Source organism: Geodermatophilus sp. SYSU D00867 (assembly GCF_054050315.1).
Genome location: NZ_JBJGZC010000003.1, coordinates 114,248 through 228,708, shown reverse-complemented (window position 1 = coordinate 228,708; position 114,461 = coordinate 114,248). Strand labels below are relative to the sequence as shown.

The window sequence follows — 114,461 nt, the reverse complement described above, 5'->3', positions numbered from 1 at the left end:
GCAAGGTAGCGCAGCACCAGCGCGAGCCCGGCGACCAGGCCGCCGGCGAACCCGCCGCCGGGCTGGTTGTGCCCGGCGAACAGCAGGTACAGCGAGAAGACCAGGACGGTGTGGAACAGCATCCGCACGACGACCTCGAGCACCACCGACCGGCGCCGCGGGTCGAGCGTGCCGCCGGCGGCCAGCCACTCCCCGACCGGCGCCCGCCGGGACCGCCCGGCGACCTGGTCCTCCCGCTCGGCCCGCTCGATCGCCCCGGTGCGCCGCCGCAGGAAGACCAGGCTGGCCACGCCGGTGGCGGCGACGATGAGCACCGAGATCTCCCCGAAGGTGTCCCAGGCGCGGATGTCGACCAGGGTCACGTTGACGACGTTGTGCCCCTGCGCCTCCTCGGCGAGCCGGGCGTACTCGTCGGACACCGGGGCGGCGTCGCGGGCGGCCAGCGCCACGGCGGACACCGCGCCCATGAGCAGGCCGACGCCGACGGCGAGCAGGCCGCGGCCGGCGCGCTCGCGGCGGCGGTGCCGCTCGGACACGTCCTTGGGCAGCTTCCGCAGCACCAGGACGAACGCCACGATCGTCACCGTCTCGACGAGGAACTGGGTGAGCGCGAGGTCCGGCGCCCCGGCGATCACGAAGAACACCGCCAGCCCGTAGCCGGTGACGCCGACGACCAGCGCCGCCGACAGCCGCTGCCGCACCCGCACCGCCATCGCGGCGGCCAGCAGCACGACGACGCCGACCAGCACCTGGACCGGGCTGTCCCAGGCCCGCCACTGCGCCGGGCGCTCGGCGACGGTGGCGAGCAGCGCGCCGGGCAGCAGGACGACCGCGGTGAGGATGGTGCCGAGGTAGGCGGGCAGCGACCCACGCTGCGTCGTCCCGGTGACCAGGACGGCGAGCCGGTCGACGCCCTGCAGCACGTTCCAGTAGCCCTCGTCGGCCGACGCCCGGACCGTGAGCCGCCGCTGCACCCGGGCCACCGCCGCCCGCCCGGCGAACAGCGCCGCCCCGCCGAGCAGGGTGAGCGCCGACAGCGCCAGGGCCGGCTGGAGCCCGTGCCACAGCGCGAGCTCCTCGGTCTCCGGCGCGTAGCCGGGCAGCCCGTCGGCGTAGCGGCCGACGACCGGCTCGAGGCCCTTCGCGAGCACGCCGCCCGCGAGGCCGAGGAGGGTGAGGACGACCGGGGCGGCGAGGAACAGCGGCCCGGGCGGGTGCGCCACCTCCGTGGCCGGCCGGCCGGCGTGGGCCGCGAACGCTCCCCACACGAAGCGGAGCGTGTATCCGGCGGTGAGCACCGACCCGAGCACCAGCCCGGCGAGGACCAGCAGCGCGGCGGTGCGGTCGAGCAGGCCGCCGTCGAGGAGCGCGGTGAACGCCGCCTCCTTGCCCACGAAGCCGAGCAGCGGCGGCAGCCCGGCCATCGACGCCGCGGCCAGGCCGGCGACCGCGGCGACCACCGGCATCCGGCGGCCGAGGCCGGACAGCTCGCGCAGGTCGCGGGTGCCGGTGGCGTGGTCGACGACGCCGACGGTGAGGAACAGCGTGGACTTGAACAGCCCGTGGGCGAGCACCATGGCCAGCCCGGCGCGCGCGAGCTCGGCGCTGCCGGCGCCGACCAGCGTGGTGAGGAACCCGAGCTGGCTGACCGTGCCGAAGGCGAGCAGCAGCTTGAGGTCGGTCTGGCGCAGCGCCCGGTAGCCGCCGACCAGCATCGTGGCCACGCCCAGCCCGAGCACCAGCGGCCGCCAGCCGGGCAGGTCCGCGGCGCCGGGCGCCAGCCGCGCGACCAGGTAGACGCCGGCCTTCACCATGGCCGCCGCGTGCAGGTAGGCGCTCACCGGCGTCGGCGCCTCCATGGCCGCCGGCAGCCAGAAGTGGAACGGCACCAGCGCGGACTTGGTCACCGCGCCGGCCAGCACGAGCAGCACCCCGGTGACGACGGCAGGCCCGCTGCCCGGGTCGGCGACGATCGCCGACAGCCGCGACGTGCCCGCGGCGTGCGCCAGCACGACCAGCCCGGCCAGCATCGCCAGGCCCCCGGCGGTGGTGAGGACCAGCGCCTGAGCGGCCGCCCGCCGGGCCGCCAGCGACGTCCCCGACCCGCCGATGAGAAGGAAGGAGAAGACCGTCGTCAGCTCCCAGGCGACGTAGAGCAGGTAGACGTCGTCGGCGAGGACCAGCGCCAGCATCGAGCCGGCGAAGGCGGTCAGGCAGCCGGCCAGCCGGCCGGTGCCCTCAGCGTCCGGCTCGACGTAGCGGCTGCAGTAGAGGAGCACCAGCGCGCCGACGCCGGTGACCAGCCCGGCGAACACGAGGGCCAGCGGGTCCAGCCGCAGCGCCACCGACAGGTCGAGCGCGGGCACCCAGGGCACGGTCTCGCGGACGTCGTCGCCGGACGCGACCGCCGACAGCTGCGCGAGCGTCCAGGCGAATCCGGCCGCGGGCACCAGCGCGAGGGCGAGGAAGGCGTCCCGTCCCCACCACCGCACCAGCACCGGCGCCGCCAGGGCGGCCACCAGGTGCGCGAGCAGCAGTGCGGTCACGGGGCTCCCGGGTCGGCGGCGGAGGGGAGCACGCGACGACGGCGGTGCGGCGGCGTCGCCCCCTCGTGGGGGTACCGCTGCTCCCGCGCCGGGAAACCGGGGGTGCGGAGAACCGGGTCACCTACCCGGCGTCACCAGGCCCGACTCGTAGGCGAATGCAACCGCCTGGACCCGGTCGCGCAGGCCCAGCTTGAGCAGCACCCGGCTGACGTGCGTCTTCACCGTCGCCTCGCCGAGGTACAGCCGCGCGGCGATCTCGGCGTTGGACAGCCCGGCGGCGACCAGCGCCAGGACGTCGGTCTCCCGCTCGGTCAGCGCCGCGAGCTCCGCGGCGCGGCCGGGGTCGGGCGCGGGCGCCGCGGCGAAGGACCGGATCACCCGCAGCGTCACGGCCGGGTCGAGCAGCCCCTGCCCGGCGGCCACGGTGCGCACCGCGGCCACCAGGTCCTCGGGCGGGGCCACCTTGAGCAGGAACCCGCTGACCCCGGCGCGCAGCGCGGCGGCCACGTACTCGTCCTCGTCGAACGTGGTGAGGACGACGACGCGCGTGGGCAGGCCGGCCCCGACGATCCGGCGGGCCGCCTCGAGCCCGTCCGTGCCGGGCATCCGGACGTCGAGCAGCACCACGTCGGGCGCGAGCTCGGTGACCACCCGCACGCCGCCGGCGCCGTCGCCGGCCTCCCCGACCACCTCGATGTCGGGCTCGGCGGCCAGCACCATCCGCAGGCCGGTGCGGATCATCGACTGGTCGTCGACCAGCACCACCCGGATCGTCACGCGCCCACCGCCGCGGGCGCGCTCGCCGGCGCGGGCACCGGGAAGCCGGCGCGGACCCGGTAGCCGCCGCCGCGGACCGGCCCCACGGAGAGGTCGCCACCGGCCACGGCCACCCGCTCGCGCATGTGCAGCTGCCCGTGCCCGCCGGTGCCGGGGACCGGCGGCGGCACGGGGACCCGCGGCCGGCCGTCGTCGGTGACGGTCACCGTCACCCGGCCCGGCCTCCAGGCGACCTCCACGCACGTGGCCGCGGCACCGGCGTGCCGGACGACGTTGGACAGCGCCTCCTGCACCACGCGGACGGCCGCGACGTCGACCAGCTGCGGCAGCTCGGCCGGCTCCCCCGTGACGACGAGCCGCACCGGCATCCCGCCGGCGCGCAGCTCGGCGAGGACGGCGTCGAGCCGGGACAGCGACGGCCGCGGCGCCGGGTCGCCGCCGCCGGACTCGCGGAGGATGCCGACCACCCGGCGCATCTCGTCGACCGACTCGCGCCCCAGCCGCTCCAGCCCCAGCAGCACGTCCTGGGCCTCCGGGTGGTCGGGCAGCAGCCGGCGCAGGCCGCCCATCTGCAGCACCATCACGCTCACCGCGTGCGCCACCGAGTCGTGCACCTCGCGGGCGATGCGCGCCCGCTCGGCCACCACCGCGGCGCCGGCCACCGCCTCCTGCTGCTCGGCCAGCCGCGCGGCGAGCGCCTGCAGCGCCAGCGAGCGCGAGTGCGACTGCCGCACGAGGACCCCGACCGCCCAGGCGGTGCCGGTGACGACCAGGTAGAAGACGCTCTCCCAGGTGGAGGGGCCGAAGGCGATGCCGCTGCCCACCACGACCAGCGTCGCGACGACGGCCGCGCGCAGCCCCCGCCGCACCGGCAGCACCGCGGCGGCGTGCCCGACGAGCACCGCCATCGCGATCAGCTGGGCGCCGCCGGGACCGGGCGTCCCCAGCGCGTAGTTGCCGAGCACGCTGAGCCCGCCGGCCACCGCGGCCGCCTCCGGCCACCGGGCGCCGAGCGCCACGACGGCCCCGACGGCGACGCCGGGCAGCGCGGTGACCAGCGGGTAGCGGAACACCTCCTCGGTCAGCGTCTCGACGACCGACAGCACCGCGAGCACGGCGCCGAGCACCGGCCAGACGAGCCGGCGGGCGGAGGGGGACGACGACCAGCGGGGCACGGCGAGCACGGTAGGGGCCCGCGGGGGTGCCCGGGATCCCCCGCGCGGCCGATGGACACGCGCCCTCCCTCCTCCTCGCGGCGGAGGGCGGTCGGTCCGCCGGGACGGACGTGGCGGAGGGCCCCGCGGCCGGAGAGTCCTCGCCGACGCACCGCAGCGAGCGGTGCCCCGACCGACGAGGACCGATGACCACCTCCCCGCTCCCGACCCGTCCCGCCGCCACCCCCGAGGCGCGCCCGGCCCGCAGCGCCGGCTCGCTGATGCTGCCGATCGCCGGCGCCGCCCTGGTCGGCGGCTCGCTGCTCTACGTCGCCGGCATGGTGACCTCCCCGCCGCAGGACTCCCAGGCCGCGGCCGACTACATCGCGGCCCTGGGTCGCGACGAGGGCCGGACGACGCTGTCGGCGGTGCTACTGCACTACGGCAACATGGCGCTGGCCCTGGCCTGGCTGGCCGTCCCGACGCTGGTGCGGGGCCGCCGCGGGCGCATCCCGACCGTCGTCGGGGCGCTGCTGTCCGCGATCGGCCTGGTCACCGTGGCCGGCTTCGTGCTCTACGACCACTGGACCGGCGCCATCGGCCGCGAGCTCGACCCGGCCACCGCCCTGGGCCTCTACGACGCCGTCGGGGCCAACCCGGGGGTCGCGGTCGTCGGCGTCCTGACGCTGTTCGGGCTCCTCGGCCCGATCGTCGGGTACGTGGGTCTCGCCCGCGCCGGGGTGACCGGCTGGTGGCTGCTGCTCCCGGCCGTCGGCTGCCTCGTGGCCTCCGCGGTGATCCCGTTCTCGCCGACGGTCCACGGCGCCCTGGCCCTCGTCGGCGCCGTCCCGGCGGTCGTCGTCGGCCTGCGGATGCTCGCCCGCACCCGCGCCGAGGCCGCCGTCGCCTGAGGGAGGACCTCCCTGCCCTCCGCCACTCGCAGGCTCGCGGCGGGCCCCTGCAGGGAGGCCACCCGCTCGTGCTCCGGGTCCGCTGCGGACCCGGAGCACGAGCGCGCGCGGGGCCGGGTCAGCGCTCGGTGCCCTCGGCAGGCAGTGTCGATCACAGGGTGCTGGACGGCCCCCTGGGCGCCTCCGCGCCCGGGTGGACAGGGGCGCGGAGCGACGGCGGGTCACCCCTCGACGAACGCGCCGGGGGTCAGGCGCCGAGGGCACGTGCCAGCAGCGTCCGGCGACTGCGGGTGCCCGTCTTGTCGAACACCGACTTGAGGTGGTCCTGCACGGTGTGCGCGGACAGGAACATCCGTGCGGCCACGTCGCGGGTGTCGGCGCCGGTCGCCAGGTGGGCGAGCAGCTCGGCCTCACGGGCGCTGAGCCCCGTGCAGCGGGCGAACAGCGACAGCCGCTCGGAGGCGCTCGACTCGTGGATGGTGACGGCGATGTCGCGCTCCTCGCGTGGAGCGTCGCCCTCGAGCCGGGCGGCCCGCAGGGTCAGCCAGCGGTTCCCGGCCAGGTGGACCCGCGCCCACGGCGGCGAGGCGTCGACCCCCGCCTCGACAGCGAGCAACTGGGCGGCGACGTTGAGGGCACCGGCCGGAACCGGCGGCCCCTCGTCGTCGCGGGGCACCAGCAGCCGGAGCGCGTCCCGCGTGCCAGGTGTCTGCCGCACCGCCTGCAGGTCCGGCGCCAGCAGCAGGAGCAGGGGCCCGGTCGGGTGGTCGGAGGGCGAGGCGGTCTCGAAGGTGCGCGCCTGGCCGCGCCGCAGGGCCGTGGTGACGGTCGGGGCGACGTCCCGCAGGAACTGCGCGTGGACCCGGTCGAAGGCCCGGCCTCCGGTACGCCACAGCTCCAGGAACGCCCAACAGCCGAAGCCGTCGCGGAAGACCACCGAGGCGACGTCGGCGACGTCGTACCGGCACAGCAGCTCCCGCCACAGCGGGCTGCGCCCGAGGTCGCCGTCTGTGGCCTCGGCGAGCAGCGCGACGGGTCGGTCGGTCAGGGTGGTCCAGCGGTTGAGCGCGGTCAGGTAGCGCAGCCGGATCAGCCGGGGCAGCTCGGGCAGGCACGGGACGTCGGCCAGCGGCCCGCAGCCCACCCGCGTCTCCGGGTCGGTGAGCACCCAGGCGTAGGCGTCGAACCCGACCGCGCGGCGGAGCTCGGCCAGCAGCCGCAGGCGCAACGTGCGGGCGTCGGCACCCGCTGCGCAGATCCGCTCGACCCGCTCCCGCGCCGCCGTGGACCCGGCCACGACGGCAGGCTACGGACACCCCGCCGCGCCGGACAGCACCGCGCGTCACCGGACCCCAGACATCTGGGATGGGGCCGCCGCCGCCCGGTTCCTAGCGTCGTGGACGTGATCACCCTGCACATCGAGCACCCGATCAGCGACCTCCCCACGTGGAAGGCCGCCTTCGACCGGTTCGCCGAGCGCCGCCGACAGGCCGGCGTGTGCGGCGAGCGGGTACGGCACCCGGTCGACGACGACCGCTACGTCCTCGTCGATCTCGACTTCCCGACCCGGGAGCAGGCGCAGCGCTTCCTCGACTTCCTCGAGACGACGGTGTGGGCCTCCCGCGACAGCTCACCAGCGCTGGCCGGGACGCCCCGGACGCGCCTCCTCGAGCCGGTCCGAGCCGCACCGTCGCTGAGTCGGCGACCCGGGTGAACACCTCCTGCCGGGTCAGCCCTCGGCGAGCTCCGCGGCGGCCAGCCAGTCGGTCTCGACCCGGTCCTTCTCGGCCAGCAGGGTCCGCAGCCGGCCGTCGAGCTCCACGACCCTCGCGTGGTCGGTGGCGGCGGCGGCGAGCTCGGCGTGCAGCCGCTCCTCCTCCGCGCCGAGCTTCTCCAGCCGCCGCTCGAGCCGGGCGGCCTCCTTGCGGGCGGCGCGCACCTCCGCCGCCGAGGGGCCGGCCGGGGCGGGCGCCGGGGCCGCGCCGCCGGCGGGCGCGAGACCGGAGCCGGCCGAGGGCAGTGCCGCCTCACCGGCGGCCCGGCGGGCGAGGTACTCCTCCACCCCGCCGGGCAGCGCGGCCAGCGAGCCGTCGCCCATCAGCGCGACCACCGAGTCGCAGACCCGGTCGACGAAGTACCGGTCGTGGCTGACCACCAGCACCGTGCCGGGGAAGGAGTCGAGCAGGTCCTCGAGCTGGGTGAGCGTGTCGATGTCGAGGTCGTTGGTCGGCTCGTCGAGCAGCAGCACGTTCGGCTCGGCCATGAGCAGGCGCAGCAGCTGCAGCCGCCGCCGCTCGCCGCCGGAGAGGTCGCCGACCGGCGTCCACTGCCGCGACGCCGGGAAGCCGAACCGCTCGGCCAGCGACGACGCGGAGACCTCCTGGTTGCCGATCCGCGCGATGCGGGCGATCTCCTGCACCGCCTCGAGCACCCGCAGCCGCCCGGGCAGCTCGGTGACGTGCTGCGACAGGTACGCGGGCGCCACCGTCTGCCCGCGCACCACCCGGCCGCGGTCCGGCTCGACCTCGCCGACCAGCAGCCGCAGCAGCGAGGTCTTGCCCGCGCCGTTGACGCCGACCACGCCGATGCGGTCGCCGGGGCCCACGTGCCAGGTCAGGTCGCGGAACAGCGCCCGCGGGCCGTCGTCGGAGGGCACGGCGTAGTCGACGTCCTCGACGTCGTAGACGGTCCTGCCGAGCCGCCGGGCGGCGAAGCCCTTCAGCGCCATCGACTCCCGCGGCGGCGGCTCGTCGGCGATGAGCGCCTCGGCCGCCTCGATGCGGAACCGCGGCTTGCTGGTGCGCGCCGGCGCGCCGCGGCGCAGCCACGCGAGCTCCTTGCGCACCAGGTTCAGCCGCCGCTCCTCGGTCACCGCCGCGACGCGGGCGCGCTCGGCGCGGGCCAGCGTGTAGGCCGCGTAGCCGCCCTCGTAGGCGTGCACCGCGCCGTCGGTGACCTCCCAGGTCTGCGTGCAGACCTCGTCGAGGAACCACCGGTCGTGGGTGACGACGACCAGCGCGCCGACCCGCCGCTTGACGAAGTCGGCCAGCCAGGCGACACCCTCGACGTCGAGGTGGTTGGTCGGCTCGTCGAGCACCAGCAGGTCCAGAGGCCGGATCAGCTGCGCGGCCAGGGCGACCCGCCGGCGCTCGCCGCCGGACATCGGGGCGACCGGGCTGTCCAGGCCGAGCCGGTCGAGCTCCAGGCCGGTCAGCACGCTGCGGACGGCCGGGTCGGCGGCCCACTCGTGCTCGGCGGCGAACAGCGTCCCGGGCAGGACGACGTCGCGGACGGTGGCGCCCGGCGGCAGCGTGCCGGACTGGTCGAGGACGCCGACGGCGAGGTCGCCGCGCCGGGTGACCCGGCCGGAGTCGGGCTCCTCGCGGCCGGTGAGGACGCCGAGCAGCGTGGACTTGCCGCTGCCGTTGCGCCCCACGACGCCGATCCGCTCGCCGGCGGCGACGCCGAGGGAGACGCCGTCGAGCAGCACGGTCGTGCCGTGTGCCTTGGAGACCCGCTCGAGGTTGAGCAGGTTCAGCGGGGCGCTCACGGCCGGGTCCAGGTCATCGGACCCCAGTATCCCCGGCCGCCCGCACGCCCCGGCCGCCCGGGGCGGTCCGCTAGTGGACCCCAAGGCACCCGCAAGCGGCGTCCGGAGAGTCATCGGCAGCACACCCCGGGTGTCCGGGGCGGACGAGCGGAGGACGACATGAGCATGACGGCAGCGGCCCACGACACGGCGTTCCCGGCCCCGGCGCCGGCGGCACCGCGCCTGCGGGCGGTCCCGCCGCTGGCCGAGCCCGCCCCGGGGACGACGGCGCTGTGGTGGGCCCGGCTGCTGCGCCGCGGCCCCGGCCCCGTCGAGTACTCGCTGGTGGCGGTCAACTCCGACCGCTTCCCCGACGGCACCCCGGTCGACATGACCGCCGTCGACGCCCGCGGGCGCCGCCCCGCCGGCTGGCAGGTCGACGTCCGGCACCGCGCCTCCGACGGCCGGGTGGTGCGCATCGAGGTCGCCGAGGAGCTGTCGGGGACCTGCCCGCCGATGTGGTTCGCCGAGGTCACCCACGCGACCAGCGCCGTCCCGGCCGCCTCGCTGCTGGCCTTCCGCGGCCACGCCTTCCGGCCCGGCGCGGTCGTCCGCCCGCACGAGGTCGCCGCCGCCGGGGTGCGGATGACCGACCGGATCGCCGAGGTCCGCTGGTGGATCCGCTCCGGCCTGGTCGACGACGTCACCGTCGAGCCGGTGTACCGCGGCCGCGGCGTGGCCCGCACCCTGGTCACCGCCGCCGAGGGGCTGCGCTTCCTGCGCGGCTGGGCGCCGCTGCGCTCCGACGGCCGCCTCACCGACGCCGGCGCCGCCTGGCTGGAGTCCGCCCCGCCCGCGTGGCGGCCGCGGCTGGCCGACCGCACCGAGGTGCTCCCCGACGCCGATGCCGAGGAGGAGCTCACCGGCGTCGCCCGGCTGCTCCGGGGCTTCTAGGCGAGGGGCTCCCGGGCGAGGGGCTCCCCGGGCGAGGAGCTCCCGGGCGGGGAGCTCCCGGGCGAGGGGCTCCTAGGCCAGCCGGGTGACCTCCACGGTCACCGTGTGCCCCTCGCTGCGCGGGCCCGAGAAGATGCCGGTGAACGGCGGGACGTCGCCGTAGTCGCGGCCGCGGCCCAGGGTCACGTGCCGCGGCCCGATCGGGACGCCGTTGGTGGGGTCGGCGGCGCACCAGCCGCCGTCCCACCACTCCACCCAGGCGTGGCTCTCGCCGGTCACCGTCTCGCCGATGCCGGCCGACGGCCGAGGGTGCAGGTAGCCGGAGACGTAGCGGGCGGGCAGGCCCAGCTCGCGCAGCAGGCCCACGGTGACGTGCGAGATGTCCTGGCAGACGCCCCTGCCCGCCGTCCAGGCCTGCATCGCCGTCGTCCGCACCGACGTCGAGCCGGACAGGTACTCCATGTGCTCGCGGACGAACCGGCACACCGCGGGCCCGGCCTGGTGCGGCGGGGCGTCGCCGACCGCGGCCCGGGCGGCGCGCACCACGGTCGGGTCCATGGCGGTGCGGGGCGTGGGGGCCAGCAGCTCGCCGAAGCGGTCGCGGACCAGCCGGCCGCGGAGGGCGGACCAGCCCACGTGGTCGTGGTCGACGACGTCGGGGCCGGCCTCCACGATCGAGGTACCGGTGACCACCAGCTCCCGGTGCGGGGTGTGCAGGTCGAAGGCGGTGACCGTCGAGCCCCAGTAGTCGCGGTAGGCGAACGCGGTCGCGGCCGGCTCGATCTCCACCCGCGAGCGCAGCGTCGTCTGCCGGCCGCTGTTCTCCGGCGTCAGCCGGGCCTCGTTGTAGGAGGAGCGCACCGGCCCGCCGTAGCGGAACCGGGTGGTGTGCACGACCTGCAGCCGCCAGCGGTCGCCGGGCGGGCGCGGCGCCCGGCCGGGGACCTGGGTCTGGACCTGCGACTGGCTCACGCGACCCCCTCGGGCACCCACACCTGCGGCGCCTGCTCGGTGAAGAACCGGCCGGTGACCGCCGCGCTGGCCAGCGAGCAGGTGCGCTGCAGCTCGTCGAGCCGCTGCGGCAGCCGGTCCAGCAGCTCGGGCGGCGGCATGAACTCGAGCATCGTGCGCGCCCGGCCGACGATCCGGTGTGCCTCGCCGGCCACGCCGATGCGGGTGGCGTCGCGGACGGTGGAGCGCTCCAGCTCGGCCAGACACGCCTCGGCCTGCTCCAGCGCGGCGAACACCGACCGCGGGAACAGCCGGTCCAGCAGCAGGAACTCCGCTGCGCGGCTGGAGTCGACGACGCCGCGGTAGGTGCGCAGGTAGGGCTCGTAGGCGCCGGTGGAGCGCAGCACCAGCGTCCACGACGGCGCCGCGTCCCCGGCCAGCACGCGGGTGGAGAGGATCCGCGCGGTCATGTCCACCCGCTCCAGCGAGCGGCCGAGGACGAGGAACAGCCAGGACTCGTCGCGGCTCATCGTGGAGTCGGCCAGGCCGAAGACCATGGCCGAGCGCTCGCGGACGAACCGGAACAGCGAGTGCGGCCCGTACCGGCGGGCCATCGTGCGCTGCTGGGGCAGCGCGTTGTGCGTGACGTTGAGCGACTCCCAGATCTCGGCCGAGAGCACCTCGCGGGCACCGCGGGCGTTCTCCCGCGCCGCCGACAGCGCCCCGACGATCGAGCTCGGGCTGTCCCGCTCGAAGGCCAGGGTCGCGAGCACCCGCTCGGTGTCGGCCTCCTCCTTGGGCACGCCCGCGCCCATGAGGCCGAGCAGGTTCGCGCAGGCCCGCCGCTCGTCGATCCACGGGTCCTCGACCAGCCGCTGGGTGTGCACGTCGAGGATCCGGGCGGTGTCGTCGGCGCGCTCGACGTACCGGCCGATCCAGAACAGCGACTCCGCGATCCGGCTCAGCACGGCGTCTCCCCCAGGGTCTGCTGCTGCTGTTGCGACTGGCCGGCGACGGCGTCCTCGAACGGGCCGGGGTCCTGGCCGGGCGGGTCGCCGGGCAGGTCGGCGGCGGTGAACTCGATCCGGGTGCGCGCCGGCGGCTCGTCGTCCTCGGGCGCCGGCCGCGGCGGGCTGAACACCCACGTGTCCTTCGAGCCCCCGCCCTGGCTGGAGTTGACCACCAGCTCGCCCTCGGGCAGCGCCACGCGGGTCAGCCCGCCGGGCAGCACCCAGACCCGCTCGCCGTCGTTGACGGCGAACGGCCGCAGGTCGACGTGCCGCGGGGCGATCCGGCCGCCCACCAGCGTCGGCGACGTCGACAGCCCGATCGGCCGCTGCGCGATCCAGTCGCGGGGCCGGGCGCGGACCTTCTCCGCCAGCTCGGCGAGCGTCGCGTCGTCGGCGCGCGGGCCGATGACGATGCCCTTGCCGCCCGAGCCGTCGACCGGCTTGAGCACCAGCTGGTCGAGGGAGTCGAGCACCCAGCGCACGGTGTCCTCGTCGTCGAGCCGGTGGGTCTCGGCGTTGTCGAGGACCGGCTCCTCGGCGAGGTAGTAGCGGACGAGGTCGGGCACCCAGGTGTAGAGCAGCTTGTCGTCGGCGACGCCGTTGCCGACGGCGTTGGCGATGGTCACCCGGCCGGCGCGGGCGGCGTTGAGGACGCCGGCGCAGCCGATCACCGAGTCGGGACGGAAGTGCACCGGGTCGAGGAAGTCGTCGTCGATGCGCCGGTAGATGACGTCGACGCGGCGCTGGCCGTCGGTGGTGCGCATGCTCACCTGGTTGCCGGCGCACACCAGGTCGCGGCCCTCGACCAGCTCCACCCCCATCTGCCGGGCCAGCAGCGCGTGCTCGAAGTAGGCGGAGTTGTAGACGCCCGGGGTGAGCAGGACGACGGTCGGGTCGCTGACGTTGGGCGGCGCCGAGGCCTTGAGCGCCTCGAGCAGCCGGGTCGGGTAGTCCGCGACCGGCTCGATGCGGTGGTCGGCGAACAGCTCGGGCAGCACCTGGCTCATCGCCGCGCGGTTGGTGATGACGTAGCTGACCCCGGACGGCGAGCGCAGGTTGTCCTCGAGCACCCGGAAGTCGCCGGCCTCGTCGCGCACCAGGTCGATCCCGGCCACGTGCACCCGCACGCCGTTGGGCGGCACCAGCCCGTGGGCCTGCCGGTGGAAGTGCGCGCTCGTCGTGACCACGCTGCGCGGCACGACGCCGTCGGCGAAGACCTCACCCGCGCCGTAGACGTCGGCGAGGAAGGCCTCCAGCGCGTGCACCCGCTGGGCGACGCCGCGCTCGACGACCGCCCACTCGTCGGCCCCGATCACCCGCGGCACGATGTCCAGCGGGAAGGGCTGCTCCTCGCCGGCGTGGGCGAAGGTGACCCCGGCGTCCCGGTAGGTCTGCGACAGCAGGTCCGCCCGCGCGGCGAGCTCCTCGCCGGCCATCGGCTGCAGCGACGCGAACAGCCCGGCGTAGGCCGGCCGGGGCTGCGCCGGGCCGCCGAACATCTCGTCCCACTGCTCCCCGAGTGGGTAGCCGTCGAAGAGGTCCGCCATGGTCCGGAACCTAGTTCGGGCGTGTGTCCGGCGCGTTTCCGGACGGCGACGACGCGCCGGGGCGCATTGCTCGACCTGCGAGAACATTGCGCGCCACCTACCGTCGGGCGGGTGCCCCTCCCCGCCGTGACCTGGCCGGACGTCGAGCGGCGGGCGGCCACCGTCCCCGGCGGGGAGGTCCGCCGCGTCGGGGGTACCGACGCCCTGACCGTGCGCGGCCTGGTCACCGACTCCCGGCGGGTGGCGCCCGGCTCGCTGTTCGCCTGCGTCCGCGGCGCGGTCAGCGACGGGCACCGGCACGCCGGGGCCGCCGCGCGGGCGGGTGCCGCGGCGCTGCTGGTGGACCGGCCGGTCGACGTCGCGCTGCCGCAGCTGCGCGTCTCCTCGGTGCGCGCCCAGCTCGGCCCGCTCGGCGCGCTGCTCGCCGGCGACCCGGCGCGCGCCCTGCGCCTGGTCGGGGTGACCGGCAGCAACGGCAAGACGACGACCGGCGCGCTCGTGCGCGGGGTGCTCGACGCGGCGGGCGTCCGCACCGGCGTCGTCGGCACGCTCGGCGCGTCCGTCGGCACCCGCTCGCGCGGGACGGCGCTGACCACGCCCGAGGCCCCGGAGCTGCACGAGCTGCTGCGCTGGATGGTCGACGCCGGGGCGCGGCGGGCCGTCGTCGAGGCGTCCTCGATCGCGCTGGACGTGGGCCGCATCGACGGGCTGCGCTTCGACGTCGCGGTGTTCACCGGCTTCGAGGAGGACCACCTCGACCACCACGGCACCCTCGAGCAGTACTGGGCGAGCAAGGCGCGGCTGTTCGAGCGCGACCGCGCGGCGGCCGGCGTCGTGGTGGTCGACGAGCCGTGGGGCCGGCGGCTGGCCGACCAGGCGCCGGTGCCGGTGACCCGCGTGGGCTCGGCCGCGGACGCCGACGTCCGGGTCCTGGGCTGGCGCACCGGCGCCGGCGGCACCGACGTGCTGCTGGCCGACGACACCGGCGGCCACCGGGTGCACAGCCCGCTGGTCGGCCGGGTGCACGTGACCAACCTGGCCGCGGCGTGGGCCACCGGGCGGGTGCTCGGGGTGGACCCGGTGCGGATCGCCGACGGCCTGGCCACGGTCGCGCCGCCGCGGGGGCGCAACACCGTGCTCGGCGGGCGCGGGCGGCCGCTGGTCGTCGTGGACTACGCGCACACCCCGCGCGCGCTGGCCGCGGCGGTCACCACCGCCCGCGACCTGTGCGGGCCCGGCGGCCGGGTGCACCTGGTGCTCGGCGCCCGCGGCCGCCGCGACCGGTACAAGCGGCAGGGCCTGGGCGAGTCCGCCCGCGCGGCCGACGTCGTCTGGCTGACCAACGAGGGCAGCCACGGGGAGGACCCGGCGGCGATCGTGGCCGAGCTGCGGGTCGGCCTGCTGGGAGCGGACGCGGCCGTGCGCACCGTCCCGGACCGGCGCGCGGCGATCCTGGCGGCGGTGCGCGCCGCCGGCCCGGCCGACGTCGTCCTGCTCGTGGGCCGCGGGCACGAGACCCGGGTGCTCGACACGACCGACCCGCGCGACGCCGTCCACCTCGACGACGCCGAGGTCGCCACCACCGCGCTGATCGCCGAGCACGGCCCGCCGGTGGTCGCCGCCGAGGGCGAGCTCGCCTCCTGACCCGCCCCTCCCCGCGGCCGGCGTCAGCGCGCCTCGGCGACCCCGAGCCACGGCCGCAGCGCGCCGTCGGCGAGCAGCCGGCCCACCCGGCGGGACTGCTCCTGCGCCTCGCGCCAGCGCGGGTCCTCCCCGTGCCGGCGGGCCACCTCGGCGTCGACGGCGTCGGCCCGCCCGCTCCACTCCGGCGGGCTGTCCCCGAGGTCCGCGGTCGCGGTCTCCCCCAGCCGGAACCCGGCCGCGGTCACCAGCTCCGCCAGTTCGCGCTCGCCGGGGAACTCGTTGCCCTCCGGCAGCGGCGGCGGCAGCGGGCCGACGGCGACGAAGACCAGCAGGCCCAGCCGGCCGCCGTCGGCCAGCACCCGGCGCAGCTCGGCCAGCGCACCGGGCTTGTCGGCGGTCGTGCACAGCACCCCGAGGCACCACTCCGCGTCGAACGCGGCGTCGCGGAAGGGCAGCCGCTGGGCCACCGCCGTGACCGACGGCAGGCCGAACAACCGGGCGGCCGCCCGCGCCGCGGTGTGCATCGGCTCGGCGCACACGGGCCGGACCCCGCGGTCGGCGGCCAGCCAGCCGGCCGGGCCGCCGACCCCGGCGCCGGCGTCGAGCACCCGGCTGCCCGGGCGCAGCGCCAGCCGGTCGGCCAGCCAGCGCAGCGCGCCCTGGCTGCCGCTGCCGCGGCACCCGGCCGGGATGGCGTGCCCGGCCCCCAGCGCCCGCACCGCCTCCTCGGTCCAGCCGGCGACGTCGCCGAACTCGGCCTCCATCGCCTCGCTCTCCAGCTCGCTCACGCGACCTCCCGGACGGCGGCGGCGACCTCCGCCTTGACCTGCGCCCCTGCGTCCTCCCCGCCGCCCGCGGCCAGGCCGGAGAGGTTGACCCCGACGACCCCGGGGACCGCCAGCAGCGCCCGGGCCTCGGCCACCGCGGCCGCGATGCCGGCCGCCCGGGGGTCCGGGGCCGCGAGCACGCGCTCGACCGTCGCGTCGTCCACGTGCAGGCCGGGGAACCCCTGGAGCACCCGGGCCGACCGCTCGTCGGTGTAGACCGCCACCGCGGCGACGAACGGCAGCGTGGCCCCGGCCCGGCGGGCCGCGGCGACGAAGGCCGCCACCTCGGCCGGCGTGCGCACGTGGTTGAGCACGCACAGCTGCGCGCCGGCCCGCTGCTTGTCCGCCACCCGGGCGGGGCGCCGGTGCACCGGCGGTGCGGACGGCGACTCCGGGACGGCGACCGGCAGCCCGGCGGTCGCCGCGAGCGCGGCCAGCCGGACGCCGTCGAGGTCGAAGACCTGGGTGGCGCCGGGCCGGACGCCGGGGCCGCGGGCGTCGCCGGTCACGCAGAGGACGCCGTCGACGCCGACGGCGGCCAGGCCGGCCAGCTCCTGCTCGAGGACGACGCGGTTGCGGTCCCGGCAGGCCAGCGTGGTCCACGGCCGGCCGCCGGCCTGCAGGACCTCCGCGGCGACGAGGGTGGGCGGGAAGTCCGGGCGGTTGGCGTGCTCGCCCACCAGCAGCCCGTCGGAGACGGGGGCCAGCGCCCCGACCACCCGGCGCAGGGAGGTCGGGTCGTAGGGCGCCACGCTGAGGTCGGTCAGCACGACGGGCCGGGTGCGGGCGCGGTCGAGCAGGCCGCCCGGCCGGGGCGGCGCGGGGGGCGGCGCCGGCGCCTCCCACGCCGGCGCGGGGTCGTCGACGAAGACGCACCGCTCCTCGGCGACCTCGCAGCGGCCGTCGTCCCGGACCCCGCCGCACGGACCGAAGACCATGCGCTTCGGGCAACCGGGCCGCCGGCCGACCTCGTCCACCCCCGGGACGTGACCGGTGCGCGGGCGGGCGAAACGACCGGGAACAGATCCGCCGCACGCGGTGCTGTGGTCGCCACTGGTTGAGAGCTCAACTGAGGAGGCCGGCGATGCCCGCCGTCACCGTCGAGGACACCACCACCCTGCCGCGCGTCCCGCTGCCCGGGCCGGGCACGGTCCGCCGCCGCACCCGCTCGGTGACCACCGCGCCGTCGGGCCTCGAGGGCGAGGGCTTCCCGGTCCGCCGCGCCTTCGCCGGGGTCGACCTGCGCGACCTGGACCCGTTCCTGCACATGGACCAGATGGGCGAGGTCGAGTACGCCCCCGGTGAGCCCAGGGGCACGTCCTGGCACCCGCACCGCGGCTTCGAGACCGTCACCTACATCCTCGACGGCACCTTCGAGCACGCCGACTCGCACGGGGGCGGCGGCACGATCAGCGACGGCGACACGCAGTGGATGACCGCCGGCGGCGGCGTGCTGCACGTCGAGCGGCCGCCGGAGCACCTCGTGGTCAGCGGCGGGCTGTTCCACGGCCTGCAGCTGTGGGTGAACCTGCCGCGGGCGCAGAAGTGGGTGCAGCCGCGGTACCAGGACCTGCGCGCCGACCGGTCGGTGCTGCTGGCCAGCCCCGACGCCGGCGCGTTGCTGCGGGTCATCGCCGGCGACGTCGCCGGGCACCGCGGGCCGGGCTCGACGTACACGCCGATGGCGATGGTGCACGCCACCGTCTCCCCCGGCGCGACGCTCGACCTGCCGTGGGACCCCTCGTTCAACGCACTGGTCTACGTCCTGTCCGGCGCCGGCTCGGTCGGCATCGACGGGGCGCCGGTGCGCACCGGCCGGCTCGCCGTCCTCGGCCCCGGCGACACGGTGACCGTCCGCGGCGCGGTGCGGCAGGAGTCGCGCACGCCGGCGCTCGACGTCGTCGTCCTCGGCGGGCGGCCGATCCGCGAGCCGATCGCGATGTACGGGCCGTTCGTCATGAACACCCGGCAGGAGCTGCTCGACGCGTTCGCCGACTCCCGGGCCGGCCGGCTCGGCAGCATCCCGGCCACCTACGCGCACGCCGCCGTGCGCGGCGGGACCGGGCAGTGAGCACCGGACGGTGAGCAGCGGACGGTGAGCAGCGGACGGCGAGCACGGCCCCGGTGGCGGCTTCCGCGCCGCCGCCGGGGCCTGCATGCTGGCCGCGACCGCCGACCGAGGAGCCCCCGTGCCCGTCTTCCCGCCCGTGCCGCTGGCCGACTGGGCCGACACCAAGGACACCCTGCACCGGTTCCTGCAGGTCGTGGGCAAGCTGCGGCTGGCCAACGCCCCGCGGCGCAACCACTGGTGGCACGTCCCCTTCCACCTCACCGGCCGCGGCCTGACCACCCGGCCGATGGGCTTCGACCCCGTCTTCGCCGTCGACCTCGACCTGGTCGACCACCGGCTCGAGATCGCCGTGGCCGACGGGCGGCGGACGTCGTTCCCGCTGCCCGGGCTGAGCGTGGCGGCCTTCTACCGGCAGCTGCTCGGCAGCCTGTCGGCGCTGGGCCTGCCCGCGACCGTCGAGCTGCCCGTCCCCTTCGACCTGGCCGACCGCACGCCGTTCGCCGAGGACGAGCACCACGCCGCCTACGACCGCGCCGCGGTGACCCGCTACTGGGTGGTGCTCGGCCAGGTGGCCCAGGTGCTCGAGGAGTTCGCCGGCCGCAGCTACGCCAAGACCAGCCCGGTGCACCACTTCTGGCACACCTTCGACCTGGCCGTCACCCGCTTCTCCGACCGCCGGGTGGAGCAGCCGGACACCGTCGACCCGGTCACCCGCGAGGCCTACTCGCACGAGGTGGTCAGCGCCGGCTTCTGGTTCGGCGACGACCAGGTCCCGGAGCCGGCGTTCTACTCCTACACCGCGCCCGAGCCCGCGGGCCTGGCCGAGGAGCCGCTGCGGCCGGCGGCGGCGCGGTGGATCGACAGCCGCGGCGCCCACCTCGCGCTGCTGCCCTACGAGGACGTGCGGGCGGCGGCCGACCCGCGCGCCACCGTCCTGGAGTTCCTGGACAGCGCCTACGCCGCCGGCGCCCGCCGCGCCGGCTGGGACCTGGCCGCGCTGCGCTGCCCGACCGCGCCCGAACCCCGCTGACCCTGCCCACCGTCCGCCGTCCGGAGGTCCGCCCATGAGCAACACCGAGCCCCGCCCCACCCCGCGCGAGGTGGGTGGCCTGGACGGCACGGCCGCCGGTCCGGCCCTCGACCTGCTGCCCGCCAAGGAGGTGCCGCTGGGGGAGAACACCGTCGTCCGGCGGCTGCTGCCGACTCTCGGCCGCCGGATGGTCGGCGCCTGGGCGTTCGTCGACCACTACGGCCCCGACGACGTCGCGGCGACCTCCGGCATGCAGGTGACCCCGCACCCGCACACCGGGCTGCAGACGGTGTCCTGGCTGCTCCAGGGCACCGTGCACCACCGCGACTCGCTCGGCAGCGACGTCACCTTCGGCCCCGGCCAGCTCGCGCTCATGACCGCCGGGCACGGCATCGCGCACTCCGAGCAGTCGCCGGTGCCGCACCCGCGGTTCCTGCACGGCGCCCAGCTGTGGGTGGCGCTGCCCGGCGCCACCCGCGACACCGCGCCTGCCTTCGAGCACCACGCGACGCTGCCCGGGTTCACCTCCGACGGGCTGACCGCGACGGTGCTGATGGGCGGGTTCGGCGGCGCGGTGTCGCCGGGCACCGCGCACACGCCGATCGTCGGCGTCGACCTGGACCTGGCCGCGGGCGCCGACGTCGAGGTGCCGCTGGAGCCGGACTTCGAGCACGCGCTCCTCGGCGCCTCGGGCGGGGCCGACGTCGAGGGCGCGCCGCTGGCGCACGGGGCGATGGTCTACCTGGGCACCGGCCGGCGGTCGGTGCGGATCCGGACCGAGGCGGCCACGAGGCTGCTGCTGCTCGGCGGCGAGCCGTTCGAGGAGCGGCTGGTCATGTGGTGGAACTTCGTCGGCCGCTCCGGCGAGGAGATCGCCGAGTACGCCGAGCGGTGGAACGACGGCGACCCGCGGTTCGGCGTCGTCGCCGGGTTCGACGAGGACCAGCGGCAGCTCGCGCCGGCGCTGCCGCCGGTGCCGCTCAAGGCCCGGGGGCGGGTCCGGTGACCGCCGACGAGCGGCACCTGGCCTTCGTGGCGGAGCACCACATGGGCGTGCTGGCCACGGTCAAGCGCGACGGGCGGCCCCAGGTGTCCACCGTCGGCTACGCCTACGACCCGGAGCGGCGGCTGTTCCGGATCTCGGTGACCGCGGACCGGGCCAAGACGCGCAACCTCCGGGCCGACCCGCGGCTCACCCTGCACGTGACCTCGCGCGACCTCTGGTCGTGGGTGGCCGTCGAGGGCACCGCGGAGCTCACCCCGGTCGCCGCCGACCCGCACGACGCCACGGTGGAGGAGCTCGTCGCCTACTACCGCGGCATCTCCGAGGAGCACGAGGACTGGGACGACTACCGCCGGGCGATGGTGGCCGAGCGGCGCCTGGTCGTCCGGTTCACCCCCGAGCACACCTACGGCCAGCTGCCCGGCTGACCCGGGCTGACGCGCCCGGCGGCTCCTCCGGCAGGGAGGAGCCGGTTGCCGCCCTCCGGCGCGCCGGGGACGACCCGCCCGGGCCGCCGAGCCTCCCGTGCACCTCCGCGGACGTGCGCGGGAGCCGCGTCAGAAGCGGCCGCCGCCGCTGCGGCCGCGGCTGCGCGAGCCGCCGAAGCTGCCGCCCCGCGGCCGCCCGCCACCGCTCCCCAGGCCACCGCTCCCCAGGCCACCACCGAAGCCACCGCCGAGGCCCCCGCCCCCGTGGCCCCGGCCGTGCCCGCCGCCGAAGCCGCCGGCCAGGATGCCGCCGAGCACGAGGCTGCCGAGGTCGACGCCGCCCCGCCCGCCGCCGTACCCCGGCCCGTACCCCGGCCCGTACCCCGGCCCGTAGCCGCCGCCGTACCCGCCGCCGTAGCCCGAGGACCACGTGGCGACGTCGGCCTGCGCGAGCTGCAGCGCCGACTGCGCGAGCTGGTCGGCCAGCTGCGCCTCCCGCAGCGCGCCCTCGGGGTCGGTGCGCCCGGTGCCGACGGCGGCGTCGAGGTGGCGCTGCGCCTCGGCCAGCCGCGTGCGGGCCTCGGGGCCGACCGCGCCGCGCCGGGTGGCGACGAAGTCCGCTGCGGCGGCCACCGCCGAGCGGGCCCGCAGCAGCGTCTGGTCCAGCGCCGCGGCCGCCCGGCGGGCCCGGGTCTGCGCGTCCCGGGCGACGGCGAGCGCCTGCTCCAGCGCGACGTCGGCCTCCTCCAGCCTTCGCAGCGCGGTGAGCGGGTCGGGCAGCGCGCCGTCGCCGGAGCCCATGGCCTCCTCCGCCGCGGCGAGCCCCGTCTCGGCCCGGGCCACCTGCGGCCGCAGCCCGCCGGCGTCCCCGGAGGCCACCAGGGCGCGGGCCTCGGCGAGGTCCTCCTCGGTCTCGGCGCGGACGGCGGGCAGCCGGGCGGCGGCCTCCTCGAGGTCGCGCTCGAGCCGGGCGACGGCGTCGAGCAGCGTGCCGACCTGGGCCACCGCGTCCTCGGCCGCCCGCAGGTCGCCCACCGCCTCGCCGGAGCGGCCGGCGTCGAGCGCGGCCCGGGCCTCGGCGACCTCCTGCTCGGCGGCGGCCAGCCGCGCGCGGGCCTGGTCGAGGTTGTCGGCCACCGGCGCCAGCGCGGACGCCGCGTACCGCCGCTGCAGCCGGGTCATCCGCTGCTCGTCCTGCGGCAGCCGGCCGTGCAGCGCGGTGATCCGCGGGCCCAGCGCCTCCAGCGCCTGCGGGGCGGTGCGCTCGAGGTCGCGCAGCTGCTCGAAGGCCTGCGCCTGCTCGTCGAGCCGGGCGTCGGCGGCCGCGGTGAGCTGCAGGATCTCGCCCAGGATCCGCCGCCGCGCCGGCTCGTCCTCCGGGACCTCGTCGTCGAGCTGCTGGCGCAGCGTGAAGGCGCGGGTGAGTTCCTGCCGCGACTGCCCCAGCGCCTCGGTGAACCCGGCGACGGCGGCCTCCCCGTACTGCAGCCGGGCGAAGTCCAGGTCCAGCTGGGAGGTCTTCACCGCCTCGTCGAGGTCGAGCAGCGCGGCGCCGGCCCGGCCCTGCAGCTCCTCGGTGGGCACACCGGCGTTCGGGTCGGGCCGCTCGATCCGCGTCGTCGGGGGCGGCGTCCCCTGCCGGCGGCGCCGCGAGCGCGCCACCAGGTAGGCACCTCCGCCGACGACGGCGACCCCTCCGACGACGGCGGCGGTGACGGCCCCCGAGCCGCCGTCGGAGCCGGAGCCCGCCGGGTCGCCGACGCCCTCGGCGAAGGCCACCCCGGCGCCGGCCCAGTCGTCGGCGCCGAGCTCGGGCTCGACGTCGCGCGCGAGGAACTCCTCGACCTCCGCGTCCGTCTGCGGGAACGCGTCGTCGACCCAGTAGCCGTAGCGCCGGTCGTCCACCGCGACGGCGAACAGCACGTCGGTCGACCCGAGTCCGGACGCCTCCGCGGTGGCCTGCGCCCACGCCCCCTGGTCGATGCCGTCGAAGCTGGCCACGTAGACGACGAACGCCTGCGTGCCGTCCTCGGCCTGCCGCTCGTCGACCGCCTGCTGCACCTGCGCGAGTCCCCCGGAGCCGAGCACGCCGGCGCGGTCGGTCACCTCGTCGGGGACGTCGAAGGGCGGCTCGGCCAGCGCCGGGCTGCCGCCGGCGACCAGGACCGCGGCCGTGACTGCGAGGACCCCCATCAGCCGGCGCACGGTCCCGACCCTAGGTGGGCGCCTCCCTTTCGGCGGGATGGGACGGGCACGACCGGGTAGGGGGCGGTCGACCGAGTCCCGACCCGAGGAGGACCACCCGTGAGCGAGACCGACCGCATCCCCGCCGACCGGCTGCCCCCGGGGACGGTGGGCCGGGCCGGGAGGTGGGCGGTGGGCAACCGCGACGGCGAGTACTTCGCCGTGTCCCGCCGCTGCCGCCACCAGCTCGCCGACCTCTCCGAGGGGTCCCTCGACGAGGACGGCTGCCTGGTCTGCCCGTGGCACCAGAGCCGGTTCGACGTGCGCACCGGCGAGATGGTCGAGGGCCCGCGCGGCTTCCTCGGCTACCACGGGCCCACGCCGGGCTACACCCAGTTCGTCCGGGGCTACGCGAAGGTGCTGCGGCTGCGGGTGAAGCGGGCGCTGCGCCGCGGCGACGACGTCGTCGTGGAGGACTGAGGCACGGGGAGCGATCCCCACGTCCCGGCGGCCGGGACGTGGGGACGGCCCTCCTGCAGGGCGCCGCCGCGAGCCTGGGAGCGGCCGGGGGCAGCAGGGTCCTCCGGCTACGCCCGGCTCAGCTCCTGCCAGGTGGCCCGGCGGACGGCCTGCTCGGCGGGGTCGGGGACGGGCAGCGACGCCAGCAGTCGCTGCGTGTACGGGTGCTGCGGCGCGCCGAGCACCTGCTCCCCGGTGCCCTCCTCGACCAGCCGGCCGCGGTAGAGCACGGCGATCCGGTCGGCCAGCAGGTCGACGACGGCGAGGTCGTGGCTGATGAACAGCGCCGCGAAGCCCAGCTCGCGCTGCAGCTCCGCGAACAGCTCCAGCACCCGGGCCTGCACCGAGACGTCCAGCGCCGAGGTCGGCTCGTCGGCGATGAGCAGCTCGGGGTCCAACGCCAGTGCACGCGCCAGGCTGGCCCGCTGGCGCTGCCCGCCCGACAGCTCGTGCGGGTAGCGGTCGCCGAACGCCCGCGGCAGCTGCACCGCCTCGAGCAGCTCGTCGACCCGGCCGCGCGCCTCGTGGGCGTCACCGGCGCGGCCGTGCACGACCAGCGGTTCGGCGACGGCGTCGGCCACGGTCAGCAGCGGGTTGAAGCTGGAGGCGGGGTCCTGGAAGACGAACCCGATGCGCTCGCGGACCGGCCGGAAGCGCTTCTCCTTGACGCCGTTCATCTCGGTGCCGAGCACCGACAGGGACCCGCCGGTCACCCTCGTCAGGCCGGCGATGGCCCGCCCGATCGTCGTCTTGCCGCTGCCGCTCTCCCCCACCAGGCCGAGCACCTCGCCCGGGCGGATGGCGAACGAGACGCCGTCGACGGCGGTGAAGTCCGGCCGGCGCAGCCGGCCGGGGTAGACGATCCGCAGGTCGCGCGCCTGCACGACCGGCGCGGCGGTCTCCCAGCCGGCCGGGCGCGCGGCGGCGCGCTCCGCCGTCCGCACCCGGCCCTGGCCGAGGCGCGGCACCGAGCCGAGCAGCTGGCGGGTGTACTCCTCGCGCGGGGCGGAGAACAGCGTCCGGACGTCGGCCTGCTCGACGACCCGGCCCTGGTACATGACCGCCACCCGGTCGGCGAGGTCGGCCACCACGCCCATGTTGTGGGTGATCAGCACGATCGCGGCGCCGAACTCGTCGCGGCAGCGGCGCAGCAGGTCGAGGATCTCGGCCTGCACGGTGACGTCGAGGGCCGTCGTCGGCTCGTCGGCGATGATCACGCCCGGGTCGAGGACCAGCGCCTGGGCGATGACGATGCGCTGCTTCTGGCCGCCGGAGAACTGGTGCGGGTAGTGGTCCACCCGCGTCTCCGGGTCGGGGATGCCCACCCGCCGCAGCACGTCGACGGCCTTGGCACGGGCCTCCTTGCGGGACAGCCGGCCGTGCGCCCGCAGCCCCTCGGCGATCTGCCAGCCGACCGGGTAGACGGGGTTGAGCGCGGTCGAGGGCTCCTGGAAGACCATCGCCGCGTCCCGGCCGCGCACCTCGCCGAGCCCGGACCGGGACAGCGTGACGACGTCGTGCGCGTCGCTGCCGTCCTTGCGGGTGAGCAGCACCGCGCCGCGGGTGGTCGCGGTCTCCGGCAGCAGCCCCAGGATGCTGCGCGCGGTCACGGTCTTGCCGCTGCCGCTCTCCCCCACGATCGCCAGCACCTCGCCGGCGGCCACCGACAGGCTCACGTCCTGCACCGCGGCGACGGTGCCGGCATCGGTGGCGAAGGAGACCGACAGGTCCTGGATGTCGACGACGGGCTCGCCGCCGACGGGCAGGGTGGTGCTCACCGGACCTCCTCGATGCCGGCCAGGCCGGCCGGACCCCCACCGAGCACGCCGCCCGGCACCACGGACACCTCGCCGGACTCCCCGGACTCGGCGGCCCGGCGGCTCCGCAGCCGCGGGTCGGCCAGGTCGTTGAGGCTCTCGCCGACGAGGGTGAGGCCGAGGACCACCAGGACGATGGCCAGGCCGGGGAACACCGACGTCCACCAGATGCCGCTGGTGACGTCGGAGAGCGCGCGGTTGAGGTCGAAGCCCCACTCCGCGGCGGCGGTCTGCTCGATGCCGAACCCGAGGAAGCCCAGGCCGGCGAGGGTGAGGATCGCCTCGGAGGCGTTGAGCGTGAGGATCAGCGGCAGCGTGCGGGTGGCGTTGCGCAGCACGTGCCGGGTCATGATCCGCCAGTGGCCCGCCCCGATGACCTTCGCCGACTCGACGAACGCCTCGGCCTTGATCCGCACCACCTCGGCCCGCACCACGCGGAAGTACTGCGGGATGAAGATGACGGTGATCGACAGCGCCGCGGCCAGGATGCCGCCCCACAGGCTCGACTGCCCACCGCTGATCACGATCGCCACGACGATGGCGAGCAGCAGCGACGGGAAGGCGTAGATGGCGTCGCAGACGACGACGAGCACCCGGTCGACCCAGCCGCCGAAGTAGCCCGACACCAGTCCGAGCAGCACGCCGACGAAGATCGACAGCACCACGGCGACGACCACGACGAGCAGCGCCGTCCGGGTGCCGTGGACGACCCGCGACAGGACGTCGTAGCCGCCGACGGTGGTGCCGAGCAGGTGGTCACCCGACGGGGGCCGCTGGGCGCCGAACGAGCCGGACCCGTCGCGCAGCTGGCTGAAGCCGTACGGGGAGATGACGTCGGCGAGCAGCGCGGTGAGCAGGAAGAGCCCGGTCAGCACGAGGCCCGCGACGAGCATGCCGCGCTGCAGCCCGACGCTCTGGCGCAACTGGCGGACCAGCGGCAGCCCGCGCTTGCGCCGCGGGGTCACGGTGGTGGCCATCAGTACCTCACTCGCGGGTCGATCAGCGCCGCGATCACGTCGACGACGAAGTTGGTCACGGCGACGATGACGGCCAGCAGCACGACCATGCCCTGGACGGCGACGAAGTCCCGGGCCTGCAGGTACTGCACCAGCTGGAAGCCCAGGCCCTTCCACTCGAACGTCGTCTCGGTGAGGACCGCGCCGCCGAGAAGCAGCGCGATCTGCAGGCCCATGACGGTGACGATCGGGATGAGCGCCGGCCGGTAGGCGTGCTTGCGCAGCAGCCGGCGCTCGCTGACGCCGCGCGAGCGGGCGGCCTCGACGTAGCCCATGCCCAGCGTCCCGATCACGTTGGTGCGGACCAGCCGGAGGAAGACGCCGGCGGTGAGCAGGCCGAGCGCGACCGCGGGCAGGACGGCGTGCTCGAGCACGTCGCGGACGACCTCGCCGTTGCCGGTGCGGATCGCGTCGACCAGGTAGATGCCGGTCGGGTCGTCGACACCGGTCTGGATGAGGATCTCGCTGCGGGTGGAGGCCCGGCCGGCGACCGGGAGCCAGCCCAGGCCGCTGGCGAAGACCAGCTTGAGCAGCATGCCGGCGAAGAAGACCGGCGTCGCGTAGCAGAAGATCGCGAACACGCGCAGGACGGCGTCGGGCCAGCGGTCGCGGGCGTAGGCGGCGAAGCGGCCGAGCGGCACGCCGACGACGAACGCGACGAGCAGCGCGTAGACGGCCAGCTCCAGCGTCGCGGTACCGAACTCGGTGAGCACCTCGAGCACCGGGCGCCGGTCGGAGAGGGTCGTGCCGAAGTCCAGGCGGACCAGGTCCCCGAGGAACTCGCCGTACTGCACCAGCAGGGGGCGGTCGTAGCCGGCCTCGCGCACGCGCTGGGCCAGTTCGTCGGCGGGCAGGCGGCCGCCGAGCGCGGCGGTGATCGGGTCGCCGGTGGACCGCATGAGGAAGAAGACCGTCGTCACGAGGACGAAGACGGTCGGGATGATCAGCAGGAACCGGATCAGCAGGTAGCTGCCCAGCCCGCCACCGCCGCGGCGCCGGCGTCCGCCGGCGGGGGCGGCGTCGGCCTCGGGGCCGGTGCCGGTGAGCTCGGTCGTGGTGGTGGTCATGTCTCCTGCTCGTTCAGGTCCGGTGAGGACCGGTGCCGGGTCCCGGTCACATGGTCCGCCTCACACGGGTCGGCCCCGGGTGGCCTCCGTTCGGGAGGCCACCCGGGGCCGGGGTCGTCCGCCTGCCCGCGTCAGCCGCGGGACAGCGCGCCGTAGCGGAACTTGAAGGACGCGTCCAGGGTGTCCTGGGCGCCCTCCACGCCGGTCCGCACGACGGCGACCTGCGCGCCCTGCAGGTAGGGCACCGTCGACAGGTCGGCGGCGACCAGCTGCTGGATCTGCTCGATCAGCGCCTGCCGCTGCGCCGGGTCGGCGGTGGTGGCCTGCTGCAGGATCAGGTCGTTGACCTGCTGGTTGGCGTAGTGGTTGCTGAGGAAGTTCTCCGTGAGGAAGAACGGCGTCAGGTAGTTGTCGGCGTCGGAGTAGTCCGGGAACCAGCCGAGCTGGTAGGCCGGGTAGACGTCGGCGGTGCGCTGCTCGGAGTACTGCGTCCACTCGGTGGTCTGCAGGTCCACCTGGAACAGGCCGGTCGCCTCGAGCTGGTCCTTGATGAGCGCGTACTCGTCACCGGAGCTCGGCCCGTAGTGGTCGTTGGAGTACTGCAGCGACAGCTGGACCGGGGTCTGCACGCCGGCGGCCTGCAGGGTCTGGGCCGCCTTGTCGGCGTCGGGGCCACCCTGGCCGTCGCCGTAGAGGTCCCGCAGCGGCGTGGTGGCGCCGGTCAGGCCCTCGGGGACGAAGGAGTACAGCGGGGTGTAGGTGCCGCGGTACACCTGGTCGGCGATCTCCTGCCGGTCGAGCAGGTGGGCCACCGCCTGGCGGACGGCGAGCGCCTTGGCCGGGTCGGCCTCGGGCGTCGTCGCGCCGTGGGGCTGGGTGTTGAAGTTGAAGACGATGTAGCGGATCTCGCCGCCGGGGCCGTCGACGACCTCGACCTCGTCGTTGCCGCGCAGGTCGTCGATGTCGGTCGCCGACAGGCTGCGGAAGGCCACGTCGACCGCGCCCTCCTCGACGTCGAGCTTGAGGTTCGACGCCTCGGCGTAGTAACGGACGTTGACCGCGCTGGTCTTCGGCGCGCCGAGCAGGCCCTGGTAGTCGGGGTTGGCCTCGTAGGAGATGAGGTCGTTCTGCTCGTAGCTGGTGATCGTGTACGGGCCGGCGAAGGCGTTGCCGTCGACGATCTCGGCGTCGGGGGTCAGCGCGTCGGCGGCGAAGACCTCCTCGTCGACGATCGGGCCGGCCGGGCTCGACAGGATCTGCGGGAAGACCTGGTCGTTCGGGGAGGTCAGGTTGAAGACGACGGTGGTGTCGTCCGGGGTGTCGACGCCGGCCAGGTTGTACAGCAGCGACGCCGGGCCGTTCGGGTCGTTGATGGCGACCATGCGGTCGAACGAGAACTTGACGTCGGAGCTGGTCAGCTCGTGGCCGTTGGCGAAGGTCAGACCGTCCTTGAGCGTCACCGTGTACTGGTTGGGCGCGGTGAACTCGGCCGACTCGGCGATGTCCGGCTCGACCTCCGGGCTGCCGTACGGGGTGTTCATCAGGAACGGGTAGACCTGGTTCATGACGGCGAAGGAGCCGTTGTCGTAGGAACCGGCCGGGTCGATCGTCGTGATGACGTCGGTGGTGCCGATGATCAGCGCGTCGCCGCCGTCACCCGAGCCGCCGCCGGAGCCGCCGTCGTCACCACCGCCGCCGCAGGCGGTCAGGGCGAGCGCCGTGACGGCGATGCCGGCGGTGGCCGCGCGCGCGCGACGGCCAGGGGTCCCTACGGGAGTCATCCGCTACCTCGTTCTCGAGCGCGGCCGCGCGGCGCCTCCGGGGCGCCGACGTGCGGCCGCCGTGGCCTGTGGCTGCTCATGGGTAGCACACGTCTCTCAGCGCTCAGAGACCTCGACGGCGGGCGTTACCCGACCGTGACGGCCGTCCCGCGTCCACCCGCTAGGCGTCGATGCGGCGGCGGCCCTCGAACGCGCGGCCCAGGGTGATCTCGTCGGCGTACTCGAGGTCGCCGCCGACGGGGAGCCCGCTGGCCAGGCGGGAGACGGTGAGGCCCAGGGGGCCGACCAGCCGGGCCAGGTAGGCCGCGGTGGCCTCGCCCTCGAGGTTGGGGTCGGTGGCGATGATCAGCTCGGTGACGGTGCCGTCCATGAGCCGGGTCATGAGCTCCTTGACCCGCAGGTCGTCGGGGCCGACGCCCTCGATCGGGCTGATCGCGCCACCGAGGACGTGGTAGCGGCCGCGGAACTCGCGGGTGCGCTCGATGGCGACGACGTCCTTGGGCTCCTCGACGACGCAGATGACGTCGTCGGAGCGGCGCGGGTCCTTGCAGATCCGGCACTGCTCGCCCTCGGCGACGTTGTAGCAGGTCACGCAGAAGCGGACCTCGGCCTGCACGCGCTGCAGCGCGGCGACCAGCCGGCCGACGTCGGCGGACTCGGCGGCGAGCAGGTGGAAGGCGATGCGCTGCGCGCTCTTGGGCCCGACGCCGGGCAGGCGGCCGAGCTCGTCGATGAGGTCCTGGACGGCCCCCTCGTACACGGTGCTCCTCGGGGAGAAGGGAGAGGTGGTGCGCCGGTCAGGCGCCGGGCAGCCCGGGGAAGCCGCCGCCCAGACCACCGGCCAGGGGGCCCATGCGGTCGGCGGTCAGCTCGCTCGCCAGGCGCGAGGCGTCGCGGACGGCGGCGACGACGAGGTCCTGCAGGGTCTCCACGTCGTCGGGGTCGACGGCCGACGGCGCGATGGTGACCGCCCGCAGCTCGCCGTCGCCGGTCATCGTGGCCGTGACCAGGCCGCCGCCGGCCGAGCCGGTGACCTCCTCGTTCGCCAGCTGCTCCTGCGCGGCGGCCAGCGCCTGCTGCATCTGCTGGGCCTGCTGCAGGATCGCGGACAGGTCGGGCTGGCCACCACCGGGGAACATGACCCGAGGGTAGGCCGCCGGTCCGACATCCGGGGGGACGGCGGCCGGGACCGGCGCGGTCAGCCCTCCAGCGGCTGGGCGCCGAGCTGGGCGCGCAGCAGCGCGAGCGCCGCCTGCTCGGGGTCGACGGAGGGCTCGCGGTCGGCGGCGGGGTCGTCGCCCTCGGCCGCCCGCTGCGCCATGAGCTCGCGCGCCTCGGCGGCCTCCGCCGCCCGGGCCGCCTCGCGCGCGGCCTCCGGGGACGGGCCGGCGGGACCCGAGCCGCGGGTCGCGCCCTCGACGACCGCCTCGACCTTCCAGCGCACGCCGAGCAGCTCGTTGAGCGCCTCGCGCAGCACGTCCTTGTTGAGGTCGTCGCCGATCCGGCGGGCCAGCGCGGGCGACGACGTCGACAGCGTGAGCACGCCGTTGCGCAGCTCGTGCACCTGCGCGTTCTTGAGCAGCGCCTCGGTGGTGCGCTTGTGCCGCTTGACGACGGCGAGCAGCTCGGGCCACACCCGGCGGACGTCGCCGGTGCCCAGCCCGCCCTCGCCGGCGTCCCCGGCCTGGTCGGCGGGCGGGTTCGCGGACACCACCGGGGTCGGCTCCCCGCCGCGCGGGGCGGGCGCGGACCCGGCGGCGGCCCGCGGGGGCGCGGCCGGCGGGCGCGGCTCGGCCACCCGGGCCGCCGCGGCGCGCGCGGCGGCGGGCTGGGCCGGGTGCGGCCAGTCCTCGTCGTCGGTCGGCTCGGGCGGCAGCGGGATGTCGGGTTCCCCGGTGGCCACCCGCGCGCCGGGCCGGGGGCCGGCCGGGGCGGGGGTCGGGCGGGACGGCGCTGACCCGGGCGGCGTGGTCTCGGGCCAGTCGTCGGCCGCGGCTGCCGGGGAGGACGCCGCCGGGGACGCCGCGGCCGGGGCGCCGGCACCGGGCGCCCGGGTCTCCGGCCAGTCGTCGGCAGCCGCCGCCGGGGAGGTCGCGGCGGGCGCCGGGCTCGGCAGCGGACCCGCGGCCGCCGGGGCGGGCGGGGCCGCGGGCGGCGCGGCGGGAGGCGCCGCGGGCGCGGGCGGCTCGGGCGCGGCCGGGGGCTGCGCGGCCCGCTGCGAGGGGCGGACGTACTCGCGCCGCGGCGGGCCGCCGCGCTCGGCCGGCGCCGGCGCCGGCTCCTCGCGGACCGGCGCGGGGCGCGCGGCCTCGCGGGCGGGCGCCACGGGCGCGACACCGGCACCGGCACCGGCCTCCGGCGCGCCGCCGATCGCCAGCCGCCGCTCGAGGCGCTCGAGCCGCTGCAGCGCGCCGGCGGCGGTGTCGTCGGTGGCCGGCAGCAGCATCCGCGCGCAGACCAGCTCCAGCAGCAGCCGCGGCGCGGTCGTGCCGCGCATCTCGGTCAGCCCGGCGTGCACCGTGTCGGCCAGGCGCGACAGCGTCGCCGACCCGAGCGCCTTGGCCTGCTGCACCATCAGGTCCAGCCGGTCGGGCGGGCAGTCGAGCAGGCCGTTGGCGCCGGCGTCGGGCACGGCGTCGAGGACGATGAGGTCGCGCAGCCGGTCCAGCAGGTCGGTGGCGAAGCGGCGCGGGTCGTGCCCGGCCTCCACGACGCGGTCGACGGCCCGGAACACACCCGGCGCGTCCTGGGCGGCCAGCGCGTCGACGGCCTCGTCGAGCAGCGCGTCGTCGGTGACGCCGAGCAGCCCGACGGCGCCGGCGTAGGTGACGCCCTCGGGCCCGGCGCCGGCCAGCAGCTGGTCGAGGATCGACAGCGAGTCGCGCACCGAGCCGCCGCCGGCCCGCACGACCAGCGGGAACACCGTCGGCTCGACCTGCACGCCCTCGGCGGCACAGGTCTTCTCCAGCAGCCCGCGCAGCGTCGTCGGCGGCACCAGCCGGAACGGGTAGTGGTGCGTGCGCGAGCGGATCGTCGGCAGCACCTTGTCCGGCTCGGTCGTCGCGAAGACGAAGACCAGGAACTCCGGCGGCTCCTCGACCACCTTGAGCAGGGCGTTGAAGCCCTGCGTGGTCACCATGTGCGCCTCGTCGACGATGTAGACCTTGTAGCGGCTGTTCACCGGCGCGAAGAAGGCGCGCTCCCGCAGGTCCCGGGCGTCGTCGACACCGCCGTGGCTGGCCGCGTCGATCTCGATGACGTCGAGCGAGCCCGGGCCGTCGGGCGCCAGCGCGACGCAGGACGCGCACACCCCGCACGGGGTCGACGTCGGCCCCTGCTCGCAGTTGAGCGAGCGGGCCAGGATCCGCGCCGACGACGTCTTGCCGCAGCCGCGCGGGCCGCTGAACAGGTAGGCGTGGTTGATCCGGCCGCCGTCGACGGCGTTGACCAGCGGGGTGGTCACGTGCTCCTGGCCGACCACCTCGGCGAAGGTCGCCGGGCGGTACTTCCGGTAGAGCGCCAGAGCCACGCGGCGAGGTTACGCGGCACCGCGGACAGCCCGGCGGACCTCGGGTCCCCCGGTCCCCGCGGGCCGCGCTCAGCGCACGACGGTGTCCGGGTCGGCGTCCAGGAGCGCGAGGTCGGCGCGCGACGGCAGCCCCTCCCAGTCGCCGGGCACCGTCACCGCGAACGCCCCAGCCGAGGTCGCCAGCGCCAGCCGCTCCTCCGGCGGCAGCCCCAGGCACAGGCCGCCGAGGTAGCCCGCGCCGAACGCGTCCCCGGCCCCCACCGGGTCCACGACGTCGACCCGGCGGGCCGGGACGCGGCGGACCACCCCGTCGATGCTCGACAGCGACCCCGCCGCGCCCTTCTTCACCAGCACCTGGCGGGGCCCCAGGGCACCCAGCGCGGCGAGCAGCGTCCGGTCGTCCGGGCCCTCGACGAGCAGGCGGGCCTCCTCCTCGGTCGCCAGGACGACGTCCGCGGCGCGCACCAGCTCGTGCAGCACCGGCCCGGCCTCGGCCGGGGACCACAGCGCGCTGCGGTAGTTGAGGTCCACCGACACCGGCACGCCGGCCGACCGGGCCTCCTCCACGGCCGCGAGGACCGCCTGCCGCGCGGAGGCGCTGAGGGCCGGCGTGATCCCGGTGACGTGCAGGACGCCGGCCGCGGCGACGACCGCGGGGTCGACGTCGTCCGGGGACAGCCGGGAGCCGGCGCTGCCGGAGCGGTAGTAGAGGACGCGGGTGGCCCGCGCGGTCCGACGCTCCTTGACCATCAGCCCGGTCGGGGCGCCGGGGTCGACGACGGCGGTCGCGGTGACGCCCTGCCCGCGCAGCGTCGTGGCGACCAGGCGGCCGAACTCGTCGTCCCCGACCCGGCCGATCCAGGTGGCCGGCACGCCCAGCCGCACCGCGCCCACGGCCAGGTTGGACTCGGCGCCGGCGATCCCCAGCCGCAGCGCGGGCGCGTGCCGCAGCAGGCCGACCTCCGGCGGCCACAGCAGCGCCATGGTCTCCCCCAGCGTGACGACGCCGCGGACGACGGCAGGGTCCCCCGCCGCGCTCACGCGCCGGACCGCCCGCGGGCCACCGCGTCGAGCGCGGCGCGGGCCCGGCCGGCCAGCCCGGCCAGCTCCGCGTCGTCCTCGAGCGCCCGGCCCAGCAGCGGGCCGCCCATCCCGACGGCGACCGCGCCCGCCTGCAGGTAGCCGGGCACGTCCTCGACGCCGACGCCGCCGGTGGGCACCAGCAGGACGTCGTCGAGGGGGCCGCGCACCTCGCGCAGGTACCGCGGGCCGCCGGCCGACCCCGCCGGGAAGACCTTCACCGCGGCCGCCCCGAGGTCCCAGGCGCGGGCGATCTCCGTGGGCGTGAGCGCGCCGGGGTACCAGGCCAGTCCGCGCTCGGCGGCGCGCCGCCCGACCGCCTCGTCGGTGTTCGGGGCGACGACGAAGACCGCGCCGGCGTCGGCGGCGCGGTCCACCTCCTCGGGCCGGCGCACCGTGCCGACGCCGATCTCGGTCCCCGCGCCGGCGTCGGCGGTCAGCCGGCCGACCACGTCCAGGGCGCCCGGGGTGTTCATCGTGACCTCGAGGCAGCGGACGCCGGCGTCGAGGAGCACCTCGCACGCGGCGGCCAGCCGCTCCCCGGACCGGCCGCGCAGGATGGCGACCAGGCCGCTCCCGGTGAGCGCCGGCCCGGGCTGCAGGCGGGCGCCGGTCACCGTGCCGCACCCATCCGCCGGATGCCCTCCAGCAGGTCGTCGGTGTCCGTGGCCAGCGACAGCCGCACCCACCCCTCCCCGAGCGGCCCGAACGTGGTCCCGGGCGCCACGGCGACGGAGTCCCGGCGCAGCAGCTCCAGGGACCACGCCCCCACGTCCCCGCCGCTGCGGTCCCGGACGTCGACCCACAGGTAGAAGGCCCCCTCGGGGCGCAGGTACCCCAGCCCGCAGGCGCCGAGCGCGTCGACGGCGAGGTCGCGCCGCTGCCGGTAGGTCTCCCGCATCGCGACGACGTCGTCCTGCGGGCCGCGCAGCGCGGCCAGCGCCGCGGCCTGGGCGGGGGCGTTGACGCAGGCCAGCAGCGGCTCCTGCAGCTTGGCCGCCTGCCGGGCGACGTCCTCCCCGGGGCTGACCAGGTAGCCGACGCGCAGCCCGGTCATCGCGTAGGTCTTGGAGAAGCTGAAGGCGCTCAGCACGCGGCCGTCCCGGTCGAACCGGCCGGGGCTGACGTGCGGCCGGTCGAAGGTCAGCTCGTCGTAGCACTCGTCGGAGAGCAGCCAGAGGTCGTGGTCCTCGGCGAAGCGGACCAGCGCCTCGACGTCGGCGGCCGGGAGCACCGTGCCGAGCGGGTTGGACGGGGTGTTGACCACGATCAGTCGGGTGCGGTCGGTGACCAGGCCGGCCAGCTCGCCGGGGTCGGGGCGGAAGCCGTTCTCCGGCCGCAGGGGGTAGCGCACCGGGACCGCCTGCAGCAGCTGCACCGCCATGGCGTAGTTCGGCCAGCCCGGGTCGGGGATCAGCACCTCGTCGCCGGCGCCGATCGTCAGGGACAGCGCGTTGTGCAGCGCCTGCGCCCCGCCCGCGGAGACGACCACCTGCGCGGGCGTCGCCGGGAAGCCGTTGACCGTGCTGACCTTCTCCGCGATCGCCTGCCGCAGCGGGTCGATCCCGGCGTTCGGGACGTAGTGCGTCTCCCCGGCGGCGTACGCCGCCCGGGCGGCCTCGACGACGTGCGCCGGCGAGGGGAAGCTCGGCTCCCCCACGTGCAGGCCGATCACCGGGCCGGGCAGGCTCCACGCGAGGTCCATCACCTGTCGGATGCCGGAGCGCGGCATGGTCTCCGCCCCCGTGGCCAGGCTGGGCATGGGTCGGTCGTCTCCTCGTCGGGGTCGGTTCAGGCCGCGGCGGCGGCCAGGCGGGGGAACAGCGAGCGGGCGGTGCCGCCGGTCACGCGGGCCGCCTCCCGCCCGGTCAGGCCGGGCAGCGCGGACGCCACGATCCCGACGAGGGTGTCGTACCCCGGGACGTCGCTGGGCCACGGGTGGTCCGAGCCCCACAGCAGGCGGTCGGCGCCGTAGGCGGCGGCCAGCCGGCGCGTGACGGGGAACAGGTCGGCGTACGGCGGTTCCTCGGCCGAGAGCGCGTACTGGCCCGAGACGAGCACGTGCACCCGCGGCGCGTCGGCCAGCCGCAGCAGCCGCTGGACCAGCGGCTCGGGCAGCGGGTCGTCGAACCGGGGCCGGCGGTGCTCGTCCACCCACATGTCGTGGGGGCAGAAGCCGAGGTGGTTGAGGACGACGACGAGGTCGGGCAGCAGCCGCACGAGCTCCTCGAGCAGCGGCAGCTGCGGCGGCGGCAGGTAGCTCCACAGCGGCAACCCCTCCTCCGCCATCAGCCGGAGCACCGGCAGGGCCGGGGAGTCCGCGACGGGCCGGGACGGGTCGCCGAGCCAGCCGGTGCGCAGGGCGCCGAGGTCCCAGCGCTCGCGCCGCCGGCGCAGCGCCGCGACCGGGTCGGCGCCGGTGGTCCCCAGCTCGGCCCCCGTGGCGACGGCGACGCCGGCGAACCGGGTGGGGAACCGGTCGAGGGCGTCGGCGACGTCGTCGTCGACGGCGTCCAGGGCGACGAGCACCGCCGCGTCCACGCCCGCGGCGTCCATCCGGGCGAGCAGGTCCTCGGCGGGCGCCTCCCGGTCCGCCGGGGCCAGCTCGTCGACGCCCCGCGGGGAGACGGCGGCGGAGCGGAAGACGTGCGCGTGCCCGTCGACCACGCCGCTCATCGCCGGGCCCGGGTGACGAACACCGCCGCCGCCGCGAGGATCACGACGCCGCGGATGAGGTCGGTGAGCGTCGCCGGCAGCTGGAGCAGGGTGACCGAGCTGCTGACCAGCGACAGCAGGACCACGCCGCCCATCGTGCCGACCAGGCTGCCGCGGCCGCCCAGGAGCGACGTGCCGCCCAGGACGACGACGGTGATGGCCGACAGCTCCAGGCCCTGCCCGGCGGTGGGCGACCCGACGGTGGCCCGCGCGGCCAGCAGGACGCCGGCCAGGGCGGCCAGGACGCCGGCCAGGACGTAGGCGGTGACCAGGACCCGCGCCACCGGGACGCCGTTGGACCGGGCCGCCGCCTGGTCCCCGCCGACCGCGAACAGCTGCCGCCCGAACGCCGTCCGGTGCAGGACGAACGCGACGACGGCGAGGGCCAGCAGCAGCACGCCGAAGGAGTAGGGCACCGGGCCGATCCGCTGCAGCGCGATCGTCGACAGCGCGGTGGTGACCCGGCCGGTGGGCGTCGTGCTGATCGTGAAGGCCGCGCCCTGGATGAGGTAGAGCGTGGCGAGGGTGACGATGAACGGCGGCAGCCCCACCCGGGCGACGAGCACCCCGTGCAGGAGACCGACCAGCGCCCCGAGCAGGAGCATCCCGACGACGACGGGCACCGTGCGGATCGGGTAGCCGTTGATCAGGATCGCCGTCAGCAGGGCCGACAGCGTGGCGAGGGAGCCGACCGCCAGGTCGATCCCGCCGCTGAGCACGACGAGGTGCTGGCCGAGCGCCGCCAGCCCCAGGACCACGGTGGCCGTGAGGACGTTCGCGACGTTGGCCGGTGCCCAGAAACCGCCGGCGTCGGCGACGGTGAGGGCCAGCACCGCGACCAGGACGACGATCCAGACCGCCGCCCCGGTGCGGGTGAGGCTCGCGAGCAGGGAGCCGCGCGTGCGGGCGGGGGCGACCCCGGCCGCGGCGCTCACCGGGTCACCCCCGCGGTGTCCAGGGCGAGGTGCATGACGTTCTCCTCGGTGACGTCCTCGCCGGCCAGCTCGCCGACGACGCCCCCCGCGCGGCAGACCAGGACGCGGTGGGACAGCCCGAGGACCTCGGGGAGGTCGCTGGAGACCACGACCACCGCCATCCCCTCGGCCGCGAGGCCGGCGATCAGCCGGTAGATCTCCGCCTTGGCGCCGACGTCGACGCCGCGGGTGGGCTCGTCGAGCAGCAGCACGCGCGGCCCCCGCCGCAGCCACTTGGCCAGCACGATCTTCTGCTGGTTCCCGCCGGAGAGCTGCCAGGTGCCCTGCTCCGGCCCGGACGCCCGGATGCCCAGGCGGGCCTGCTCCTCCTCGAACACCGCCCGCTCGCGGCGGGCGGAGAGGAAGCCGCCGCGCAGGACCTGTCCCAGCGCGGCCAGCGTGGTGTTGGCGCGCACCGGCAGCGGCAGGACCAGCCCGTCGGTCTTGCGCTCCTCCGGCACCAGGGCGACGCCGGCGGCGATGGCGCGGCGGGTGCCGGTGGGCACCGGGCGCCCGGCCACCTCGACCGTGCCCGCGGCCCGGCGGTGCTCGCCCGCGATGGTCCGCAGGAGCCGGCTGCGCCCGGAGCCGACCATGCCGGCCACGCCGACGACCTCGCCGGCCCGCACGTCGAGGTCCAGCGGCGCGGGCGTCCGGGAGCTGCTGACGGGGACCAGGCCGCGCACCCGGAGCACCGTCTCCGCGCCCGGCTCGGGCAGCGGCGGGAAGACGGCGTCGACGTCGCGGCCGACCATCTCGCGGATGATCCGCGGCACGTCGTAGTCCGACGCCGGCCCGGTGGAGACGACCCGCCCGTCGCGCAGCACGGTCACGTCGTCGGCGAGGTCGGTGACCTCCTCCAGCAGGTGGCTGATGTAGACCACCGCCACGCCGTCGGCGGCCAGCCCGCGGACGACGCCGAACAGCGCCTCCAGCTTGTCGCCGGAGAGCACCGCGGACGGCTCGTCCAGCACGATCACCCGGCTCTTCCGCACCAGCGCGCGGGCGATCTCGACCATCTGCTGGTTGGCCAGCGACAGGTCCTCGGCCCGGGTGCGGGGGTCGAGGTCGCCGAGCCCGACGCGGGCCAGCGCGGCCCGGACCTCGCGGTCCTGGGCCGGGCGGTCGAGCAGGCCCCGCGCGGTCCGCTCCTGGCCGAGCATCACGTTGTCGGCGACGCTCATGGCCGGGAGCACGGTCAGCTCCTGGTAGACGGCGCTGATCCCGGCCGCCATGGCCTGCCGGGGGTCGGTGAACCGGACCGGCTCGCCGTCGAGCAGCAGCTCCCCCTCGTCGGGGACCTGGTTGCCGGTGAGGATCCGGACGAGCGTGGACTTGCCGGCCCCGTTCTCACCGACGAGGGCGTGGACCCGACCGGGCCGACACGAGAGGTCGGCCCGGTCGAGCGCCCGCACCCCGGGGAAGGACTTGGTCAGCCCCCGGGCCTGCAGGACGGCCGTCGTGGAGGACGCCATCGGCTCAGCACAGCCCCAGTTCGCGCAGCTGCTCGTCCGGCAGGCCGGAGGGGACGAACAGGTTGTCGCTGCACTCGGGCCGCACGTACTGGTCGAGCTGCTCGTGCGTGAAGCTCGGGCTCTCGATGTAGACCTTGTCGAGGACCGGCTCGCCCTCGAGCACCGACATCGCCGTGTCCAGGCACTGGGTGCTCTGCTCGGGCGGGAAGGACGACAGCGCGAACTTGACGTCGGTGCCCTGGACCGCCTTGAGGAACGCGTTGATCGCGTCACCGGTCATCGGCGGCACGGGGCGCCCCGCCTCCTGGTAGGCCTGGACGACGCCCAGGTCGCCGTAGCCGGAGTCCGACCAGATGCCGTCCAGCTCGGGGTACTGGGTCACGAGGTTGGCGGCCACCGTCTTGGCCACCGTCGGCGACCACTCGGTGTACTGCTCGGTGACGACCTCGATGCCCGGGTACCGCGAGAACACCTCGAGCGCCGCGGCCTTCTGGAACTCGGCGGTCGGGACGCCGGCCAGCCCGCTGAGGACGGCCACCTGGCCCTCGCCGCCCAGCTGCTGCACCAGCCACTCGGCGTACATGGTGCCGAGCAGCTCGTACTGGCGGGTCACGGTGGACACCGCGCCGCTGTCCGCGCCGAGCCGGCCGGCGCAGAGGACCACCGGGATGCCCTGGGAGGCGGCCGCCTGGACCTGGCCGGTGATGCCGTCGCCCATGGGGACGACCACCATCGCGTCGGGATCCTGCGAGGCCAGCTGCTGGATGTTGTCGACCTGGGCGGTGGCGTCGCCGTTGGCCGAGGCGTAGAGGACCTCGACGCCGAGCTCCTCGGCGTGGGCGCGGAAGGCCTCCTCGTTGGTCAGGCCCCAGGAGTTGGTCGGGCCCTGCGCGGCGAAGGCGATCCGGTAGGTGTCGCCGTTCTTGGGCTCGGCGGCCCACTCGGAGGTGTCGACCTCGCAGATCTCCTCCTCGACGGGCTCGAGCTCCTCGAGGCCGAGCTGCTCGGCCGCCGTGGTCCAGGCCTCCCGGTAGGTCGCCTGCGCCTCCTCCGAGTTGGCGCACTCCTCCCCTCCGCCCCCGCCCCCGCCCGCGGACGTGCCCTCCTGCTCCGTGCCGCAGGCCGCCACGAGCGCGGCCGCCATGCCGAGAGCCAGGGGCAGGCGCAGCCGGCCCCCGCGGCGCGAGGTGCTGACGTGTGTCCTCATCGCACTCCATCCCTCTGCTTGTTCCGACGAGGGGACCGGACGGTCCACCCGCTGCTCTGGAGCCAGACGGCGAGCAGGATCACCGCGCCGCTCACCACCAGCTGCGCCCCAGCCCCGGCGCCGAGCTGCCGCAGCCAGGCGAGCAGCACGGCCAGGAGGACGACACCGGCGACCGTCTGGCCGATCCGGCCGCGTCCCCCGGTGAGGGCGATGCCACCGATCACCGCGGCGGCGACGGAGTTCAGGTCGAGGCTGCGGGACAGGCGCGCGTCGACGTAGCCGATGTAGCCGGCGTTGATCAGCCCGGCGAGGACCGCGAGCAGCGCCGCGGCGACGAAGCAGCCCACGACGATCCACCCGGTGCGCACCCCGGACAGCGCCGTCGCCCGGGCGTTCGCCCCGGTGGCGTAGAGCCGCCGCCCCAGGCCGGTGCGGGACAGCACGACGCCCGTCACCACCGCGACGGCGAGGAACACCCAGGTGGGGACGGGGACCCCGAGCCACCGGCCAGTCCCCAGCCCGCCGAGCCCGCCGGGGATGTCGCCGGAGGGGGCGCCCCGGGTCCACGCGGTGATGACGCCCTGGACCAGCACGAAGGTGGCGAAGGTGGCGACGAACGCCGGCACGTGCCGCCGCACGACGAGCAGCCCGTTGAGCAGCCCGACGACCGCGCCGGCGCCGAGGGCGAGCAGGACGGCGCCGAGCAGCCGGTCGTCGTCGCCCTGCGTGTACTCGGCGAGGATCACCGTGGTCAGCCCGACGACGGCGCCGATCGACAGGTCGATGCCCCCGACCAGCAGCACCAGGGTCTGGCCGATCGCCGTCACGCCGATCAGGCCGACCTGGAACAGCACCAGCCGCAGCACCCCGCCGCTGTAGAAGCCCGGCGTCGTGATCGCCGCCAGCACCAGGACGACCGCGAGCCCGGCCAGCGGGGCCACCAGGGACAGGGCCCGGCGCAGCAGGTCCCGGCCGGCACCGGGGCCGGCCGCCGGTGTCCCCGCCGTGGTGCCCTGCGTCGGCGCGCCGGCGGTCACGACGTCCCCTCCCCGTCCCGCGCCGTGAAGGCCCGGGCCAGGTGCTCGTACAGGTCGACGGCCCGCCGGACGGCGGCGACCGAGACCCACTCGTCGGCCCCGTGCGCGCGGCGCAGCAGCCCCGGCCCGAGCGCCGGCAGGGTGGCGATCCCCTGGGCGGCGGCGAACCAGGTCGCGTCGGTGGTGCCGGGGAAGACCGACAGCGGCGGCGCGGCGCCCAGCACCGCCTCGCACGCCTCCTGCGCGGCGCGGGCGACGGCGTGCCCCGCGGGCACGGCCGCCGGCGGCAGCCAGTCGTTGGGGGCGGCGTCGTACTCCACCGCGAGGTCGGCCCCGGTGTCGCCGGCCACCCGGGTGACCAGCCCGGTGAACGCCTCGGTCACCCCGCCGCGGTCCATCCCCGGCAGGAGCCGGACCTCGGTGTCGACGGCGACCCGGCCGGGCAGCACGCCGTAGCCGACGCCGCCGCGGAAGGTCATGCCGGTGTTGACGGTGGCCGCCCAGCCCTCGAGCGCGTCGTCGTTGGCCGGCACGGCGAGCTCGAGGTCGTCGGCGACGGCGGTGACCAGGCGGGCGGCGTCGACCCCGGCGTTGCGCGTGCCCGGGACGCCGGACAGGCTCGAGTGACCCTGCCGGCCGCGGGCGACCAGCCGCAGCCGGGCGATCCCGCGGCTGACCAGGTGCACCCGGTCGAAGTCCTCCTCGATCCCCCCGGGCTCGCCGATCACGACGGCGTCGGCGCTCAGCGGCCGGGTGGAGGCGACGTGGTGGGCGCCGTAGGTGGCGCCGTCCTCCTCGTCGGCGGTGAGGAGCAGGCTCAGCCGCCCTCGTCCGCCGGGGGCGCGCGCCAGCCGGGACGCGGCCACCAGCATGGCGGCGATCGCGCCCTTCATGTCGGCCGAGCCCAGCCCGTACAGCCGGTCGCCGTCGAGGTCGGCGCCGAGCGGGTCGACGGTCCAGGTGGCGTCCCCGACCGGCTTGGTGTCCAGGTGGCCGGACAGCACGAGGTGGCTGCCGCCGGGCCCGAGGTCCAGCGTCACCAGCAGGTTGGGACGTGCCGGGTCCAGCGCCAGCACCTCGGCGGCCGGGAGGCCGAGGGCCGGCAGCGCGTCCCGGACGACGCCGGCGACGGCGCGCTCGTCCCCCGGGGGGTTCGGGCTCGGCGTCCGCACCAGCGTCCGCGCGAGCTCGACGACGTCGAGAACGTCGCCGGCCGGTCCGTCCGCCGCCCCGGTCACTTGTACCGCCGCGCCCAGTCCTGCCCCTGCCACGTCTGGAACGTGACCGGGACGAGTCGGTAGAGCCAGCGCGGCTTGTCGAGCGTCGGCTCGAGGTACTTCGGGCCGTTCTCGCCCAGGTAGCGGGTGGACATGCGCTCGGCGACGGGCACCCACTGCCCGCCCACGTTGGGGCGCTCGACCAGCTCGGCGCGGCACTGGGCCACGACCTTCCGCTGGGCGCCCTCCTCGTCGACGGTGATCGCGCAGCGCGGCTCGGCCTCGAGGTAGCGGCCCCACGCCGCCTTCTCGCGGGGCACCACCCAGAACGCCTCGCCGTCCCACTCCTGCCAGCACGGCACCACGTAGGGCCAGCCCTGGTCGTCCAGGCAGGCCAGGCGGGCGATCCGCGGCTCGGCCAGGAACGCGGCGATCGCGTCCTCGTCGAGCTTGCCGACCTTGCCGCGCCAGCTCTCGTCCTCGCTCACGGGGTCCTCCTCTCGGCGCCCGGGGTCTCCGGGCCGCTGGTCAGGGCGCCGGCCGGGCCGTCCCCGGGCAGCGGGGCACCCAGCCGCCGGGACAGCTCCGTGGTCACCCGGAGCACGTCGGGCGCCAGGCGCTGCACGTCGTCGCTGGTGAAGCGGTAGGCGGGCGCGGACACCGACAGGCCCGCCACGACGGCGCCGGTGTGGTCGCGGACCGGGGCGGCGACGCAGCGCACGCCCTCCTCGTTCTCGATCTCGTCGGTGGCGTAGCCGCGCTCCCGGATGCCGCGCACGTGCGCGAGCACCGCCGCCACCTCCGTGAGGGTGTTCTCGGTGCGCCGCTCCAGCGGGTCCGTCAGCAGCGCGAGCACCTGGTCGTCGTCCCGCCCGGCCAGCAGCACCTTGCCGATGCCGGTGCAGTGCAGGGGGGTGCGGGAGCCGGGCCGGGCGGCCGGGCGGACCGGCTTGGGGCTGTTCACCGCGGCGACGTAGAGCACCTGCCGGCCGTCCAGGACCCCGAGGAAGCAGGTCTCGCCGCTGATCTCGACCAGTTCCTCCATGAGCTCGGCGGCCTGCGAGCGCAGGTCCAGCCGGTCGAGGAAGGACTGGCCCCAGGCGGCGACGCGCGGGCCGAGCGTGTACGCGCCCTGGCCGTCCACGCGGAGCACCTCCGCCCGGCAGAGGACGTCGAGCAGCCGCAGCGCCGTGGGGCGCGGCAGGCCGCTGGCCTCGACCAGGTCGACCAGCCGCAGCGGGCGGTCGCTGTCGGCGACGTGCTCGACCAGCCACAGGCCCTTCACCAGGGCCTTGGCCGATCCGGCCGCAGAAGTGGACGCAGTGTCCAGTTCGGCTTTGGGCACGGGGTCCATTCTGTGGGGATCAGGTTCCCGCACAAGACCCGAGCGCGTGACGATCTCGTTTCCCGGCGCCTCGGCGCCTCCGGCACCGGGCGCGGGACCGGCTCGGCCCGCGCCCGGCGCGGCTCACAGGGTGAGCTTGAGCAGGAACTCGACCTGGCCGCGGTCCTCGACGCGGACGAAGCCCAGGTCCGGCGCCGAGATGCCGAAGTCGGCGAACACGACCGGGACCGCGCCGGAGGCCTCGACCCCGCCGGCGGTGCGGACGACGGCGAGGTCGGTCTGCACCTGGCGCGTCGTGCCGCGCAGCGTGAGGTCGCCGGTCACCGGCACGGTCACCGGGGTGCCGCCGAGCTCGGGCAGGTCGACGGGCCCACGGACGGCGAAGGTCGCCGTCGGGTGGGTGCCGACGTCCATGACGTTGCCGCGGAAGTAGTCGTCGCGCCGGCCCGAGTCGGTGCTGATGCTCGCGACGTCGACGGTGACCTCGGCCGAGGCGATGTCCCCGCCCTGCACCACCACGGAGCCCGTGACCCGGTCGGTGGTGCCGGCGACGGTCACGTCGGCCCCGTTGAGCACCTCGTCGACGCGGTAGCCCGCCGAGGAGCCCGGGGCCACCGTCCACGTCCCGTCGGTGTCGGCGGCCAGCTCGACGTCGGAGGGCTGGGCCTGCACGGTCGGGGCCGCGGCGGCGTCCTCCTCGAGCGCGGCGTAGACCAGGGGACCGACGCCCAGGCCGAGGGCGAGGACCGCGACCGGTCCCCCGACGATCCACCACGCGCGACGGCGACGGGCCATGACGAGCTCCTCTCCTTGACGGTTCAAGGATGTTGGCGCACCGACCTGGGAGCCGGCTGTGAGCCGCGCCACGGAGCCCGACGTGTCGGGGAAAGAAGGGACCCCCCGCGCACCCGCCAGAGCCCGCTTATCCTTGCTGCCTTCCGGCCCTGGGGAGGTTCACGGGGTGACGCCACACGAGGGGTCTGCACCCACTGTAGAGGACGCCGCCCGCTAGCCTCACGGTCCATGGCCCCCCGGCGCGCCCTCGTCCTGCCCCCGCCCCGCTCCTGACCCGGAGCACCGCGGGCTGACCCGCGCGGCCGGCGCACCCGCCGTCCGCCGCTGCGCCGTGCTCCGGACCCGGTCCCCCGTCCGGAACCAGCGCCCAGGAGCGTCGTGTCCACCCTGTCCTCCCCCGCCCTCTCCTCCCCCGCGTCGAGCCGCGGGTTCCTCCTCGTCGTCCTCGCCGCGCTGTGCTGGGGCACCGCCGGCCTGTCCGGCCGGCTGATCGCCGACCGCAGCGACCTGTCCGCCCTCGACATCGCCTGGTACCGCCTCGCGATCGGCGCCGCCGCCCTCGCGGTCGCCTGGCTCGCCACCGCCCGCCGCCGCACCGCCGCCGTCCCCCTGACCCGGCCGGTCGCCGTCCGGCTCGCCCTCGTCGGCGCCGGGCTGGGCGCCTACCAGCTCGCCTTCTTCAGCGCCGTCGAGCGCGCCGGTGTGAGCATCGCCACGCTCGTCGCCCTCGGCCTCGCGCCGCTGCTGATCACCGTCGGCGGCACGCTGCTCGGCCACGGCCGGCCGAACCGGGCGACGCTCGTCGCGCTGACGGTGGCCCTGGCCGGGCTCACCCTGCTGGTCGGCGTCTCCGCCGGCGCCGACACCGGGACGACGGTGCTGCTCGGCGCCCTGATGGCCAGCGGCTCGGCGCTCGGCTACGCCGTCGTCACGCTGGCCGGGAGCGGCGTGCCGGCCGGCGTCCCGGTCACCCTCGCCGGCTTCGCCGGGGGCGCGCTGCTGCTGACCCCGGTGGTCCTGGCCGAGGGACTGTCGGTGCCCTCCGACGGCGCGGCGCTGGCCGTGCTGCTCTACCTGGGCCTGGTGCCGAGCGCGCTGGCCTACGGCCTGTTCTTCACCGGCGTGCGGACGGTGCCCGGCGCGGTGGCCTCGATCGTCACGCTGCTCGAGCCGCTCACCGCGACCGTCCTGGCCACCGCGTTCCTCGGGGAGCGGCTGGCGCCGGCCGCCGTCGCGGGTGGCCTGCTGCTGCTCGCCGCCGTGGCCGGGCTCTACGTCCGCCAGCTGCGGCGGAGCCCGGAGCCGGTGGCCGGGGCGTAGGCCCGGGCATGGACGGCGACGGGCTCCCGGCCGGCTGGCCGGGAGCCCGTCGCGTGCCTGCGGAGGATGGGAGATTCGAACTCCCGAGGGGTTGCCCCCAACCCGCTTTCCAAGCGAGCGCCATAGGCCACTAGGCGAATCCTCCAGTGCACGCCGATGGTACCGGGCGCCGGGCCGCGGGTCAGCCGCCGCCCCGGCACGGGCGTGCCGCCCCGGGTGGTCCGCGCGGGCGGCACGGGGCAGGCTGGACCGGTCGCACACCGCACGGGCACCGCACGGGGCCGCACGGGGGAACCGAGGAGGCAGGACGGATGAGCGAGCCGGATCAGGTCCGACCGGAGGTCGTGGAGGCCATCGTCGCCGTCCTGCACGGGGCCGACCCGTCAGGACTGCCGCCGTCGGCGACCGCGGAGGAGAAGGCGGCCGCCAAGGACCGCTACCTGTCGGAGTTCGCCGCCGAGCGCAGCAAGCGCGACCGCCAGGCCCAGGCGTGGGAGCTGCTGCTGACCCGCGGCTACGACGAGCCGCCGACGTGGGCGCGGCTGTTCGACGACCTGGCGCCCGACGCGGTTGAGCAGCTGGGCGAGCTCTACGACGTCCTGCCCGAGGGGGCGCAGGAGGAGTACGCGCGCCGCTACGGCGTCCCCAGCACGGTCTGACCCGGCCCGTGCCGGGCGCCCGCCCGCGGGGTAGGAGCCGCCCGTGACCTCGACCGTCCCCGGCCGCCTGGTGGCCGGCCGCTACCGCCTCCTGGAGCGGATCGGCGGCGGCGGCATGGGTGCGGTGTGGCTGGGGCGCGACGAGCTCCTCGACCGGCGGGTGGCGATCAAGCAGGTGCTGCTGCCGGCCGGTGCCGACCCGGAGACGACCGACCACCACCGCCAGCGGGCGCTGCGCGAGGGCCGGATCGCCGCGCGGCTCACCCACCCGCACGCCATCTCGGTCTACGACGTGGCGCTGGAGCAGGGCATCCCGTGGCTGGTCATGGAGTACCTGCCCTCCCGCAGCCTGGCCGTGGTGCTGGCCGAGGACGGGCCGCTGCGCACCGACCAGGTGGCGCAGGTCGGCGCCCAGCTGGCCGACGCGCTGGCCGCCGTCCACGCGGCCGGGATCGTCCACCGCGACGTCAAGCCGGCCAACGTGCTCATCGGGCGCGACGACCGGGTCGAGGGCCTGGTCAAGATCACCGACTTCGGCATCTCGCACGCCAGCGGCGACGTCACCCTCACCCAGACCGGCCAGATCACCGGGACGCCGGCCTTCCTCGCCCCGGAGGTCGCCCAGGGCGCCGGGATGACGCCGGCCAGCGACGTCTTCTCCCTGGGCGCCACCCTCTACACCTGCGTCGAGGGGCAGCCGCCGTTCGGCATGGACGACAACGCGCTGCGCCTGCTGCACCGGGTCGCCGGCGGGGAGATCCGCCCGCCCGCCCGCGCCGGGTCGCTGGAGCGGCCGGTGCTGCGGATGCTCGCCCGCGACCCCGCCGACCGGCCGGAGATGACCGAGGTCCGCGACGTGCTCGCCAAGCTGGCCGCCGGCCGCGACGGCGACACGACGACGGTGCTCCTGGCCCGCACCGACCTGCGGTCCTCCCGCGACCGGGACCGGACCGCCGCGGTGCCGGCGCCGGTGCCCCCGACCGATCCGGCGGCCCGCGCGGACCCGCCGACCGCCGTCCAGCCCGCGGCCGTCCCCGCCGGCCCGCCGACCCCCGGGCCCGGGACGGCCGCCCGCCCGGGGCCGGAGCCCGCCGCCCGGCCCGGACCGCCCCGGACCGGACCGTCCGTCGGCGCCCGGCGCCGGCGCCGCCGTCCGCTGCTGGTGGCCGCGCTGGTCCTGCTCGTCGTGCTCGCCGCGTCGCTGGGCACCTGGCTGGCCGTGCGCGGCGACGGCGGGAGCCCGTCGGCCGACCCCGCACCGCAGAGCTCGGCGGACCCGACGTCGCCGGGCACGGAGCCGGCTCCCGCGCCGGAGACCGGGTCCGCCGGGCAGCCGACGGAGGAGTCCACCCCGGAGCCGACGGAGGAGGCGACGCCGGCGGACGAGACGACGCCGGACGACGAGGCCGGGCCCGCGTCGGACGCGGAGGCCGAGGTGCGGCAGACCCTCGAGCAGTACTACGAGTACCTGCCCGGCGACCCCGAGAGCGCGTACGCGATGACCGGGCCGAGCCTGCGGTCGCGGGCGAGCTACGACTACTACCGGGACTTCTTCGGCCGCTGGGACGAGGTGTCGCTCGTCGACGTCCGGGACGTCGACGAGCAGGACGACGGCCTCACCGCGACCAGCCGGGTGGAGTTCCGGCGGGGCGGCGAGCGGGTGGTGGAGACGCACGCGGTGACGTTCGTCCGCGGCGACGACGGGGAGCTGCTGGTCGACCTCGACGTCGTGGCCTGACCCGGGAGACCCTGACCCGGGAGACCCTGACCCGGGAGACCCTGACCCGGGAGACCCTGACCCGGGAGACCCTGACCCGGGAGACGACGACGGCGGCGCCCCGTCGCGGGGCGCCGCCGTCCGGTCCTGCTGGCGGTGGCGGTGGGATTTGAACCCACGGAGGCTTGCACCTCACACGCTTTCGAGGCGTGCTCCTTCGGCCGCTCGGACACGCCACCGCCGAAGAGACTACAGGGCCCGTCTCCGGCGGAAGAACGCGCGTAGGAGTGTCGCGCTCTCCTCGGCCCGGACCCCGCCGGTGACCTGCGGCCGGTGGTTGAGCCGGCGGTCCCGGACCACGTCCCACAGCGACCCGGCGGCGCCGGCCTTGGGGTCGTCGGCGCCGTAGACGACGCGCGCCACCCGCGCCAGCACGCTGGCGCCGGCGCACATCGTGCAGGGCTCCAGCGTGACGACGAGCGTCGCGCCGGTCAGCCGCCAGCCGTCGCCGTGGACCGCGGCCGCGGCGCGCAGGGCGAGGACCTCGGCGTGCGCCGTTGGGTCGCCGCGCTTCTCGCGCTCGTTGGCCGCCTCGGCGAGCACCGCGCCGTCCGGCCCCAGGACGACGGCGCCGATCGGCGTGTCGCCCCACTCCTGCGCGGCGACGGCGAGCCGCAGCGCGCGGACCATCGCCGCGTCGACGACGTCGTCGGGCAGGACGCCGCCGGGAGCCGTCACGGCCGGGCGCCGGCCAGCGGGAGGCCGACCAGCGCGGACAGCTCGGCGAGCGCGGTCGCGGGGTCGGCGACCTTGATCGTGTGCATGCCCAGCGCCCGGGCCGGCTTGAGGTTGATGCCCAGGTCGTCGAGGTAGGCGCAGTCGGAGAACGCGAGGTCGCGGCCGGTGGCCTCGTTCAGCCGGGCCAGCGCCCGCCGGTAGATCTCCGGCTCGGGCTTGCGCACGCCCTCGACCGAGGACTCGACGACGGCGTCGAAGAGGTCGAGCAGCTCGGCCAGCCGCCCGGTGCGCTCCATCGGCGCGACGTTGTTCGACAACATCCCCAGCGGCAGGCCCGCGGCCCTCAGCGTCCGCACCGCCTCCACCATCTGCGGGCGGATCTCCCCGGACAGCGCGGCCAGCACCCGGCGGGCGTCCACCCGGTGGCCGGCGGCCAGCGCCTCGGCCTCGAACGTGTCGACGAACCCCTCGACGTCGAGCTCGTTGCGCTCGTACCGCGCCCAGGCGTTGGTGTCGGGGTCGGTGCTGTTGAGCCGCCGGATCAGCCCCTCGGGCAGGCCGGCCTCGGCCTCGTAAGCGGCGAAGGCCAGCATCGGGCTCTCGGTGATGACCCCGCCGAGGTCGAACACCACGGCGGTCGCGGTCGCGCTCACGCCCGCACCGCCGCGGCCAGCTCGTCGGCGAAGCCCAGCCGGGTGGCGATCCGCGCGACCATCTCGTCGGCCCACAGGTCGTCGGCGGTCACGATCGGCCGCAGCTCGTCGGCGGGCAGTCCGTCGTCGGCGAACACGTCCAGGTCCCCTCCCGGCCATCCGGTCTCGTCGTCGTCGAAGGCGCCGTCCTCGTCGACGGCGATGCCGTAGCGCTCGACCACCTCGGCGCCGAGCACCCACTCCTGCATGGTCGCGTCCGAGATCAGCGCGCGGACCATGCCCCCGGGGCCGTGCCGCAGCACGACGAAGTACAGCCGCGAGTCGACGACGACCACGAACGGCCCCGGCCACTCCTCCGTGCCGGGGTCGCCCAGCGCCCGCTCGAGCACCGGCAGCTCGTCGGAGGCGTCGGCGGCCAGCAGCTCCACCCGCCAGCGGCCGCCGCGGCGGGCGACCCGCACCGCCCAGCTCGGCGGGGCGGCCGTCCCCGGGGCGCTCACCGGACCCGCAGCACGGTCAGGCCGTCGGCCAGCGGCAGCAGCACGGTCTCGAAGCGGGGGTCGGTGGCGAGCGAGGCGTTGAGGCCGGCGATCACGCGGTCCTCGTCGCTCTCGGGCGCCAGCACGCGGCCGCTGCGCAGGGTGTTGTCCAGCAGCACGAGGCCGCCGGGCCGCATCCGCGGGTGCAGCTCCTCGACGTAGGCGGGGTAGCCGCCCTTGTCGGCGTCGACGAAGGCCAGGTCGAACGCGGGCTCGGCGGGCACCGCGCGCAGCAGGTCCAGCGCCTCCCCCAGCCGCAGCTCCACCCGGTCGGCGACGCCGGCCCGCTCCCAGTACCGGCGGGCGATCGCCGTCCACTCCGCGCTGCGGTCCAGGCACAGCAGCGAGCCACCCTCGGCCAGGCCACGGGCGATGCACAGGGCGGAGAACCCGGTGAAGGTGCCGATCTCGACCGCCCGGCGGACCCCGAGCGCGGCGGTGAGCAGCTGCATGAGCACGCCCTGCTCGACGGCGATCTGGAAGGTGGCCGGGACCTCGCCCCGGTCGGCCAGCGCCGCGGTCTCGGCGACCAGCGCGGCGGCCACCTCGTCCAGCGGCTCGGAGCTGGCGCGGACGTAGTCGGAGACCTCCTGCGTGAGGAGGAACGACCGGGGGGTCATGCCGGAGGCCAGGAGCGCGGGGAGTGCGGCATAGCCTCTGATCATGGCCGATCCCGCACCCTCCGACGGAGCCGAGGTCGACGCCGCGCTGTTCGCCCGGCTGGCCGCCGACCCGCTCGCGGAGCTGCTCGGCATCGAGCTCGAGGAGGTGCGGCCGGGGTACGCGCGGGCGGCGATGACCGTCGGCCCGCGGCTGCTCAACGCCGTCGGCACCGCGCACGGCGGCGCGACGATGGCGCTGCTCGACGTCGTCCACGCGGCGGTGGGCAACAGCCACGGCACGGTGGCCGTCGCGCAGGACGTGCACACCGAGTTCCTGGTCGCGGGCCGGCCCGGGGAGCGGCTGGTGGCCGAGGGCAGCGAGCTGCACCGGAGCCGCCGCACCGCCGTCTACCGCATCGACGCCCGCGGCGAGGACGGCCGGCTGGTGGCCACCGCGCTGGCCCGCGTCTTCCGCACCGACCGGCCCTGGGGGTCGCCGGCATGAGCCTCCCCGTCCCGACGATGCCGGCGCCGCCGGTCGGGGTGGTCGGCCTGGGCCAGCTGGGCGGGTCCCTGGCGGCCGCGCTGGTCGCCGCCGGCCGCGAGGTGTCCGGGTGGGACGTCGACCCGGCCGCGCGCGAGGCGGCCGCGGCCCGCGGCGTGCGGGTCGGCCGCGAGCTCGGCGGCGTCGTCGTCCTCGCCGTCCCCCTGCCGGCGACGGCCACGGCCCTCGACGGCCTCGACGTCGACCCGGACGCCACCGTCACCGACCTCGGCTCGGTGAAGGTCCCGGTGCTCGCCTCGGTGGGCGCGGCGCTCGGCGGCCGGTTCGTCGGCGGGCACCCGATGGCCGGGACCGAGCGGTCCGGGCACGGGGCCACCGACCCCGGGCTGTTCCGCGGCGCGCGCTGGGCGCTGTGCCTGGAGCCGGGGACCGACCTGCGGCGCTGGCTGCGCGCCGCCGAGGTCGCGCTCGACGCCGGCGCCGAGGTGGTGCCGGTGACCGCCGCCGAGCACGACGACGCCGTCGCCGCGGTCAGCCACGTGCCGCACCTGCTCGCCGCCGCGCTCGCCGCCGCCGCCGGTGACGCCGGCCCGCTGGCGCTCGCGCTGGCGGCCGGCAGCTTCCGCGACGGCACCCGGGTGGCCGGCAGCGACCCGGCGCTCGTCACCGCGATGGTGGAGGGCAACGCCGGGCCGACGGCGGCCGCGCTGGCGCGGGTGCGCGCGCAACTGGGCCGCCCGTGGCCGGAGCTGGTCGCCGCCGGGCACGCGGTGCGCAGCGCGGTCCCCGGGCGCCGGCCGGTCCGGGTCCCGCTGGACCGGCCGGCGCTGCTGGCGCTGGGCCGGGCCGGCGGCGCGGTGACCCGGCGGCTGGCCGCGTTCGTCGAGGGCTGGGTCCCCGAGGCCTGACCGTTTCGCCTCCGTCGCGGCGGGCAGGGAGCGCCCATGGACGACAGCGAGATCCGCAGCCGCATCGACGCACTGGTCGAGGAGGAGCACCGGCTCCGCGACGGCGGGGAGCACACCGCCGACCAGCGCACCCGGCTCCGTCAGATCGAGGAGGAGCGGGACCAGCTCTGGGACCTGGTCCGCCAGCGGGACGCCAAGCGGCAGTACGACGAGGACCCCGACACCGCCGAGGTGCGCCCGAGGTCCGAGGTCGAGGGCTACCTGCAGTAGTCGGAGGGCCCCCTCGCCGCCCACCGCTCGCGAGCTCGCGGCGGGCCCCTGCGAGGGGGCCGTTCCAGCAGGTCGCTAGGCGGAGTCGCGGACCGGCCGGCGGTGCCCGGCGTCGTGGTGGCCGGTGCCCAGCAGGGCCAGCTGCCACAGCAGCCGGGCCCGCGGGTCGGTGAGCTTGCGGCCGGTCACCGACTCGATCCGCCGCAGCCGGTGCATGACCGTGTTGCGGTGGCAGTACAGGAGGTCGGCCGCGCGCGTCGGCGAGCCGTCGGCGTCGAGGAAGGCCGACAGCGTCTCCAGCAGCACCTCGCGCTCGTCCCCGGGCAGCTCGAGCAGCCGGCCGAGGGTCTGGCCGACCAGCCGCGCGGCGATCTCCGGGGAGTTGCTCAACAGCGCCTCGGGCAGCCGGTCGTCGATGGTGACGACCCGGGCGACGCCCTCGGGCAGGGTGCGCGCGGCGGTCTCGGCCAGCCGGTAGGCGCCGGCCACGGCCGCCGCGCCCTCGACGACGGAGGACACCCCGACCGGGCCGGTGGCCACGGCGCCGAGCCAGGTCAGGAGCTCCGGCAACCGGCGGGTCCCCAGCGCCACCAGGCCGACGGCGGCCTGCGACCGCGCGCCCCACGCCGAGCGGATGCCGCGCTTGAGCAGCGCGGACGTCGGCTCGGGGAGCGCGTCCCCCTCCTCGCCGGCCGGCGCGACGACGACCGCCAGCCGGCCGGCCAGCGGCACCGACAGCAGGTCGGCGGCGGTGCGGGCGTAGGCCGGGTCCCCGCCGCGGCCGTCGAGCAGCCCGTCGAGCAGCCGCTGGCGCTCGGCGGCGTCGAGCCCCGAGCGGCGCCGCTCCTCGTCCCGGTAGCCCTCCGCGGCGGCGCTGCAGCCGCGGTCGTTGGTGCGCCACAGCGAGCCCGCGACCTCGAGCAGCAGCCCGTCGTCGTGCCGGTCACCCTGGCGGGACAGCGCGACCAAAGCCTCCCAGGTGATCTGACCACCGAGCCGGTAGGCGCGGAGCACGGCCTCCAGCGGGATGCCCTGCGCGGCCCGCAGCCGGCCGACGGCGCGGGCGCCCTCCGCGTGGCTCTGGTGGTAGGCCGCGGGGACGTCGGGCCGCAGGCCGCGGACGCCGACCTCGAGGTTGCGCCGCAGCGTCGCGCGCATCTGCTGGTCGCCCCCGAGCAGGGCCTCGCGGTAGGCGGGCTCGGTCTCGACCAGCACCTCCACCATCCGGTCGGTCATCTCGTCGAGCCGGTCCAGCAGGGCCGGGACCAGTTCGGCGAGGCGCTCCTCCACACCCCAGGGGGCCGTCCGCACGCGCTCACCTCCTGTGTTCATCGCACAGAGCACAACACGTGGCACCGATCACTGTGCGGTGCGCCCATTGTGACGGTCTTCACCGGCCCGCAGAGTCATACGGACGTAGCCGTGACCCAATCGTCGCCCTCCGGGCGGCGGTCGGCAGCGCGGCGACCTCCCCGACGCAGAGGAGACGTGGGCACCTTGGCGCAGCCGCCGGAAACCGCAGGCAGCAGCACCCGGCACCAGGACCGATCGCCCACCGCCCGGCTCGAGATGACCGGGATCAGCGTCGCCTTCGGCGGCGTGAAGGCCCTCACCGACGTGTCGCTGACCGTCGAGCCGGGTCAGGTGCACGGGCTCATCGGCCCCAACGGCGCCGGCAAGACGACGATGTTCAACGTGGCCTGCGGGCTGGTCCGCCCGACCGAGGGCCGGATCGTCTGGCGCGGCCAGGAGCTGCGGCGGCTGCGGCCGAACCAGCTCGCGAAGCTCGGCATCGCGCGCACCCTGCAGGGCGTGGGCCTGTTCCCCGGCCTGACGGTGCTCGAGAACGTGATGGTCGGCGCGCACAAGCACGCCCGCGCCGGCTTCTTCTCCGCGCTGTTCGCGATCCCGACCGCCGACAAGGACGACGCCCGGCTGCGCGAGCGGGCCACGGCCGCGCTCGGCGAGCTGGACGCCGCGGACTACGCCGGCCGCTACCCCGGCAGCCTCCCGTACCCGGTGCAGAAGCGGGTCGCGCTGGCCCGCGCGCTGGTCTCCGCGCCCGAGCTGCTGCTGCTCGACGAGCCGGCCTCCGGCCTCAGCGAGGACGAGATGCACGAGCTGGGCGAGCTCATCCAGCACCTGAGCGGCCGGATGAGCGTCCTGCTGGTCGAGCACCACATGGACCTGGTCATGCGGGTGTGCGACCAGATCACCGTCCTGGACTCCGGCCAGCTGATCGCCGCCGGCACCCCGGAGCAGGTGCAGAACGACCCGGCGGTCACCGAGGCCTACCTCGGCGACGCCGTCGACGACACGATCGACGCCAGCGAGCTGGCCGCGACCGACGGGGGGACGACCCGTGGCTGAGGCGCACGGCAGCACGGCGGCGGGCACCGCCGGGAGCACCGCCGGGACCGGCCTGACCAAGGGCGCGACGGCCCCCGCCGGCGGCACGGCGACCGCCACTGCCGTCCTCGACGTGGAGGGCCTGTCGGCCTCCTACGGCCCGGTCAAGGCGCTCGACGGCGTGACCCTGCGCGCCGAGCAGGGCCGGATCACCGCGGTGCTCGGGGCCAACGGCGCGGGCAAGACGACGCTGCTGCGCACCATCAGCGGCCTGGTCCGGCCCACCGCCGGCCGGGTGGCCCTCAACGGCGAGGACGTCACCCGTGCCCCGGTCGAGGCGATGGTCACCAAGGGCATGGCGCACGTGCCCGAGGGCCGCGGCGTCATCGCCGAGCTCACCGTCGACGAGAACCTGCGGGTCGGCTCGCTGTTCCGCGGCAAGGTCGCGCAGGACGAGTTCGACCGCGTCTACGACCTCTTCCCGCGGATCCGGGAGCGGCGCAACCAGACGGCGCACACGCTGTCCGGCGGCGAGCGGCAGATGCTCGTCATCGGCCGCGCGCTGCTGGCCCGGCCGAAGGTCCTGCTGCTCGACGAGCCGTCCCTGGGCCTGGCCCCGCGGATCGTGGCGCAGATCTTCGGCCTGGTCCGCCACCTGGTCGACACCGAGGGCCTCTCGGTGCTGCTGGTCGAGCAGAACGCGCGCAGCGCGCTGTCGGTGGCCGACACCGGCGTCGTGCTGAACCTGGGCCGGGTCGTGGTCACCGACGACGCCGCCCGGCTCGCCGGCGACGAGGACCTCCGGCACGCCTACCTCGGCTTCTAGACCCCGCTCCCCCGCAGCACCAGGAAGGCAGCCACGTGCGAGAGTTCGTCAACCTCACCCTCGGCGGGGTGATCAACGGAGCGGTCTACGCGGCGTTCGCCCTGGCCCTCGTGCTCATCTGGCGGTCCACCCGGATCGTCAACTTCGCGCAGGGCGCGATGGCCGCGCTCACCACCTTCATCGCCCTCGCCCTCATCGAGAACGGCCAGTCCTACTGGGTCGGTCTGGTGGTCGCCCTGCTGGCCGGCCTGCTCATCGGCGCGGTCGTCGAGCGGGTCGTCATCCGCCCGGTCGAGGGCGGGCCGGAGCTCAACGCGGTCATCGTCACCCTCGGTCTGTTCATCGCGATCCAGGCGCTGATCTCGGTCCTGTTCGGCGTCAACCAGCGGGCCTTCGTCCCGCCGTTCTCGAACATCGGCTTCACCGTCGGGGACTCGAACCTGGCGCTGAGCCCCAACACCGTGTTCACCCTCCTCGCGGTGCTGGTGGTCATGGCCGGCCTGACCGCCCTGTTCCGGTTCACCCGCGTCGGCCTGGCCATGCGCGCCTCGGCGTTCGGCCAGGAGGTCGCCCGGCTGCTCGGCGTGCGGGTCGGCCGGATGCTCACCCTCGGCTGGGCGCTGGCCGCCGTCGTCGGCTCGCTGGCCGGGATGCTCATCGCCGCCGAGACCGCCTTCGTCACCCCGACGTTCATGGACTCGCTGATCGTGTTCGGCTTCGTCGCCGCGGTGCTCGGCGGGCTGGACTCGCCGGTCGGCGCCGTCGTCGGCGGGCTGCTGCTCGGCCTCCTGCTGAGCTACGTCCGCGGCTACGTCGCCGACGAGCTGGTCGGCCTGGCCGCCCTGGTGGTCCTCGTGATCGTCCTGCTCGTCCGGCCCGGCGGCCTCTTCTCGACCACCCAGACCCGGAGGGCGTGAGCGGCATGAGCGACCTGCAGACCCCCGCATCCCCGCCGCAGGCCGGCGCCGCGTCCTCCGACGCGCCGTCGCTGGCCACGGCCGCGGCCGACGCGAGCTCGGCCCAGGCCACCGGCGGCCGCACGTTCCTGCCGCGGAACACGCTGCTGCGGCACCTGGTCGTGCTCGTCATCGGCGCCGTCCTCGCGGTGCTGCTGCTCGAGTCCACCGACCTCGGCTTCAACGCCCAGATCGGCTACGTGGCCTTCTACGCCATCGCCGCCGGCGGGCTGACGGTGCTGACCGGCCTCAACGGGCAGATCTCGCTCGGCCACGGCGCGCTCATGGCCGTCGGCGGCTACACCACCGCCCTGCTGCTCGACGCCGAGGAGCCGCTGCCGCTGGCCGTGGTCTTCCTGATCGCGGTGGCGCTCACCTCGATCGTCGGCGCGATCGTCGGCGTGGCCGCGGCCCGCCTGCACGGCCCCTACCTGGCCGGCGCGACGCTCGCGCTCGCCGTCGGCCTGCCCGGCCTGGCGCTGTACTTCTCCGACACCCTCGGCGGCGAGCAGGGCCTGACGGTCTCCACCCCGGACCGGCCGGACTGGTTCGTCGAGACGATCCGCACCCTGTCGGGCAACTCGGCCTCGGGCGTGAAGTGGATCGCCTACATCGCGGTCGCCTGCCTGCTGCTCACCTACTTCCTGCTGGCGAACCTCATGCGCAGCCGGGTCGGGCGCACCTGGCGCGCGGTCCGCGACCAGGAGGTCGCCGCCGAGCTGGCCGGCATCAACCTGGGCGCCTGGCGGGTGACGGCGTTCGTCGTCAGCGCCGCGGCCGCGGGCCTGGCCGGCGCGGTGCTCGCCCTCGTCGTCCGGCTCACCGCGCCGACGGCGTTCACGATCGTCCTGTCGCTGTCCCTGCTGACCGCGATCGTCATCGGCGGTCTGGGCAGCCTCTTCGGCGCGCTGATCGGCTCGGCGCTGCTGGTCTTCCTGCCGCGGTACCTGCGGGACCTCGGGGAGTCCTTCGACATGGACGCCGCCCAGGCCGCCGAGATCTCCTACGTCGTCTACGGCGTGATCCTCGTGCTGGTCATGCTCTTCGCCCCCGCGGGGCTGGTCGGGTCCGTCCGGCTGGCCTGGATGAAGCAGCGCGCGCGGCGCACCGCCGCCCGCGCCAGGGGGTGAGGAGCCGGGACCCGACGGCTGTCCCCCACCCCGGCCAGCGGCCGCATCTCAGCTTCCCCACCCCCCACCAGACCCCCGGGCGAAGGCGCCCGGGTCCCTCCAGAGGAGAACCCTTGACACGATCCTCACGACGCCTCGTCAGCTTCGTGGCCGCGGCGACCGTCGCCACCACCCTGGCCGCCTGTGGCGGCGGGGACTCCGGTGGTGGCGGCGGCGGTGGCGGCAGCGAGGAGAACGAGGCCTCGGACGTCGGCATCACCGAGGACTCGATCAAGCTGGGTGCGCACTACCCGCTCACCGGTGTCGCGGCGCCCGGCTACAGCGAGATCCCGACCGGCGTCCAGGCGTACTTCGACTACGTCAACGCCAACGGCGGGGTCAACGGCCGGCAGATCGAGTTCGTCTACCGGGACGACGCGTACAACCCGACCAACACCAGCCAGGTCGTGAACCAGCTCGTCCTCGAGGACGAGGTGTTCGCGCTCATGTCGGGTCTGGGCACGCCGACCCACAACGCGGTCACCGACTTCCTCAACAGCGAGGGCGTGCCCGACCTGTTCGTGTCGTCGGGCTCGCGGCTGTGGGACGACGTCGAGGAGAAGCCGTACACCTTCGGCTGGCAGCCCGACTACGAGATCGAGGCCAAGATCATCGGCCAGTACGTGGCCGAGAACTTCCCCGACGCCAAGGTGGGCCTGTTCCTGCAGGCCGACGACCTCGGCGAGGACGGCGCCGCCGGTGCCCGCCGGTACCTCGAGGACCAGATCGTCGCCGAGGAGACCTACGTCCCCGGCAACACCGACGTCCGTCCGCAGATCTCGGCCCTCCAGGCCGCCGGCGCGGACCTCGTCCTGGGCTTCAACGTGCCCAGCTACACCGCGCTCTCGCAGCTGACCGCGCTGCAGCTGGGCTACCGGCCGCAGTGGTTCTACTCGAACATCGGCTCGGACCCGCAGCTGGTCGGCTCGCTGCTGGCCCGCTTCTCCGAGGGCCAGGTCAGCGACGCCAGCCTGCTCGACGGCGTCCTGACCACCGAGTACATCCCGACGGTCGACCAGCCGGACAACCCCTGGATCCAGCTGTTCCAGCGGGTCTGGGACGAGTCCGGCCAGGAGGGCGAGCTCACCAACTACCGGGTCTACGGCATGTCGCAGGCCTACACGATGGTGCAGGCCCTGCAGTCCGCCGGCCAGAACCCGACGCGTGACGACCTCGTCGCCGCCGTCGAGCAGGCCGGCTCCGAGTGGGAGGGCCCGGGCTTCGCGCCCTTCCGCTACTCGGAGGACCGCCACGCCGGCTACAGCGGCATGTCGGTCAGCCGGATCGTCGGCGAGGGCTCGGAGGACCTGACCCCCGTGCTCGTCACCGACAACGGCGACGCCGAGATCGAGGAGTACGACGGCCAGGCCGCCACTCCGCCGGAGAACGGCATCCCGGACGAGGAGCCCGTCAACTAGGACTCCCCGCACGGCGACGGGCCGTCGACCCCCACCGGGGTCGGCGGCCCGTTCGCCGTCCCGGGTGACCTCCGCGAGAACACTCAGCTCCCGAAGTGTCGGCAGTTGATCTCCGGGTAGGGCTCTGCGCAGGCCCCCGTCCGGGGCACGACGGCGAGACGAGGAGCACGGCATGGTGCACGCGGCGCGGACGATCCGGCGGGCGGTGGTGACCGGCGGGGCCGGGTTCCTCGGCTCCCACCTGTGCGAGCACCTGCTCGACCGCGACGTCGAGGTGGTGTGCCTCGACAACTTCCTCACCGGCTCGCCCGAGAACGTCGTCCACCTGATGGAGCACCCCGGCTTCCGCCTGGTCCGCTGCGACGTCACCGACTTCGTGCACGTCCCCGGACCCGTCGACCTCGTGCTGCACTTCGCCTCGCCGGCCAGCCCCCTGGACTACCTGCGGATGCCGATCGAGACGCTCAAGGTCGGCAGCCTGGGCACCCTGCACACCCTGGGCCTGGCCCACGAGAAGGGCGCCCGCTACGTGCTGGCCTCCACCTCGGAGGTCTACGGCGACCCGCTGGTGCACCCCCAGCCCGAGGAGTACTGGGGCAACGTCAACCCGGTGGGTCCGCGCGGCGTCTACGACGAGGCCAAGCGCTTCAGCGAGGCGATGACCACCGCCTACCGCACGTCCAAGGGCACCGACACCGCCATCGTGCGGATCTTCAACACCTACGGCCCCCGCATGCGCCCCGACGACGGCCGGGCCATCCCCGCCTTCGTCGGCCAGGCGCTGGCCGGGCGGCCGCTGACCGTGGCCGGCGACGGCTCGCAGACCCGCTCGATCTGCTACGTCGACGACACCGTCCGCGGCATCCTCGCCCTCGCCTGCTCCGACCAGCCCGGCCCGGTGAACGTCGGCAACCCCGACGAGCTGTCGATGCTGCGGCTGGCCCAGTGGATCATCGAGCTCACCGGGTCGTCGTCGGGGATCGAGTACGTCGACCTGCCCGTCGACGACCCGAAGGTCCGCCGGCCCGACACCCGCCGCGCCGAGGAGCTGCTCGGCTGGCGGCCCACGGTCCCCTCCGAGGAGGGTCTGCGCCGCACGGTGGCCTGGTTCGCCGAGCAGCGGGAGGCCGCCGCGCTGCGCGCCGGCTGAGCCCGGCGGGTGTCCTGGGCCACTTCTCCGGTGGCACCTCTCCTCGGTGTCCTGGTTCACGTTTACATTGGGACCGGCGGCTAGGGGGCACGCCGAGGAACCGGACACTGACGGAGAGCAACCCATGGGCCGCCACGCCGACACCACCTCTGCGCGCCGCGTGCAGCGCCCGGCCCCGATCGCCCTGGTCGTGGCCCTCCTCGTGGTGGCCCTCGTGGCCGGCGGCGTGGTGTGGTGGCTGGCCGGCTCGGGCAGCAGCGACGGGTGCGGGACCACCCGCACCGTCCGGGTGACCGTCGCCCCGGAGCTGGGCGACGTCGCCCAGGACCTCCTCGCCGAGCCGCAGGACCTCGGCGGCGGCGCCTGCGCGGCGGCCGAGGTCGCCGCCCAGGAGCCGCTGCAGACCGTCGGCGACCTCTCCGCCCTCGAGGGCTCCGCGCTGCCCCAGGTCTGGGTGCCCGACAGCTCGCTGTGGACCGTGCGCGCCGGTGACGCGCCGCTCGACCCGTCGGGCTCCATGGCCACCTCGCCGGTCGTGCTGGGCACCAGCCGGGCCGCCGCCGACGCGCTCGGCTGGAGCGAGCAGGCGCCGCAGTGGAGCGAGGCCCTGTCCGGCGCCCGCCCGGTCGCCGTCCCGGACCTCGCCGCCAGCGCCGAGGGCGTCGCCGCGCTGGCCGCCGTCCGCACGTCGCTGGGGGGCGGCGACGCGGCGGACAACGCCGTCGTCCAGGCGGTGCTGGCCGCCCGCCGCGGGCCGGCCGTCAGCCCCGCCGACGCGCTGGCCACGGCGCAGTCCGGCGACCCCGGGTCCCCGCTGGTGCCGGTGAGCGAGCAGGAGGTCATCAGCGTCAACCGCGGCTCCGAGGACCCCCAGCTGGTCGCCGTGTACCCGGCCGAGGGCTCGCCCGAGCTGGACTACCCGGTGCTGCGGGTCGGCTCCCCCGGTGACGACGACCGGGCCGCCGTGGACGCCGTCGTCCGGGCGCTGACGTCGGAGTCCGCGCGCACCGCCGTCCTCGCCGCCGGCTTCCGCGACGCGGACGGGACAGCACCGACCGACCCCGGGGCCGGCGTGCGGGAGCAGGCGCCCGAGGTGCTGCCGGTCGACGCCGAGCAGGTGCAGGGCCTGCTGGCCGAGCTCGCCCGGCTCGCCGCGCCGTCGCGGCTGCTCACCGTCATCGACGTGTCCCAGTCGATGGAGGCCCCCGCCGGGAACGGCACCCGCGCCACGCTCGCCCGGGACGCCGCCAAGAGCGCGCTGACCCTCATCCCCGGCACCTCGTCGATCGGGCTGTGGGTGTTCGCCTACCAGCTGCAGGGCGAGCAGGACTGGGTGGAGCTCGCGCCCATCCGCACCCTCGACGAGGAGGTCGACGGCGGCACGCAGCGCGACGCGCTCGACGAGCAGCTCGACACCCTCCCCGGGCGGCTGTCCCCCGGCGGCACCGGCCTGTTCGACACCGCGCTGGCCGCCGTCCGCGCCGCGCGCGAGCAGTACGACCCCAACGCGGTGAGCAGCGTCGTCCTCGTCACCGACGGCACCAACGAGGACTCGTCGGGCATCGCGCTGGACGAGCTGGTGCAGACGCTGCAGGACGAGGCCGACCCGCAGCGGCCGGTGAAGGTCATCGGCGTCGCGCTCGGCCCGGACGCCGACGTCGCGGCCCTCGAGCAGATCGCGCAGGCCACCGGCGGCGCCGCCTACTCCGCCGTCGACCCCAACGACCTGCAGGGCGTGCTCTTCGACGCGCTGCGTCAGAGGTAGGGGCCCAACCGCTCCAGCGCGGCGGTGACCTCCGGGACGCTGATCCGCGCGAGTGCCGGGTCCAGCTCGGTGGCCCACGGGTCGCCGGTGCCGTCGCCGTGCCAGAGGACGACGTGCTGCTCGCGCGGGGGCGGGCCCCACAGCGCCGGTGACACCGGGCCGAACAGCACCACCGACGGCCGGCGGTAGGCGGTGGCCAGGTGCGCGACGCCGGTGTCGCCGCTGAGCACCACCCGCGCCGCGGCGACCGTGGCGGCCAGCTCCAGGGTGGAGGTGCGCCCGGCGAGCACCGCGTCGTCGGACAGCCCCGCCCCGTGCGCCACGGCGCAGGCCAGCTCGCGCTCGGCCGGGCCGCCGGTGACGCGGACGTCGTGCCCGGCGTCGGCCAGCCACCGGGCGACGGCGGCGAAGCGCTCCGGCGGCCAGCGCCGACCGGGGAACGCCGCGCCGGGGTGGACGAGCGCCGCGCCGGGCACCGCGGGGGGCGCGTCCGGGAGGGCGAGGTCGAGCGCGTCGGGGTCCGCGGCCACGCCCAGGCCCTCGGACACCAGCCGGCACCAGCGCCGGACCTCGTGCTCGTCGGGGTACCAGGCCGGGCCCGGGTAGCCGGGACTGGCGAAGGTCAGCAGCCGCCGCGGGTGCAGGTCGGCGACGACGACGTGCGAGGCCGGTCCCTTCCCGTGCAGGTCGACGGCGAGCTCCGGCGGCGGCCCCGGCCAGTCCAGCGGCTCGAGCTCGCGGGCGGGCAGCACCTCGTCGACGGCGTCGACCAGCCCGGCCAGCGGCGCGAGCGCGGTCGTCGTCGCCAGGACCAGCCGGTGACCGGGCACGGCCGCCCGCACGGCCCGGATCGCCGGGACCCCGGTGAGCAGGTCACCGAGCCCCAGCGGCCGCAGGACGACGGCCACAGGACTGCTGGCACGGCTCCCTCGCGGGGGCCCGCCGCGAGCTCGCGAGCGGTGGGGGGCGAGGGGGTCCTCCATCACACGCGGGAGCGCTCGACCAGGGCGGTGGTCGAGTGGCCGTCCAGGTAGGGCAGGACGACGGCCTGGCCGCCCCACTGCCGCAGCACCGCGGCCTCGGGCAGGTCGGCGCCGGCGTAGTCGCCGCCCTTGGCCCAGACGTCGGGCCGCAGCCGGTCGAGCACCTCCGCCGGGGTGTCCTCGTCGAACACCACGACGGCGTCGACGAACTCCAGCGCCTCGAGCACCCGCGCGCGGTCGGCGGCGGTCACCAGCGGCCGCGAGGGGCCCTTGAGCCGGCGCACCGAGTCGTCGGAGTTGATGCACACGACCAGGCAGTCACCGAGCCCGCGGGCGGCGCGCAGCGTGGCCACGTGCCCGGCGTGCAGCAGGTCGAAGCAGCCGCCGGTGGCCACCACGGTGCCGCCGGCGGCGCGCACGCGGGCGAGCAGGGCGGACACGTCGTCCTCGGCGGCCACGTCCGGCTCGGGCACCGCGGCGGCGTCCCACGCCCCGCTCCAGTTGCCGGCCCCGCCCGCGGCGACGAACCGGCCGGCGAAGGCGACCGCCGCGGCCACCGCCTCGCCGGTCACCGCGCCGTCGGCGAGGGCCAGCGCCGCGGCGGCGGCGAAGGAGTCGCCGGCGCCGCAGGGGTCGCCGCCGGTCACCGGCACGGCGGGCACGACCATCGGCGCGCCCTCGCCGTAGGACAGCAGCGCGCCGCGCGCGCCGAGGGTCACCGCGACCGCGCCCACGCCCCAGTGCCGGATCAGCGCCTCGGCCCGCGCCCCGACGGCGGCCAGGCCGTCGCCGTCGGCGGGCACGTCCACGGCCACGCGGGCGGCCTCGGAGCCGTTGGGCGTGACCAGCCGGACCGACGGCACCGGGTCGGCGCCCCGCGGGTGCGGGTCCCACACGACCGGCCCGCCGGCCTCGGCCAGCAGCGCCCGGACGGCGGGGTCGGCGGTGGTGCCCCGCCCGTAGTCGGCCACCAGCACCGCGGCGGCGTCGCGGACGGCCGCGCGCGCCTCCTCGGGCAGCTCGCCGAGGGTGACGGTGGGCGCGCCGCTGTCCAGCCGCACGACGGAGTGGTCGCCCACGCGCACCCGCCGCTTGACCGCGGTGCCGCCGGTGGCCGGGACGGCGACCAGCCGCACCCGCCCGGCCAGCAGCGCGCGCAGCCGGGCCGCGCCGTCGTCGTCGGCGAGGGGGGCGACCAGCACGACCTCGCGGTTCGTCGCCTGGGCGGCGATCACCGCGGCCAGCGCGGCGCCGCCGGGGCGCTCGCGGGTCTCCAGGTCCTCGACCACCGGCACCGGCGCGTCGGGGGTGAGCCGGGACGCGGTGCCGACCAGGTCGACGTCGAGCAGCGCGTCGCCGACGACCACCAGCGGCTTCACCTGGCGATCCCGAGGCGGGTCTGCGGCACGCGGGCGGGCTCGGCCAGCACCGCGGCGTCGAAGGCGGCGCACAGCAGGTGCAGCGCGACCAGGTGGCACTCCTGCACGGTCGCCGTCCACGGGGAGTCGATGCAGACCGCCTCGTCCGACGCCGCGGCCAGCGGGTTCGGCGCGGGACCGGTGATCGACAGGACGGTGATGCCGCACTCGCGGGCCCGGCGGGCGGCGGCGACGGCGTTGGGGCTGCGCCCGGAGGTGGACAGCAGCACCAGGACGTCGCCCGCCCGCCCGTGCGCCTCGACCTGGCGGGCGAACAGCTCGTCGGCCGGGTAGTCGTTGGCGATCGCGGTGAGCGAGGAGGTCTCCGCGGTCAGGCAGATCGCCGAGAACGGCGGCCGGTCGGCGCGGTAGCGGCCCACCAGCTCGGCGGTGAGGTGCTGCGCCTGCGCGGCGCTGCCCCCGTTGCCGGCCGCCAGCAGCCGCCCGCGGGACTCCCCGCACAGCACGTCGGCCAGCAGCCGGCCCCAGCGGTCGAGGGTGTCGACCGAGGCGTCGAGGCTGCGCACGGCCGCCTGCAGCGACGCGACGTGGTCGCGGCCGGTGAGGTGCGTGCAGGAGTCGGGCGAGACGACCTCGCCGGCAGTGCTCTCGTGGGCATGGTGGGGAGCGACACTCACGCGGCGACCTCCAGGGGCGCTCATCGGACGGCCTCGACGGGACGCCGGGTGGACAGGACCTGCCGGTAGACGGCCTCGGTGTCGGCGGCCACGCGGGCCCACCGGTAGCGGGCGCGGGCGCGCCGGACCCCGGCCGCGCCGTAGGCGGCGCGGCGAGCGTCGTCGGCCAGGAGCGCGGCGAGCACCTCGCCGAGCCGGGCCGGGTCGCGGGGCGGCACGAGGTCGCCGGTGACGCCGTCGGCGACGGAGTCCTGCAGCCCGCCGACGGCGGTGGCGACCACCGGGCGGCCGCAGGCCATCGCCTCCAGCGGGGTGATGCCGAACGGCTCGTACCAGGGCACGGCCAGGACGACGTCGGCCGAGCGCACCCAGGCGGGCACGTCGGCGCGGGCGACCGACCCGGCGAAGCACACCCGGTCGGCCACGCCGACCTCCGCGGCGACGGCGCGCAGCCGGCGCACCTCGGGGTCGGCGTCCACCGCGTCGGCCGGCGGGCCGCCGACGACGACCAGCTCGGCGTCCGGGACGGCGGCCAGCGCGCGGACGGCGTCCTCCTGGCCCTTGCGCTCCACCAGCCGGCCGAGCACGAGCAGCCGCGGCCGGCCCGAGCGCGGCGCCACCGGGCCGCGCGGGGTGAACACGGCGGTGTCGACGCCGCACGGGACGATCGACACGCGGTCGCGCGACAGGCCCAGCCGGCGCAGCTCGAACACCTCGTCGCTGCAGGTGGCCACCACGTGGTCGACCGCCGCGCACAGGTCCCGCTCGAGCTCGATCCGCCCGGCCGGGGAGGTGTCGGCGTCGCCCTGGTGGCGGCGCTTGACCGAGCCGAGGGCGTGGAAGGTCTGCAGCACCGGCACCGGCGTGAGCAGGCTCCCGGCGGCCTCGACGGCGGCCAGCCCGCTCATCCAGAAGTGGGCGTGGACGACGTCGGGCGGCCGCACGCCCCAGCGGGCCCGCAGCGCGGCGGCCAGCTCCGGCACGTGGCCGAGCAGGTCGTCCTTCGGCAGCGCCCGCGCCGGCCCCGCGGTGAGGTGGCTGACCGCGTAGCCGTCGGCGGTGGGCACCTCGTCGGGCAGGTCCGGGTCGTCGCGGCGGGTGTGCACGGTGACCTCGTGGCCGCGCGCGGCCAGGCCCGCGGCCAGGGCGGCGACGTGCACGTTCTGGCCGCCGGCGTCCACGCCGCCGATGGCCGCCAGCGGCGAGGCGTGCTCGCTGACCAGGTCGATGCGCAGCGGTGCGCCGGTGCCCCGGTGCGTCCTCATCGGGTGACCTCCTCCAGCAGGGTGTCCCAGTCGGAGAGGAACCGGGGAAGCCCGTACCGCTCCAGCGCGGCGGCGCGCGCCGCCTTGCCGGCCAGCCGGGCGGCGTCCTCGTCGTGCAGGTAGGTGCGGACCGCGTCCCACAGCACCTCGGGCCGGGTGGACAGCACGCCGGCGCCCTGGGGCACCGCCTCCACCACCTCGGTGGCCGCCAGCGCGACCACCGGCATGCCCAGGTGCATCGCCTCGAGCAGGGAGAGCCCGAGGGAGGTCCAGCGGACGGGGTGCACGTAGACCCGGCGGCGGGCCAGCTCGGCGTGCATGGCGGCCTGCGGCGGGTCGTCGTGCAGGGCCACCCGGCCGGGGTCCAGGCCGTACCGCTCGTGCAGGCCGGACAGGCCCATCCCGAACACGTCGACCGGCGCGGCGGCGGCCAGCCCGGGCAGCAGGTCGGCGCCCACCGTGCGGCCGCGGCGCACCGGCTCGTTGGTGACGACGGCGGCGCGGGCCAGCTCGCCGGTCCAGCGCTCGCCGGGGTCGACGATGCCGTGCTCGACGACCGTCGTCGGGGCGCGGCCGTTGTCGTAGAAGAGCCGGTTGAAGTGGGTGACGTGCGCGATCGGGACGTCGTCGCGGTCGGCCAGCGGGTGCCGGGTGTACGGCACCGGCGCGGCGCCCTCCTCCAGCCCGGGGGCGTTGTGCTCGAGGAACACCGCCGGCAGGTCCCGGCCGGGCTCGCGGCCCAGCCACTCGCGGACCAGCTCCAGGTCCCGCACCCGCTGCAGCACGACGACGTCGACGTGCTCGTCGCGCAACTGCTCCGGCGTCACCTCGCGGGCCGACGCCGGCCAGTCCCAGGTGCGCGCGCGGCCGAGCCCGTCGGGACCCCGGTCGGGGGTCACCGGGAGCAGGTACTCGTGCGGGCCCTGGACGAACGCCGTCGTCCAGGAGCCGTGCACGTGCCAGACCAGGACCCTCATGCGGCGATCACCTTCTCGACGGCGGCGACGACGTCGGCGGCGCTCACCGACGAGAGGCAGGGGTGGCCGGGGACCGGGCACACGCGGGCCCGGGTGTCCCGGCAGGGCGCGTCCTGGTCGCCGAGCAGCACGGTCGGGACGCCGTAGGGCGCCCAGCGGACGGCCGGCACGACCGGGCTGAACAGCGAGACGACCGGGGTGCCGACGGCGGCGGCCAGGTGCGCGGGGCCGGTGTTGCCGACGACGACGGCCGCGGCGCCGTCGAGCAGCGCGGCCATCTCCGGCAGGCTCGTGGCCCCGCCGAGGTCGGTGCCGCGGGTGCCGGCGACCGAGGCGGTGAGCGCCCGCTCCCCCGGCCCGCCGGTGACCAGCACGCGGTGGCCCGCGTCGGCGAGCGCCTCGACCGCCTCGGCGCAGCGCTCGGCGGGCCAGGCGCGGGCGGGCACCGAGGCGCCGGGGTGCAGGACCACGTAGCCCGGCTCGTGACCGACGGCCGGGAGCGGGCGGCGGACGGCGAGCCGGCCGTCGTCGCCGTCGGGGAGGTCGAAGCCGGCCGCCCGGCCGAGCGAGAGCGCGCGCTCGGGCTCCGGCAGGTCCACCTCGTCGTCCTGGCCGACCCGGTGCCGGACGTCGAGCAGCGACCCGGGGTAGTCGACGCTGGTGGCCGAGATCCGCGGGACGCCGGCGGCGCGCAGCAGCAGCGCCAGCGGCAGCGGGGACTGGTGGAACGAGGTGCTGACGACCGCCTCGTCGGGGGCGAGCGCGCGCACCCGGTCGGTGAGCGCGGCCAGGTCGGCGGCGTCGACCGGCGGCGGGTCGCCGAGGATCCACGGGCAGGCCCAGGTCCAGACCTCGTCGACACCGGGCAGCAGCGCGGCGGCCTCGGCGCCGGCCGGGCCGGCGAGGAACACGACGCGCTCGGCGGACGCGGCCACGGCGCGGACCAGCGGCCCCTGCAGGAGGACGTCGCCGGCGTTGTCGAGCCGGGCGACGAGGACGGTGCCCCGGCGGGGCCTCACCACCGGCCGGCCAGGACGTCGTCGACCGCGGCGGTCAGCGAGGCGGCCACGCGCGGCGCGGCGTCGACCTCCTGCCGCCGGGTCACCGGTGTGGGCACCAGGACGCCGCCGGCGCCGGCGGCCGCGGCGGCCTCGACGTCGGCGCCGATGTCCCCGATCACGACGGTCCGCGCCGGGTCGACGTCGAGCTCGGCGCAGGCGGCCTTGACCATCCCCGGTGCCGGCTTGCGGCAGTCGCAGCCGTCCTCGGGGCCGTGCGGGCAGACCTGCAGCGTGTCGAAGGGGCCCAGCAGCTCGGCCAGCCGCGCCATGCAGGCGTCCACCTGGCCGCGGGTGATGATCCCGCGGGCGACGCCGGACTGGTTGCTGACGACCCCCACCCGGACGCCGCGGGAGCGCAGGGCGTCGAGGGCCTCGCGGGCGCCGTCGACCGGGCGGACCCAGTCGGGGTCGCCGTTGTAGGGGAAGTCGTGCACCAGCGTGCCGTCGCGGTCGAACAGCACCAGGTCGGGCAGCCCGCGCCACGGCGCCACGCGGCGGTGCCGCACCGCGCCGCGCAGGAAGTGCCAGGTGGCCAGCGGCGGGATGGCCGCGCTGGTGAGCGCCATGGTGGTCACCTCGGCCCGGTCCCGCGGGCCCGGCGCGATGCGGGCCCACGCGAACTCGGCGGTGCCGGCGGCCCAGGCCAGCGCCGCGGCCGCGGCGGCGCGGGGACGGCGGGCGGCGGCCAGGCCGAGCGCGGCGAGCCCGGCGGCGGTGACGGCGAGGTGCCGCGGACGGCGGCCGACCGCGGCGTCGGCGCGCTCGCGCCAGCCCGGGCCGTGCAGCCGGCGCATGAGGACGTCGTCGGCGTTGCCGGCCTGCACGCGCACGCTCACCCACCGGTCGGTGGGCCGGACCGGGTGGGTGATCCGGCGCTGCCCGCGCACCAGCCGGCTGCCGGTGTCCATGACGCGCAGCGCCAGGTCGGAGTCCTCGCGGAAGGCGCGGGGGAAGCGCTCGTCGAACCCGCCGACGGCGGCCAGCGCGGCGCGGCGGTAGGCGAGGTCGGCGGTGATCCAGGAGCTGGTGGCCAGGCCGGCGGTGCCGCGCTCCCAGTCGGTGGGCCGGCGGTCCTCCGGCAGCGGCACCCGCACCCGGCCCTGGCTGCCGGCGACGTCGGCGGGCAGGTCGGCGAGGTCCCGGGCCAGCCGCTCGTACCAGTCGGGGTCCGGGACGACGTCGTCGTCGAGGAAGGCGATCCACTCCGTGCGGGCGGTGCGCCAGCCGAGGTTGCGCGCGCGGGCCGGCCCGCCGCCGCCGGTGCGGACGACGCGGACCGGCGGGAGGCCGGGCCGGTCGACGGCCAGCGGGGACCCGGCGGGGCGGTCGTCGACGACGACCAGCTCGGCCGGGCGGGGGCCGGGCATGGCGGCCAGCGCGTCGAGCAGCACGTCGAGCGAGGGCCGGCCGATGGTCGGCACGACGACGGTGCAGCTCACGGACATGATCGCGCCCTGCCCGGGCGCGACCACCCGCAAACACTACGGGCTTGAAGTTCCCCCGGACGACGTCGTTCCGGCCGGGGGACGGGAGGGTCCTCAGCTCATCGGCGGATGCGGGTGGCGGCGGAGACCCGGGCCAGCGCGTCGGTGACGACCGCGGCGTCGTCACCCAGGAGGGTGAGCAGGTGCGCGACGAGCTCGTCGTGGGTGACCGCGGCGGCGCGGACGCGCTCGCGGCCCGCCTCGGTGAGCCGCGCGTGCAGCAGCCGCCGGTCCCCCGGCCGCCGCTCGCGCACGACCAGCCCCTGCTCGACCAGCCGGCCGACGGTGCTCGTGACCCCGGCGCGGGACAGCCCGAGGGCCTCGGCGACCTCGCCCATCGTGGCGCGCTCGCCCGGCGCCTCGGCGATCCGCCGCAGCGCCTCGAAGCCGGTGAGGGACAGGTCGTGCTCGCGGTGCAGCGCGGAGTCGACCCGGTGGGTGATCCGGTCGTGCACCTGCACGATCCGCAGCCAGGTCTCCGCGGCGCCCGGCGCGGCTCCGGCGAGTGCCGCGGGGTCGGCCGGGATCCCGGTCGTCAGCACGTCGTCGGGGGTCACCGCACCATCGTCGCCCAGGTCCGCGTCAGGCGCTCCCGGTCGGGTCCGCGGGGTGCCGCCGGCCCGCGGCCAGCACCAGCCCCGCGGCGGTGGTGACCAGCGCCAGGCCGGCCGCCACCAGCGGCAGCGGCAGCGGGTCGGGGTCGACCGGCCCCTGCGCCGCGGCGACGCGCAGGTCCACCGCGGCGGTGCGCGCGCTGTCGGCGCCGACCACCTCGAGCGTCGTCGGCCCGGGGACCCCGCCGTCGGGGATGCGGACGGCCACCTCGACCGTGCCGTCCGGCGCGGCCACCGCGGTCCCGAGCACCGTGCCGTCGGGGCCGCTGACCGTGACCTGCTCCCCCGCGCCGAAGCCCGCCGCGCTCAGCACGACCTCGCCGCCGGCGGCCACCTGCTCGGCCGAGGCCGACACCGAGGCGCCGGCGTCCGGGCCGTCGGCGGGAGCTCCCGGGGCGGTCTCCGGAGCGGGCAGGCCGGGCACCGGCATCGGCACGGCCTCGCCCGCCGGGGCACCGGGCTCCGGGACGGGGGTCGGCATCGGGGCCGGCGGGACCTCCGCGGGCGGCGGCGCGGTGATCGCGGCGCAGTCCTCCTCGGCCGGGCGGGTGAAGGAGAAGCCGTCGAGCTCGTCGGTGTACGCCGTCCCCGAGCCGTCGAGCGCGGCGTACTCCAGCCGGCTGTCGATCGTCTCGCCCCAGTCGACGTCACCGGTCCGCAGCACCACCGTCTCGCCGGGGGCGAGCTCGGCGGAGTCCTCGCCGTCCGGGCTGCGCGTGGTGGCCAGCGTGACCGCGTAGGCCACGGTCCCCGCCGTCACCTCGACCGCGACCCCGCCGGGGCGGCAGCTCGGCCCGTGGGTGACGCGCGCGTCGGGCCGGGCCGGGTCGTCGGCGGCCAGCGCGGGGCCGGCCAGCGCCACCCAGCCGGCCAGGAGGCCGGACACGGCGAACAGGAGAGAGGGCCCCGTCGGCACGACGGGGCGGGGCGTGTGCCTCGGCACGGACCCGACCGGCACGTTTCCCCCTCGAGCGGTCGTGCACGCCGCGGCACCGGTGGTTCCGGTGGCGGCGCTCCCCCATCATGCGGTCCGTGGACGCCCGCTGACGACGGGCCGACGGCGCGTCGCGGCGAACGGCCCGGCGTGTCGGGACCGCGGGGGCCGCGAGGGCCGGGCGGGGCCGGTGAGCCGGATCACTACGGTGGCCCCGTGGACTCAGCAGCCGGGACCGGTCGCCGCCGCCAGAACGAGGTCTACCGCGCCGGGGTGTACGGGCGCTCGCCGCTCGTCCCCACCACCGCGGAGCCCCTGCAGCGCCGGGCGCGGGCGCGGCTGACCGCCCGGGCCTACGCCTACGTGGCCGGCGGCGCCGGGGAGGAGCACACGCAGCGGGCCAACCGCGCCGCCTTCGACCGGTGGGCCGTCGTCCCCCGGGTGCTGCGCGACGTGAGCGACCGCGACACCTCCGTGGAGCTGCTCGGGCGGCGGATCCCCGCGCCGGTGCTGCTCGGCCCGGTCGGGGCGCTGGAGCTGGTGCACCGGGAGGCCGACCTCGCGGTGGCCCGCGCCGCGGCGTCCCTCGGGGTGCCGTTCGTCTTCTCCAACCAGGCGTCGGTGCCCATGGAGACGTGCGCGCAGGCCATGGGCGACGCGCCCCGCTGGTTCCAGCTGTACTGGTCGACCTCCGACGAGCTGGTCGAGAGCCTGGTCGGCCGGGCCGAGGCCGCGGGCTGCGAGGCGCTGGTGGTCACCCTCGACACCACGATGCTCGGCTGGCGCCCGCGCGACCTCGACCTCGGGCACCTGCCGTTCGCGCTCGGCAAGGGGATCGCCCAGTACACCTCCGACCCGGCGTTCCGGCGGCTGGTCGAGGCCCGCGTCGCCGCGGCCGGCGACGCCGCCCCCGCGCAGGCGGGCGAGGCCGCCGGGCGCGACCGCCAGCCCCGGCCCACGCTCGCCGCGGTGCTGGCGATGGTCGGGATGGCCCGCGCCTGGCCCGGCCCGCTCCGGCAGAACCTCCGCTCGCCGCTGCCGCGGGCCGCCGTCGAGACGTTCCTGGCCACCTACTCCCGGCCCTCGATCACCTGGGCCGACCTCGCCTGGCTGCGGGCCCGCACCCGGCTGCCGATCCTGCTCAAGGGGGTCCTGCACCCCGACGACGCCCGGCGGGCGCTGGACGAGGGCGTCGACGGCGTGGTGGTGAGCACCCACGGCGGCCGGCAGGTGGACCGCTCGATCTCCGCGCTGGACGCGCTGCCCGACGTCGTCGCGGCGGTCGGCGACCGCGCGCCGGTGCTGCTCGACAGCGGCGTCCGCAGCGGCGCCGACGTGCTGGTCGCCGTCGCCCTCGGCGCGCGGGCGGTGCTGCTCGGCCGGCCCTACGCCTGGGGCCTGGGGCTGGCCGGGGAGGCCGGCGTGCGGCAGGTCGTCTCCGACGTCCTCGGCGAGTTCGACCTGACGCTCGGCCTCACCGGTCACACCTCGGTCGCCGAGCTGGGCCCGGAGGTGCTCCGCCGGGTGGGCTGAACTCGCCGCCCCCGTGCCGAGGCGGGAGGGTGGGCGCGGTCGACCCGCCGTCGAGGAGGTCCGCGTGAGTGCTCCCTCCGTGCGCTCCCAGCTGTTCCGCCGCAAGCCGGTCGCGCTCATGGTCGAGGAGACCGGCGCCGGCGACCCCGAGGGCGGGGCGCTGGCCCGCCGCATCGGCGTCGGCCAGCTCATGGGGCTGGGCATCGGCGCCACGATCGGCACCGGGATCTTCTTCGTGATGAGCACGGCCGTGCCCGAGGCCGGCCCCGCCGTCGTCGTGTCGTTCGTCCTGGCGGCGATCACCGCCGGGTTCACCGCGCTCTGCTACGCGGAGCTGGCCTCCACCATCCCGGTCGCGGGCTCGTCGTACTCCTACGCGTACGCGACGCTCGGCGAGGTCGTCGCCTACGTCGTCGGCTGGTGCCTGGTGCTGGAGTACGCGGTCAGCTCGGCGGCGGTGTCGGTGGGCTGGAGCGAGTACCTCAACGAGCTGCTCGACGACCTGCTGGGCGTGCGCATCCCCGACGCGCTGGCCTTCGCCCCCGGCGCGGGTGGCGCGGTCAACCTCCCGGCCATCGTGCTGGTGACCCTGTGCGCGCTGCTGCTGGTCCGCGGGGCCAGCGAGTCCGCGCGGGCCAACGCCGTCATGGTCGTGCTCAAGGTCTGCGTCCTGCTGTTCTTCGCCGCCGTCGCGTTCACCGCCTTCGACGCCGGCAACCTCGCGCCCTTCGCCCCGCTCGGCGTGGCCGGGATCAGCGCCGCGGCGTCGTCGATCTTCTTCAGCTTCATCGGCCTGGACGCCGTCTCCACCGCCGGCGAGGAGGTGCGCGACCCGCGCCGGACGCTGCCGCGGGCGATCGTCGGCGCCCTCGTCGTGGTGACGGCGGTGTACCTGCTGGTCGCCGTCGCCGCGGTCGGCGCCCAGGCCGCCGGCGCCTTCGAGGGGCAGGAGGCCGGGCTCGCGGTGATCCTCGAGGACGTCACCGGGTCGCGCTGGCCCGCGGTCGTCCTGGCCGCCGGGGCGGTCGTCTCGATCTTCTCGGTGACGCTGGTGACCATGTACGGCCAGACGCGGATCCTGTTCGCGATGAGCCGGGACGGCATGATCCCGTCGCTGTTCAGCCGGGTCGACCGCCGCACGCTGACCCCGGTGCGCGGCACGGTCGCCGTCGCGCTGTTCGTCGGCCTGCTGGCCGGGTTCGTCCCGCTGGACTTCCTCGTCGACCTCACCAGCATGGGCACGCTGGTCGCCTTCACCGTGGTGTCGATCGGGGTGGTCGTGCTGCGCCGCACGCAGCCGGACCTGCCGCGCGGCTTCCGCGTGCCCGGCTTCCCGGTGGTGCCGCTGCTGTCGGTGCTCTTCTGCCTCTACCTGATCTGGGGGCTGCCCGGCGTCACGTGGGCGCTGTTCGCCGGCTGGCTGGCGATCGCCGCGGTCGTCTACGTCACCTACGCCCGCACCCACTCGGCGCTGCGGACGCCCCGGTGACCCTCGTCGTCGGCCACCCCGCCGACCTCGAGGACGGCGGCGCGGCCCACCTCCGGCTGGCCGCGACGCTCGCCCGCACGGGCGGGGACGACGTCGTGGTGGCCACGGTGGTCCCGCGCGGCTTCCCCGACCCGCGGGTGGACCACGAGTACCGGACGTGGGTCGCCGACGTCGTCCGCTCCCGCCAGGGCCGGGCGGCGCACGACCTGCGGGAGGCCGGGGTGGCCGAGGTGCGCACCGTCGCCCTCGAGGCGCCGTCGGTGCCGGCCGGGCTGGTCACCGTGGTCGGGCAGGTCGGCGGGACGCTGCTGGTCCTGGGCCGGGAGGGCGCGGTGCCCGAGCACCTGCTGCGCTCCTCCCCCGTGCCGCTGGCGCTGGCCGCGCGGGCGGGCGCGCCGGGGCCGCGCGTGACGCGGCTGACCTGCGCGTGGGCCGGCACCGACCGCTCCCGCGCCGCGCTGGCCTGGGCGCAGCGCACCGCGGCCGCGTGGGAGGTGCCGCTGCGCCTGGTCACCTTCGCGCCCGAGCGCGACCCGCTGCTGCCCTCGGAGACCGGCCTGCACGTCGAGCGCGAGGTGGCCTCCGCGTGGGCCCGGCAGGCGCGGGAGGAGCTGGACCGGGTGGCCGCCGGCCTGCCCGGCCCGCCGGGGACCGCGGTGGCGCGGGGCCCGGGGTGGCCCGGTGCGGTGTCCGCCGCGGGGTGGTCCGACGGCGACCTGCTGGTCGTGGGCTCGTCCCGGCTGGGTCCGCTGGCCCGGGTGTTCCTCGGCTCGACGGCGACCCGCATCGTGCGCGCGGCGCCGGTCCCGGTGGTCGTGGTCCCGCGCGGCACGGAGGGTTGAGGGACACGCCCGGGCGGGGTTGACGCCTCCTGTGATGCGGCTCACAGTGGACGTGGGCGGGGGCAGCCGGCAATCGAGTGGCCACCGACAGCTCGGTGGACCGACCAACGCGGCCAGACCGTCAGGACCGGCCCCCCGCCCCTCGATCCCCTCCCCCGACGCCCGCGCCGAGCAGCGCGGCGAGCGCGGCGGTCCCCTCGAACAGCGCCCGGGACCGGGCGTCGACGTCGGCGTCCCGGGCGGCCAGCGCGGCGCGGACGTCGTCGTGCCGCCCCGCCTCGCGGAACCGCGGCACGAGCTCCCGGAGCGGGCCGATGCGGTACCCCGCCCGGCGGAGCTGGTGGACGATCCGGGCGTCCCGGACGTCGGCCGGCGAGTAGCGGCGCGCCTCGCCGGCTCCCCGTCTCGGGCTGACCAGCCCCTCGGCGTCCCAGTGCCGCAGGGTCGACGGGCGCACGCCGAGGGCCGCGGCGAGCTCGGCGACGCCCATCGCGTCCGAGGGCCGCACGTCCCGGATCGGCTCACCGGCGATCAGCTCCGCGGCCTCGCGGGCGAGGGCCAGGTCGCGCCGCTCGGCGTCGAGCCGGGCGTGGGCGGCGTCGAGGAGGCGGAGCAGCCCCGGCGGGTCCCGGTGGGCGGTGCGGAGGAGCTCCGTGGCGTGCACCGGCCCGACGGCGGCCGCGAGAGCGCGGTGGGCCTGCGCCGCGCGGACGTGCTCCTCGGCGAAGGTGCGGTACCCCGACGCGGTGCGCCCGGCCGGACGCAGCACGCCCGCGGCCTCGAGGTCGCGCACGTGCTGCACCGAGCACCCGGCCCGCCGGGCGACGTCGACCGTCCGCAGGCCCGACTGGAGACTCCGCACCGGTTCCTCCCCGTCTCCTCGGGCCCGACCCTCCACAGGGACCTGGATGCCACGCTCGAAGGCGTGGACATCGACGAGATCATCGGTCACGCCACCTCGCCGGGCGGCGTCCTGGTCCTGCGGCCGGGCCCGGGCGACGGCTCGCCGGAGGCGGCCTGGGGCGACGTCTTCCTCTACTGGGCGCCCGACGGCGTCGTGCCGCGGACCCAGCCGTTCGCGACGGTCGTGACCAAGGACGTACCCGGCGACCGGTCGTCGCGGCTGGACCGGCCCGGGACGTTCCGGGTGGACGTCGGCGTCGGGCGTGAGGAGTTCACCGCGCTGGTCGGCCGGGCGCCGCGGGAGCCGGCCGGCGACGACGAGCCCGCCCCGGACGCGACCGACACCGTGCCGGCGCACCCGGTCCACGGCGAGCTGGGCTGGGTCTGCGTGGTCGACCCGGGGCCGCGGACGGAGGCGACGGTGCGCGACCTGCTGACCCGGGCGCACGCCCGGGCCCGGGCGCGGACGGAGCGGCGGGCGCGGGCGTGAGGAACACCACGGCCCCGCTCCTGCGTGAGGAGCGGGGCCGTGGCGGTGTCTCAACCAAGACGTGCACCCGAAGGGATTCGAACCCCTAACCTTCTGATCCGTAGTCAGATGCTCTATCCGTTGAGCTACGGGTGCGTGCTGTGCAGTTGTCGTGCGCGGAGGCTCCGGGATTTGAACCCGGGATGGGGATTAACCCAAACCGCATTAGCAGTGCGGCGCCATAGACCGGACTAGGCGAAGCCTCCCGGGGTCCGAGTCCCCCCGGAACCACCGGAGAAGAGACTACCAGCGGCCTCCGCGACCCTCCCAGCCCGGGGGGGCCGGGCCGGGAGGGAGGGCTCAGACGGCCACCCGCTCCCGCGGGGACGACACCGCGCGACGCCCCGGCAGCAGGGTCACCAGCACCGCGACGGCGGCGCCGGCCACCGCCAGCACCAGGCTGCCGGTCACCCCGTGCGGGCCGTCGATCAGCGCCCCGCCGAGCGCCGCGCCGACCGCCGAGGCGCCGGTGGCCATCGTGGAGAGCCAGGTGAAGGCCTCCGTGGTGGCGTGTGCCGGGGCGAGGGCGCCGACCAGCGAGTTCTGCACGGTGAGCGTCGGCGCGATCGCCGTCCCGCCGAGGAACAGCAGCGCGCCGAGCACCCACGGGCTCGACGCCGCGGCCAGCGGCGCCAGGCCGATCGTGACGCCGAGCAGCAGCCACCGGTACTGGCGCGGCAGCGAGGCGCTCACCACGCGGGCACCGAACCACAGGCCGCCGGCCACCGAGCCCAGCGACCACAGCGCCAGCAGCAGGCCCGACATGCCGGGCGAGCCGGCGGCGTCGGCGAACGCCGGGATGGCCACCTCCAGCGCGCCGAAGCCGAGCATCAGCGCCGATCCGCTGACCAGCACCCGCGGCATGCCGGGGGCGAGCACGGTGGCGAAGGGGCTGGTGCGCTGGGTGGCCGGCACGGGCGTCCAGCCGCGCAGCGCCCTCGACGTCGCGATGCCCAGCGCGCCGGCCACCGCGAGCAGGCCGGCGACGCCGAGCGCCCAGGCCGGGCCGGTGAGGACGGCGAGCGTCGCGACCAGCGTGGGGCCCGCGACGAAGACCAGCTCGGTGGCGGTGGCGTCGAGGGCGAAGGCGGTGCCGCGCACCCGCGGGTCGACCCGCGACCACAGCGCCCGCACGGTGCCCGACACCAGCGGCGTCGCCGCACCGGCCGCCGCCGACGCGGCGACGACGACCGCGATCGGCGCGCCGCCGAGGACGACGGCCACCAGCACGGCGAGCAGGAGGGGGTAGGCGCCGGCCTGGCCGAGCAGGACCGGGCGCGGGGTGCGCCGGTCGGCGAGCCGGCCGAGCACCGGCGCCATGGCGGCCATCGCGAGGCCGTAGGTCGCCGACGCGAGGCCGGCGGCGGCGTAGGAACCGGTCTGCTGCTGCACCATGAGCAGCAGCGCCAGCGGGACCATCGCCGAGGGCAGCCGGCCGGCGAAGCCGGCGAGCAGCAGCACGGGGGCGGACGGCAGGCGCCAGACGGACAGGTACGCACGCACGACGGAACTCGCTTCGGAGATCGAGGAAGAGGAACAGTAGGGGGTCAAGAGTCGTTGACCACCTACGACGATAGCAGGGCGGTAGGGAGTCACATGGACTACGACACCTACGGGTCGAACGCCGTGGAGCTGGCCATCGACCTGGCCAACGCCGACCGCGCGGCGGATCCGGACTGGGCGGTGGCGTTCCTGCGCGCCCACGACGAGTGGTTCACCCCCGAGACGGCGCTGGAGCTCTCCCCCGCCGAGACCCGCCGCGCCGCCGCGACCTCCGACCTGGTCCGCGCGGTCGCCGTCGCGGGGACGCAGGACGACGTCATCGCCCGGCTCAACGAGCTGCTCGCCCTGGCCCGGCCGCACCCCTACGCCACCGACCACGACGGCGAGCTGCACCTGCACTACGCGCGCCCCGACGCCTCCGCCCTCGAGCAGCTGACGACGACGGTGGCGATGGGGCTGTCCCAGGTGGTGGCCCAGCACGGGTGGCAGCGGCTCGGCGTCTGCTCGGCCGAGGGCTGCGACGACGTCTACGTCGACACCTCGCGCAACGCAAGCCGCCGGTACTGCTCGAACACCTGCGCCAGCCGCTCGACCGTCGCCGCCTACCGGGCCCGCCGCAAGGCCTGAGGAGGGCTAGCGTCCCGCGGGTGACCCCGCTGCGGCTGCGCCACTGGGACGCCCGGCTGCACGCCGCCGTCGGCGCGCTGCCCGCGAGCCCGGCCGACCGCTGGCTGCGACGGCTGTCGCGGGCGGCCGACCACGGCAAGCTCTGGTTCGCGATCGCCCTGGTGCTCGGGCTGCGCCGCGGGGCGCCGCGGCGGGGCGCGGTGCGGGGCCTGGGCTCGTTAGCGGTCGCCAGCGGCGTGGTCAACGCCGTCCTCAAGCGGCTGTTCGGCCGGGTGCGGCCGGACCTGGCGAACCTGGCGGCCGACCGTCGGCTGCGGCGGGCGCCGCACACCCTCTCCTTCCCCAGCGGCCACTCGTCGTCGGCGGCCGCCTTCGCCACCGGCGTGGCGATGGAGGACCCGCTGGCCGGCGCCGCGCTGGCCCCGCTCGCGGTGGCGGTCGGGTACTCGCGGGTGCACGTGGGCGTGCACTACCCGGGTGACGTCGTCTCGGGGCTGGCCATCGGGGCCGGCGTGGCGCTGGCCGGCCGGCGGTGGTGGCCCGTGCGCCCGACCGAGCCGGCGCGCGTGCGGCCCGGGAGCAGCGCCCCCGCGCTGCCCGACGGCGAGGGCCTCGTCGTCGCCGTCAACCCGCGGTCGGGGCCGGAGGGCTACGACCCCGCCGAGGAGATCCGGCGCCTGCTGCCCCGCGCCGAGGTGCTGGCGGCGTCCGATGGGTGCGGCGTGGGCGACCTGCTCGAGGAGGCCGCCCGGTCGGGGCGGGCCACGGCGCTCGGCGTGGCCGGCGGGGACGGCAGCGTGGCGGCCGCCGCAGCGGTGGCGCTGGAGGCCGCGCTGCCGCTGGCCGTCCTCCCGGCGGGGACGCTCAACCACTTCGCCCGCGACCTCGGGGTCGAGACGCTCGAGCACGCCGCCGACGCGGTGACGGCCGGGCAGGCGGTGCGCGTGGACGTCGCCGACGTCAACGGGGTGCCGTTCCTCAACACCGCGAGCATCGGCGTCTACCCGGAGCTCGTGCGGCGCCGCGACGCGCTCGAGCGGCGGCTCGGCCGGTGGACCGCGACGGCGGTGGCGGCGGCGCAGGTGCTGCGCGCCGGGACGCCGGTGTCGATGGTGCTCGACGGGCGGCCGGTCGAGGTCTGGATCCTGTTCGTCGGCAACTGCCGCTACACCCCGCGCGGCCTGGCGCCGGCGTGGCGGCCGCGGCTGGAGGACGGCCTGCTCGACGTGCAGTACCTGCGCGCCGACGTCCCGTTCAGCCGCACCCGCGCGGTGCTCGGCGCCCTGCTCGGGATCAGTGACCGCAGCTCCGGCTACGCCACCTCCGCGACGCCGGAGCTGCACGTGCACCTGTGGTCGGGCCCGCAGCGCGTCGCCTACGACGGCGAGACGGGCGAGGCGGCGTCGTCGTTCGTGTTCGGCAAGCGCGCGCCGCTGACGGTGTACTGCAGCCGCACGGCCTGACCCCGCGCCCCGTCGCGGGCGTTCCTCGCGCCCTGCCGGCCCGGCGGCACCGGCGACGCACGGGGAACACCCCCACGCGGTCCGCTCACCGGCCGGGGCGAGCGGCCGACGTCCCGGACCGGACCACCGCCAGGACCGCCACCGCGGCGAGCGCCTCGCCGAGCTCCTCGACGAACGTCGCCGACGCCGCCCCGGCACCACCGGCGAGCAGCCCGGCCAGGTGGGTGAGCACGTCGAGGCCCAGGGCGGCGAGGGCGTAGCCCGCGAGCGCGGCCACCACCGGCACCGTCGCGGGGACGTCCCACGCCCGGCCCGCCACCGCGAGCAGCCACAGCGACGGCACGGCGACGGCGAGCCCGAGGAGCAGCGTCGTCAGCGGGGACGTCCCGGCCTCCGCGAGCGAGTGCGCGCTCGCCAGCTTCACGACCGCGAGCGCCAGCCCCGCGGCCGCGACCGCCGCCCACCACGGCCGGGCCCGGCCGGTGGCCGAGCGGCACGCGCGGCCCGCGAGTGCCGCCACGGCGACGAAGACGCCGGTGGTGAACAGGCGCGGGAGCCCGCCGACCGCGTCGAGGTCGAGCAGGTACCGCACCGACGGGACCGCACAGTGCCCGAGAACGCAGCTCAGCCGCACCGCGAAGGCGGTCCCGAAGAGGACGATCGCGGCCAGCCCGAGCAGGAGCACCCACCACGCGGGCCGCCACTGCGGACGGGCCGACGGGTGCACCGGCCGATCATCCCGCGCTGCGGGCGGCCCCTGCACTGACCGAGCGCGGAGAGGTGCTGATCACTAGGTTCCGATCAGGTGTCCCGAACCGCTGCCTGGGCAAGGGACACGCCTGAGGTCCCATCGACGGAAGAGGTCATCCATGTTGGTCCGCCGGATCGCCCGGCCCCTGCTCGCAGCGTCGTTCCTCTACGGCGGCGTCGACACCCTGCGCAACCCGCAGACCCGGGTGCCGGGGGCCCAGCCGGTGGTCGACACGATCACCAGGACGGCGGACCAGCAGCTGCCGGTCCAGGTGCCGCGCGACACCGAGCAGTGGGTGAAGATCGACGCCGGCATCAAGGTCGGCGCGGGCGCGCTGTTCGCGCTCGGCAAGCTGCCCCGCCTGAGCGCGCTCGCGCTGGCCGGGAGCATCGTCCCGACCACCTTCGCCGGCCACCGCTTCTGGGAGCACGAGGACCCGGAGGAGCGCTTCGGCCAGCTGTCGAACTTCCTCAAGAACGCCGGCCTGCTCGGCGGCCTGCTGATCGCCGCCGTCGACACCGAGGGCCGCCCGTCGGTCGGCTACCGGGCCCGCCGCGCGGCCAGGCGCGCCGCCGAGTCGACGGAGAAGAACTACGAGAAGGCGACCCGGCGCGCGGCCAAGGCCCAGAAGAAGGCCGCCAGGAAGGCGAGGAAGGCCAGCTGAGCACACCTCTCGGACCCGCGGCCGCGCTCCGGAGGATCGCCTTCCTCCTGGAGCGCGCCCGCGAGCCCACGCACCGGGTCGCCGCGTTCCGCACCGCGGCGGCCGTCGTCGACACGATCGGGCCCGAGGAGCTCGACCGGCGGATCCGCACGCGCACGCTCACCGACCTGCGCGGCATCGGCCCCAAGACCGGCGCCGCGATCGTGCAGGCGCACGCCGGCGAGGTGCCGGAGTACCTGGCCCGGCTCGAGGAGGCCCACTCCGAGCTCGTGCCGCTGGCCGACGACGTCGCCGAGTTCCGCGCCACCCTCCGCGGCGACCTGCACACGCACTCGGACTGGTCCGACGGCGGCAGCCCGATCCGCGAGATGGCCGAGGCGGCGATCGGGCTGGGCCACGAGTACATGGCGCTGACCGACCACTCCCCGCGGCTGACCGTCGCCAACGGGCTGACGGCGGAGCGGCTGGAGCGCCAGCTCGACGTCGTCGCCGAGCTCAACGCGGAGCTCGCGCCGTTCCGGATCCTCACCGGCATCGAGTGCGACATCAACGTCGACGGCAGCCTCGACCAGACCGACGAGCTGCTCGGCCGCCTCGACGTCGTGGTGGCCAGCGTCCACTCGGACCTGCGCGCCGAGTCCGCGGCCATGACCGAGCGGATGCTCGCCGCGGTCGCCAACCCGCACACCGACGTCCTCGGGCACTGCACCGGGCGGCTGCTGATCCCCCGCGAGCAGCGGGAGGGACGGCGGCAGCGGCCGCGGCCGGAGAGCGCCTTCGACGCCGAGGCCGTGTTCACCGCCTGCGCGCAGCACGACACCGCCGTCGAGATCAACTCCCGGCCCGAGCGGCTGGACCCGCCGCTGCGGCTGCTGTCCCTCGCCGTCGAGCTGGGCTGCCGGTTCGCCGTCGACACCGACGCGCACGCCCCCGGCCAGCTCGACTGGCAGGGCAACGGCTGCGAGCGCGCCGTCGAGACCGGCGTCGACCCCGACCGGGTGGTCAACACCTGGACCGCCGACGAGCTGCTGGAGTGGACCGCCGGCTGAGCGCGAGCCACGGACCCCGGTGACCGGTCGGGCGGCGGCGTGTGAGACCTCCCACCGGGCGCCCTGGTCCCGGGGTGCTCCAGCCCGATGCCGGAGACTGGGGTCATGGCGAACCGCTGGCGCGACCGCGTCCTCCTCGCACTCGTGGCTCCCCTGCTCGTCACCGGCTGCTCCTCCGCCACGCCCGACGACGCGACGCCCGAGGACGCGACGCCGGCCGAGCCCACCGCGCTGCAGGTGACGAGCACCACGGTCACCTTCGAGGACCCGTCGAGGCCGACCGTGGACGACCAGGGCAACCAGCTGGCGGCGAGCCGGACGCTGGAGACCACGATCTGGTACCCCGACGGCGGTGACGGCCCCTACCCGCTGGTCGTGTTCAGCCACGGCTACCTGGCCTCGCCCGAGGCCTACGAGGAGCTGCTGAGCCGCTGGGCCTCGGCCGGCATGGTCGTCGCGGCGCCGCGGTTCCCGCTGAGCGCGGAGGGGACCGAGGAGATCCGCGCCGACGTGCTGCAGCAGCCCGCGGACGTGTCCTTCGTCCTCGACCGGGTCCTCGAGCTCGGCCGGACGCAGGGCAGCGACGTGGAGGGCGTCATCGACGAGGAGCGGCTCGCCGCGGCCGGGCACTCCCTCGGCGCCCTGACGACGGCCCTGCTGCGCAGTGAGGGGGACCTCGACGACCGCTTCGACGCCGCGCTCGTCCTCGCCGGCGGCGAGCTGACCTACCTCGTCCCGGAGCTCGGGCAGCAGCTGACCCGGCCGTTCGCCGAGGCCGGCACCCCCGTCCTGTTCGTCCACGGCGGCAACGACGACGCGATCCCGCTGGAGCAGGGCGCGGAGCTCTACGGCCGGGCCCCGGAGCCGAAGGCCTTCATCGAGGTCCCCGACGCCGACCACAGCCGTGCCTACGACGACGACAGCTCCCCGACCTGGCCGGTGATCGCCGAGGCCACGACCGACTACCTCGAGTGGGCGCTCGACGCCGACCCGGAGGCGCTGACGCAGATGCGGTCGGCCGTCGAGGAGTCCGGGACCGCCGAGATCGTCGACGACCGACTCGGCTGATCCCGCCGGGGCCGGGACACCCGCCCGGGTGGGGTCGTCCACCCGGGTGGGTGGACGGCTCCGGCGATCGGCTACCGTGGGTCCTCGACCGTCAGCGGTGTTCACCCGATGACGTGACGCACCCATCACTCTGTGGACACGGCGACGACTCTCCGTCAGCATGGGAGTGCGACGCCGGCCAGGTGGCACGGGGGACCAGCACACCGATGTGCCGTCACGCGTCCCGGGTTCCCCTGCGCCGACTGACCGGCCAGCGAGGACACCACTCAGCAGCAGCACCACGGGTAGCGATGACCCGTCGGGCGACTTGGTCGCCATCCACCCGACGGCGAGCAGAGGCGAAACCGGACCCGACTCCGCAACGAGAGGACCGGCATGCGCCCACACGAGGGCACCGCACTGCACCACCACCCCGGCACCGCGCCCCGGATCAGCGTGGTCATCCCGACGTACAACGAGGCCAAGAACCTCCCGCACGTCTTCGCCCTGCTCCCGGAGGACCTGCACGAGGTCATCGTGGTGGACGGGCGCAGCGTCGACGACACCGTCGAGGTGGCCCGCAGGCTCCGTCCCGACGTCGTGGTGGTCCGCCAGAACCGGCGGGGGAAGGGCAACGCCCTGGCGTGCGGCTTCCGGGCGGTGACCGGCGACATCGTGGTCATGCTGGACGCCGACGGCTCGGCCGACCCGCGGGAGATCCCGGCCTACGTCGCGGCGCTCACGTCCGGTGCCGACTTCGCCAAGGGCACGCGCTTCGCCCCGGGCGGCGGCAGTGCCGACATCACGAAGCTGCGGGCCTGGGGCAACCGCTGGCTCAACCGGATCGTCAACGTGCTCTACGGCACCTCCTACAGCGACCTCTGCTACGGGTACAACGCCTTCTGGACGCACTGCCTGCCGGTGCTCGCCCTCGACGCCTCCGACGGCGAGCGCGACCACAAGGCCTGGGGTGACGGGTTCGAGATCGAGACGATCATCAACACGCGCGTGGCGAAGGCCCGGCTGACCATCGCCGAGGTCCCCAGCTTCGAGTTCCCCCGCCTGCACGGACAGAGCAACCTCAACACCTGGCGGGACGGCCTGCGGGTCCTGCGCGCCCTGCTCGTCGAGCGGGTCAACGGCACGCGGGGACCGGTCACCCGGCCGGCGTCGGTCACGTCCGCGACGACGGCTCCGTCCCCGCTCGGCACCGGGCACCAGCCGTCGGCCGGGGACTGGGCGGCGCTGCGGCCGCGCGCCGGCGTGGTCGGCGTCGAGGAGGTGGCATGACCACCGTCGCCGTGGTCGTGCCCTGCTTCAGCGAGGCCCGCTGGACCGACATCCTGCGCGCGGTGGACTCCGCGGCAGCGCAGACCGTCCCGGTCGAGCTGATCGTGGTCGTCGACCACAACGACACCCTCCTGCACCGGCTGCGCCGCGAGATCGGTGACCGGGCGCGCGTCGTGGCCAACCAGTACTCCCGGGGTGCGTCCGGCGGGCGGAACACCGGGGCGATGGTCAGCACGGCCGAGCTCATCGCCTTCCTCGACGACGACGAGGTGGCCGAGCCGACCTGGATCGAGGAGCTGCTGCGGGCCCACCGGGCGGCCCCCTTCGCCACCGGGGTCGGCGGAGCGATCGAGGCCCGCTGGCCGGATGGTGCGCCGCGGTGGTTCCCCGAGGAGTTCTCCTGGGTCGTCGGCGGCTCGATCCCCCGGCGCGGGGGCACCGACGTCCGCAACGTCTGGGGCGCCAACCTGCTGGTCCGCCGGACCGCGCTCCTGGCGGTCGGGGGCTTCAGCAACGACTTCGGCAAGGTCGGTGACGCCTCCCAGCCCGAGGACACCGAGCTGTGCCTCCGCCTCAACGCGCACAACGGCCCGGGCTCCCGCTGGCGGTTCACCCCCTCCGCGGTCGTGTGGCACGAGGTGCCGCCGGAGCGCCGGACGTTCCGCTTCTTCCTCCGCCGCAGCCACCTGGAGGGCGCCGGCAAGCGGCACATGGCGGCGCTCCCGACCGCCGGCGAGCACGTCCTGGCCGAGGAGGCCGCCTACGTGCGCTCGGTGCTGCTGGCCGGCGTGGGCCGCAACCTCGCCGCGGCGCTGCGGGGGGACGTCGTCGGCGGACTCGGCCGGGCTGCCGCCATCGTGGCCGGGGTCGCGGCGGCAGGGCTCGGGTACCTCACCGCACGGCCGGGCTCCTCCCGGCCGGCCGCCCCCGTGGCCGTCGTCGACGACCTGGGCCGCGGGACCCCGGACGAGGGCAGGGCCACGCCGGCGCGCCGTCCCCGGGCCGGAGGCGCACGGTGAGCGCCCTCGCCGTGGCCGGGGACCTCCTGCGCCCGTCGGTGCGGTGGCGGATGCCCGTGCTGATGTACCACTCGACCCCGGCGACACCGCCGGCCGCACCGAACGAGCACGCCGTCCCCGTCGGTGAGCTCGCCGAGCAGCTCGGCGCACTCGCCGCGGAGGGATGGCGCCTCCTCGGCCTCACCGAGGCGCTCGCGGCCCGCGCCGCCGACCCCGACGCCCGGGTCGTGGGCGTGACCTTCGACGACGGCCTGCTCGACTTCACGAACGCGGTCGAGGTGCTGGTCTCGCTGGGCGCCCGCGCCACCATGTACGTCCCCACCGGCGACGTCGGACTCCGGTTGCCGCCCGGCGACCCGCACGGGTCACGGCTGAGCTGGTCGGAGCTGGCCGACGCCGCGGACGCCGGCGTCGAGATCGGCAGCCACTCGGTCAACCACCGGACGCTCGACACGCTCTCCTCCCGCGACCTGCGCACCGAGGTGGTCGACAGCCGGCGGGCCCTCGAGGACGCCCTCGGCCGGCCGGTGGTCTCCTTCTGCTACCCCCACGGCTACTCGAGCCGCCGGGTCGCGCGCGCGGTCGCCGAGGCGGGTTACTCGAACGGATGCATCGTCGGGCGGAGGATCGCCACGTCCGCGGATGATCCGTACCGTGTTCCCCGCCTGCACGTCCGGCCGGGGGACACCGGCGACGCCTTCCGGGCGCTCGTCGGGAAGGGCGAGCCCGGGCTCGCGCCGCACCTCAAGCGTGTCGCCGCGCCGGCCTGGCGCACCGCTCGCCGCGCCGCCAAGCACGTGCTGGGCCGCGAGCTGACATGAGCTCCACCGGGGGAACGGACGGATCGAACTGAGATGGCGCTGGTCGACGACACCGCCCCGGCGGTCGACACCGCCGCGGCACACGTCCTGGACGTCGAGCTCTCGGACCCGGTGGGTCCGCTGCAGCGCACGGCTCCGGACGGGACGACCGCGGACGAGGCGTGGCTGCTGCTGCGCCTGGACGGCGAGCCCGTGGGGTGGGAGGTCGTGCCGCTCCCCGATCAGGGGATGCGGGCCGACGAGCTCCAGCGGCTCCTGGACAGCCGGTGGGGCGACGTTGTGCGCCGCCGTCGCGCCGCGGGTCCCGGCTTCGCCGAGGTGCACGCCCGCCACCTCGCCGTCGCTCCCCGCGCCAGCGTCGTCCTGTGCACCCGGGAGCGGCCGGAGGCGCTGGCCGGCTGCCTCGAGAGCCTGACCGCGCAGGACCACCCCGACTTCGCGGTCTGGGTGGTCGACAACGCGCCGGTCACCACCGCCACCGCGGACGTGGTCGCGGGCTTCGCCGGCCGCCTGGACATCCGGTACGTCGTCGAGCCGCGGCCCGGCCTGTCCCGGGCACGCAACCGGGCCCTGCAGGAGCCGCTGGAGGGTGAGGTCGTCGCCTGGATCGACGACGACGAGGTCGCCGACCCCATGTGGCTGTCGGAGCTGACCCGTGCCCTGACCGAGCGGCCGCAGGCCGCCGCCGTGTCCGGGCTGGTCGTCCCCGCCGAGCTGGCGACCCGTGCGCAGGTCTGGTTCGAGCAGTTCGGCGGGCACAGCAAGGGACGCGGGTTCACGCCGGCCGACTTCGGGCCGGGCAGCGGGGACCGCCAGAGCCCCCTGTACCCCCTGCCCCCGTTCGGGGTCGGCGCCAACATGGCGTTCCGCACGTCGGCCCTGCGGGCCGTCGGCGGTTTCGACGCCGCGCTCGGCGCCGGCACCCTGACGCACGGCGCCGAGGACACGCGGGTCTTCACCGACCTGCTGCGCTCGGGCCTCCCGACCCTCTACCGCCCCAGCGCGGTCACCCGGCACTTCCACCGCCGCGACGTGGCCGGGCTCCGCCGGCAGATGGAGGGCTACGGCACGGGCCTCACCGCCTTCTACACCTCCCTGGTCGTCGACTCGCCGCCCGTCCTCCTCCGGCTGGCCGCGCTGGCCGGCAGGGCGGTGCGGGACATGACCAGCTCCGACAGCCTGCGCGTCTCCGGTCTCGCGGCGGACTTCCCCGCCGAACTGCTGTCGGCGAACCGGGCCGGGATGCTCCGCGGACCCGGCGCCTACATCCGGCAGCGGCGGCTGGACCGGCGGCTGGACCGGGAGGCCGGCGCCGTCCCCGCGGCGTCGCCCGCCGGGGACGGCGGGTGGCGGCCGACCAAGGTCGTCCACTGGGACCTCGACGGGACCGACGGTCCCGTCCTGGCCGACGAGGACGTCGCCCGCTACGGGGCGGTGCACGTCGTCGCCCGGCGCGGGGCCCGGCCGGTGGGGCTGTTCACCCTCCCCCTCCCCGAGGCGCTCGACCGCGACGCCCGCGACGCCGCGGTGCAGCGGCTGGTGGAGCCCGCGCCGGAGGACGCCCCGGTCGCGGCCGGGGGTGCGCTGCCGAGCGTCTCCGTGGTGATCCCGACGATGCTCGAGCGGCCCGCCGGGCTCTCCCGCTGCCTGCGGGCCCTGCTGGACCAGGAGCTCCCGCCGGTCGAGGTGCTGGTCGTCGACAACCGCCCCGGCACACCCGACGGCGACGCCGCCGCGGCCGTGCCGGAGCTCGGCGACCCGCGGGTGCGCCTGCTCCGCCAGCCCGTCCCCGGGATCTCGGCGGCACGCAACCGCGGCGTCGACGAGGCCGTGGGGGAGGTCGTCGCCTTCACCGACGACGACGTCGAGGCCGATCGCCACTGGGTCCGGGCCCTGGCGGAGCGGTTCGCGACGGAGCCGGCCCTCGACGGGCTGGGCGGCCTGGTCGTCCCCAGCGAGCTGGAGACCCCGGCGCAGGAGCTGTTCGAGCAGCACAGCGGTGGGGCGGCGAAGGTGCTCGTCGCCGAGACCCTCCGCCTCGAGCGCCCGCGCGCCCGGTCCTGGCACCCGGCGCGCTACCGGGTCCTGGTGCAGCGACGCGTGGACGGCGCCCTCCGGACCGTCCGCACGCACTCGCTCTACCAGCTGGGCACCTTCATGGGCGCGAACATGGCCTTCCGGACCGCGGCCCTGCGTGCCCAGGGGCCGTTCGACCAGGCCCTCGGCACCGGGACCCCCAGCCGCGGCGGCGAGGACGTCGACATGGTCGTCCGGATGCTGGCGTCCGGCCGCGCGCTCGGGTACGAGCCCTCGGCGATCACCAGCCACGCGCACCGCCGCACCGACGCGGAGCTCGCCCGCCAGATGGCCGGCTACGGAACGGGGTTCACCGCGCTGCTGACGGCCGTCGTCGCGCGCGACCCCCGCCACCTGGTGGGGCTGGCACACGCAGCGCTCACCGTGGCACGGAGCCGGCTCCGCCCCCGGGACCCCGGCGTGACCACCCTGCTCGAGGGCCTCCCGGCGGAGCTCCGCCGGCTGCGCCTCCGGGGCATGGTGTCCGGGCCGCGCGCCTACCTCGCAGCCCGCGCGAAGGAGACCTCGTGACCGCCACCGCGGCCCCGCGCAAGCGCCGGGCCATGGAGCTCAACGCCGTGGCGCTGATGGCCTCCACGGTCCTCACCGGTGTCCTGGGCATCGTGTTCTGGATCGTGGCCGCCCGCCTGCTGCCGGCCTCGGCGGTCGGTCAGGCGTCGTCGGCCCTGTCCGCCATCACCTTCCTGGCGGGGCTGGCCCAGCTCAACATCGTCAGCGTGCTGCTGCGCTTCGTCCCGCAGGCCGGCCGCGCGACCGGGGGCTTCATCGCGCGGGCCTACGGCCTGGCGCTGGGCATGGGCCTGGTGGTCACCCTCGGCTTCGTCGCACTGGGTTTCGGCAGCGCCATCCTCGGCGACGAGTGGTTCGTCCCGCTGGTCTTCGTGGGCGCGACGCTGTGCTACGCCCTGTTCCTGGTCCAGGACGGCGCGCTCACCTCCCTCGGCGGAGCCGTGTGGGTGCCCCTGGAGAACCTGGTGGCCGGGCTGCTCCGCGTGGCCCTCCTGTTCCCGCTGGTGCTCCTGTCCAGCCGCTGGGGTGCGCTCGCCGCGCTGGTGGTGCCCACCCTGCTGGCCGTCCTGGTGGTCAACACCTTCGTGTTCCGCCGGCTGGTCCCCCGGCACGTGGTGACGTCCACCGGGTCGGCCGACGTCGGCTGGAGCTCCATCAAGGGGTTCGTGGCCGGGGACTACGCGGCCAGCGCGCTGGCCAGCTGCGTCGCGCTGCTCCCGCCCGTGCTCGTCTCCGCGGAGCTCGGCAGCGAGGCGGCCGCCTACTTCTACGTCCCGTGGTACGTCAGCGTCTCCTTCGGCACGCTGGTGTGGAGCATCGCCATGGCCTTCGTGGTCGAGTACGCCAACGACGCGGCCGCCTTCCGTCGGCTGATCAAGCGGTCGATGCGCCTCACCGCGCTGGTGAGCGTCGCGGCGACGACGGTCTCCGTGGCCGCCGCGCCCCTGCTGCTCGCCCTCCTCGGCTCCCAGTACGCCGACCAGGGGACCACGCTGCTGCGCATCATCGCCCTGTCCTTCCCCTTCAGCGCCGGGTTCGTGATCTTCACCGCCCTGAGCGTGGCGCGCAAGCGGCTGCGGCCGCTGGTGACGGCCCTCGCGGTCAAGGCGGTGGTGTTCCTCGCGGTCACCGCCGTGGGCCTCACCGACTTCGGCCTCGAGGGGCTCGCGCTGGTGTACCTGGCCGCCGAGGTCGTCACGGCGCTCGCCGTCCTGCCGATCGGGCGGCGGCTGTACCGGGAGCTCGTGGCGAGCGCGGGCCGGCCGCGGCAGGCGGAGACCGAGGTGCCCGCCCGGCCCGAGGCCGCGTCGTGACCACGGCGCTGCCCGCCGGCCGGGGGACGCCGCGCCGGTCCGACCTCCGGCTGCTGGTGGAGTCGCTGCGCCTCGACGCGCGCGTCTTCCGGCGCAACCTCTGGTTCAACCGGGTGGCGGCCTCCTTCGCCGTCCCCAAGGTGCTGCGCCGCACGCTCTACCGGCTCGGCGGCATGGCGGTCGACTCCTTCGTGGTGAGCCCCGCCTGCCGCTTCGAGGGGGATCCGCGCAACGTCCGGATCGGGGCGCGGAGCTACCTGAACCTGCAGTGCTACATCGAGGCCGTCGCGCCGGTCGAGATCGGCGTCGACTGCGCCGTCGGCATGCAGACGATGATCATCACCTCGGACCACCGCGGTCCGGGCGGGACGTGGCGGTCGCAGGCCAGTGGCCTGCCCGTGGTGATCGGGGACCGCGTGTGGCTGGGCGCCCGCGTCACCGTCCTGCCCGGCGTGACGATCGGCGACGACGTGGTCGTGGCGGCGGGAGCGGTCGTGGCGGCCGACTGCCTGCCCCGTGGCGTCTACGCCGGTGTCCCCGCCCGTCGTGTCCGCGAGGTCGGACCCAGCAGGATCGGCGCAGGAGAGGCGACCACATGAGTTCCACCAGTGCACCGACGGGAGTGCCGGACGTGTCCCTCCGGACCGACGAGCGCACCGGCGCCCGGACCCGGACGCTCGTCGCCTGGGCCGGCATCGGCACGTCCGTGGCCTCGGCCCTGGCGGTCGCCGTGGACGCCCCGCAGGCGGTCCGCCTCGTGACCGTGCTCGCCTTCGTCTGCGCGGGTCCCGGCGCGGCCGTCCTGGCCCACGTGCCGACCTCCCGGCAGTCGACGTCGTGGGCGCTGACCGACGTGGTCTCGCTGGCGGTCTGGGGCATCGCCTCCGCGGTCACGGCCTGGCTCGACGTCTGGTCACCGACCACCCTCCTGCTGGTCCTCGCCGCCGGCACCGTCGCGTCCTGCGCGGTCGCGCTGCTCCGGGTGCGGGGGGCCGGCCGATGACCCGCGCCTTCGCCGACGCCGGGACGCCCGACGCCCTCCCCGGCGTCCCCGACGAGAGCGGCCCCCACCGGGACCGGCCGTCGCTCCTCCGCCGGGCACTGGCGCCCCTGGTGGTCCTCGCCGGCCTGGCCGCGTGGGCGGTGAGCCTCACGCAGGTCGACACCGCGACGCGCTCCGACTACGGCCTGCTGGCCCTGGTCGGTCCGCTGTTCCACGTCGGCCTGGCGCTGGTGTGCGCCGGGTTCGTCGTGGAGCTCTTCGACCAGCGGCGCACCTGGGTGCTGGTCGCCGGGGTGGTCGGTCTCGTGGCGGTCGTCGACGCGACGGTGCCGATCCTCTACACCAACCCCGAGTACGCCTGGACGTACAAGCACCTCGGCGTCGTCGAGTGGTTCCGCGAGGGCAACGGCGTCACCGACCCCCGTGACATCTACCAGCAGTGGCCGGCCCTCTTCACGGCGGTGGCCGCCCTCGGCGAGCTCACCGGCGTCAGCACGCTGACCCTGGCGACCTGGGCCCCGTTCGCCTCCAGCCTGCTGGTGTGCCTGCCCGTCTTCGCCATCGCCCGGACCCTGTCCGAGGACCGCCGGGTGGCGTTCCTGACGGTCTTCCTCTTCCACGCGGGACTGTGGGTGGGTACCGCCTACCTGTCGCCGCAGGCGTACGCCTTCCACCTGAGCCTGGGCTGCGTGCTGGTGGTGCTCACCTGGCTGCGCCGGACCCCGACGGAGTGGCGCCGCGGGCCGTCGCGGCTGCGGCGGCTCAAGGCCTGGTCGGTGCGGGGTGCGGAGCCGGTGCCACCGGTGTCGCGGAGGAGCCGGTGGGTCGCCCTGGCCCTCCTGTACGGGCTCTTCACCGCCGTCACCATCGCCCACCAGCTGTCGCCGTACATGCTGGTCGTGGCCTTCGTGCTCCTCACGGTGCTGGGGACGGTCCGGCCCCGCTGGACGGTGCTCGGGTGTCTGCTCATCGCCGTCGCCTACCTGCTCCCGCGCTTCGACTTCATCAACAGCGCCTACGGCCTGCTCGACAGCCTGCGGTTCTGGGAGAACGCCGGCGGCGTCGTGACGACGACGACCGGGAGCGCCGGCCAGGTGTTCACGAGCACCGTCGCCTCCGCGCTCGCGCTCGGCGTCTGGCTCGCCGGCGCCGTCGCCGTGCTGGCGTCCTGGCGCAGGCCCGGCCGGGTGCTCGTGCCCGCCGCCCTGGCGTTCGCGCCGTTCCTCATCCTGCTCGGGCAGAGCTACGGCGGCGAGGCCATCTACCGCGTCTACCTGTTCTCCCTGCCCTTCACCGCCTTCCTGATCGCCCAGGCGGTGGTGCGCATCCGGTGGAGGCGCGTCGTCGCCCCGGCGCTGGCCGTCGTCCTGGTCGCCGTCTCGCTGGCCAGCATCCAGGGGCTGCACGGCACCCTGGCCTGGTCGACCTTCTCGGAGGACGAGGTGGAGGCCATGGAGTGGATCTACGACAACGGCGAACCGGGCCGCACGCTGGTCATCGCGGCCCAGAACGCGCCCGGGCGCCTCACGGCCGACTACAACGCCTTCGGGGTGCCGTCCTCCGGCGGCGACCCGGACCTGGTCACGTTCGCCGGCCTGGGCGGGGAGCTGCTCGACGAGGGCGGGCTGCCCGCGGTCGAGGAGTTCATGGCGACCCAGGGCGAGCGGCCGTACCTGGTCGTCACCCGCAGCATGATCGAGTACGCCGAGTACTACGGCCTGGTGACCGACGGTTCCTTCCAGCGGCTCGAGGAGGCCGTCACGGGCGCGCCGGGGTGGACCACCGTCTACGAGAACGACGACGCGTTGATCGTCCGCTTCGACGGCGTCCAGCCGTGAGCGACGCCGTCCCCGGCGGGGGGTTCCTCCGCTGGGCGACGCAGGACTGGAAGGCCAACGCCGGCTACCCGGACTCGCAGCTGCTGCTCGTGGCGTTCCGCACCGCGCAGTGGGCGGTGCGGCGGTGGGGCCTCCCCGGGAGGGCCCTGGCCTTCGGCTACTCGCTGTTCACCTCGCTGTTCGTGGGCGTCGAGCTCCCGCCCGGACTCGAGGTGGGACCCCGGCTGCGCGTCTTCCACCCGCACGGCATCGTGCTCAACCCCGGTGTGCGCCTGGGCGCCGACTGCGTGCTCCGGCAGCACGTCACGATCGGGAACGTGGTCCGGCGGGACGGCTCGGAGAAGGGCGTCGCCAGCGCCGGGGACGACGTGGAGTTCGGGGCCGGGTGCGTCGTCGTCGGCGCCGTGCACGTCGGCTCGCACGCGCGGGTCGGCGCGCTGTCCCTGGTCCTGCGGGACGTCCCCGAGTGGGGCGTCGTCCTCGGCGTCCCCGCCGAGCTGGTCCGCGTGGACGACCCGGGCTACCGGCGGCCCGAGGCCGCGTCGGAGGTCTGAGGACCGTCGCGCAGCCGGGACCGCGCCCGCCGGCGGCCCCGGTCGGCCGGCCTCGCCGCCGCGCGGGTCACCCCGCGGGGAGGGTGACGGTGGTCAGCACCCCCCGGTGGTCGGAACCGGGGACGGTCACCGTGCGCAGGTCCCGTGCACCGGCGCCGCGCACCAGGACGTGGTCGATGCCGATGACCGGGGGGATCGCCGCGCCGGCCGGGAAGGTCGCCGTCCACCGGGCACCGAGCTGCTCTGCCGCGTCCCGGTACCCGTCCTGCAGCAACCCGCGGAACTGGGCGTTGCCCCACGTCGCGTTGAAGTCGCCGCCGACGAGGACGGCGGAGTCGTGCTCGTCGGCCTCCTGGCCGAGCCGCTGCAGCAGGGCAGGGAGCTTGGCCAGGTCGCGGACCCAGTCGTCGGCCGCCTGCGGCCACGGGCCGGCTGCGTGGACCCCGAGCACGGTGGGGCCGGGCTGTCCGTCGGCCAGGCCGACCCGGGCCGACACCGCGGGGAAGGTCAGCTCGTCGTGGCGTGTCTCGTCGGTCAGCGGGGAACGGCTCCACAGCCCGATCCCGTCCGCGCCGGGGGCGGCCAGGACGACGCTGTGCGGCAGGAGCTCGTCGAGGCCCGCCGCCTCGAGCTGCCGGCGCAGCGACGGGGTCAGCTCCTGGAGGGACACGACGTCCGCGCCGGAGCGCTCCACGAGGGCCACCAGGCCCTCCGCGTCGGCCTCGCCCAGCCTCACGTTCGCCGTCAGCAGCGTCAGCGGCTGCCCGCCGGGCGCCTCCACCGGGTCGCCCGCGTACGTGGGGGCGACGGCGGCGACGGCGGCGACGGTCAGTGCGGCGGCCAGGCCGGCTCCGATCCACCGCCGGCCGGCGACCAGCAGCGCGGCGGACACGGGGGCGAGGGCCAGGAGGTGGGTGGAGAAGGCGCTCAACGCGACCAGGAGACTGCTGCCGGAGAGGTGGTGGTGCGCGGCGAGGCCGATGCCCGCCGACAGCCCGGCGAGGGCACCGGCCAGGCCCGCGACGCGACGGGCGCGCCGACGCCCGCAGGGACGCCTGGCCGCACCCGGTCCACCCGGCACGGCCTCCCCGGGAGTCAGCGGTACATCCGGACCCAGTCCACGTAGAGGCTCACCGTCTCCGGGGTCGTCGCGTCCGGAGCGGGGATCCACGTGCCCTGAGGTCCCACGTCGAGCTGGATCGCCAGGTGCATCGGGCCGTGCGGGATGGCGGCCGGCTCCGTGGTCCGGAAGACCTGCTCGCCGTCGATGTAGACGGTGATGCTGTCCGGCTGCCAGTCGACCGCGTAGTTGTGCCACTGGGTGAAGTCACCGGTCACCGTGCTGTCGATCCGCTGGTCGTCGGCGCCGTAGTGGACGGTCGTGTGGTTGACCCCCCGGTCGCCCGCGACGATCTCCATCACGTCGATCTCGCCGTCGATCGGCCAGTTGTCCGAGTCCGGCCACAGGAGGATGGCCGGCGCGTAACCCGTGCCCTCCTCGACCCTGGCCCGGAACTCCCACCTGCCGTAGGTGGTGGCCGGCTCGCCGTGCCACGCGAGGCCACCGGAGTACTGCTGCCAGGCGGTGATCACCAGTGAGCCCTGGCGGAGCGAGACCGCATCCGGGCTGCGGACCCCGATGCCGTTGGCGCCCAGGCTCCCGTAGAGCCGCCAGTCGGTGAGGTCCAGCTGCGCGCCGTCGAACTCGTCGCCGTCGAACTGCTGCCAGCCGAGACGTTCGGCTGCGGTCGACGCGAGGGGCACCCCGTCGTTCAGGCCGGGCGCCGGAGCCTCAGTGCCGTCCGTGCTGCAGGACGCCAGGAGACCCAGCACGGTGGTGGCGGCGAGCCAGCCACCCATCCGGCTGCGGAGGGCGTGGCGGGGCCGGCCGGTCCGGGCGTGCGACCCGGCGGCTCGAGCGTGCGACGGCATGGTCAGTCCAGGATACGGGCCCGGACAGGCGAGATCAGCGGATGTGGTGGACGCAACCGGATCGGAGGACGGGCGGGCCCGGGTGGTCGTCGTGGCCGGCCTCGGTCGACGGGGCGCGTGTGACCAGTGGTGCGCAGGGGGCCTGGGAGAGACGAACCGGTCCCCATCGCCTGTGCACTCTTCACATCGCACCGTGTCGACATATTTACTCAGAGCCATGTCGTCACACCGTGCATCCGGCCGACCGCGCGACGTGAGGAGGCGCCTCGCCATCCGCCTCATCGCCCTGACGGCCGCCTTCACGGCCGCCAGCAGCCTCGTCGCCCTGTCACTGGAGGCGCCGGAGGACGCCGCGGCCGCCGGTCCGCTGGCCGAGGCCGCCTCCTGGTGGAACTCCTGGGGCCACGGCGACACCTCGCAGCGCCGGCTCCGGAACGAGGTCCCCCGCGACACCCGGCGGTCCGGCCCCCCTGCGCCGGCGGTCACGCCGACCACGCCGCCGACCACTCCGGCCGCCGTGCCTCCGCCGGCCGCCGTACCGCCGCCGGCCACCGCGCCCACGCCGTCCGCCACTGCGTCCACCTCCCCGGTGCCGCAGGCCACGCCCCCGTCCTCCACCGCGCCCCAGCCGGCCGCCGTGCCGCCGGCGTCGACGACGACGAGCGGGGCGAGCACCCCGACTCCCACGGGTGACGTCACCGGGTGGCGGCAGGTCTTCTCCGACGGCTTCGACGGCTCGACGCTTGGCCCGCAGTGGCGCACCTACTCCGGCCAGCCCGGTGGGTCCCCGTACGGGACCTGGTCACCCTCCCAGGTCCAGGTGAGCGGCGGCTTCCTCCAGCTGCGCAACGAGCTGCTGAACGGCCAGTGGGTCAGCGGCGGCCTGGCCAGCCGGATCGGTCAGACCTACGGCAAGTGGGAGATGCGGTTCCGCATCGACGCCGGCGACGAGATCAAGTACGCCGCCCTGCTCTGGCCGGACGGCCCGAACTGGCCGCCGGAGATCGACTTCGCCGAGGACGCCGGCGGCAACCGCAGCGGCACGACGGCGACACTGCACCACGGCGGGGACGACGCGATGGTCGGTGAGCGGGTCGCCGTCGACCTGACGCAGTGGCACACCATGGGCGTCGAGTGGTCCCCCGGCCGCCTCGTCTACACCCTCGACGGCCGGCCGTGGGCGACGACGGTCCACCAGGGCGTGCCGAGCGAGCCGATGCACCTGGCGATCCAGACCCAGCCGGGCGGCTGCCAGGGCGGTGGCGGCGCCTTCGGCTGCGGCGTGGGCAACCCGCGGACGACGACCATGCAGGTCGACTGGGTCACGATCTACGCGCCGGCCTGACCCGGGACCGGGCGCCGGTGACCACCCCCTGGGGCGGTCACCGGCGCCGCCGTCGTCAGGCGCCGGCCCGGACCGCGCCGGTCCGGCCGACGGCGTACCCCGAGGCAGCGGCCAGCAGGCCCACCCCGGCCGTGGCGGCACGGGCCAGACCCCACCCGTCCCCGCGGAGGAACCGGCGCAGGTCACGCCACACGCCGCGGGGGATGGCCCCCAGCACGTGACCACGCTCCTCCCCGAGCGCGCTCCCCTGGTCCAGGGCGGCCATCGCGGCCTTGCCGCGCCCCTCCGAGTGGCACCGGCGGACGAAGTAGCTCCAGCTCGCCCGGGCGGCGGGGACGTCGTGGACGATCTCGGCCTCCGGGACGTACAGCCAGGACCGGCCGGTCACGGCGGCCGCGCGGATGCAGAACTCCGTGTCCTCCGGGCTGGAGGCGGCCCCCAGCTTCCCGAAGCCGTCGCGGAAGCCCCCGACCCGGGCGAAGTCCTCACGCCAGACGGCCATGCTCTCGCTCCACACGTTGCGCACCTCGCTGCGCCCGGTCGGCATCCCCTCGTAGGACGCGCCCACGACCCAGAGGAACTCCGGCGGGAACCAGCGGGGCACGACGCCCCCGGGCCAGTCCGCCTCGACCCGCCCCCCGACGCCGACGGCCCCGGGGGTCTCCTCCAGCCCGCGGACGAGGTTGGTCAGCCAGGTGCGTGCCGCGCGCGTGTCGTCGTCCAGGAAGGCGACGACGTCGCCCCGTGCGGCCCTCGCCCCGGCGTTCCGGGTACCGGAGGCGCCGCGCGAGGTGGTGTTGGGGACGACGCGGACCTCGGGGAACGCGCGTCGGACCCGGTCCAGCAGCGCGGGGGCGTGGTCGACGGCGACGACGACCTCGAGCGGGCGCCGGTCCTGCTCGAGCGCCGACCGGACGGCGGCGGTGATCCCCGCCCACCGCGCCTCGGTGTAGCAGGCGATGACCACCGAGACCGTCGGCTCGGCGGGGCGCTCCTCCGCCGGGTGCGCCACGGCGACCACCGACTCGCAGGCCGACGGGGATGGCAGGTTCGGCACGGGCGTCCTCCGCAGTGCTCAGAGCTCGGCGTCCGGGGAGGTGCAGGGCTCCTGCGACCTCCCGGACCCGAACGGGGCCGGCGTCACGCGCGGGACGGGGACGTCCCGCGTGCGGTGATCGGCGACGACCGCTCTGTCGCTGCGCGAGCACTCCCCACGCGTCCGCTCCGACCACGGCGAGGATGTTGCCCAGTGAAACTGTGACACACCTGTGAGATCGCCGCGACGTGACCGCGATCATGGACCGGCCGTCCGTCACGGCGGGCAAGACGACGCCGGACGGTGTCCGTGTGGACACCGTCCGGCGGATCGGCCCCGGGACGAGGGGCGCGGTCAGGGAGCCGTGGTGAAGCCCTGCGCGATCTGCTCCACGAACGGCGACCGCAGGAGCGAGTTGTGCTCACCGGAGAGGGTGGTCATCCGGACGTCCCCGACCAGCAGCTGCCGCCAGACGACGAGACTCGCCTCGTTGAGGTGGCTGACGTAGACGTCGACGCGGCCGTCCCACGGCTGCGGGCGGTGCAGGAGCGACACCCGGACACCCAGTTCCAGCATGCCCTCCATGCGCGCGCCCGACGGGGGCAGTGCCCCGGCCGCGAGCGCCAGGACACGGCGCCGCCACAGCTCACGCGTCGTCTTCGGCGCGCCGTACTTGTCGTCCCCGGGCAGGGGGGCCACCGCGGGGTGCTCCCCGTTCGCCGTCGCCTCCGGGGACCAGGCCTGCTCGACCAGCCGCTGCGGCAGGACGGTGTCGATGAGGGTCACCGAGGCGACCTCCTCGCCCGCGGCGGCCAGGCGCCGCGCGACCTGCAGGGCGACGAGACCCCCCATGGAGTGCCCGACCAGCCGGTACGGCCCGTGCGGCTGGATCTCCCGCAGTCGGCGGAGGTGCCGGCGCGCCGCCATGCCGATCGAGTAGTCGGGCAGCCCCCACTCCTCGAAGCCGTGCGGCTGGAAGGCGTACACGGGCTGGTCCTCGCCGAGGGCCTCGGTCAGGGGCAGGAAGGCCTGGCCTCCGGCCCCGGCGCCCGCGAAGCACACCACCGGCGGGCGCGAGCCCGTCTGCCGCAGCGCCACGACGCTGGCGTGCCGGCGCCGGGTCCCGGCCCGCGCGCCGCCGTCGGCACCCGCCCGGGACCGGGACACGACCGCCGCCAGCTGGCGCACCGTCGCGTTCTCGGCCACGTCCCCCGAGGTCAGCGCGACACCGTGCTCCTCGCCGAGGCGGGTCAGCATCTCCTCGACGCTCAGCGAGTCACCGCCCAGGGCGGTGAAGGTCTCGTCCCGGCCGACGCCGGAGCGGTGCAGGACGGACTCGAACAGCCCGGCCACGACCTTCTCCCAGTGCCCCTGGGGCGGCTCGGGATCGTGCCGGGCGGGAGCGGGGAGCGCCGCGCGGTCGACCTTGCCGCGCTCGTTGCGCGGCATCTCGTCCAGCAGCACCAGCTCGGCGGGGACCATCCAGCTCGGCAGCAGCGCGACGAGGTCGCGACGCAGCTGCGCCGGCGAGGGGGTGCGCTGGTCGCTGTTGGGCGCGACGTAGCCGACGAGCCCGGTGCCGGTGCCGTTCTTCACCGCGACGACGGCCGCGTCCGCCACCCCGGTCAGACCGCGCAACGCCGCCTCGACCTCGGAGGGCTCGACGAGGTAGCCGTTGACCTTCACCGCGTCGTCGGTGCGACCCAGCTGGTGCAGGACGCCGCGCTCGTCGTAGCGGCCCCGGTCGCCCGTGCGGAACGTGGCCCGGCCGTCCTCGGCGCGGCCGAACGGGCCGTCCACGCCACCGGCCAGGTATCCCCCCAGGTGGGGACCGAGGACGAGCAGCGTGCCGACCTCGCCGCGCGGGACCGCACGACCGTCCTCGCCGAGGACCTGGATCTCCTTCCCCTCGACCACGTGTCCCGCGGGGACCGGGCCGTCGCCCACCGGGTCGGTGGGCAGGAGGGGCCCGAACGTCAGCTGCCCCGTCTCGGAGGAGCCGAGGTGGTTCGCGATGGTGATCGCACCGAGGCGCTCGCGGGCCGCCCGCACGTCGCGCCCGTGCAGCGCCTCGCCCGCGGTGACCACCAGCCGGAGGTCGTCCAGGCGTTGTCCCGGCGACAGCGCACCGGTCAGCGCACGCAGGAGGGACGGCGTCATCGACAGGACCGTGACCCCCTGCTGCCGCAGGAAGGCGGGGAGGCCCCGCATGCCACGGTCCCGGGGGTCGTAGACGTGCAGGCTCGCCCCGTTGAGCAGGGCGCCGAAGACGGCGTGCTCACCGAGGGCGAAGGACGGCGGCAGGACGAGCCCGAGCCGCTCCCCCGCCGTCAGGCCCATGAGCCGGCCGGTGGTGGCGGCCTCCGCGACGACGAACGCCTGGCCGTGGACGACCCCCTTCGGCCGGCCGGTCGACCCGGAGGTGAAGACGATGGTCGCCGGGCTGTCCGGCCCCGGCTCCACGGCGGGCTCCCCGTCGGCCGCCGCGGCGTCCTCCGGGCCCGGCAGGGCGATGAGGGCGTCCAGGTCCGTCAGGGCCGGGAAGGTCCCGACCTCCGCGGCACGCGCCGCGAGCCGGCCCTCGGCCACGGCGAGCGCCGCTCCGGCCATCTCCTGGATCTGCTGGAGACGCCCCGTCGGCAGCTGCGGGTCCAGGACGACCAGCGGCCTGCCGGTGAGCACCACACCGAACATGGCGACCACGAGCTCCGGGGTCGGGGTCGCGAGGACCGCCACCGGCGCATCCGGCGCAGCGCCGGACGGCAGGAGGGAGCGGATCCGGTGGGCGGCGGCCCGCGCACGGGAACCGAGCTCCGCGAAGCTCATGCTCGAGTCGGGTCCGGACAGCGCGGTCGCAGTGCCCCGCTGGGCCACCACCGCCTCGAAGACGGGGGCCACGCTGCCTGTGCGGCGGGCTGGGCCGGTCACGGGCGAACCGGACGCAGGGGCAGACATGTACACCGTTCCTTCTGCGTGTCTGGACTCGACGACGGTAGCGGCCGGCGCCGTCAGGTCGTACCTCGGTCCTCCGATCGTGTTCCGTCGTCCTCGCGCCGCCCAGAGGCGCGTCCCCGGGGTCATCCATCGGGGTGAGTGCGCGTCCCGCGCGGGCACCGCGGCTCGTCGGGAGCCCATGATCGGTGGTCAGCGGCCGGACCGTCCCCTTGGCAGTGGTCGGGCCAGCCACTAGCTTGACGTCCCCTGACGGTGGGTGGACGAAGCCACACACGGAGCGTGATGGTCATTCGGTTGGTCCGCGGTGCGTCCGCCCGCCCCGACGTCGCCTCCGGCCCCGCACCCGTCGTCCTGCGCGTGATCGACCTCGCCGATCCCCGGTGGGACGTCGCGGCGGAGGCCGGGTGCCTCGACGACGTCGAGCGGGCGCGGGCCGAGCGCGGCACGGCCGCCGTGCGGAGGAGACGTGTCCTGGTCCGGGCCTGCCTGCGACGGGTGCTGGGCGACCTGCTCGGCACGGGACCGGCCGGCGTCCCGCTGCGGTCCGACGACGGCCGGCCCTTCCTGCCCGGTGACACCCTGCGCTTCTCCTGCTCCGCCAGCGAGGACCTGGCCCTGGTCGCCGTGGCGCGCCGCGGTCTGGTGGGCGTGGACGTGCAGCGCCACCGCCCCGAGGAGGTCCGCGACGCCGCGGACGAGGACTGGTTGGCCGAGACCGAACGGGTCCGGCTCCGCGCACTCCGGGACGAGGACCGGCCGGAGGCCGTCACACGCGCGTGGACGCAGAAGGAGGCCGTGGTCAAGGCCAGGGGAACCGGCATCCGGCGGTCGCCCGTTGACCTCGCGACGCCGGTCGCCGACCGCGGGCAGGTCGGTGGCCTGCACGTCTCCCCGGTGCCGGTCCGACCCGGCTACGTCGCCAGCCTGGCGACGAGTGTCCCGCTGGACCCGGACGTGATCAGCCCTGTGGCCCTGACGCCAGGAGGTAGGAGATGACGGAGCTCGGCACCGCACCGGACGAGGTGCGCGCGCCGGCACCGGTGCACCAGGTCGCGGACTTCAGGACCCGCTGCGAGTCCGTGGCCGGCCGCCGGCTCCCCACCGCCACGGCGCTGCACCAGTGGTCGGTGGCCTCGTACCGGGACTTCTGGCGCACCTTCCTCGACTGGGCGGACCTGGCCTGGGAGGGGTCCGCGGACACGGTGAGCACGTCGGACGACGTGTGGACCGCCCGCTTCTTCCCGGACGTCCGGCTGAACTACGCCGAGAACCTGCTGCGCCCGCTCGCCGGCGTCGACGACGCGTCGCCGGCGCTCACCTCCGTGCACGGGGACGGCTCGTCCGAACAGCTCTCCCGGTCGGACCTGCGCGCGCTGGTCCGCCGGACCTCGCGCGCCCTGGCCGACGCCGGTGTGCGTGCCGGGGACACGGTGGCCGCGATCTCCGCCAACAACGCGCGGATCGTCGTCGCCGGGCTCGCCGTGGCGGGTCTCGGGGCCGCACTGTCGACCGCCACCCCCGACATGGGCGTCAGCAGCCTGCTGGGGCGGTTCGGCCAGGTCGGCGCCACCACGCTGCTGGTCGACCGCTCGAGCCTCGGTGGCGGTGAGAGGCCCGCCGACGAGGTGCTGCGGGAGGTCGTGTCGGCGCTGCCGGCGACCCGCCGGGTGATCCTGCTCGACGACGGGCCGCTGCCCGAGGCGGCCGGGCTCCCCGTGAGCCGCCTGACCGACCTCGTGTCGGCGGTGCCGGCCGACGACCCCGGGCCGGACTGGCCGCGGATGGCCTTCGACGACCCGCTCTGGGTCCTCTTCTCCTCGGGTACCACCGGACCGCCGAAGGCGATGGTGCACGGGATCGGGGGCTCGCTCCTCGAGCACGTCAAGGAGCACCGCCTCCACGTCGACCTCCGCCCGACCGACGTCCTGTACTTCCACACCACCACGGCGTGGATGATGTGGAACTGGCAGCTGTCGGCCCTGTCGGTCGGCGCGCACGTCGTCCTCTACGACGGCCCGATCAGCGGCCCGGAGACGCTCTGGCGCCTGGCGGCGCGGTACGGGGTGACCGTCCTCGGCACCAGCCCCGCCTACCTGCAGCTGTGCCAGGACGAGGGCTACGTCCCGCGGGCCGACGTCGACGTCAGCGCCATCCGTGCCGTGCTGTCCACCGGGGCGGTCCTGCACGACTGGCAGTTCGCCTGGGTCGCCGAGAACGTCGGCCCCGTGCCGCTGCAGTCGATCTCGGGCGGTACGGACATCGTCGGCTGCTTCGTGCTCGGCCACCCGGAGGTCCCGGTGCGTCCGGGTCGCTGCCAGTCGCTCAGCCTGGGCCTGGACGTGGCCGCTCTGGACGACCACGAGCGCCCGGTCCTCGACGAGGTCGGCGAGCTGGTCTGCCGCAACCCCTTCCCGTCGCGGCCGGTCCGCTTCCTGCAGGACCCCGACGGGGAGCGCTTCCGGACCGCGTACTTCACACAGCACCCCGGCACGTGGACCCACGGGGACCGCATCGAGATCGCCGGGGACGGCTCCTCGCGGCTCCACGGTCGATCGGACGGCGTCCTCAACGTCAACGGGATCCGCATCGGCCCCTCGGAGGTCTACACGATCGTCCGCGCGGTGCCCGGCGTCGCCGACGCGATCGCCGTCGAGACCGACGACCCGGCCGCCCCGGGGAGCAGCCGCATGGTGCTGCTCGTCGTGCTGCAGCAGGGCACGGAGCTCGACGACGAGCTGAGCCGGCACATCCGGGCGAGACTGCGCCGGGAGGGGTCACCCGCGCACGTGCCGTCGGTGATCCTGGCGGTCGACGAGATCCCGCTGACCCACAACGGCAAGCGGTCGGAGAGCGCGGCGCGGGCCGTGCTCCAGGGCCAGCCGGTCCGCAACCTGTCGGCGCTGAAGAACCCCCGGTCGCTGGAGTCGATCGGCGCGGCGGCCCGGCGTGCCGAGGAGGCCGCGACCGCCGCAGCCGTCCCGGACGGGGAGGACGACGTCCACGCCGTCGTGGCGCGGGTGTTCGCCGAGGTGCTCGGCGGCCCGGTGGCCGACGACGTCCACTTCTCCGACGCCGGTGGCACCTCGCGCCAGGCGATGACGCTGATGCGGCGCCTGCGGATGGAACTGCACCGCCCGGTGCTCCTGGAGGACTTCCTGGTCGACCCGTCCGTGCGCGGTGTGACCGAGGCCGTCACCACCGGGGCCACGGCCCACTCCCGGTGCGAGGTGCTGCGCCGCGGCGATCCGGACGTCACCCCGCTCGTCCTCGTGCACGGCTATCTCGGGGACGTCGACATCTACCGCACCCTGGTGGACGCGCTGCAGACCTCGGCCTCGGTCTACGGCCTGACGTCCGATCCCCGGATCGCCGCGACCGAGGGGATCACCATCGAGGAGATCGCCACCCCGCTGGTGGCCACCGTCCAGGAGACGGTCCCCGAGGGGGACGTCCGGCTGGCCGGCTACTCGTTCGGGGGCCTGGTCGCCTACGAGATGGCGCGGCAGCTCACCGCAGCCGGCCGGACGGTCACCTTCCTCGGCCTGCTCGACACCGAGCCGCCCTTCGACCACCTGTCCCGGTTCTCCCGCGCCCTGCGGACCGTGGCGTGGTGGATAGCGCTCCTGGTGCCCGGCATGGTCGAGGACACGGTGCTGGGGGTGCTGCGCCGGCGCTTCGGCCGCACGGTGACGCCCCTGGACGAGGAGAAGCAGACGTTCGCAGCCGCCTACCGGGTGTTCAACGCCTACCGGCTCGAGCCGTACGCCGGGCCGGTCACGTACTTCCGCGCACGCTTCCGGGTGCCGGTGATCGCGAACCTGCTGTACGTGTGGCGCCGGGTCGCGCCGGACCTGCGGGTCGTCTCCATCCCCGGCTCCCACCACGTCCTGCTCAGTGGGGAGCACACGCCCGAGCTGGCGGCGCGCATGGACGCCGCGCTGCGGGAGTCGACGCGCTGACGGTGCCCGGCGTGCCGGGGTCGCCGCGCTGACGGCGCCCGGCGTGCCGGGCCGACGGCGGCTCGCGCCGCCTGGCCGGCGGGGCGGTCAGCCGACCGCCCGCCGGACGGTGCTCAGCGGGCGCCGAGGAGCCGGGCGAGGAGCGAGCGGCGGTACCGGTCGCAGTCGCAGAGCGCACAGTCGGTGCCGCGGCGGTAGTGCTGGTGCGCCTGCCGGCCGTGGCCGCAGTCGCTGCAGGTCGCCACGCCGGCGCTCGGGGCGGGGGCGGGCGCCGGCCGGACCTCGGGCTGGGCGAGCGCGGTGTTGCCGGTGAACTCGGCGCGGCGAGCGGGCTCCATGGTCGACCTCCTGGGGCTGCGGGCCCCCGGTGGGCCGTGCACCGACCTGAGCCTAGGGCTCCGCTTCGCAATCGCCTAGTCACGCACCGTTCCGAATGGCCAGGTGGCGCAGCCGCCTCACTCGTCACGGTGATCGGCGTGGCGACGGCACGTCGGGGTGGACCTGACGACGAGACCGTGGGCTCCTCCCCGCCGACAGCGCTGTCGGCGGGGCCTCCGGACGACCTGGGCTCGCCCCCGTCGCCGGGGGCACGGGTCACGCCGTCTGCTCAGCTCCGCGCGACCCGGCCTCGCTCAGGCGCTGCGCCGGCAGCGCGATGGGCGCCACCGGGACGCGGCGGCCCTTGCCGTTGCACCGCTCGACGGCCAGCGCGCGCAGCACCCGGAAGCCGTCCCGCCAGGTGTTGAGGTTGCTGGTCCCGTGCAGTCGCGGGTGCTCGTAGCTGGGCACCTCGGTGATCTGCATACCGGCCTTGGCCATGCGGGTGTTGATGATCGTCTCGATCTCGAAGCCGTCCCCCCACAGCTTGACGTCACCGTGCTCCGTGCCGGGGTCCAGGTCGAGGGACGAGAGGCAGTGCGTCCAGAACGCGTTGTAGCCGTAGCAGAGGTCGGTGTAGCGCGTGCCGAACAGGACGTTCGCGGCGCGGTTGAGCCACCGGTTGCCCCAGGCCCGCGTCCGGGTGATGTCCGAGCTGCCGCCGTCGCCGGCGAAGCGGGTGCCCTTGGCGAAGTCCGCGCCGGCGGTGAGCGCGGCGACGAAGCGCTCGATCTCCTGCCCGTCGGCCGAACCGTCGGCGTCGAGCATGACGACGATGTCGCCCGTGACGGCCGCGAAGCCGCACGCCATCGCGTTGCCCTTGCCGTGGCGGTTCTGCCGGACGATCCGGACGTCGGGCCGGAGCGCCCGGGCCACCTCGATCGTGTCGTCGACGCTGTGCCCGTCGACGACGATCACCTCGTGCAGGCCGGCGGGGAGGCGCGAGAAGACGTGCGGGAGGTTCCGCGCCTCGTTGTAGGTCGGGATGACTACGCTCACCCGCGGCACGGCGGTGCGGACGGGGACGTGGTGGATGCGGGCCTGCGTCGGGATGCGGACGTCCGTGTGGCTCTGGGTCTCTGTCATGTCTCAGCTCTCGTGGCTGGTGGGCTGTCTCTGGGCACTGGGCCGCGGCCTCGTCCGGGACGCCGGGGACCACGACGGGTCCGCGAGGCGGTGCGCACAGGGCGCGGGAGGAGGCGGGCCGAGGTGTGGTGCCGGCTGGCGCCGGAGCTCGACCACAGGAGCGGCGGGTCGGGCGACCTGCCGCGCGTGCCTCAGTCGGGAGACGAGCCAGGGTCGTCGGCGCGGGGGGAGACCGGGTCGACGTCGGAACCGTGCGGGAGACCCGCCGCCGACGGGGAGGGGGCCGGGAGGCTCCCGCCGAGGACGGCGAGGTCCTGCGCGGACCCACCGTGCTGCCCGCCACCCGGGACGTAGCTGCCGGCGGTCCCCGTGCCGCAGGAGCCGGTGGGCGCGAGGGGCACCGGGGGCGGCAGCGGAGCCGGCACGGGCGGCGGAGGAGGACTGAGGGGAGCCTCGGCCGGGAGTGCGGACGCGGGCGCGGGGGTCGCCTCGAGGGTGGGCACCGGAGGACTCACAGCCGTGCCGCCCGCGTGGGAGGTCTTCTCCGCGGCGTCGCGCGCGCTCTGCTCGGACGCCATCGCACTCCGGCTGCCGCCGTCGTCGTCGCTGCGAGCAGGAACGGACTCAGCCGTCTCCGGCGTCACGACACGCTCGCCGGCGTCACAGGCCGGGTGCGTGACGGCGTGCGTGACCGCCTTGTCCGCGGGAGCGGCCTCCTCCACGGCCTCGGCCTCGGGACCGGCCTCGGGACCGGCGGCCTCGGGCTCCGTGGTCCCGCTCGTCGCCTGCCCGTCCTCGGCCGGCGCGGTCGCGGGCTGCGCACCGGTGCCGGTGGTCGTCGTGCCGGTGGTCGTCGTGCCGGTGGTCGTCGTGCCGGTGGTCGTCGTGCCGGTGGTCGTCGTGCCGGTGGTCGTCGTGCCGGTGGTCACGGTGCCGGTCGTCGTCGTGCCGGTGGTCACGGTGCCGGTCGTCGGCGTGGCGGTGGTCGGGGTGCCGGTCGTCGGGGTCGACGCGTCCGTGGCCGGCGTGCCCGCACCGGGCGAGGCCGGCGTACCGGTGGCCGGCGTCCCGGCATCCGCGCCCGGCGTCGCCGGCACTGGCGGCGAGACAGGAGCTGGGGACGGCTGTGACGCCGGGGGCTGCGCCGACTCGACCGGAGCGGGCGGCTCGACGGGCGGGACCGGGGTGGCCGGCTCGGGCGGCGTCACCGGGACGGGCGGAGCCGCGGTCTCGGCAGGCGGGGGCGCGGTGACGGGCGGCGTCTCGACCGGCTGCTCGACAGGACCGGTGCCGGTGTCCTCCGCCTCGCCGTCGTCCTCCGCCTCGTCGTGGTCCTCCCAGGAGCCGGCGTACCCGTCCGCTCCACGGTGGGTGTGGTCGGCGGACGGTCCCTCGTCAGCGCGTGCGGCTCCGGCCAGGACCCCGAGGACCACCGTGGCGCCCACGAGGAACACGAGGAGCACGAGGACGCGGACGAGGAGCGGACGGCGCGTGCGACGGTCGGCCACGTCCGGAACGGGCACCGCGACGGAGCCGAGCGCTCCCGCGGAGTGTCCGTTCGCCAGCACGCTGCCCTCCTCGCGGCCACAGCGCGCCGGTCGCGACGTGGCAGGGGCAGCGAGCTCCGGGCCCGCGGACACCCCGGAGGCGACCTTCCCCGGCAGATCGTCCGGCGTCCATCAGATCGAGCGACGGCCTTCCGACCCACCAGGCGTGTCTCACTCTCCGTAGCGGTCTCCCTCTCCTGGGGAGTGAGTCATCCGCCCGCCATGCACCGCGTATTCACCCGGGAGAGGGAACGCTCACCCTCGACCGCGGCGGAACCACCGGTGACGCCGGTAGGTACGGCAGTCGCACAGCGCGCAGTCGCTGCCCCGGCGGTGGTGCTCGTGTGCCGTCCGCCCGTGACCGCAGGTGCAGGGCAGGCCCGTCGGGGCTGGCGGCTCCTCGACGGCACGCAGGTGACGCCGCGTCACGGACCCGGCGTCGTCTGGGGGCAGGCCGCGCGGACTCGGCAGTGGTCCCTCACCCGGAGCATGCACCGCGCGCCCTTCCGACGCCCCCCGCAGCAGTGGCGTCCTGGTGAGCCCAGATGGTACGGCGGCGAACGCCCTGCGCAACCCGCTGATGCGCGGGCTCGCGCAGCCGGCGTGGCCAGGAGCCGTCGGGTGCACGCTGCGTCACGCCGACGTCGCCGACCGGGTGGAGCTCCCGGTCCTCCCCACGGGCCGGTCGTCGGGCGCCCGGTGCTGGCCGGGCCGTCCAGGGGGCCGAGCTCCGGGTCTCAGTCCTGCGGGGCGGGCACCCGCTGGGCGGGCGCCTCGAGCGACAGCGCGTCGTCGCGGCGGCGCAGCCAGGCCGCCGGCAGCACCAGCCGCGGCGCGACACCGACGAGCACCGCGACCAGCACGGCGACGGCGGACAGCGCCTCGCCGGACTCCTCGACGAACGTCGCCATGGCGGACCACTGGGCGCCGACCCATCCCGAGACGGCGGACAGCCCCACCGAGGCGACGGCGTACAGGCCGAGGGTGGTCAGCACGCGGCGCCGGTCGCGGCGCTCGGCGCGGCTGATGAACGCGAGGACGGCGAGGACCGCCCCGGCGAGCAGCACGCTCACGACGACGGCGCCCACCGGCGAGACGACCGAGGACAGCGCCTGCATGCCGGTGACGTGCACGGTGCTGCCGACCTTGACCACCGCGATCCCGCCGGCCACCGCGCCGACGGACAGCCACCAGGTGCGGCGGCCGGGGTTGCGCGCCGCTCCCGCGACCGCGGCGAGGGCGGCGGCGGCGAAGAGGGCGGCCACGTACATGCGCGGCAGCGAGTACGGGGCGTCCATGGACAGCACCCGGGACACCTGGCCGGTCGTGCCCTGCAGGCGCAGCGCGTAGCCGACCGCCTCGAGCGCCACGGCGAGGGCGGCCAGGCCGACCCCGACCGGCGGCAGCGGCACGCGCCGGCGGGCCGGGCGGACGGCGGCCCGCGCGGCGGCCGGGGAGCCGCCGAGCGCCGCGGTGGTCAGCGGCTCCCCGACCCCGGTGCCCGGCGAGCGGCGGTCGGCCAGCCGGATGCCCCGGCCCAGGACGACGCCGAGCGCGACGGCGACGACCACCCACGCGGCGAGCCCGCCGACGATCCACGTCCACACGTGCGTGACATCGGCAGGTCCGGGCCCGGACGTGACAGTCCGGTCACACCACGGGGGCGGGTGGGACGGGTGCGCTCACCCGGACGGATGAGACGTCGCGGATGCTCGTCCAGCCCTCCCAGGCCGAGGAGACCATGTCCCGGACGTCGTGCCGCGCCGTCCAGCCCAGTGCCGCCCGGATCCGGTCGGCCGAGGCGACCACCCGGGCCGGGTCACCGACGCGCGGCGGGACGACGACCGGCTCGGACCACGCCTCCCCCGCCGTGCCGGTGACCTCGCGGATGACCCCCACCATCTCCCGGACCGAGACGCCCTCGCCGCGGCCGACGTTGGCCGTCAGCGCGGTCACCCGGCCCTCGGCGAGGCCGCGGGCGGCGGCCACGTGGGCGGTGGCGATGTCGGCGACGTGCACGAAGTCGCGGATGCAGGTGCCGTCCGGGGTGTCGTGCGTGTCGCCGAAGACGAGCGGGGGCTGCCCGTCCTGGAGCCGCTGGAAGACCATCGGGACCAGGTTGGAGACACCGCGGTCGGTGAGCGCGGGCGCCGCCGTGCCGGCGACGTTGAAGTAGCGCAGGCTCGCGTAGCGGAGGCCGGTGGCGGCCGCGACGTCGGCGACCATCCGCTCGCCGACCAGCTTCGTCGCCCCGTAGGGGTTCACCGGGCGGCAGTCGGTGTCCTCGCCGACGAGGTCGACGTCGGGCATGCCGTAGACGGCGGCGCTCGAGGAGAAGAGGAACCGGTCGATGCCGGCGCCGGTCGCCTCCTCGAGCAGCACGCGCAGGCCCTCGACGTTCTCGCGGTAGTAGTGCAGCGGGCGGCGGACGGACTCCTCGACCTGCTTCTTGGCCGCCACGTGCACGACGCCGGTGACGCCGTGCTCCTGCAGCGCGCGGGCGACGAGCGGCCCGTCGAGGACGCTGCCGACGACGAGGGGGACGCCGGGGACGCGGTCGGCGTCGCCGGTGGAGAGGTCGTCGAGCACGACCACCCGTTCCCCCGCCGCACGCATGGCGAGGACGACGTGCGCACCGATGTAGCCGGCCCCGCCGGTCACGAGCCAGGTCACCGCCGCAGTATGCGGGTGGGACGGCTCGCCGTCAGCCGGCGCGGCGACCGAGGGCGCGGTAGGTCCAACCGGCGGCGGTCCAGGCCTCGCGGTCGAGGGCGTTGCGGCCGTCGAGCACCCGCCTGCTCGCCACGACCTCCCCGAAGGCGACCGGGTCGAGCTCGCGGTACTGGCGCCACTCGGTGAGCACCAGGACGGCGTCGGCGCCGGTGGCGGCCTCCTCCGGGGTGCTCGCGTAGTCCAGCTGCGGCCACTCGCGCCGGCTGTTGGCGATCGCCGCCGGGTCGGTCACCCGTACCACCGCCCCCTGCAGCTGCAGTTGGGCGGCGACGTTGAGCGCCGGGGAGTCGCGGATGTCGTCGCTGTCGGGCTTGAACGCCGCGCCCAGCACGGCCACCTTCTTGCCGAGCAGCGACCCGTCGAGGACCTCACGCGCCAGCTCGACCATGCGGATGCGGCGGCGCATGTTGATGTTGTCGACCTCGCGCAGGAACGTCAGCGCCTGGTCGGCCCCCAGCTCGCCGGCGCGGGCCATGAAGGCCCGGATGTCCTTGGGCAGGCACCCGCCGCCGAAACCGAGCCCGGCGTTGAGGAACTTGCGCCCGATGCGGTCGTCGTAACCGATCGCGTCGGCCAGCAGCTTCACGTCGGCGCCGGTCGCCTCGCACAGCTCGGCCATCGCGTTGATGAAGCTGATCTTCGTCGCCAGGAAGCTGTTGGCCGCGGTCTTCACCATCTCAGCGGTGGCGTAGTCGGTGGTCACCTTCGGCGTCCCGCGGGCGATGATCGGCGCATAGACCTCGTCGAGCAGCCGCTCGGCGGCCTCCCCGTCGCCGTCGGCGGGCAGGCCGTAGACCAGCCGGTCGGGGTGCAGGGTGTCCTCCACCGCGAACCCCTCGCGGAGGAACTCCGGGTTCCAGGCGACGAGCGCACCGGGCACCTTCCCGTCGACCAGCTCGGCCAGGCGGGCGGCGGTCCCGACCGGGACGGTCGACTTGCCCGCCAACAGCTCGCCGGGCCGCAGGACGTGCACCAGGGACTCGACGGCGGCGTCGACGTAGCGCAGGTCGGCCGCGTACTCGCCGTGCTTCTGCGGGGTCCCGACGCAGAGGAAGTGCACCTGGGCGCCGGTGGCATCGGCGACGTCGGTCGAGAACGACAGGCGACCGGTCCCGAGCGTGCGTCGCAGCAGGTCCTCGAAGCCGGGCTCGTAGAAGGGCGCCCTGGCCTCCCGCAGGGACGCCACCTTGCGCTCGTCGACGTCGATGCCGACCACCTCGTGACCGATCTCGGCCATCGAGGCCGCGTGCACTGCGCCCAGGTAACCGCAGCCGATGACCGAGATGCGCACCGCCACCCACTCCCCGTAGGAACACTCAGCTCCCGAAGTGCACCACGAAGACGCTGGTCATGCCCGTCGGAGGGGACGCATCCCCTCCCTCCGGGCGAGGACGGACCCGGCAGGATGGCGCCATGCCCGACGCCCGTGCCCGGCTCGACGACGCCCAGGTCGCCGCGGTGGCCCGCTATCGCGCGGGCCTCGCCCCGCGCCCCGACCTACCGCCTGCGGAGGAGTACGAGGACACGCAGGGCGTGCTGGTCGCGACGGCGGCCGACGGCGACCTGACCGTCGTCGAGGTGCCGCGCTGGGAGCCGCCGTCCGCGGTGGTCGAGCGGCTGCACGACGAGGGCTGGACCGACACCGTGGCCTGGGTCGGCCTGCCGCCGGACGACGTCGCGGAGCTGCCGCAGCGGCTGCTCGCGCTGGTGCCGGCGGCCGGCCTGCCCCCCGACTCCGCGGCGCTGTCGTCCGCCGCTGCTGCCTGGGCGGCCGTCTGCGAGGGCGGTCGGGACGTGATCGTGGTGCCGGTGCCGGTCACCCCGGACGCGCCGGAGGCCGGGCCGGAGGAGCTCGCTGCCGCCCACGGCGCCTCGCTCCTCGGCAGCCGCCCGTGGTCGGGGACGGCGCGCACGGGCGGCACGGTGGTGTTCTGCACCGGCCTGTCCGGAGCCGGGAAGTCGACGATCGCCGCGCGGCTGGTGGAGCTGCTCATCGAGGCCGGCCGCACGGTGACGCTCCTGGACGGCGACGAGGTGCGGCACCACCTCTCCGCCGGGCTCGGGTTCTCCAAGGCCGACCGGGACACCAACGTCCGGCGGATCGGCTGGGTGGCCGCGCAGATCGCCAAGCACGGCGGCATCGCCGTCTGCGCGCCGATCGCGCCCTACGCGGAGGTGCGCGCGGACGTCCGGCGCGAGGTCGAGGCGCAGGCCGGCCCGGGCAGCTTCGTCCTCGTGCACGTGGCGACCTCCCTGGCCGACTGCGAGGCCCGCGACCGCAAGGGCCTGTACGCCCGGGCGCGCCGCGGCGAGATCCCCGCCTTCACCGGCATCAGCGACCCCTACGAGACCCCCACCGACGCCGAGGCGACCGTGGAGACCGCCGGGCGCGACGTCGACGAGTGCGCTCGCCAGGTGCTCGCGGCGGTCCTCAGTCCAGCGACGTGAGGTAGGACCCGACGGCGGTGCGCCAGTCGCGCGGCCGGAAGCCGGTCGCCTCCAGCCGGGTCAGGTCCAGCACGCTGTTGAGCGGCCGCGGCGCGAGGCCGGGCTTGTCGGCCGTGTACTCGGCGGTGCTCACCCGCCGGACGTCGTGCGGGTCACGGCCTCGGGCGGCGAACACGACCTCCGCGACGTCGGCCCACGACGCCGGCTCGCCCCCGCAGCTGACGTTGAAGGTGCCCGTCGCCCCGCGGTCGACGAGGTGCGCGACGGCGTCGGCGAGGTCGTCGGCGAGCGTGGGCCGGCCGACCTGGTCGGCGACGACGGACGGGCTGACCCCACGGTCGGCGAGGCCGGCCATCGTCCGCACGAAGTTCCGCCCCTCCCCCACCACCCAGGTGGTGCGCAGCAGCAGGTGCCGGTCGAGCGCGGTGACCAGCGCGTCGCCGTCGGCCTTGCTCCGCCCGTAGACGCTCAGCGGGTGCACCGGCGCGTCCTCCGGGATCGACCCCGGGTGTCCGCCGTCGAAGACGTACTCGGTGGAGAAGTGCACGAGCAGGAACCCGTGACTGCGAGCCGCCTCCGCCAGGGCGCCGACGCCGTCGACGTTGACCGCCCGCACCGCGGCGAGGTTCGCCGGGTCCTCCGCGGCGTCGACGGCGGTCCAGGCGGCGGCGTTGACGACCACGTCGACGCCGGACCAGTCGTGCTCGGCGACGGCCGCGGGGTCGCCGACGTCGAGGCCCGTCCGGGTCAGCGCGACCGCCCCGGGGAACCGGCGGGTCAGTGCCCGGCCGACCTGCCCGCCGGCGCCGAGGACGACCGTCGTCACTGGCCGCGGGCGGCGTAGGCCGCCTCCACGCGCTCCTTCTGCGGACCCCACCAGTCCTCGTTGTCCCGGTACCACTGGATCGTCGCGGCCAGTCCGTCGCGGAAGTCGGTGTAGCGCGGCCGCCAGCCCAGCTCCTCGCGCAGCTCGGTGGCGTCGATGGCGTAGCGCAGGTCGTGCCCGGCCCGGTCGGGAACCGAGTCGAAGGCGTCGGCCGGCTGGCCCATCAGCTCGAGGATCGTGGCGAGGACGGTGCGGTTGTCCACCTCGCCGTCAGCGCCGATGAGGTAGGTGCGGCCGATCCGGCCGCGCTCCA

103 protein-coding genes, 4 tRNA genes and 1 other RNA gene (2 of these 108 running past the window's edge) are annotated in these 114,461 nt (G+C 76.2%); 44 read left to right on the top strand and 64 right to left on the bottom strand.

Annotation, left to right across the window (positions count from 1 at the left end; genetic code table 11):
- The 3 genes from ACI8AK_RS04605 to ACI8AK_RS04595 all read right to left on the bottom strand — a co-directional run.
- Positions 1-2,546, bottom strand: partial view of a Na+/H+ antiporter subunit A gene (locus ACI8AK_RS04605; RefSeq protein WP_456955223.1) — the 5' portion only. 322 nt of this gene lie to the left of the window's left edge; the window shows 2,546 of its 2,868 coding nt (coding positions 1-2,546); it begins with the start codon at positions 2,544-2,546; the stop codon falls past the left edge of the window.
- A 117-nt stretch (positions 2,547-2,663) separates the two neighbouring features.
- Positions 2,664-3,323 (bottom strand): response regulator, encoded by a 660-nt coding sequence (locus tag ACI8AK_RS04600; protein WP_387987467.1) that lies wholly within the window; start codon positions 3,321-3,323, stop codon positions 2,664-2,666.
- Positions 3,320-4,498 carry a sensor histidine kinase gene (locus tag ACI8AK_RS04595; protein WP_387987468.1) on the bottom strand — a complete coding sequence of 393 codons (1,179 nt, stop codon included), beginning with the start codon at positions 4,496-4,498 and terminating at the stop codon, positions 3,320-3,322. The genes ACI8AK_RS04600 and ACI8AK_RS04595 overlap by 4 nt, the downstream gene beginning before the upstream one ends.
- 185 nt (positions 4,499-4,683) lie before the next feature.
- On the opposite strand from ACI8AK_RS04595, the gene ACI8AK_RS04590 reads away from it, so the two are divergent.
- Positions 4,684-5,388 (top strand): hypothetical protein, encoded by a 705-nt coding sequence (locus tag ACI8AK_RS04590; protein WP_456903438.1) that lies wholly within the window; start codon positions 4,684-4,686, stop codon positions 5,386-5,388.
- A 247-nt stretch (positions 5,389-5,635) separates the two neighbouring features.
- On the opposite strand, the gene ACI8AK_RS04585 is transcribed toward ACI8AK_RS04590, so the two are convergent.
- Positions 5,636-6,685, bottom strand: a complete 1,050-nt coding sequence (locus ACI8AK_RS04585) for a helix-turn-helix transcriptional regulator (protein ID WP_456955222.1) — start codon at positions 6,683-6,685, stop codon at positions 5,636-5,638.
- Positions 6,686-6,790: 105 nt separating this feature from the next.
- Here ACI8AK_RS04585 and ACI8AK_RS04580 point away from each other — a divergent pair, with 105 nt between their 5' ends.
- Positions 6,791-7,102 carry a hypothetical protein gene (locus tag ACI8AK_RS04580; protein WP_456955221.1) on the top strand — a complete coding sequence of 104 codons (312 nt, stop codon included), beginning with the start codon at positions 6,791-6,793 and terminating at the stop codon, positions 7,100-7,102.
- 15 nt (positions 7,103-7,117) lie between these two features.
- Here ACI8AK_RS04580 and ACI8AK_RS04575 read toward each other — a convergent pair whose 3' ends face one another.
- Entirely contained in the window at positions 7,118-8,938 is a 1,821-nt protein-coding gene (locus tag ACI8AK_RS04575; RefSeq protein ID WP_387987475.1) for an ABC-F family ATP-binding cassette domain-containing protein, read from the bottom strand.
- Between the two features lie 159 nt (positions 8,939-9,097).
- Here ACI8AK_RS04575 and ACI8AK_RS04570 point away from each other — a divergent pair, with 159 nt between their 5' ends.
- Positions 9,098-9,871 carry a hypothetical protein gene (locus ACI8AK_RS04570; RefSeq protein ID WP_456955219.1) on the top strand — a complete coding sequence of 258 codons (774 nt, stop codon included), beginning with the start codon at positions 9,098-9,100 and terminating at the stop codon, positions 9,869-9,871.
- 72 nt (positions 9,872-9,943) lie between these two features.
- Here the strand turns inward: ACI8AK_RS04570 and ACI8AK_RS04565 are convergent, their stop codons facing one another.
- From ACI8AK_RS04565 to ACI8AK_RS04555, 3 genes are read right to left on the bottom strand one after another with little or no spacing between them, the layout of a single operon-like run.
- A complete protein-coding gene (locus tag ACI8AK_RS04565; RefSeq protein ID WP_387987477.1) occupies positions 9,944-10,843 on the bottom strand; it encodes a transglutaminase family protein in 900 nt (299 codons plus the stop codon).
- Positions 10,840-11,790: an alpha-E domain-containing protein gene (locus tag ACI8AK_RS04560; protein WP_456955218.1), complete on the bottom strand. Its 951-nt coding sequence runs from the start codon at positions 11,788-11,790 to the stop codon at positions 10,840-10,842. The genes ACI8AK_RS04565 and ACI8AK_RS04560 overlap by 4 nt, the downstream gene beginning before the upstream one ends.
- Entirely contained in the window at positions 11,784-13,379 is a 1,596-nt protein-coding gene (locus tag ACI8AK_RS04555; RefSeq protein WP_387987480.1) for a circularly permuted type 2 ATP-grasp protein, read from the bottom strand. Before ACI8AK_RS04555 ends, ACI8AK_RS04560 begins: the two co-directional genes overlap by 7 nt.
- A gap of 111 nt (positions 13,380-13,490) precedes the next feature.
- Between ACI8AK_RS04555 and ACI8AK_RS04550 the strand changes: the two genes are divergently transcribed.
- Positions 13,491-15,023 (top strand): Mur ligase family protein, encoded by a 1,533-nt coding sequence (locus tag ACI8AK_RS04550; protein WP_456955217.1) that lies wholly within the window; start codon positions 13,491-13,493, stop codon positions 15,021-15,023.
- Positions 15,024-15,046: 23 nt separating this feature from the next.
- Here the strand turns inward: ACI8AK_RS04550 and ACI8AK_RS04545 are convergent, their stop codons facing one another.
- Positions 15,047-15,811: a class I SAM-dependent methyltransferase gene (locus ACI8AK_RS04545; protein WP_456955216.1), complete on the bottom strand. Its 765-nt coding sequence runs from the start codon at positions 15,809-15,811 to the stop codon at positions 15,047-15,049.
- On the bottom strand, positions 15,808-16,827 hold the full coding sequence (locus ACI8AK_RS04540; protein ID WP_456955215.1) for a methylenetetrahydrofolate reductase C-terminal domain-containing protein: 1,020 nt from the start codon (positions 16,825-16,827) through the stop codon (positions 15,808-15,810). Before ACI8AK_RS04540 ends, ACI8AK_RS04545 begins: the two co-directional genes overlap by 4 nt.
- Positions 16,828-16,934: 107 nt before the next feature.
- On the opposite strand from ACI8AK_RS04540, the gene ACI8AK_RS04535 reads away from it, so the two are divergent.
- The 4 genes from ACI8AK_RS04535 to ACI8AK_RS04520 all read left to right on the top strand — a co-directional run bounded on the left by ACI8AK_RS04535 (position 16,935) and on the right by ACI8AK_RS04520 (position 20,382).
- Positions 16,935-17,921: a pirin family protein gene (locus ACI8AK_RS04535; protein ID WP_456955214.1), complete on the top strand. Its 987-nt coding sequence runs from the start codon at positions 16,935-16,937 to the stop codon at positions 17,919-17,921.
- A gap of 118 nt (positions 17,922-18,039) precedes the next feature.
- A complete protein-coding gene (locus ACI8AK_RS04530) occupies positions 18,040-18,951 on the top strand; it encodes a DUF5996 family protein (RefSeq protein WP_456903432.1) in 912 nt (303 codons plus the stop codon).
- A gap of 34 nt (positions 18,952-18,985) precedes the next feature.
- Positions 18,986-19,957: a pirin family protein gene (locus ACI8AK_RS04525; protein ID WP_456955213.1), complete on the top strand. Its 972-nt coding sequence runs from the start codon at positions 18,986-18,988 to the stop codon at positions 19,955-19,957.
- Complete coding sequence (locus tag ACI8AK_RS04520) at positions 19,954-20,382, top strand: PPOX class F420-dependent oxidoreductase (protein WP_387987491.1); 429 nt, start codon at positions 19,954-19,956, stop codon at positions 20,380-20,382. The genes ACI8AK_RS04525 and ACI8AK_RS04520 overlap by 4 nt, the downstream gene beginning before the upstream one ends.
- A gap of 129 nt (positions 20,383-20,511) precedes the next feature.
- On the opposite strand, the gene ACI8AK_RS04515 is transcribed toward ACI8AK_RS04520, so the two are convergent.
- The gene (locus ACI8AK_RS04515) at positions 20,512-22,587 is read right to left on the bottom strand and encodes a TPM domain-containing protein (protein WP_456955212.1); all 2,076 of its coding nucleotides are present in this window, start codon (positions 22,585-22,587) and stop codon (positions 20,512-20,514) included.
- 99 nt (positions 22,588-22,686) lie between these two features.
- On the opposite strand from ACI8AK_RS04515, the gene ACI8AK_RS04510 reads away from it, so the two are divergent.
- Positions 22,687-23,046, top strand: a complete 360-nt coding sequence (locus tag ACI8AK_RS04510) for a Rieske (2Fe-2S) protein (protein WP_387987494.1) — start codon at positions 22,687-22,689, stop codon at positions 23,044-23,046.
- 107 nt (positions 23,047-23,153) lie between these two features.
- Here ACI8AK_RS04510 and ACI8AK_RS04505 read toward each other — a convergent pair whose 3' ends face one another.
- From ACI8AK_RS04505 to ffs, 20 genes are all read right to left on the bottom strand, one after another.
- Complete coding sequence (locus tag ACI8AK_RS04505; RefSeq protein ID WP_387987496.1) at positions 23,154-24,863, bottom strand: ABC transporter ATP-binding protein; 1,710 nt, start codon at positions 24,861-24,863, stop codon at positions 23,154-23,156.
- On the bottom strand, positions 24,860-25,879 hold the full coding sequence (locus ACI8AK_RS04500) for an ABC transporter permease (RefSeq protein ID WP_456955211.1): 1,020 nt from the start codon (positions 25,877-25,879) through the stop codon (positions 24,860-24,862). The genes ACI8AK_RS04505 and ACI8AK_RS04500 overlap by 4 nt, the downstream gene beginning before the upstream one ends.
- Positions 25,879-26,985 carry an ABC transporter permease gene (locus tag ACI8AK_RS04495; protein ID WP_387987499.1) on the bottom strand — a complete coding sequence of 369 codons (1,107 nt, stop codon included), beginning with the start codon at positions 26,983-26,985 and terminating at the stop codon, positions 25,879-25,881. Before ACI8AK_RS04495 ends, ACI8AK_RS04500 begins: the two co-directional genes overlap by 1 nt.
- Positions 26,986-27,116: 131 nt before the next feature.
- Positions 27,117-28,766, bottom strand: coding sequence for an ABC transporter substrate-binding protein (locus ACI8AK_RS04490; RefSeq protein WP_387987501.1), 1,650 nt, complete (start codon positions 28,764-28,766; stop codon positions 27,117-27,119).
- A gap of 160 nt (positions 28,767-28,926) precedes the next feature.
- Positions 28,927-29,526 carry a recombination mediator RecR gene (gene recR / locus ACI8AK_RS04485; RefSeq protein ID WP_387987503.1) on the bottom strand — a complete coding sequence of 200 codons (600 nt, stop codon included), beginning with the start codon at positions 29,524-29,526 and terminating at the stop codon, positions 28,927-28,929.
- Between the two features lie 37 nt (positions 29,527-29,563).
- Entirely contained in the window at positions 29,564-29,905 is a 342-nt protein-coding gene (locus ACI8AK_RS04480; protein ID WP_387987505.1) for a YbaB/EbfC family nucleoid-associated protein, read from the bottom strand.
- Between the two features lie 59 nt (positions 29,906-29,964).
- Positions 29,965-32,295, bottom strand: a complete 2,331-nt coding sequence (locus tag ACI8AK_RS04475) for a DNA polymerase III subunit gamma and tau (protein ID WP_456955210.1) — start codon at positions 32,293-32,295, stop codon at positions 29,965-29,967.
- A gap of 69 nt (positions 32,296-32,364) precedes the next feature.
- Complete coding sequence (locus ACI8AK_RS04470) at positions 32,365-33,336, bottom strand: sugar kinase (protein ID WP_387988416.1); 972 nt, start codon at positions 33,334-33,336, stop codon at positions 32,365-32,367.
- On the bottom strand, positions 33,333-33,992 hold the full coding sequence (locus tag ACI8AK_RS04465; protein ID WP_456955209.1) for a bifunctional 4-hydroxy-2-oxoglutarate aldolase/2-dehydro-3-deoxy-phosphogluconate aldolase: 660 nt from the start codon (positions 33,990-33,992) through the stop codon (positions 33,333-33,335). The genes ACI8AK_RS04470 and ACI8AK_RS04465 overlap by 4 nt, the downstream gene beginning before the upstream one ends.
- Positions 33,989-35,137, bottom strand: coding sequence for a pyridoxal phosphate-dependent aminotransferase (locus ACI8AK_RS04460; RefSeq protein ID WP_387988418.1), 1,149 nt, complete (start codon positions 35,135-35,137; stop codon positions 33,989-33,991). The genes ACI8AK_RS04465 and ACI8AK_RS04460 overlap by 4 nt, the downstream gene beginning before the upstream one ends.
- Before the next feature lie 29 nt (positions 35,138-35,166).
- Positions 35,167-36,051: an amidohydrolase family protein gene (locus ACI8AK_RS04455; protein ID WP_387988419.1), complete on the bottom strand. Its 885-nt coding sequence runs from the start codon at positions 36,049-36,051 to the stop codon at positions 35,167-35,169.
- Entirely contained in the window at positions 36,048-37,025 is a 978-nt protein-coding gene (locus tag ACI8AK_RS04450) for an ABC transporter permease (RefSeq protein WP_456903427.1), read from the bottom strand. Before ACI8AK_RS04450 ends, ACI8AK_RS04455 begins: the two co-directional genes overlap by 4 nt.
- Positions 37,022-38,539: a sugar ABC transporter ATP-binding protein gene (locus ACI8AK_RS04445; RefSeq protein ID WP_387988421.1), complete on the bottom strand. Its 1,518-nt coding sequence runs from the start codon at positions 38,537-38,539 to the stop codon at positions 37,022-37,024. Before ACI8AK_RS04445 ends, ACI8AK_RS04450 begins: the two co-directional genes overlap by 4 nt.
- Positions 38,540-38,543: 4 nt before the next feature.
- Complete coding sequence (locus ACI8AK_RS04440; protein ID WP_387988422.1) at positions 38,544-39,746, bottom strand: ABC transporter substrate-binding protein; 1,203 nt, start codon at positions 39,744-39,746, stop codon at positions 38,544-38,546.
- Positions 39,743-40,783 (bottom strand): ABC transporter permease, encoded by a 1,041-nt coding sequence (locus tag ACI8AK_RS04435; RefSeq protein ID WP_456955208.1) that lies wholly within the window; start codon positions 40,781-40,783, stop codon positions 39,743-39,745. Before ACI8AK_RS04435 ends, ACI8AK_RS04440 begins: the two co-directional genes overlap by 4 nt.
- Complete coding sequence (locus ACI8AK_RS04430) at positions 40,780-42,054, bottom strand: M20 family metallopeptidase (RefSeq protein ID WP_456955207.1); 1,275 nt, start codon at positions 42,052-42,054, stop codon at positions 40,780-40,782. Before ACI8AK_RS04430 ends, ACI8AK_RS04435 begins: the two co-directional genes overlap by 4 nt.
- Complete coding sequence (locus tag ACI8AK_RS04425) at positions 42,018-42,488, bottom strand: pyridoxamine 5'-phosphate oxidase family protein (protein ID WP_456955206.1); 471 nt, start codon at positions 42,486-42,488, stop codon at positions 42,018-42,020. The genes ACI8AK_RS04430 and ACI8AK_RS04425 overlap by 37 nt, the downstream gene beginning before the upstream one ends.
- Positions 42,485-43,345 carry an IclR family transcriptional regulator gene (locus ACI8AK_RS04420; protein ID WP_456955205.1) on the bottom strand — a complete coding sequence of 287 codons (861 nt, stop codon included), beginning with the start codon at positions 43,343-43,345 and terminating at the stop codon, positions 42,485-42,487. Before ACI8AK_RS04420 ends, ACI8AK_RS04425 begins: the two co-directional genes overlap by 4 nt.
- Before the next feature lie 123 nt (positions 43,346-43,468).
- On the bottom strand, positions 43,469-44,140 hold the full coding sequence (locus ACI8AK_RS04415) for a YceI family protein (RefSeq protein ID WP_387988427.1): 672 nt from the start codon (positions 44,138-44,140) through the stop codon (positions 43,469-43,471).
- 93 nt (positions 44,141-44,233) lie between these two features.
- An RNA gene (gene ffs, locus ACI8AK_RS04410) (signal recognition particle sRNA small type) lies at positions 44,234-44,329 on the bottom strand.
- 189 nt (positions 44,330-44,518) lie between these two features.
- Here ffs and ACI8AK_RS04405 point away from each other — a divergent pair.
- Positions 44,519-45,460 (top strand): DMT family transporter, encoded by a 942-nt coding sequence (locus ACI8AK_RS04405; protein ID WP_387988428.1) that lies wholly within the window; start codon positions 44,519-44,521, stop codon positions 45,458-45,460.
- Positions 45,461-45,520: 60 nt separating this feature from the next.
- Here ACI8AK_RS04405 and ACI8AK_RS04400 read toward each other — a convergent pair.
- Positions 45,521-45,605: transfer RNA gene (locus ACI8AK_RS04400), tRNA-Ser, on the bottom strand.
- A 166-nt stretch (positions 45,606-45,771) separates the two neighbouring features.
- Here ACI8AK_RS04400 and ACI8AK_RS04395 point away from each other — a divergent pair.
- Together ACI8AK_RS04395 and ACI8AK_RS04390 are read left to right on the top strand one after the other, a co-directional pair.
- Positions 45,772-46,119 carry a hypothetical protein gene (locus tag ACI8AK_RS04395; protein WP_387988429.1) on the top strand — a complete coding sequence of 116 codons (348 nt, stop codon included), beginning with the start codon at positions 45,772-45,774 and terminating at the stop codon, positions 46,117-46,119.
- A 43-nt stretch (positions 46,120-46,162) separates the two neighbouring features.
- Positions 46,163-47,857 (top strand): protein kinase domain-containing protein, encoded by a 1,695-nt coding sequence (locus tag ACI8AK_RS04390; protein WP_456955204.1) that lies wholly within the window; start codon positions 46,163-46,165, stop codon positions 47,855-47,857.
- A 130-nt stretch (positions 47,858-47,987) separates the two neighbouring features.
- Here the strand turns inward: ACI8AK_RS04390 and ACI8AK_RS04385 are convergent.
- From ACI8AK_RS04385 to ACI8AK_RS04365, 5 genes are all read right to left on the bottom strand, one after another.
- A tRNA-Ser gene (locus ACI8AK_RS04385) sits at positions 47,988-48,075 on the bottom strand.
- 10 nt (positions 48,076-48,085) lie between these two features.
- Positions 48,086-48,574, bottom strand: coding sequence for a tRNA adenosine(34) deaminase TadA (gene tadA / locus ACI8AK_RS04380; RefSeq protein WP_456955203.1), 489 nt, complete (start codon positions 48,572-48,574; stop codon positions 48,086-48,088).
- A complete protein-coding gene (locus ACI8AK_RS04375; RefSeq protein WP_387988432.1) occupies positions 48,571-49,227 on the bottom strand; it encodes an HAD-IA family hydrolase in 657 nt (218 codons plus the stop codon). Before ACI8AK_RS04375 ends, tadA begins: the two co-directional genes overlap by 4 nt.
- Positions 49,224-49,727: a tRNA adenosine deaminase-associated protein gene (locus ACI8AK_RS04370; protein WP_387988433.1), complete on the bottom strand. Its 504-nt coding sequence runs from the start codon at positions 49,725-49,727 to the stop codon at positions 49,224-49,226. Before ACI8AK_RS04370 ends, ACI8AK_RS04375 begins: the two co-directional genes overlap by 4 nt.
- Complete coding sequence (locus tag ACI8AK_RS04365) at positions 49,724-50,431, bottom strand: O-methyltransferase (protein WP_387988434.1); 708 nt, start codon at positions 50,429-50,431, stop codon at positions 49,724-49,726. The genes ACI8AK_RS04370 and ACI8AK_RS04365 overlap by 4 nt, the downstream gene beginning before the upstream one ends.
- Here ACI8AK_RS04365 and ACI8AK_RS04360 point away from each other — a divergent pair.
- The 3 genes from ACI8AK_RS04360 to ACI8AK_RS04350 are packed head-to-tail and all read left to right on the top strand — an operon-like array spanning position 50,430 to position 52,051.
- Positions 50,430-50,873 carry a PaaI family thioesterase gene (locus ACI8AK_RS04360; RefSeq protein ID WP_387988435.1) on the top strand — a complete coding sequence of 148 codons (444 nt, stop codon included), beginning with the start codon at positions 50,430-50,432 and terminating at the stop codon, positions 50,871-50,873. The genes ACI8AK_RS04365 and ACI8AK_RS04360 overlap by 2 nt on opposite strands.
- Positions 50,870-51,781, top strand: a complete 912-nt coding sequence (locus ACI8AK_RS04355) for a prephenate dehydrogenase/arogenate dehydrogenase family protein (RefSeq protein WP_456955202.1) — start codon at positions 50,870-50,872, stop codon at positions 51,779-51,781. Before ACI8AK_RS04360 ends, ACI8AK_RS04355 begins: the two co-directional genes overlap by 4 nt.
- Before the next feature lie 36 nt (positions 51,782-51,817).
- On the top strand, positions 51,818-52,051 hold the full coding sequence (locus ACI8AK_RS04350) for a DUF2630 family protein (protein WP_387988437.1): 234 nt from the start codon (positions 51,818-51,820) through the stop codon (positions 52,049-52,051).
- A 75-nt stretch (positions 52,052-52,126) separates the two neighbouring features.
- Here ACI8AK_RS04350 and ACI8AK_RS04345 read toward each other — a convergent pair whose 3' ends face one another.
- Positions 52,127-53,362, bottom strand: a complete 1,236-nt coding sequence (locus tag ACI8AK_RS04345) for a PucR family transcriptional regulator (RefSeq protein ID WP_387988438.1) — start codon at positions 53,360-53,362, stop codon at positions 52,127-52,129.
- A gap of 258 nt (positions 53,363-53,620) precedes the next feature.
- Here ACI8AK_RS04345 and ACI8AK_RS04340 point away from each other — a divergent pair, with 258 nt between their 5' ends.
- The 7 genes from ACI8AK_RS04340 to ACI8AK_RS04310 all read left to right on the top strand — a co-directional run bounded on the left by ACI8AK_RS04340 (position 53,621) and on the right by ACI8AK_RS04310 (position 61,684).
- Positions 53,621-54,421, top strand: a complete 801-nt coding sequence (locus tag ACI8AK_RS04340; RefSeq protein ID WP_456955201.1) for an ABC transporter ATP-binding protein — start codon at positions 53,621-53,623, stop codon at positions 54,419-54,421.
- Entirely contained in the window at positions 54,414-55,226 is an 813-nt protein-coding gene (locus ACI8AK_RS04335) for an ABC transporter ATP-binding protein (protein ID WP_387988440.1), read from the top strand. The genes ACI8AK_RS04340 and ACI8AK_RS04335 overlap by 8 nt, the downstream gene beginning before the upstream one ends.
- 35 nt (positions 55,227-55,261) lie before the next feature.
- Positions 55,262-56,143, top strand: a complete 882-nt coding sequence (locus tag ACI8AK_RS04330; RefSeq protein WP_387988441.1) for a branched-chain amino acid ABC transporter permease — start codon at positions 55,262-55,264, stop codon at positions 56,141-56,143.
- Positions 56,144-56,148: 5 nt separating this feature from the next.
- Entirely contained in the window at positions 56,149-57,312 is a 1,164-nt protein-coding gene (locus ACI8AK_RS04325; RefSeq protein ID WP_456901627.1) for a branched-chain amino acid ABC transporter permease, read from the top strand.
- A gap of 113 nt (positions 57,313-57,425) precedes the next feature.
- Complete coding sequence (locus tag ACI8AK_RS04320) at positions 57,426-58,769, top strand: ABC transporter substrate-binding protein (RefSeq protein WP_387988443.1); 1,344 nt, start codon at positions 57,426-57,428, stop codon at positions 58,767-58,769.
- Positions 58,770-58,941: 172 nt separating this feature from the next.
- Entirely contained in the window at positions 58,942-59,919 is a 978-nt protein-coding gene (locus ACI8AK_RS04315; RefSeq protein ID WP_387988444.1) for a UDP-glucuronic acid decarboxylase family protein, read from the top strand.
- 124 nt (positions 59,920-60,043) lie between these two features.
- Positions 60,044-61,684, top strand: a complete 1,641-nt coding sequence (locus ACI8AK_RS04310; RefSeq protein WP_456955200.1) for a VWA domain-containing protein — start codon at positions 60,044-60,046, stop codon at positions 61,682-61,684.
- Here the strand turns inward: ACI8AK_RS04310 and ACI8AK_RS04305 are convergent.
- From ACI8AK_RS04305 to ACI8AK_RS04265, 9 genes are all read right to left on the bottom strand, one after another.
- Positions 61,675-62,592 (bottom strand): glycosyltransferase family 9 protein, encoded by a 918-nt coding sequence (locus tag ACI8AK_RS04305; protein WP_456955199.1) that lies wholly within the window; start codon positions 62,590-62,592, stop codon positions 61,675-61,677. The two genes, ACI8AK_RS04310 and ACI8AK_RS04305, sit on opposite strands and share 10 nt — an antisense overlap.
- A gap of 74 nt (positions 62,593-62,666) precedes the next feature.
- Entirely contained in the window at positions 62,667-64,046 is a 1,380-nt protein-coding gene (gene rfaE2, locus ACI8AK_RS04300) for a D-glycero-beta-D-manno-heptose 1-phosphate adenylyltransferase (RefSeq protein WP_387988447.1), read from the bottom strand.
- The gene (locus ACI8AK_RS04295; RefSeq protein ID WP_387988448.1) at positions 64,043-64,723 is read right to left on the bottom strand and encodes a D-sedoheptulose-7-phosphate isomerase; all 681 of its coding nucleotides are present in this window, start codon (positions 64,721-64,723) and stop codon (positions 64,043-64,045) included. The genes rfaE2 and ACI8AK_RS04295 overlap by 4 nt, the downstream gene beginning before the upstream one ends.
- Positions 64,724-64,743: 20 nt before the next feature.
- Positions 64,744-65,988, bottom strand: a complete 1,245-nt coding sequence (locus ACI8AK_RS04290) for a glycosyltransferase (RefSeq protein ID WP_387988449.1) — start codon at positions 65,986-65,988, stop codon at positions 64,744-64,746.
- Positions 65,985-66,965: a glycosyltransferase gene (locus tag ACI8AK_RS04285; protein ID WP_387988450.1), complete on the bottom strand. Its 981-nt coding sequence runs from the start codon at positions 66,963-66,965 to the stop codon at positions 65,985-65,987. Before ACI8AK_RS04285 ends, ACI8AK_RS04290 begins: the two co-directional genes overlap by 4 nt.
- Positions 66,962-67,984: a glycosyltransferase family 9 protein gene (locus ACI8AK_RS04280; protein ID WP_456955198.1), complete on the bottom strand. Its 1,023-nt coding sequence runs from the start codon at positions 67,982-67,984 to the stop codon at positions 66,962-66,964. The genes ACI8AK_RS04285 and ACI8AK_RS04280 overlap by 4 nt, the downstream gene beginning before the upstream one ends.
- A complete protein-coding gene (locus ACI8AK_RS04275; RefSeq protein WP_456955197.1) occupies positions 67,981-69,498 on the bottom strand; it encodes an HAD-IIIA family hydrolase in 1,518 nt (505 codons plus the stop codon). The genes ACI8AK_RS04280 and ACI8AK_RS04275 overlap by 4 nt, the downstream gene beginning before the upstream one ends.
- Positions 69,499-69,569: 71 nt before the next feature.
- Positions 69,570-70,067 (bottom strand): MarR family winged helix-turn-helix transcriptional regulator, encoded by a 498-nt coding sequence (locus tag ACI8AK_RS04270; RefSeq protein WP_456951132.1) that lies wholly within the window; start codon positions 70,065-70,067, stop codon positions 69,570-69,572.
- A gap of 25 nt (positions 70,068-70,092) precedes the next feature.
- Complete coding sequence (locus ACI8AK_RS04265) at positions 70,093-71,010, bottom strand: hypothetical protein (RefSeq protein ID WP_456955196.1); 918 nt, start codon at positions 71,008-71,010, stop codon at positions 70,093-70,095.
- A gap of 264 nt (positions 71,011-71,274) precedes the next feature.
- Here ACI8AK_RS04265 and ACI8AK_RS04260 point away from each other — a divergent pair, with 264 nt between their 5' ends.
- The 3 genes from ACI8AK_RS04260 to ACI8AK_RS04250 all read left to right on the top strand — a co-directional run bounded on the left by ACI8AK_RS04260 (position 71,275) and on the right by ACI8AK_RS04250 (position 74,922).
- Positions 71,275-72,591 (top strand): alpha-hydroxy-acid oxidizing protein, encoded by a 1,317-nt coding sequence (locus ACI8AK_RS04260; RefSeq protein WP_456955195.1) that lies wholly within the window; start codon positions 71,275-71,277, stop codon positions 72,589-72,591.
- Between the two features lie 64 nt (positions 72,592-72,655).
- A complete protein-coding gene (locus ACI8AK_RS04255) occupies positions 72,656-74,080 on the top strand; it encodes an amino acid permease (protein ID WP_387988456.1) in 1,425 nt (474 codons plus the stop codon).
- Positions 74,077-74,922 carry a universal stress protein gene (locus tag ACI8AK_RS04250; protein WP_387988457.1) on the top strand — a complete coding sequence of 282 codons (846 nt, stop codon included), beginning with the start codon at positions 74,077-74,079 and terminating at the stop codon, positions 74,920-74,922. Before ACI8AK_RS04255 ends, ACI8AK_RS04250 begins: the two co-directional genes overlap by 4 nt.
- Before the next feature lie 121 nt (positions 74,923-75,043).
- Here ACI8AK_RS04250 and ACI8AK_RS04245 read toward each other — a convergent pair whose 3' ends face one another.
- Complete coding sequence (locus ACI8AK_RS04245) at positions 75,044-75,784, bottom strand: MerR family transcriptional regulator (protein WP_456955194.1); 741 nt, start codon at positions 75,782-75,784, stop codon at positions 75,044-75,046.
- Between the two features lie 63 nt (positions 75,785-75,847).
- Between ACI8AK_RS04245 and ACI8AK_RS04240 the strand changes: the two genes are divergently transcribed.
- Complete coding sequence (locus ACI8AK_RS04240) at positions 75,848-76,315, top strand: DUF6194 family protein (RefSeq protein ID WP_456955193.1); 468 nt, start codon at positions 75,848-75,850, stop codon at positions 76,313-76,315.
- 62 nt (positions 76,316-76,377) lie between these two features.
- On the opposite strand, the gene ACI8AK_RS04235 is transcribed toward ACI8AK_RS04240, so the two are convergent.
- The 3 genes from ACI8AK_RS04235 to ACI8AK_RS04225 all read right to left on the bottom strand — a co-directional run bounded on the left by ACI8AK_RS04235 (position 76,378) and on the right by ACI8AK_RS04225 (position 77,857).
- A tRNA-Arg gene (locus ACI8AK_RS04235) sits at positions 76,378-76,450 on the bottom strand.
- Between the two features lie 21 nt (positions 76,451-76,471).
- Positions 76,472-76,560: transfer RNA gene (locus tag ACI8AK_RS04230), tRNA-Ser, on the bottom strand.
- A 94-nt stretch (positions 76,561-76,654) separates the two neighbouring features.
- Positions 76,655-77,857, bottom strand: coding sequence for an MFS transporter (locus ACI8AK_RS04225; protein WP_456955192.1), 1,203 nt, complete (start codon positions 77,855-77,857; stop codon positions 76,655-76,657).
- A gap of 93 nt (positions 77,858-77,950) precedes the next feature.
- Between ACI8AK_RS04225 and ACI8AK_RS04220 the strand changes: the two genes are divergently transcribed.
- Together ACI8AK_RS04220 and ACI8AK_RS04215 are read left to right on the top strand one after the other, a co-directional pair.
- Positions 77,951-78,484: a CGNR zinc finger domain-containing protein gene (locus ACI8AK_RS04220; RefSeq protein ID WP_387988461.1), complete on the top strand. Its 534-nt coding sequence runs from the start codon at positions 77,951-77,953 to the stop codon at positions 78,482-78,484.
- Positions 78,485-78,504: 20 nt separating this feature from the next.
- Positions 78,505-79,947, top strand: a complete 1,443-nt coding sequence (locus tag ACI8AK_RS04215) for a phosphatase PAP2 family protein (protein ID WP_456955191.1) — start codon at positions 78,505-78,507, stop codon at positions 79,945-79,947.
- Positions 79,948-80,032: 85 nt separating this feature from the next.
- Here the strand turns inward: ACI8AK_RS04215 and ACI8AK_RS04210 are convergent, their stop codons facing one another.
- Positions 80,033-80,674: a hypothetical protein gene (locus ACI8AK_RS04210; protein WP_387988463.1), complete on the bottom strand. Its 642-nt coding sequence runs from the start codon at positions 80,672-80,674 to the stop codon at positions 80,033-80,035.
- 142 nt (positions 80,675-80,816) lie between these two features.
- Between ACI8AK_RS04210 and ACI8AK_RS04205 the strand changes: the two genes are divergently transcribed.
- The 12 genes from ACI8AK_RS04205 (at position 80,817) to ACI8AK_RS04150 (ending at position 93,903) form a co-directional block, all read left to right on the top strand.
- Entirely contained in the window at positions 80,817-81,362 is a 546-nt protein-coding gene (locus ACI8AK_RS04205; RefSeq protein ID WP_456901616.1) for a DoxX family protein, read from the top strand.
- Positions 81,359-82,411 carry a PHP domain-containing protein gene (locus ACI8AK_RS04200; RefSeq protein ID WP_387988563.1) on the top strand — a complete coding sequence of 351 codons (1,053 nt, stop codon included), beginning with the start codon at positions 81,359-81,361 and terminating at the stop codon, positions 82,409-82,411. Before ACI8AK_RS04205 ends, ACI8AK_RS04200 begins: the two co-directional genes overlap by 4 nt.
- A gap of 105 nt (positions 82,412-82,516) precedes the next feature.
- On the top strand, positions 82,517-83,479 hold the full coding sequence (locus ACI8AK_RS04195; RefSeq protein ID WP_387988465.1) for an alpha/beta hydrolase family protein: 963 nt from the start codon (positions 82,517-82,519) through the stop codon (positions 83,477-83,479).
- 375 nt (positions 83,480-83,854) lie between these two features.
- Positions 83,855-84,748 (top strand): glycosyltransferase family 2 protein, encoded by an 894-nt coding sequence (locus tag ACI8AK_RS04190; protein ID WP_387988466.1) that lies wholly within the window; start codon positions 83,855-83,857, stop codon positions 84,746-84,748.
- A complete protein-coding gene (locus ACI8AK_RS04185) occupies positions 84,745-85,767 on the top strand; it encodes a glycosyltransferase family 2 protein (protein WP_456955190.1) in 1,023 nt (340 codons plus the stop codon). Before ACI8AK_RS04190 ends, ACI8AK_RS04185 begins: the two co-directional genes overlap by 4 nt.
- On the top strand, positions 85,764-86,588 hold the full coding sequence (locus tag ACI8AK_RS04180; protein ID WP_456955189.1) for a polysaccharide deacetylase family protein: 825 nt from the start codon (positions 85,764-85,766) through the stop codon (positions 86,586-86,588). The genes ACI8AK_RS04185 and ACI8AK_RS04180 overlap by 4 nt, the downstream gene beginning before the upstream one ends.
- Before the next feature lie 33 nt (positions 86,589-86,621).
- On the top strand, positions 86,622-89,195 hold the full coding sequence (locus ACI8AK_RS04175; protein WP_456955188.1) for a glycosyltransferase family 2 protein: 2,574 nt from the start codon (positions 86,622-86,624) through the stop codon (positions 89,193-89,195).
- The gene (locus ACI8AK_RS04170; protein WP_456955187.1) at positions 89,192-90,508 is read left to right on the top strand and encodes a lipopolysaccharide biosynthesis protein; all 1,317 of its coding nucleotides are present in this window, start codon (positions 89,192-89,194) and stop codon (positions 90,506-90,508) included. Before ACI8AK_RS04175 ends, ACI8AK_RS04170 begins: the two co-directional genes overlap by 4 nt.
- Positions 90,505-91,107 (top strand): acyltransferase, encoded by a 603-nt coding sequence (locus ACI8AK_RS04165; protein WP_387988471.1) that lies wholly within the window; start codon positions 90,505-90,507, stop codon positions 91,105-91,107. Before ACI8AK_RS04170 ends, ACI8AK_RS04165 begins: the two co-directional genes overlap by 4 nt.
- A 32-nt stretch (positions 91,108-91,139) precedes the next feature.
- Positions 91,140-91,511 carry a hypothetical protein gene (locus ACI8AK_RS04160; protein WP_387988472.1) on the top strand — a complete coding sequence of 124 codons (372 nt, stop codon included), beginning with the start codon at positions 91,140-91,142 and terminating at the stop codon, positions 91,509-91,511.
- Positions 91,508-93,349 carry a hypothetical protein gene (locus ACI8AK_RS04155; protein ID WP_456955186.1) on the top strand — a complete coding sequence of 614 codons (1,842 nt, stop codon included), beginning with the start codon at positions 91,508-91,510 and terminating at the stop codon, positions 93,347-93,349. The genes ACI8AK_RS04160 and ACI8AK_RS04155 overlap by 4 nt, the downstream gene beginning before the upstream one ends.
- Entirely contained in the window at positions 93,346-93,903 is a 558-nt protein-coding gene (locus tag ACI8AK_RS04150) for a serine acetyltransferase (protein WP_387988474.1), read from the top strand. The genes ACI8AK_RS04155 and ACI8AK_RS04150 overlap by 4 nt, the downstream gene beginning before the upstream one ends.
- Before the next feature lie 67 nt (positions 93,904-93,970).
- On the opposite strand, the gene ACI8AK_RS04145 is transcribed toward ACI8AK_RS04150, so the two are convergent.
- Both ACI8AK_RS04145 and ACI8AK_RS04140 read right to left on the bottom strand, forming a co-directional pair.
- On the bottom strand, positions 93,971-94,834 hold the full coding sequence (locus ACI8AK_RS04145; RefSeq protein WP_387988475.1) for an endonuclease/exonuclease/phosphatase family protein: 864 nt from the start codon (positions 94,832-94,834) through the stop codon (positions 93,971-93,973).
- 164 nt (positions 94,835-94,998) lie between these two features.
- Entirely contained in the window at positions 94,999-95,667 is a 669-nt protein-coding gene (locus ACI8AK_RS04140; RefSeq protein WP_387988476.1) for a glycoside hydrolase family 16 protein, read from the bottom strand.
- Between the two features lie 421 nt (positions 95,668-96,088).
- Between ACI8AK_RS04140 and ACI8AK_RS04135 the strand changes: the two genes are divergently transcribed.
- Positions 96,089-97,180 carry a glycoside hydrolase family 16 protein gene (locus ACI8AK_RS04135; protein ID WP_387988477.1) on the top strand — a complete coding sequence of 364 codons (1,092 nt, stop codon included), beginning with the start codon at positions 96,089-96,091 and terminating at the stop codon, positions 97,178-97,180.
- Between the two features lie 55 nt (positions 97,181-97,235).
- On the opposite strand, the gene ACI8AK_RS04130 is transcribed toward ACI8AK_RS04135, so the two are convergent.
- Together ACI8AK_RS04130 and ACI8AK_RS04125 are read right to left on the bottom strand one after the other, a co-directional pair.
- Positions 97,236-98,237, bottom strand: a complete 1,002-nt coding sequence (locus tag ACI8AK_RS04130; protein ID WP_387988478.1) for a glycosyltransferase — start codon at positions 98,235-98,237, stop codon at positions 97,236-97,238.
- A 333-nt stretch (positions 98,238-98,570) separates the two neighbouring features.
- Positions 98,571-101,171 (bottom strand): alpha/beta fold hydrolase, encoded by a 2,601-nt coding sequence (locus ACI8AK_RS04125; RefSeq protein ID WP_456955185.1) that lies wholly within the window; start codon positions 101,169-101,171, stop codon positions 98,571-98,573.
- A gap of 294 nt (positions 101,172-101,465) precedes the next feature.
- On the opposite strand from ACI8AK_RS04125, the gene ACI8AK_RS04120 reads away from it, so the two are divergent.
- Together ACI8AK_RS04120 and ACI8AK_RS04115 are read left to right on the top strand one after the other, a co-directional pair.
- The gene (locus tag ACI8AK_RS04120) at positions 101,466-102,167 is read left to right on the top strand and encodes a 4'-phosphopantetheinyl transferase family protein (protein ID WP_456901604.1); all 702 of its coding nucleotides are present in this window, start codon (positions 101,466-101,468) and stop codon (positions 102,165-102,167) included.
- Positions 102,164-105,130, top strand: coding sequence for an acetoacetate--CoA ligase (locus tag ACI8AK_RS04115; RefSeq protein WP_456955184.1), 2,967 nt, complete (start codon positions 102,164-102,166; stop codon positions 105,128-105,130). Before ACI8AK_RS04120 ends, ACI8AK_RS04115 begins: the two co-directional genes overlap by 4 nt.
- Positions 105,131-105,243: 113 nt before the next feature.
- Here ACI8AK_RS04115 and ACI8AK_RS04110 read toward each other — a convergent pair whose 3' ends face one another.
- The 6 genes from ACI8AK_RS04110 to ACI8AK_RS04085 form a co-directional block, all read right to left on the bottom strand.
- Positions 105,244-105,468, bottom strand: coding sequence for a hypothetical protein (locus tag ACI8AK_RS04110; protein ID WP_387988482.1), 225 nt, complete (start codon positions 105,466-105,468; stop codon positions 105,244-105,246).
- A 256-nt stretch (positions 105,469-105,724) separates the two neighbouring features.
- The gene (locus tag ACI8AK_RS04105) at positions 105,725-106,594 is read right to left on the bottom strand and encodes a glycosyltransferase family 2 protein (protein WP_387988483.1); all 870 of its coding nucleotides are present in this window, start codon (positions 106,592-106,594) and stop codon (positions 105,725-105,727) included.
- Between the two features lie 191 nt (positions 106,595-106,785).
- A complete protein-coding gene (locus ACI8AK_RS04100) occupies positions 106,786-107,553 on the bottom strand; it encodes a hypothetical protein (RefSeq protein ID WP_456955183.1) in 768 nt (255 codons plus the stop codon).
- Between the two features lie 1,325 nt (positions 107,554-108,878).
- The gene (locus tag ACI8AK_RS04095; protein WP_456955182.1) at positions 108,879-109,748 is read right to left on the bottom strand and encodes a hypothetical protein; all 870 of its coding nucleotides are present in this window, start codon (positions 109,746-109,748) and stop codon (positions 108,879-108,881) included.
- A gap of 43 nt (positions 109,749-109,791) precedes the next feature.
- Positions 109,792-110,814 (bottom strand): UDP-glucose 4-epimerase GalE, encoded by a 1,023-nt coding sequence (galE, locus tag ACI8AK_RS04090; protein WP_456955181.1) that lies wholly within the window; start codon positions 110,812-110,814, stop codon positions 109,792-109,794.
- Between the two features lie 31 nt (positions 110,815-110,845).
- Complete coding sequence (locus tag ACI8AK_RS04085; protein WP_456955180.1) at positions 110,846-112,171, bottom strand: UDP-glucose dehydrogenase family protein; 1,326 nt, start codon at positions 112,169-112,171, stop codon at positions 110,846-110,848.
- Positions 112,172-112,287: 116 nt separating this feature from the next.
- On the opposite strand from ACI8AK_RS04085, the gene cysC reads away from it, so the two are divergent.
- Positions 112,288-113,322 carry an adenylyl-sulfate kinase gene (cysC, locus tag ACI8AK_RS04080; protein ID WP_456955179.1) on the top strand — a complete coding sequence of 345 codons (1,035 nt, stop codon included), beginning with the start codon at positions 112,288-112,290 and terminating at the stop codon, positions 113,320-113,322.
- Here the strand turns inward: cysC and ACI8AK_RS04075 are convergent.
- The gene (locus tag ACI8AK_RS04075; RefSeq protein ID WP_456955178.1) at positions 113,306-114,148 is read right to left on the bottom strand and encodes an SDR family oxidoreductase; all 843 of its coding nucleotides are present in this window, start codon (positions 114,146-114,148) and stop codon (positions 113,306-113,308) included. The two genes, cysC and ACI8AK_RS04075, sit on opposite strands and share 17 nt — an antisense overlap.
- Positions 114,145-114,461, bottom strand: partial view of a dTDP-glucose 4,6-dehydratase gene (rfbB, locus tag ACI8AK_RS04070; RefSeq protein WP_456955177.1) — the 3' portion only. 679 nt of this gene lie beyond the right edge of the window; the window shows 317 of its 996 coding nt (coding positions 680-996); its start codon lies beyond the right edge, outside the window; the stop codon is at positions 114,145-114,147. The genes ACI8AK_RS04075 and rfbB overlap by 4 nt, the downstream gene beginning before the upstream one ends.

Coding starts and splice junctions, on each gene's coding strand:
- ACI8AK_RS04590 (WP_456903438.1), top strand. CDS start 4,684: ATGACCACCTCCCCGCTCCCGACCCGTCCCGCCGCCACCCCCGAGGCG.
- ACI8AK_RS04570 (WP_456955219.1), top strand. CDS start 9,098: ATGAGCATGACGGCAGCGGCCCACGACACGGCGTTCCCGGCCCCGGCG.
- ACI8AK_RS04555 (WP_387987480.1), bottom strand. CDS start 13,379: ATGGCGGACCTCTTCGACGGCTACCCACTCGGGGAGCAGTGGGACGAG.
- ACI8AK_RS04535 (WP_456955214.1), top strand. CDS start 16,935: ATGCCCGCCGTCACCGTCGAGGACACCACCACCCTGCCGCGCGTCCCG.
- ACI8AK_RS04525 (WP_456955213.1), top strand. CDS start 18,986: ATGAGCAACACCGAGCCCCGCCCCACCCCGCGCGAGGTGGGTGGCCTG.
- ACI8AK_RS04500 (WP_456955211.1), bottom strand. CDS start 25,879: ATGGCCACCACCGTGACCCCGCGGCGCAAGCGCGGGCTGCCGCTGGTC.
- ACI8AK_RS04495 (WP_387987499.1), bottom strand. CDS start 26,985: ATGACCACCACCACGACCGAGCTCACCGGCACCGGCCCCGAGGCCGAC.
- ACI8AK_RS04490 (WP_387987501.1), bottom strand. CDS start 28,766: ATGACTCCCGTAGGGACCCCTGGCCGTCGCGCGCGCGCGGCCACCGCC.
- ACI8AK_RS04480 (WP_387987505.1), bottom strand. CDS start 29,905: ATGTTCCCCGGTGGTGGCCAGCCCGACCTGTCCGCGATCCTGCAGCAG.
- ACI8AK_RS04460 (WP_387988418.1), bottom strand. CDS start 35,137: ATGCCCAGCCTGGCCACGGGGGCGGAGACCATGCCGCGCTCCGGCATC.
- ACI8AK_RS04455 (WP_387988419.1), bottom strand. CDS start 36,051: ATGAGCGGCGTGGTCGACGGGCACGCGCACGTCTTCCGCTCCGCCGCC.
- ACI8AK_RS04445 (WP_387988421.1), bottom strand. CDS start 38,539: ATGGCGTCCTCCACGACGGCCGTCCTGCAGGCCCGGGGGCTGACCAAG.
- ACI8AK_RS04440 (WP_387988422.1), bottom strand. CDS start 39,746: ATGAGGACACACGTCAGCACCTCGCGCCGCGGGGGCCGGCTGCGCCTG.
- ACI8AK_RS04415 (WP_387988427.1), bottom strand. CDS start 44,140: ATGGCCCGTCGCCGTCGCGCGTGGTGGATCGTCGGGGGACCGGTCGCG.
- ACI8AK_RS04395 (WP_387988429.1), top strand. CDS start 45,772: ATGAGCGAGCCGGATCAGGTCCGACCGGAGGTCGTGGAGGCCATCGTC.
- ACI8AK_RS04360 (WP_387988435.1), top strand. CDS start 50,430: ATGGCCGATCCCGCACCCTCCGACGGAGCCGAGGTCGACGCCGCGCTG.
- ACI8AK_RS04365 (WP_387988434.1), bottom strand. CDS start 50,431: ATGATCAGAGGCTATGCCGCACTCCCCGCGCTCCTGGCCTCCGGCATG.
- ACI8AK_RS04355 (WP_456955202.1), top strand. CDS start 50,870: ATGAGCCTCCCCGTCCCGACGATGCCGGCGCCGCCGGTCGGGGTGGTC.
- ACI8AK_RS04350 (WP_387988437.1), top strand. CDS start 51,818: ATGGACGACAGCGAGATCCGCAGCCGCATCGACGCACTGGTCGAGGAG.
- ACI8AK_RS04340 (WP_456955201.1), top strand. CDS start 53,621: ATGACCGGGATCAGCGTCGCCTTCGGCGGCGTGAAGGCCCTCACCGAC.
- ACI8AK_RS04325 (WP_456901627.1), top strand. CDS start 56,149: ATGAGCGACCTGCAGACCCCCGCATCCCCGCCGCAGGCCGGCGCCGCG.
- ACI8AK_RS04315 (WP_387988444.1), top strand. CDS start 58,942: ATGGTGCACGCGGCGCGGACGATCCGGCGGGCGGTGGTGACCGGCGGG.
- ACI8AK_RS04310 (WP_456955200.1), top strand. CDS start 60,044: ATGGGCCGCCACGCCGACACCACCTCTGCGCGCCGCGTGCAGCGCCCG.
- ACI8AK_RS04290 (WP_387988449.1), bottom strand. CDS start 65,988: ATGAGGACGCACCGGGGCACCGGCGCACCGCTGCGCATCGACCTGGTC.
- ACI8AK_RS04285 (WP_387988450.1), bottom strand. CDS start 66,965: ATGAGGGTCCTGGTCTGGCACGTGCACGGCTCCTGGACGACGGCGTTC.
- ACI8AK_RS04220 (WP_387988461.1), top strand. CDS start 77,951: ATGGACTACGACACCTACGGGTCGAACGCCGTGGAGCTGGCCATCGAC.
- ACI8AK_RS04205 (WP_456901616.1), top strand. CDS start 80,817: ATGTTGGTCCGCCGGATCGCCCGGCCCCTGCTCGCAGCGTCGTTCCTC.
- ACI8AK_RS04195 (WP_387988465.1), top strand. CDS start 82,517: ATGGCGAACCGCTGGCGCGACCGCGTCCTCCTCGCACTCGTGGCTCCC.
- ACI8AK_RS04190 (WP_387988466.1), top strand. CDS start 83,855: ATGCGCCCACACGAGGGCACCGCACTGCACCACCACCCCGGCACCGCG.
- ACI8AK_RS04185 (WP_456955190.1), top strand. CDS start 84,745: ATGACCACCGTCGCCGTGGTCGTGCCCTGCTTCAGCGAGGCCCGCTGG.
- ACI8AK_RS04175 (WP_456955188.1), top strand. CDS start 86,622: ATGGCGCTGGTCGACGACACCGCCCCGGCGGTCGACACCGCCGCGGCA.
- ACI8AK_RS04155 (WP_456955186.1), top strand. CDS start 91,508: ATGACCCGCGCCTTCGCCGACGCCGGGACGCCCGACGCCCTCCCCGGC.
- ACI8AK_RS04125 (WP_456955185.1), bottom strand. CDS start 101,171: ATGTCTGCCCCTGCGTCCGGTTCGCCCGTGACCGGCCCAGCCCGCCGC.
- ACI8AK_RS04115 (WP_456955184.1), top strand. CDS start 102,164: ATGACGGAGCTCGGCACCGCACCGGACGAGGTGCGCGCGCCGGCACCG.
- ACI8AK_RS04110 (WP_387988482.1), bottom strand. CDS start 105,468: ATGGAGCCCGCTCGCCGCGCCGAGTTCACCGGCAACACCGCGCTCGCC.
- ACI8AK_RS04105 (WP_387988483.1), bottom strand. CDS start 106,594: ATGACAGAGACCCAGAGCCACACGGACGTCCGCATCCCGACGCAGGCC.
- cysC (WP_456955179.1), top strand. CDS start 112,288: ATGCCCGACGCCCGTGCCCGGCTCGACGACGCCCAGGTCGCCGCGGTG.